This is a genomic window from Methylobacterium sp. J-059 (assembly GCF_022829485.1).
Classification (GTDB): Bacteria; Pseudomonadota; Alphaproteobacteria; order Rhizobiales; family Beijerinckiaceae; genus Methylobacterium.
The window spans coordinates 1-114724 of sequence record NZ_JAKSYA010000112.1; the positions used below are offsets into that span (position 1 = coordinate 1).

103 protein-coding genes, 1 other RNA gene and 1 pseudogene (1 of these 105 cut by a window edge) are annotated in these 114724 nt (G+C 71.6%); 40 read left to right on the forward strand and 65 right to left on the reverse strand.

Translation table 11 applies throughout. The features are described 5' to 3' along the window. Positions 1-447: 447 nt before the first annotated feature. Positions 448-1428 carry a D-erythronate dehydrogenase gene (gene denD / locus MKK55_RS14505; protein WP_243935653.1) on the forward strand — a complete coding sequence of 327 codons (981 nt, stop codon included), beginning with the start codon at positions 448-450 and terminating at the stop codon, positions 1426-1428. An 83-nt stretch (positions 1429-1511) separates the two neighbouring features. Further along, positions 1512-3377 carry a glycoside hydrolase family 15 protein gene (locus tag MKK55_RS14510; RefSeq protein ID WP_243935655.1) on the forward strand — a complete coding sequence of 622 codons (1866 nt, stop codon included), beginning with the start codon at positions 1512-1514 and terminating at the stop codon, positions 3375-3377. A gap of 195 nt (positions 3378-3572) precedes the next feature. On the opposite strand, the gene dut is transcribed toward MKK55_RS14510, so the two are convergent. Both dut and MKK55_RS14520 read right to left on the reverse strand, forming a co-directional pair. Beyond that, on the reverse strand, positions 3573-4046 hold the full coding sequence (dut, locus tag MKK55_RS14515) for a dUTP diphosphatase (protein ID WP_243935657.1): 474 nt from the start codon (positions 4044-4046) through the stop codon (positions 3573-3575). Continuing rightward, positions 4043-4930, reverse strand: a complete 888-nt coding sequence (locus tag MKK55_RS14520; protein WP_243935659.1) for an HpcH/HpaI aldolase/citrate lyase family protein — start codon at positions 4928-4930, stop codon at positions 4043-4045. The genes dut and MKK55_RS14520 overlap by 4 nt, the downstream gene beginning before the upstream one ends. An 84-nt stretch (positions 4931-5014) precedes the next feature. Between MKK55_RS14520 and MKK55_RS14525 the strand changes: the two genes are divergently transcribed. The 3 genes from MKK55_RS14525 to MKK55_RS14535 all read left to right on the forward strand — a co-directional run bounded on the left by MKK55_RS14525 (position 5015) and on the right by MKK55_RS14535 (position 7063). Continuing rightward, on the forward strand, positions 5015-5797 hold the full coding sequence (locus tag MKK55_RS14525; protein ID WP_243935667.1) for a DUF429 domain-containing protein: 783 nt from the start codon (positions 5015-5017) through the stop codon (positions 5795-5797). Between the two features lie 11 nt (positions 5798-5808). Then, positions 5809-6333, forward strand: coding sequence for an NUDIX hydrolase (locus tag MKK55_RS14530; RefSeq protein ID WP_243933203.1), 525 nt, complete (start codon positions 5809-5811; stop codon positions 6331-6333). 64 nt (positions 6334-6397) lie between these two features. Beyond that, on the forward strand, positions 6398-7063 hold the full coding sequence (locus MKK55_RS14535) for a carbonic anhydrase (protein ID WP_147843815.1): 666 nt from the start codon (positions 6398-6400) through the stop codon (positions 7061-7063). A gap of 183 nt (positions 7064-7246) precedes the next feature. Here MKK55_RS14535 and MKK55_RS14540 read toward each other — a convergent pair whose 3' ends face one another. Beyond that, positions 7247-7972, reverse strand: a complete 726-nt coding sequence (locus MKK55_RS14540; protein WP_243933201.1) for a DUF4142 domain-containing protein — start codon at positions 7970-7972, stop codon at positions 7247-7249. Between the two features lie 233 nt (positions 7973-8205). Between MKK55_RS14540 and MKK55_RS14545 the strand changes: the two genes are divergently transcribed. The 5 genes from MKK55_RS14545 to nudC all read left to right on the forward strand — a co-directional run bounded on the left by MKK55_RS14545 (position 8206) and on the right by nudC (position 12401). Beyond that, positions 8206-9336 (forward strand): acyltransferase, encoded by a 1131-nt coding sequence (locus MKK55_RS14545; RefSeq protein WP_279596197.1) that lies wholly within the window; start codon positions 8206-8208, stop codon positions 9334-9336. A gap of 83 nt (positions 9337-9419) precedes the next feature. After that, positions 9420-10283 carry a universal stress protein gene (locus MKK55_RS14550; protein WP_147728435.1) on the forward strand — a complete coding sequence of 288 codons (864 nt, stop codon included), beginning with the start codon at positions 9420-9422 and terminating at the stop codon, positions 10281-10283. A gap of 122 nt (positions 10284-10405) precedes the next feature. After that, positions 10406-10972: a hypothetical protein gene (locus MKK55_RS14555; protein ID WP_147844110.1), complete on the forward strand. Its 567-nt coding sequence runs from the start codon at positions 10406-10408 to the stop codon at positions 10970-10972. A 96-nt stretch (positions 10973-11068) separates the two neighbouring features. After that, on the forward strand, positions 11069-11482 hold the full coding sequence (locus MKK55_RS14560; RefSeq protein ID WP_147728437.1) for an HIT domain-containing protein: 414 nt from the start codon (positions 11069-11071) through the stop codon (positions 11480-11482). 7 nt (positions 11483-11489) lie between these two features. Beyond that, positions 11490-12401, forward strand: a complete 912-nt coding sequence (gene nudC / locus MKK55_RS14565; protein ID WP_147728438.1) for an NAD(+) diphosphatase — start codon at positions 11490-11492, stop codon at positions 12399-12401. Between the two features lie 185 nt (positions 12402-12586). On the opposite strand, the gene MKK55_RS14570 is transcribed toward nudC, so the two are convergent. Both MKK55_RS14570 and modC read right to left on the reverse strand, forming a co-directional pair. Then, complete coding sequence (locus tag MKK55_RS14570; RefSeq protein ID WP_243935687.1) at positions 12587-14329, reverse strand: putative bifunctional diguanylate cyclase/phosphodiesterase; 1743 nt, start codon at positions 14327-14329, stop codon at positions 12587-12589. Between the two features lie 250 nt (positions 14330-14579). Next, positions 14580-15680, reverse strand: a complete 1101-nt coding sequence (gene modC / locus MKK55_RS14575) for a molybdenum ABC transporter ATP-binding protein (protein WP_243935689.1) — start codon at positions 15678-15680, stop codon at positions 14580-14582. Positions 15681-15742: 62 nt separating this feature from the next. Here modC and MKK55_RS14580 point away from each other — a divergent pair, with 62 nt between their 5' ends. Next, positions 15743-16399: a glutathione S-transferase gene (locus MKK55_RS14580; protein ID WP_243935691.1), complete on the forward strand. Its 657-nt coding sequence runs from the start codon at positions 15743-15745 to the stop codon at positions 16397-16399. Positions 16400-16470: 71 nt separating this feature from the next. On the opposite strand, the gene modB is transcribed toward MKK55_RS14580, so the two are convergent. Both modB and MKK55_RS14590 read right to left on the reverse strand, forming a co-directional pair. Further along, positions 16471-17163 (reverse strand): molybdate ABC transporter permease subunit, encoded by a 693-nt coding sequence (gene modB, locus MKK55_RS14585; RefSeq protein ID WP_147729156.1) that lies wholly within the window; start codon positions 17161-17163, stop codon positions 16471-16473. 87 nt (positions 17164-17250) lie between these two features. Continuing rightward, entirely contained in the window at positions 17251-17454 is a 204-nt protein-coding gene (locus MKK55_RS14590; protein ID WP_147729157.1) for a hypothetical protein, read from the reverse strand. Positions 17455-17693: 239 nt separating this feature from the next. Between MKK55_RS14590 and MKK55_RS14595 the strand changes: the two genes are divergently transcribed. The 4 genes from MKK55_RS14595 to MKK55_RS14610 all read left to right on the forward strand — a co-directional run bounded on the left by MKK55_RS14595 (position 17694) and on the right by MKK55_RS14610 (position 23116). After that, a complete protein-coding gene (locus MKK55_RS14595; RefSeq protein ID WP_243933187.1) occupies positions 17694-18644 on the forward strand; it encodes a 50S ribosomal protein L11 methyltransferase in 951 nt (316 codons plus the stop codon). Positions 18645-18674: 30 nt separating this feature from the next. After that, the gene (locus tag MKK55_RS14600; protein ID WP_243935706.1) at positions 18675-18860 is read left to right on the forward strand and encodes an Rmf/CrpP family protein; all 186 of its coding nucleotides are present in this window, start codon (positions 18675-18677) and stop codon (positions 18858-18860) included. Positions 18861-18923: 63 nt separating this feature from the next. Beyond that, a complete protein-coding gene (locus tag MKK55_RS14605) occupies positions 18924-20741 on the forward strand; it encodes an aminopeptidase P family protein (RefSeq protein ID WP_243935710.1) in 1818 nt (605 codons plus the stop codon). A gap of 215 nt (positions 20742-20956) precedes the next feature. Next, a complete protein-coding gene (locus MKK55_RS14610; RefSeq protein ID WP_243935712.1) occupies positions 20957-23116 on the forward strand; it encodes a protein-disulfide reductase DsbD family protein in 2160 nt (719 codons plus the stop codon). A 208-nt stretch (positions 23117-23324) separates the two neighbouring features. On the opposite strand, the gene phoB is transcribed toward MKK55_RS14610, so the two are convergent. From phoB to pstS, 6 genes are all read right to left on the reverse strand, one after another. Then, entirely contained in the window at positions 23325-24026 is a 702-nt protein-coding gene (gene phoB, locus MKK55_RS14615; protein WP_243935720.1) for a phosphate regulon transcriptional regulator PhoB, read from the reverse strand. A 181-nt stretch (positions 24027-24207) separates the two neighbouring features. Beyond that, positions 24208-24921 carry a phosphate signaling complex protein PhoU gene (phoU, locus tag MKK55_RS14620; RefSeq protein ID WP_147728561.1) on the reverse strand — a complete coding sequence of 238 codons (714 nt, stop codon included), beginning with the start codon at positions 24919-24921 and terminating at the stop codon, positions 24208-24210. 32 nt (positions 24922-24953) lie between these two features. Next, on the reverse strand, positions 24954-25772 hold the full coding sequence (gene pstB / locus MKK55_RS14625; protein WP_147728562.1) for a phosphate ABC transporter ATP-binding protein PstB: 819 nt from the start codon (positions 25770-25772) through the stop codon (positions 24954-24956). A gap of 31 nt (positions 25773-25803) precedes the next feature. Further along, complete coding sequence (gene pstA / locus MKK55_RS14630) at positions 25804-26694, reverse strand: phosphate ABC transporter permease PstA (RefSeq protein ID WP_243935728.1); 891 nt, start codon at positions 26692-26694, stop codon at positions 25804-25806. 10 nt (positions 26695-26704) lie between these two features. After that, entirely contained in the window at positions 26705-27685 is a 981-nt protein-coding gene (pstC, locus tag MKK55_RS14635) for a phosphate ABC transporter permease subunit PstC (RefSeq protein ID WP_243935730.1), read from the reverse strand. Positions 27686-27876: 191 nt separating this feature from the next. After that, on the reverse strand, positions 27877-28917 hold the full coding sequence (gene pstS, locus MKK55_RS14640; RefSeq protein ID WP_147728115.1) for a phosphate ABC transporter substrate-binding protein PstS: 1041 nt from the start codon (positions 28915-28917) through the stop codon (positions 27877-27879). Positions 28918-29208: 291 nt separating this feature from the next. On the opposite strand from pstS, the gene MKK55_RS14645 reads away from it, so the two are divergent. Further along, the gene (locus MKK55_RS14645; RefSeq protein WP_147728114.1) at positions 29209-29466 is read left to right on the forward strand and encodes a hypothetical protein; all 258 of its coding nucleotides are present in this window, start codon (positions 29209-29211) and stop codon (positions 29464-29466) included. Positions 29467-29578: 112 nt separating this feature from the next. Here MKK55_RS14645 and MKK55_RS14650 read toward each other — a convergent pair whose 3' ends face one another. From MKK55_RS14650 to MKK55_RS14710, 13 genes are all read right to left on the reverse strand, one after another. After that, positions 29579-29773: a hypothetical protein gene (locus tag MKK55_RS14650; RefSeq protein ID WP_147728113.1), complete on the reverse strand. Its 195-nt coding sequence runs from the start codon at positions 29771-29773 to the stop codon at positions 29579-29581. Between the two features lie 133 nt (positions 29774-29906). After that, positions 29907-31580, reverse strand: a complete 1674-nt coding sequence (gene recN, locus MKK55_RS14655) for a DNA repair protein RecN (protein WP_147843379.1) — start codon at positions 31578-31580, stop codon at positions 29907-29909. 176 nt (positions 31581-31756) lie between these two features. Beyond that, positions 31757-32635, reverse strand: coding sequence for an outer membrane protein assembly factor BamD (locus tag MKK55_RS14660; protein ID WP_243935739.1), 879 nt, complete (start codon positions 32633-32635; stop codon positions 31757-31759). A gap of 256 nt (positions 32636-32891) precedes the next feature. Beyond that, positions 32892-33839: a UDP-3-O-acyl-N-acetylglucosamine deacetylase gene (lpxC, locus tag MKK55_RS14665; protein WP_147728110.1), complete on the reverse strand. Its 948-nt coding sequence runs from the start codon at positions 33837-33839 to the stop codon at positions 32892-32894. A gap of 489 nt (positions 33840-34328) precedes the next feature. Continuing rightward, a complete protein-coding gene (ftsZ, locus tag MKK55_RS14670) occupies positions 34329-36047 on the reverse strand; it encodes a cell division protein FtsZ (protein WP_243933164.1) in 1719 nt (572 codons plus the stop codon). 103 nt (positions 36048-36150) lie between these two features. Continuing rightward, complete coding sequence (gene ftsA, locus MKK55_RS14675; RefSeq protein ID WP_147729212.1) at positions 36151-37473, reverse strand: cell division protein FtsA; 1323 nt, start codon at positions 37471-37473, stop codon at positions 36151-36153. A 58-nt stretch (positions 37474-37531) separates the two neighbouring features. After that, entirely contained in the window at positions 37532-38488 is a 957-nt protein-coding gene (locus MKK55_RS14680; protein ID WP_147858990.1) for a cell division protein FtsQ/DivIB, read from the reverse strand. Further along, entirely contained in the window at positions 38455-39378 is a 924-nt protein-coding gene (locus MKK55_RS14685; protein ID WP_147843728.1) for a D-alanine--D-alanine ligase, read from the reverse strand. Before MKK55_RS14685 ends, MKK55_RS14680 begins: the two co-directional genes overlap by 34 nt. 104 nt (positions 39379-39482) lie before the next feature. Further along, complete coding sequence (gene murB / locus MKK55_RS14690; protein ID WP_243935741.1) at positions 39483-40496, reverse strand: UDP-N-acetylmuramate dehydrogenase; 1014 nt, start codon at positions 40494-40496, stop codon at positions 39483-39485. Then, positions 40493-41032, reverse strand: a complete 540-nt coding sequence (locus MKK55_RS14695) for an endonuclease domain-containing protein (RefSeq protein WP_243935743.1) — start codon at positions 41030-41032, stop codon at positions 40493-40495. Before MKK55_RS14695 ends, murB begins: the two co-directional genes overlap by 4 nt. Before the next feature lie 6 nt (positions 41033-41038). Continuing rightward, a complete protein-coding gene (gene murC, locus MKK55_RS14700; RefSeq protein ID WP_147727666.1) occupies positions 41039-42445 on the reverse strand; it encodes a UDP-N-acetylmuramate--L-alanine ligase in 1407 nt (468 codons plus the stop codon). 52 nt (positions 42446-42497) lie between these two features. Continuing rightward, complete coding sequence (gene murG / locus MKK55_RS14705) at positions 42498-43607, reverse strand: undecaprenyldiphospho-muramoylpentapeptide beta-N-acetylglucosaminyltransferase (protein ID WP_147843726.1); 1110 nt, start codon at positions 43605-43607, stop codon at positions 42498-42500. Further along, positions 43604-44770 carry an FtsW/RodA/SpoVE family cell cycle protein gene (locus tag MKK55_RS14710; RefSeq protein WP_147727664.1) on the reverse strand — a complete coding sequence of 389 codons (1167 nt, stop codon included), beginning with the start codon at positions 44768-44770 and terminating at the stop codon, positions 43604-43606. The genes murG and MKK55_RS14710 overlap by 4 nt, the downstream gene beginning before the upstream one ends. A gap of 254 nt (positions 44771-45024) precedes the next feature. Here MKK55_RS14710 and MKK55_RS14715 point away from each other — a divergent pair, with 254 nt between their 5' ends. Further along, complete coding sequence (locus tag MKK55_RS14715; protein ID WP_243935745.1) at positions 45025-46500, forward strand: PAS domain S-box protein; 1476 nt, start codon at positions 45025-45027, stop codon at positions 46498-46500. A gap of 48 nt (positions 46501-46548) precedes the next feature. Here the strand turns inward: MKK55_RS14715 and murD are convergent, their stop codons facing one another. From murD to MKK55_RS14770, 11 genes are all read right to left on the reverse strand, one after another. Then, positions 46549-47925 carry a UDP-N-acetylmuramoyl-L-alanine--D-glutamate ligase gene (gene murD, locus MKK55_RS14720; RefSeq protein WP_243935748.1) on the reverse strand — a complete coding sequence of 459 codons (1377 nt, stop codon included), beginning with the start codon at positions 47923-47925 and terminating at the stop codon, positions 46549-46551. Positions 47926-48129: 204 nt separating this feature from the next. After that, on the reverse strand, positions 48130-49215 hold the full coding sequence (mraY, locus tag MKK55_RS14725; protein ID WP_147729392.1) for a phospho-N-acetylmuramoyl-pentapeptide-transferase: 1086 nt from the start codon (positions 49213-49215) through the stop codon (positions 48130-48132). An 89-nt stretch (positions 49216-49304) separates the two neighbouring features. Further along, entirely contained in the window at positions 49305-50771 is a 1467-nt protein-coding gene (locus MKK55_RS14730) for a UDP-N-acetylmuramoylalanyl-D-glutamyl-2,6-diaminopimelate--D-alanyl-D-alanine ligase (RefSeq protein ID WP_243935750.1), read from the reverse strand. A 208-nt stretch (positions 50772-50979) separates the two neighbouring features. Then, positions 50980-52443, reverse strand: a complete 1464-nt coding sequence (locus MKK55_RS14735; protein ID WP_243935752.1) for a UDP-N-acetylmuramoyl-L-alanyl-D-glutamate--2,6-diaminopimelate ligase — start codon at positions 52441-52443, stop codon at positions 50980-50982. Next, a complete protein-coding gene (locus tag MKK55_RS14740; RefSeq protein WP_409566064.1) occupies positions 52440-54356 on the reverse strand; it encodes a peptidoglycan D,D-transpeptidase FtsI family protein in 1917 nt (638 codons plus the stop codon). The genes MKK55_RS14735 and MKK55_RS14740 overlap by 4 nt, the downstream gene beginning before the upstream one ends. Positions 54357-54361: 5 nt before the next feature. After that, complete coding sequence (locus MKK55_RS14745; RefSeq protein ID WP_147727345.1) at positions 54362-54778, reverse strand: hypothetical protein; 417 nt, start codon at positions 54776-54778, stop codon at positions 54362-54364. After that, complete coding sequence (rsmH, locus tag MKK55_RS14750; RefSeq protein ID WP_147843480.1) at positions 54775-55821, reverse strand: 16S rRNA (cytosine(1402)-N(4))-methyltransferase RsmH; 1047 nt, start codon at positions 55819-55821, stop codon at positions 54775-54777. The genes MKK55_RS14745 and rsmH overlap by 4 nt, the downstream gene beginning before the upstream one ends. A gap of 522 nt (positions 55822-56343) precedes the next feature. After that, an RNA gene (rnpB, locus tag MKK55_RS14755) (RNase P RNA component class A) lies at positions 56344-56752 on the reverse strand. A gap of 44 nt (positions 56753-56796) precedes the next feature. Next, positions 56797-57237, reverse strand: coding sequence for a VOC family protein (locus MKK55_RS14760; RefSeq protein WP_243935754.1), 441 nt, complete (start codon positions 57235-57237; stop codon positions 56797-56799). A gap of 380 nt (positions 57238-57617) precedes the next feature. Then, positions 57618-58043: a DUF6691 family protein gene (locus tag MKK55_RS14765; protein WP_409566065.1), complete on the reverse strand. Its 426-nt coding sequence runs from the start codon at positions 58041-58043 to the stop codon at positions 57618-57620. Continuing rightward, the gene (locus tag MKK55_RS14770) at positions 58040-58465 is read right to left on the reverse strand and encodes a YeeE/YedE family protein (RefSeq protein ID WP_243935756.1); all 426 of its coding nucleotides are present in this window, start codon (positions 58463-58465) and stop codon (positions 58040-58042) included. The genes MKK55_RS14765 and MKK55_RS14770 overlap by 4 nt, the downstream gene beginning before the upstream one ends. Before the next feature lie 257 nt (positions 58466-58722). On the opposite strand from MKK55_RS14770, the gene MKK55_RS14775 reads away from it, so the two are divergent. From MKK55_RS14775 to MKK55_RS14805, 6 genes are all read left to right on the forward strand, one after another. Beyond that, complete coding sequence (locus tag MKK55_RS14775; RefSeq protein ID WP_243935887.1) at positions 58723-58920, forward strand: hypothetical protein; 198 nt, start codon at positions 58723-58725, stop codon at positions 58918-58920. Between the two features lie 28 nt (positions 58921-58948). Further along, positions 58949-59809 carry a serine O-acetyltransferase gene (gene cysE / locus MKK55_RS14780; RefSeq protein WP_243935758.1) on the forward strand — a complete coding sequence of 287 codons (861 nt, stop codon included), beginning with the start codon at positions 58949-58951 and terminating at the stop codon, positions 59807-59809. A gap of 474 nt (positions 59810-60283) precedes the next feature. Continuing rightward, on the forward strand, positions 60284-61675 hold the full coding sequence (locus MKK55_RS29045) for a family 2B encapsulin nanocompartment shell protein (protein ID WP_279596199.1): 1392 nt from the start codon (positions 60284-60286) through the stop codon (positions 61673-61675). Beyond that, positions 61662-63749, forward strand: a complete 2088-nt coding sequence (locus MKK55_RS14795) for a family 2A encapsulin nanocompartment cargo protein cysteine desulfurase (RefSeq protein WP_243935760.1) — start codon at positions 61662-61664, stop codon at positions 63747-63749. Before MKK55_RS29045 ends, MKK55_RS14795 begins: the two co-directional genes overlap by 14 nt. Positions 63750-63909: 160 nt before the next feature. Then, on the forward strand, positions 63910-66525 hold the full coding sequence (gene pepN, locus MKK55_RS14800) for an aminopeptidase N (RefSeq protein WP_243935762.1): 2616 nt from the start codon (positions 63910-63912) through the stop codon (positions 66523-66525). 172 nt (positions 66526-66697) lie between these two features. Further along, the gene (locus MKK55_RS14805; protein WP_243935764.1) at positions 66698-69076 is read left to right on the forward strand and encodes a PAS domain-containing sensor histidine kinase; all 2379 of its coding nucleotides are present in this window, start codon (positions 66698-66700) and stop codon (positions 69074-69076) included. Positions 69077-69129: 53 nt separating this feature from the next. Here the strand turns inward: MKK55_RS14805 and MKK55_RS14810 are convergent, their stop codons facing one another. The 3 genes from MKK55_RS14810 to MKK55_RS14820 all read right to left on the reverse strand — a co-directional run bounded on the left by MKK55_RS14810 (position 69130) and on the right by MKK55_RS14820 (position 70928). Then, positions 69130-69915 carry a creatininase family protein gene (locus MKK55_RS14810; protein WP_243933133.1) on the reverse strand — a complete coding sequence of 262 codons (786 nt, stop codon included), beginning with the start codon at positions 69913-69915 and terminating at the stop codon, positions 69130-69132. 66 nt (positions 69916-69981) lie between these two features. Beyond that, entirely contained in the window at positions 69982-70506 is a 525-nt protein-coding gene (locus MKK55_RS14815) for a protein phosphatase CheZ (RefSeq protein WP_243933132.1), read from the reverse strand. 38 nt (positions 70507-70544) lie between these two features. Beyond that, positions 70545-70928: a response regulator gene (locus tag MKK55_RS14820; RefSeq protein ID WP_147729619.1), complete on the reverse strand. Its 384-nt coding sequence runs from the start codon at positions 70926-70928 to the stop codon at positions 70545-70547. A 297-nt stretch (positions 70929-71225) separates the two neighbouring features. Here MKK55_RS14820 and MKK55_RS14825 point away from each other — a divergent pair, with 297 nt between their 5' ends. Together MKK55_RS14825 and lexA are read left to right on the forward strand one after the other, a co-directional pair. Continuing rightward, entirely contained in the window at positions 71226-72164 is a 939-nt protein-coding gene (locus MKK55_RS14825) for an NAD(P)-dependent oxidoreductase (protein WP_243935766.1), read from the forward strand. A 170-nt stretch (positions 72165-72334) separates the two neighbouring features. Then, positions 72335-73075: a transcriptional repressor LexA gene (gene lexA, locus MKK55_RS14830; protein WP_243933128.1), complete on the forward strand. Its 741-nt coding sequence runs from the start codon at positions 72335-72337 to the stop codon at positions 73073-73075. Here lexA and MKK55_RS14835 read toward each other — a convergent pair. Further along, positions 73069-75414, reverse strand: coding sequence for a ComEC/Rec2 family competence protein (locus tag MKK55_RS14835; protein WP_243935768.1), 2346 nt, complete (start codon positions 75412-75414; stop codon positions 73069-73071). The two genes, lexA and MKK55_RS14835, sit on opposite strands and share 7 nt — an antisense overlap. 249 nt (positions 75415-75663) lie before the next feature. On the opposite strand from MKK55_RS14835, the gene gltX reads away from it, so the two are divergent. After that, positions 75664-77091, forward strand: coding sequence for a glutamate--tRNA ligase (gltX, locus tag MKK55_RS14840; protein WP_243935770.1), 1428 nt, complete (start codon positions 75664-75666; stop codon positions 77089-77091). A 208-nt stretch (positions 77092-77299) separates the two neighbouring features. Continuing rightward, positions 77300-78589 (forward strand): citrate synthase, encoded by a 1290-nt coding sequence (gene gltA, locus MKK55_RS14845; protein ID WP_147844312.1) that lies wholly within the window; start codon positions 77300-77302, stop codon positions 78587-78589. A gap of 214 nt (positions 78590-78803) precedes the next feature. Here gltA and lpxB read toward each other — a convergent pair whose 3' ends face one another. From lpxB to MKK55_RS14890, 9 genes are all read right to left on the reverse strand, one after another. Continuing rightward, complete coding sequence (gene lpxB / locus MKK55_RS14850; RefSeq protein ID WP_147728522.1) at positions 78804-79952, reverse strand: lipid-A-disaccharide synthase; 1149 nt, start codon at positions 79950-79952, stop codon at positions 78804-78806. Beyond that, complete coding sequence (locus MKK55_RS14855) at positions 79949-80830, reverse strand: LpxI family protein (protein ID WP_243935772.1); 882 nt, start codon at positions 80828-80830, stop codon at positions 79949-79951. The genes lpxB and MKK55_RS14855 overlap by 4 nt, the downstream gene beginning before the upstream one ends. Before the next feature lie 8 nt (positions 80831-80838). Beyond that, the gene (lpxA, locus tag MKK55_RS14860; protein ID WP_243935773.1) at positions 80839-81657 is read right to left on the reverse strand and encodes an acyl-ACP--UDP-N-acetylglucosamine O-acyltransferase; all 819 of its coding nucleotides are present in this window, start codon (positions 81655-81657) and stop codon (positions 80839-80841) included. Continuing rightward, positions 81654-82118, reverse strand: a complete 465-nt coding sequence (fabZ, locus tag MKK55_RS14865) for a 3-hydroxyacyl-ACP dehydratase FabZ (RefSeq protein ID WP_147728017.1) — start codon at positions 82116-82118, stop codon at positions 81654-81656. The genes lpxA and fabZ overlap by 4 nt, the downstream gene beginning before the upstream one ends. 134 nt (positions 82119-82252) lie before the next feature. Then, positions 82253-83311 (reverse strand): UDP-3-O-(3-hydroxymyristoyl)glucosamine N-acyltransferase, encoded by a 1059-nt coding sequence (lpxD, locus tag MKK55_RS14870; protein ID WP_147728016.1) that lies wholly within the window; start codon positions 83309-83311, stop codon positions 82253-82255. A 57-nt stretch (positions 83312-83368) separates the two neighbouring features. Then, the gene (gene bamA, locus MKK55_RS14875) at positions 83369-85930 is read right to left on the reverse strand and encodes an outer membrane protein assembly factor BamA (RefSeq protein ID WP_147728015.1); all 2562 of its coding nucleotides are present in this window, start codon (positions 85928-85930) and stop codon (positions 83369-83371) included. 423 nt (positions 85931-86353) lie between these two features. Then, complete coding sequence (locus MKK55_RS14880; protein ID WP_147728014.1) at positions 86354-87508, reverse strand: M50 family metallopeptidase; 1155 nt, start codon at positions 87506-87508, stop codon at positions 86354-86356. Positions 87509-87694: 186 nt separating this feature from the next. Continuing rightward, positions 87695-89302: a DHA2 family efflux MFS transporter permease subunit gene (locus tag MKK55_RS14885; protein ID WP_243935775.1), complete on the reverse strand. Its 1608-nt coding sequence runs from the start codon at positions 89300-89302 to the stop codon at positions 87695-87697. 5 nt (positions 89303-89307) lie between these two features. Further along, positions 89308-90528 carry an HlyD family secretion protein gene (locus MKK55_RS14890; RefSeq protein WP_243935777.1) on the reverse strand — a complete coding sequence of 407 codons (1221 nt, stop codon included), beginning with the start codon at positions 90526-90528 and terminating at the stop codon, positions 89308-89310. Between the two features lie 126 nt (positions 90529-90654). Between MKK55_RS14890 and MKK55_RS14895 the strand changes: the two genes are divergently transcribed. Then, complete coding sequence (locus tag MKK55_RS14895) at positions 90655-91296, forward strand: TetR/AcrR family transcriptional regulator (RefSeq protein WP_243932315.1); 642 nt, start codon at positions 90655-90657, stop codon at positions 91294-91296. A gap of 119 nt (positions 91297-91415) precedes the next feature. Here MKK55_RS14895 and dxr read toward each other — a convergent pair whose 3' ends face one another. From dxr to pyrH, 4 genes are all read right to left on the reverse strand, one after another. Further along, a complete protein-coding gene (dxr, locus tag MKK55_RS14900; RefSeq protein WP_243935779.1) occupies positions 91416-92594 on the reverse strand; it encodes a 1-deoxy-D-xylulose-5-phosphate reductoisomerase in 1179 nt (392 codons plus the stop codon). A gap of 14 nt (positions 92595-92608) precedes the next feature. After that, positions 92609-93469, reverse strand: coding sequence for a phosphatidate cytidylyltransferase (locus MKK55_RS14905; RefSeq protein ID WP_243935787.1), 861 nt, complete (start codon positions 93467-93469; stop codon positions 92609-92611). Between the two features lie 180 nt (positions 93470-93649). Continuing rightward, entirely contained in the window at positions 93650-94213 is a 564-nt protein-coding gene (gene frr / locus MKK55_RS14910; RefSeq protein WP_147727743.1) for a ribosome recycling factor, read from the reverse strand. A 135-nt stretch (positions 94214-94348) separates the two neighbouring features. Next, entirely contained in the window at positions 94349-95071 is a 723-nt protein-coding gene (pyrH, locus tag MKK55_RS14915; RefSeq protein ID WP_147727744.1) for a UMP kinase, read from the reverse strand. 184 nt (positions 95072-95255) lie between these two features. Here pyrH and MKK55_RS14920 point away from each other — a divergent pair, with 184 nt between their 5' ends. Further along, entirely contained in the window at positions 95256-95528 is a 273-nt protein-coding gene (locus MKK55_RS14920) for a BrnT family toxin (RefSeq protein WP_243935789.1), read from the forward strand. Beyond that, on the forward strand, positions 95491-95775 hold the full coding sequence (locus tag MKK55_RS14925; protein ID WP_243935798.1) for a helix-turn-helix domain-containing protein: 285 nt from the start codon (positions 95491-95493) through the stop codon (positions 95773-95775). Before MKK55_RS14920 ends, MKK55_RS14925 begins: the two co-directional genes overlap by 38 nt. Positions 95776-95878: 103 nt before the next feature. Here the strand turns inward: MKK55_RS14925 and tsf are convergent, their stop codons facing one another. The 10 genes from tsf to MKK55_RS14975 all read right to left on the reverse strand — a co-directional run bounded on the left by tsf (position 95879) and on the right by MKK55_RS14975 (position 104420). Then, positions 95879-96799, reverse strand: coding sequence for a translation elongation factor Ts (gene tsf / locus MKK55_RS14930; RefSeq protein WP_243935800.1), 921 nt, complete (start codon positions 96797-96799; stop codon positions 95879-95881). Between the two features lie 121 nt (positions 96800-96920). Continuing rightward, positions 96921-97988 carry a 30S ribosomal protein S2 gene (locus MKK55_RS14935; RefSeq protein ID WP_147727746.1) on the reverse strand — a complete coding sequence of 356 codons (1068 nt, stop codon included), beginning with the start codon at positions 97986-97988 and terminating at the stop codon, positions 96921-96923. Between the two features lie 200 nt (positions 97989-98188). Next, complete coding sequence (locus tag MKK55_RS14940) at positions 98189-98932, reverse strand: pseudouridine synthase (protein ID WP_243935802.1); 744 nt, start codon at positions 98930-98932, stop codon at positions 98189-98191. Next, positions 98929-99849: a class I SAM-dependent methyltransferase gene (locus tag MKK55_RS14945; RefSeq protein WP_147727748.1), complete on the reverse strand. Its 921-nt coding sequence runs from the start codon at positions 99847-99849 to the stop codon at positions 98929-98931. The genes MKK55_RS14940 and MKK55_RS14945 overlap by 4 nt, the downstream gene beginning before the upstream one ends. A gap of 172 nt (positions 99850-100021) precedes the next feature. Continuing rightward, entirely contained in the window at positions 100022-101017 is a 996-nt protein-coding gene (era, locus tag MKK55_RS14950) for a GTPase Era (protein WP_147841983.1), read from the reverse strand. Next, a complete protein-coding gene (rnc, locus tag MKK55_RS14955) occupies positions 101014-101820 on the reverse strand; it encodes a ribonuclease III (protein WP_243935812.1) in 807 nt (268 codons plus the stop codon). The genes era and rnc overlap by 4 nt, the downstream gene beginning before the upstream one ends. 8 nt (positions 101821-101828) lie before the next feature. Continuing rightward, positions 101829-102626: a signal peptidase I gene (lepB, locus tag MKK55_RS14960; protein ID WP_243932310.1), complete on the reverse strand. Its 798-nt coding sequence runs from the start codon at positions 102624-102626 to the stop codon at positions 101829-101831. Positions 102627-102752: 126 nt separating this feature from the next. After that, complete coding sequence (gene acpS / locus MKK55_RS14965) at positions 102753-103166, reverse strand: holo-ACP synthase (protein WP_147725737.1); 414 nt, start codon at positions 103164-103166, stop codon at positions 102753-102755. After that, entirely contained in the window at positions 103163-103924 is a 762-nt protein-coding gene (locus MKK55_RS14970; RefSeq protein WP_243935828.1) for a pyridoxine 5'-phosphate synthase, read from the reverse strand. The genes acpS and MKK55_RS14970 overlap by 4 nt, the downstream gene beginning before the upstream one ends. A 232-nt stretch (positions 103925-104156) precedes the next feature. Beyond that, on the reverse strand, positions 104157-104420 hold the full coding sequence (locus MKK55_RS14975; RefSeq protein ID WP_147725735.1) for a hypothetical protein: 264 nt from the start codon (positions 104418-104420) through the stop codon (positions 104157-104159). A gap of 524 nt (positions 104421-104944) precedes the next feature. Here MKK55_RS14975 and rpsF point away from each other — a divergent pair. From rpsF to MKK55_RS15005, 6 genes and pseudogenes are all read left to right on the forward strand, one after another. Then, the gene (rpsF, locus tag MKK55_RS14980) at positions 104945-105415 is read left to right on the forward strand and encodes a 30S ribosomal protein S6 (RefSeq protein WP_147725734.1); all 471 of its coding nucleotides are present in this window, start codon (positions 104945-104947) and stop codon (positions 105413-105415) included. A gap of 3 nt (positions 105416-105418) precedes the next feature. Beyond that, positions 105419-105685 carry a 30S ribosomal protein S18 gene (gene rpsR, locus MKK55_RS14985; RefSeq protein WP_147725733.1) on the forward strand — a complete coding sequence of 89 codons (267 nt, stop codon included), beginning with the start codon at positions 105419-105421 and terminating at the stop codon, positions 105683-105685. 139 nt (positions 105686-105824) lie between these two features. Continuing rightward, on the forward strand, positions 105825-106877 hold the full coding sequence (locus MKK55_RS14990; RefSeq protein WP_243935830.1) for a hypothetical protein: 1053 nt from the start codon (positions 105825-105827) through the stop codon (positions 106875-106877). Between the two features lie 50 nt (positions 106878-106927). Then, entirely contained in the window at positions 106928-107500 is a 573-nt protein-coding gene (gene rplI, locus MKK55_RS14995) for a 50S ribosomal protein L9 (RefSeq protein WP_147725731.1), read from the forward strand. 272 nt (positions 107501-107772) lie between these two features. After that, positions 107773-109260: a replicative DNA helicase gene (locus MKK55_RS15000; RefSeq protein ID WP_147725730.1), complete on the forward strand. Its 1488-nt coding sequence runs from the start codon at positions 107773-107775 to the stop codon at positions 109258-109260. 34 nt (positions 109261-109294) lie between these two features. Then, positions 109295-110056 (forward strand): annotated as a pseudogene (locus tag MKK55_RS15005) (DUF29 family protein); the annotation flags it as partial. 60 nt (positions 110057-110116) lie between these two features. On the opposite strand, the gene MKK55_RS15010 reads toward MKK55_RS15005, so the two are convergent. Continuing rightward, on the reverse strand, positions 110117-110434 hold the full coding sequence (locus MKK55_RS15010; protein ID WP_243932306.1) for a cupin domain-containing protein: 318 nt from the start codon (positions 110432-110434) through the stop codon (positions 110117-110119). Between the two features lie 106 nt (positions 110435-110540). On the opposite strand from MKK55_RS15010, the gene alr reads away from it, so the two are divergent. From alr to purF, 4 genes are all read left to right on the forward strand, one after another. Beyond that, positions 110541-111716, forward strand: a complete 1176-nt coding sequence (alr, locus tag MKK55_RS15015) for an alanine racemase (RefSeq protein WP_243935835.1) — start codon at positions 110541-110543, stop codon at positions 111714-111716. A gap of 46 nt (positions 111717-111762) precedes the next feature. Continuing rightward, on the forward strand, positions 111763-113202 hold the full coding sequence (gene radA, locus MKK55_RS15020; RefSeq protein WP_147725726.1) for a DNA repair protein RadA: 1440 nt from the start codon (positions 111763-111765) through the stop codon (positions 113200-113202). 219 nt (positions 113203-113421) lie between these two features. Next, complete coding sequence (locus MKK55_RS15025) at positions 113422-114027, forward strand: CvpA family protein (RefSeq protein ID WP_243935837.1); 606 nt, start codon at positions 113422-113424, stop codon at positions 114025-114027. Between the two features lie 186 nt (positions 114028-114213). Further along, positions 114214-114724, forward strand: partial view of an amidophosphoribosyltransferase gene (purF, locus tag MKK55_RS15030; protein WP_147841974.1) — the start only. Its footprint extends 968 nt past the window's final position; the window shows 511 of its 1479 coding nt (coding positions 1-511); it begins with the start codon at positions 114214-114216; the stop codon falls past the right edge of the window.

Genomic DNA, 114724 nt, shown 5'->3' on the forward strand with positions numbered 1-114724 from the left:
CCTCCCCCCGACGGATCTCGGGCTTGCCCGAGATCCGCACCTTGTGTGCCCAAGTCGTGTACCCAAGTCGGGCAGGCCCGACTTGGGTACGGGGTGGGAGCCGGTAGGGCAACGCAGATCGATCGCGGCCGAACAGGCCGACCAAGGAGCTTCCCATGCACGCCCTGATACACGGCGCCCCCGGCATGATCGGCCGCCGGCTCACCAAGGCCCTGGTCGCGTCCGGCGCCGGCGGCGGCCCTCCGCTCGACGCGCTTCCCCTGACCGCCTTCGAAAGTCTCGTCGCGCCTTCCCTCCCCCCGACGGATCTCGGGCTTGCCCGAGATCCGCACCTTGTGTGCCCAAGTCGTGTACCCAAGTCGGGCAGGCCCGACTTGGGTACGGGGGGGGAGCCGGTAGGGCAACGCAGATCGATCGCGGCCGAACATGCCGACCAAGGAGCTTCCCATGCACGCCCTGATCCTCGGCGCCGCCGGCATGATCGGCCGCCGGCTCACCAAGGCCCTGGTCGCGTCCGGCGCCGTCGGCGGCGCGCCGCTCGACGCGCTGACCCTGATCGACGTGGTCCAGCCCGACGCGCCCGCGGGCTTCGCCGGCAACGTCCGCACCGAGGCCGCCGACCTCACCGCGCCGGACGCGGCCGACGCCGCCATCGCCGGGCGGCCCGGCCTCGTCTTCCACCTCGCAGCCGTCGTCTCGGGCGAGGCGGAGGCGAACCTCGAGCTCGGCTATCGGGTCAACCTCGACGGCACCCGCTTGCTGCTCGACGCGATCCGCCGCGCGCACCTGGCCGACGGCTACCGGCCGAAGGTGGTGTTCACCTCCTCGCTCGCGGTGTTCGGGCCGCCGCTGCCACCGGTGATCGGCGACGACTGGATCGTCACGCCGGCCTCCTCCTACGGCACCCAGAAGGCGATGGGCGAGTTGCTGCTCGCCGACTATTCCCGCCGCGGCTTCCTCGACGGCATCGCCTTGCGCCTGCCGACGATCTGCGTGCGCCCGGGCAAGCCGAACAAGGCGGCGTCGGGGTTCTTCTCCGGCATCATCCGCGAGCCGCTGGCCGGCCAGCCGGCGATCCTGCCGGTGCCCGAGACCGTGCGCCACTGGTTCGCGAGCCCCTCGGCCGCGATCGGCTTCCTGCTGCACGCGGCCGGGCTCGACCTCGCCCGCCTCGGGCTGCGGCGCGCGCTGACGCTGCCGGGGGTGTCGGCCACCGTGGCCGAGGAGATCGAGGCCCTGCGCAAGGTCGGCGGTGACAAGGCGGTCGCCCTGATCCGCCGCGAGCCCGATCCGGCCGTCGCCCGCATCATCGAGACCTGGCCCGAGGCCTTCGCCACCGAACGCGCGCTCGACCTCGGCTTCACCACCGACGCCTCGTTCGACGCGATCGTCGCCGAGCACGTCGCCGAATTCCACGCCGGGACATAAACCTATGTGACATTTCGTCAGGCACGGTCGAACCGGGGAGGCGACGCGTTAGAACGGGTCGAGCCTCCGGGAAACGCATCGCCTTGTACAAGCCCATCGAAGACTACGCCGTCATCGGCGACACCCACTCGACCGCGCTGATCGCCCGCGACGGCTCGGTCGACTGGCTGTGCTGGCCGCGTCACGATTCGCCGGCCCTGTTCCTCGCGCTGCTCGACGACGACAAGGGCGGCTCCTGCCGGATCGCGTTCGAGGGCCTGCGCTCGACCTCGCGCCGCTACCTGCCCGAGACCAACGTGCTGGAGACGACCTTCGTCACCGAGACCGGCAGCGCCCGGCTGGTCGACGTGATGCCGGTCAACCCGCCGACCCCCGAGCCCGAGGAAGGGCCCGACGGCGAGGGCGAGAGCCGCCTGATCCGCCTGCTCACCTGCATCGACGGCCACGTCGCCGGGCGCTTCCTGGTGCACCCGACCTTCGACTACGCCCGCTGCGACGGCATCCCGATCGTTGACGGCGCGACGGTGCTGTTCGAGGCCGGCAAGCAGCGGCTCCGCGTCAACGCCGCGCCCGAGCCGAGGCTCGACGGCGCGGTCGCGGTGAGCCGGTTCGCGATCGCGGCGGGCGAGACCGCCTACCTCGTCCTCACCCACGGCGAGGACGGGGAGCGGGCCGCGATCGACGATTTCGCCGGCGCCGAGCGCCGGGTCGCGGCGACGATCGACTACTGGCGGCGCTGGAGCGAGCGGTGCACCTATCACGGCCCCTATCGCGACGCGGTGCTGCGCTCGGCCCTGTGCTTGAAGCTGCTGACCTACTCGCCGTCGGGCGCCATCGTCGCGGCGGCCACCGCCGGCCTGCCCGAGGCGGTTCCGGGCAACCGCAACTACGATTACCGCTTCACCTGGATGCGGGACGCGACCTTCACCGTCACCGCCTTCGTGATGCTCGGCTACGTCCGCGAGGCCTCGGAGTTCTTGCGCTTCCTGCGCGAGGCGGACGGCAGCTTCGGCCGCGACACCAAGCTGCTCTACGGCATCGCCGAGGCGATGCCGCCGGAGGAGGAGCTCGACCACCTCTCCGGCTGGCGCGACGTCGGGCCGCCGCTGATCGGCAACGCCGCCGAGGGCCAGGACCAGCACGACATCTACGGCGAGCTGGTGCGCGCGCTCTGCGTCTTCCTCGAAGCGGTCGAGTACGACCCGCCGGAGAAGGTCCACGACCGCCTGCCCGAGGTGCTCGACAACCTCACCCGCCGCGCCATCGCCTGCCGCGACGAGGCCGACGACGGCATCTGGGAGCTGCGCACCGGCCCGCGCCACCAGCTCCACACCAAGGCGATGCTCTGGGTGGCGCTGAACGACGCCGCCCGGATCGGCCGCAACATCGAGGGCGTGCCGCCGGAGAAGATCGAGACCTGGGAGCGGATCGCCGCCGAGATCCGCGCCGACTACCTGGAGAAGGCCTGGAACGAGGAGCGGCAGGCCTTCACCGGCGCCTACGGCTCGCACCACCTCGACGCGGCGGTGCTGCGCGTGGCGTTGTTCGGCGCGATCGACCCGAGCGACCCGCGCCTGCGCAAGACGCTGGCCGCGATCGAGGCTGAGCTCGGCGTCGGCGACCTGATCTACCGCTACCGCATGGACGACGGTCTCGCGGGCGACGAGGGCACGTTCACCGCCTGCGCCTTCTGGCGCGTCGGCTGCCTGGCGCTCGACGGCCGCACCGGCGAGGCCAAGGCGGCGTTCGAGCGCCTGCTGGCGCGCGGCAACGACGTCGGGCTGTTCGCCGAGATGATCGACCCGGAGAGCGGCGAGCAGCGCGGCAATACCCCGCAGGGCTTCTCGCACATGGCGCTGATCAACGCGGCCCTGCGCCTGCAGGACACGATCGGCCGCTTCGGCCTGCCCGAGGAGGGATGCGTCGCGACGAAGGCGGCGGCGGAGTAGACGCAGCGCGGGGCTTTCGGCTGACCGCGCTCACTTCCCTCCCCCCTCTGCGGGGGAGGGTGGCCCGCGAAGCGGGTCGGGAGAGGGGAGCGCGCTATCCGGAGAGGTCGCTCCCCTCTCCCGACCCTCGCTGATGCGAGGCCCACCCTCCCCCGCAGAGGGGGGAGGGAGAAGAGGCGCGATCCTTCGGCCTCGTCACCGGCCGCTCGACCCGAACCCGCCGACGCCCCGCGCCGATGCCGGCTCATCCGCGTCGGTCACGACCAGCCGCGGCCGCGCGACCCGCGTGAACACCAGTTGCGCGATGCGCTCGCCCGGCGCGATCCGGATCGGGTCGCCCGCCGGGTTGCGGTTCCAGGCCGAGATCATCAGCGGGCCCTCGTAGTCGGCATCGATCACCCCGGTGCCGTTGCCGAGCACCAGCCCGGCGCGATGGCCGAGGCCGGACCGGGGGAAGATCAGCCCGCACCAGCCGGCCTCCCGGATCAGCACCGTGAAGCCGGCGGGGATCAGCGCCGGCGGCCCCTGCGGCGCGAGGTCGAGTGCCGCGTCGAGGCAGGCATGGAGGTCGAGGCCGGCGGCCTGGGCCGAGCCCCATCGCGGAAACCCCCACCCCGCCAGCCGCGGATCGAGCCCGCGGATGCCGACTTCGGGCAGCGCGTCGCTCACGGCCGGCGCGCCGCGATGGCGTCGGCCAGGGCGACGATGCGGTGGGCCTCGTCGGCATGGGATCGGTCGATCGTTCGGCCCCGAAACGCGGCCGTGCCGCGCTCGCGGGCGGCCGGCGCGGCGAAGGCGGCGATCGCCGCACGCGCCTGCGCGACCGCATCCGGGCCCGGGCCGAACACCGCGTTGGCGGCGGCGATCTGCGCGGGATCGATCAGCACCTTGCCGTCGAAGCCGCCGTCGCGGGCCTGCTCGGCCTCGGCGCGGAAGCCGGCCTCGTCGGCGGTCGCCTCGAACACGCCGTCGATGACGTCGATCTCGTAGGCGCGGGCCGCGGCGACGACGCTCATCAGCAGCGGCATCAGCGCCGGGCGGCCGGGGACGCCGCGACGGATCCGGGTCGCCGCGGCGAGGTCGTCGGTGCCGACCACGAGGCAGGACAGGCGGGTGTCGACGTCGCGCGCGGCGCTGGCGATCGCGCCGACCTGTAGCACCGCGAGGGGGCTCTCGATCATCGCCCAGATCCGCAGCGCCGGCGCCGCGCCGAGGCGCCTCAAGCGGGCGCCGACGGCCACCAGGGCGTCGGGGCCGCTCACCTTCGGCACCAGGATCGCGTCGGGGCCGGCCGCGGCGATCGCCGCGAGGTCGGCCTCGCCGTGGGCCGAATCGAGCGCGTTGATGCGGACCACCACCTCGCGATGACCGTAGGGACGGCCCGTCACCGCGGCGGCCACCGTCTTGCGGGCGGCGTCCTTGGCCTCGGGCGGGACGGTCTGCTCCAGATCGAGCAGCACCGCGTCGACCGGCAGGGTGCGAGCCGCCTCCAGGGCCTGCGGGTTCGAGCCCGGCAGGGACAGCACGCTGCGACGCGGACGGATCTCGGTCATGGCGGCATCTTTCCGTCGGCGGGGCGACGTCCGTAAGACAGAAGCGCCGATAGCGTTCTCCGGACGGCGAGACAAGGAGCGGGAATGGCGCGCTGGATCGCGGGACTCGACGGCTGCCGCGGCGCCTGGGCCGGCGTGCTGCTCGACCTCGACGATCCCGGCCGCCACCGCGCGGCCCTGTTTTCCACCGTCGCCGAGTGCCTCGACGGACCGGAAGCGCCGGTCTCGGTCGGCATCGACGTACCGATCGGACTGCCGGACCGCGCGACGGGCGGAGGCCGGGCGGCCGACCGGGCCGCACGCGCCTATCTCGGCGCCGGCCGGTCGAGCGTGTTCCCGGTGCCGCCGCGCGCGGCGATCTTCGCCGACGACTACGAGACCGCCAAGGCGTTGTCGCGCGCGGGCAGCGCGCCGCCCTTCGCGCCCTCGATCCAGTGCTTCAACATCTTCCGCTACATCCGCGCGGTGGACGCCCTGCTGCGCGAGCGGCCGGCGCTGACGGCGCGCCTGCACGAGGTCCACCCCGAGATCGCCTTCCGCCGCCTCAATGGCGACCGGGCGCTGGCGGCGGGCAAGAAGGGGCCGCAGCGGCAGGCCGGGCTGGACCTGCGCCGGGCGCTCCTCGTCGCCGCCGGGCTGCCGGAGACGCTGGTTCACGGCGCACGGCCGCGCGGCGTCGGTGCCGACGACCACCTCGACGCGATGGCCGGCCTCGTCGTCGCCCGCGACATCCTCCTCGGCCGCGCGAGCCCGCTGCCGGACCTGCCCGAGCGCGACGCCCACGGCCTGCCGGCGGTGATCTGGATGCCGGCGCCGCTTCAAGGGGGCGACCGGGCCGAATCCCGCGAGCCACGCAAAGTCTGCTAACGACCTGGGCCATGAGCGAACAGACCCGAGACCCGAACCCCGCCATCCGCCACGTCGCCCGCGCGCTGGTGTTCGATCCCGCCGACCGGCTGCTGCTGATCGAGTACGAATCGGTGCACGCGCATGCGCCGGACGGCACGCCGCTGCGGTTCTGGTTCATGCCGGGCGGCGGGCTGGAGCCCGGCGAGGACCACGTCACGGCCTGCCGCCGCGAATTGTCGGAGGAGATCGGCCGGGCCGACTGCGCGATCGGCCCGCAGGTCGCGGCCTGCGACGGCCCGTTCCACCTGTTCCGGCAGTCGCGCGATGCACGCGAGCGCTATTTCCTGGTGCGTCTGCCCGACGACCGGATCGACACCAGCCGCCTGATGGAGACCGAGGACAACCCGCTGCACGGCACGCGCTGGTGGACGGTGGCCGAGCTGCTCGCCACCGAGGCGCGGATCGAGCCCGCCGGCCTCGGTCAGCTCGCCGAGCGCCTCGTCGCCGGACACGTTCCAGACGCCCCGATCATCCTGACCTGGCAGCAAACTTGAGCGTGGAACAGGGGGCTCAGGCCACTCGTTCCGTGACGGAATTTCTCGATTGTCAGGAGGACCCATGTTTCCGACCGCGCTCACCGACGGCTACCGTTCCTTCCTCTCCGGCCGCTTTCCCACGGAGCGGAAGCGCTTCGCCGAGCTGGCGACCGCCCAAGAGCCCGAGACGCTGGTGATCAGCTGCTGCGACAGCCGGGTCGCGCCGGAAGCGATCTTCGACGTCGGCCCCGGCGAGCTGTTCGTGATCCGCAACGTGGCCGCCATCGTGCCGATCTACGAGACCGGCGGCGACTATCACGGCACCTCGGCGGCGATCGAGTTCGCGGTGCAGGGCCTCGAGGTCAAGAACATCGTCGTGCTCGGCCACGCCAGCTGCGGCGGCATCAAGGCCTACGCCAACAAGGCCAAGCCGCTCTCGAAGGGCAACTTCATCGGCAAGTGGGTCTCCCTCGTCGAGCCCGCCGAGGCGAAGGCCGGCGATTCGAGCGCGCCCGAATACCTCACCCGCCTCGAGCACGCGATGGTCAGCCAGAGCCTCGAGAACCTGATGACCTTCCCGTTCATCAAGGAACGGGTCGAGGCCGGCACCCTGAAGCTGCACGGTGCGCATTTCGGCGTGGCCACGGGCGACCTTCTGGTCCGCAATCCCGAGACCGGGGACTTCGCGCAGGCGGTCGATCGGAGCGGCGAGCCGCTGCGCCCCTCCGCGATGATGAGCTGCAGCTGACGCGTCCGGCGAGGCGGGTGCTTTGGTTCGAGAGCACCCGCCTCGCCTTTCGATCCGAGATCGATCGGAACGGAAAGGCCAGGGCCGACGAAAGCCCGGACCAACGAAAAGGGCGGCAGGCTCGCGCCTGCCGCCCTGTCTCGTGAGCCCCGCTCGGCGTCGGCGCCGAGCGGGATCGGACGATTACATCGCGTCGCGGGCGCCCGGCAGGCGCTGGGCCATGCCGTAATGGTGCTGCAGCACCGGCAGGGCCTGCTGCGCGTAGGTGCGAAGCGCCGGGTTCGGGCCGGACGAGGCGTAGGTCTCGGTCATGCCGATCGTCATCCGGTGCGCCTGGACCTGCTGGCTCACGTAGAGGCGGTCGAAGCGCGGGCCCGACGGGGTGGCGGAGAGCTCCGCCAGCATCGCCTGCTGCTCGGGGCTGGGCTGAACCACCGTGGTGCCGGCCGTCTGATCGACGTCGGCGTTGCCGAGGCGGCTGCCCGCTGCGGCGCCGCGCTGCGCGCCCGAGCCGAGACCTTCGAGGCCGCCGACCGGGCCGCCGTTCAGCGTCCCGCCGACCACGCCCGCGGCCGCGCCGGTCGCCGCGCCGACGGCGCCACCGGCCACCGCCAGCGGCGCGCCGATCAAGCCGTCCACCGGACCGCCGACCACGCCGCCCTGCGCGGCGACGTAGTTGCGGTCACCGCCGACGAGGGCGACGTTGGCCGAACGGTGGTCGCGGATCGCTTCCTGGGCGTAGGTCCGGATCTGCGGGTTGCGGGACTTCGACAGCGCGATCTGGCTCGACTGGATCTCGAAGGCGTTCGCCTGCAGCGACTGCAGACGGAAATCGCTCAGGCCCTGGGCCATGGCCGGGGTCGAGACGGCGAAGGCGAGCGCGGACAGGACGGCGTATTTCTTCAGCATTGAAAACCTCGATCGATGAATGGTGAGCGTGCAAGCCGGCGTAGTTGTATCGCCCATACCGGTTTCAACCGAAACGGACGGCGACAGCACTTCATCGAACCAACGATGACGATCGCGCATGGTTCCTCTGGTCTTGCCTGACCTTGCGCCGTCCGCCGCGCGGGCTGCGACGCTTGATCCGCCCCGCGGCAGCCGCCATGCCTTTCGCCGTCCTTCCGTCTCGAGGCCCCGCCTTGACGCCCCGCTCCACCCAGATCTTGTCAGTGCAGATCCTGCGCGCGGTCGCGGCGCTGCTCGTCGTGATGCACCATGCGCAGGCCGAGGCGACCGCGCTGGCGCAGCGGACGGGCGCGGCCTTCGCCCCGAGCGGGCTGCTGCCCTGGGCGGGCGGCGTCGACGTGTTCTTCGTGATCTCGGGCTTCATCATCGTCCACGCCGCGGCGCCGCACGCGGTCGGGCGCCATGCGGCGCAGAGCGGAGGTCGGCGCCGCTTCCTGGCGCATCGGATCGCGCGGGTGGTGCCGCTGTACTGGCTGGTCACCGCGCTCTACCTCGCGGTCGGGCTGGCGGCGCCGTCGGCCCTCAACGGCAGCGGCGGACCGCCGGACGCCGGCCAGGTCGTCGCCTCCTTCCTGTTCTGGCCCGCGGCGCGGCCGGACGGCGCGGTGCTGCCGCTCTACGGCCTCGGCTGGACGCTCAATTGCGAGATGGCGTTCTACGCGCTGTTCGCGCTCGGTCTCGGCTGGGGTCGCCGGGTCGGCGTCGCCTGGCTCGTGGCGGCCCTCGTCGGGATCGTGCTGGCGGGCGCCTGGCTGAAGCCGGACGCCGTGCCGCTGGCGTTCTGGTCGAACCCGGTGATGCTGGAATTCGGGCTCGGCGCCCTGATCGCGCTCGCACGCGGCGAGGGCGTGCGGCTGGGCGGGCCGGCGCGCGCCGGCCTGGCGCTCGCCGGGTTCGGCCTGCTCTTGCTCGTCGCGCGCACCGGCCCATTCCCGGACGGGTTCCTGCGCCCGCTCGCCCTCGGCATCCCGGCGGCCTTCCTGGTGGCGGCGGCGGCACTCGGCCACCGGCGGACGCAGGCGCGGCCGCCCTCGCCCGTCGTGTCCGCCCTGGCCGCGCTCGGCGACGCCTCCTACGCGCTCTACCTCGTCCATCCCTTCGTCCTGCGCGGCCTGCGCGAGGCGCTCGCGCGCTCCGACCTCGCGCCGTGGCTCGGCCCCTGGGTCGCGCTCGGCGTGATGGTGGCCCTGAGCGTCGTGGCGGCCCTGCTCGTCCACCGCCATGTCGAGCGCCCGATGACGCGCCTCGCCCGCGCCCGCCTCGATCCCGATCGCCATTCCCTTCCGAGACCGAAAACCGTGTGAGCGCCGGGCGGCTGCGAGTTTCCCGCCGCGGCGATCCGCATTAGCGTCGCGACGGTGATGGCGAACCCGAGCGAGGCGACGCGATGAAGACCCTGCTGGTGCCGATCGCGCTCCACGACGCCCTGCCCTCGGTGCTGGAGACGACCCGCCTGGTGGCACAGCGCTTCGGCAGCCTGATCGAGGGCGTGTCGCTGCGGCCGGCGCTCGCCGAGTACGTGCCCGTCGACATGGTCGGCGGCATGACCTGGCTGCGCGACGAGGAGGCCGACCGGGCCGAGGCCGAGGAGGCGGGCGGGCGCTTCGTCGCCTTCATGGACGGGGCCGGCATCCCGCGCCACGCCCGCGACGGCCTGTGCGTTCCCGAGAACGTCGCCGGCGCCGGCGCGCGCTATCGCTGGCGGCAGGACGTGCCGGCGGGCGACGCCTTCCTCGGGCAGTACGCGCGCCTGTTCTCGGCCACCGTCGTCGGCCGCCCCGGCGCCGCCGACGGTACGCCGCGCATGACCACCCTTGAGACGGCGCTGTTCGAGGGCGGCCGCCCGATCCTGGTGGCGCCGCCGACCCCGCCGACCCGGTTCGGCGACGCGATCCTGGTTGCCTGGAACGGCTCGACCGAGACCGCGCGCGCCGTCGCCTTCGCGATGCCGCTGCTGCGGGCCGCCTCCCGCGTGCTGGTGCTCAGCGTCGAGGGCGGCACGGTGCCGGGCCCGAGCGCCGAGGACCTCGCCCGCTCGCTCGCCTGCGAGGGCGTGGCCGCCGACCACAAGGCGCTTCCCGCCGGGCGCCGGACGCCGGGCGAGACCTTCCTCGCCGAGGCGAAGGAGTTCGGCTCCGACCTGCTGATCAAGGGCGCCTACACCCAGAGCCGGCTGCGGCAGATGATCTTCGGCGGCCCGACGAGCCACCTGCTCGCCCACGCCGACCTGCCGATGCTGATGGCGCACTGACGGCGTGTGCCGCGCGCGAAGCGGGAACCTCGACCGTTCGCCCGACGTTCGCGCCTCGCCGGCCATTCCGGTCGAGTGAGGGGCTGACGACAGTGATCCGAGCTTGTCTGATCGCGCTCGCGATGGGTGCGACCTCCGTTGCGGCGCAGGCCGCGGAATCCTTCGCGCGCTACCAGGGCACCGTCGAGGCCCGCGACGCCGACACGCTGACGATCCGGCGCGCGGCCGGCGGGTCCGTCACCGTCCTGATGAACGTGAAGACGCGCCTGTTCATCGCGACCGCAGGCCGCCTCCGCGACATCAAGCCGGAGAGCTACGTCAGCATCGTCTCGGTGCCCGGCGCCGACGGCAAGCCGAAGCCGATCAAGGTCGCGATCTACTCGCCGTCCGAGCGCGGCTTCGAGGCCGGCACCAAGCCCTGGGACGCGGCCCCCGACGCGCGGCTCACCGCGGGCTGGATCGGCGGCCTGTCGCTCGATCCGCCGCGGCAGGTCGAGCTGGTCTACGACGGCGGCAGCAAGTCCTTCACCATCCCGCCCGGGACGCCGACGGCGCAGATCGCCCCGGGCGAGAGGGCTCTGCTCGTGCCCGGCGCTGACGTCGTGGTGCTCGCGCGCACCGACGCCGACGGTCTCGTCAACGCCGACCTCGTCGCGGTCGGCCGCGCGGGAACCGAGCCGACGCTGTGACATCGCGCACAGCGCGACGCCGCCGGCCGGTTCGGGCCGGCGGCCCGTGAGCGCGGGCATGGCGCCGGGACGCGCGCCCGCGCTACATCGCCCGGCATGACCGATTTTCTTCTCGATTCCCGGCTCGCCGCCGACACCGTGCCGGTCGGCGACCTCGGCCTCTGCTCCGTCCTGCTGATGGACGATTCCCGCTTCCCGTGGCTGATCCTGGTGCCGCGCCGGGCTAATTTGAGCGAGCTCACCGATCTCGCCGCCGAGGATGCCGCCGCCCTGTGGCGGGAGGTCCACCTCGCCACCGGGGTGATGCTGGCGCTGGCCAAGCCCGACAAGGTCAACGTCGCGACGCTCGGCAACGTGGTGGCGCAGCTCCACGTCCACGTGGTCGGGCGCTTCCTGTCGGATCCGGCCTGGCCCGGCCCGGTCTGGGGCTTCGAGGCGAGAAAGCCGTATCCGCACCATGCCCGCGCGCAGCTCGCCGAGCGGGCCGGCGCCCTGTTCGCAGCAGCCTGAGGTGGCGATGACCGACCCCTTCGCCACCCTGGGCTTCACGCAGAGCCGGCTCGTCCGCCATTCCTCGGAGCAGGCGGAGGACGCGGTGCCGCCCCCCGACGCGCCGGGCACCCGGCTGGTGCTCCTGGCCGGCGACGCGCTCGTGCTTCGGGGCGGGAGCGCGATCCTGGAGGCCGAGGACGGCGTCCGCGCGAACCCCCTGATCACCCAGGAGCGGATCTTCCTCGGGCATCTCGACGGGCGGCCGATCTTCGCGGCGGTGGCGGCGCCGGAGGCGGCCGAGGCCTATGCCGGCGACGGCTTCCGGACGCTCGACCTGCGCACCATCGCCACCGAGGGCGCCGTGCCGCAGGACGAGCTCGGCCTGCTCGCCACCGCGAAGTCGATGCTCGGCTGGCACGCGCGCAACCGCTTCTGCGCCAATTGCGGCACGCAGACCCTGGTCCGCGCCGGCGGCTTCCGGCGCGAATGCCCGACCTGCGCCGCCCATCACTTCCCGCGCACCGACCCGGTGGTGATTATGCTGATCCGCCGCGGCGAACGCTGCCTGCTCGGGCGCGGCCCGCACTTCAAGGAGGGGATGTACTCGTGCCTCGCCGGCTTCCTCGAGCCCGGCGAGACGATCGAGGCCGCGGTCGCGCGCGAATCCTACGAGGAGACGCGGGTGCGGGTCGGCGCGGTCGGCTATCACACCTCGCAGCCCTGGCCGTTCCCGTCCTCGCTGATGATCGGCTGCACGGCGGAAGCCCTGGACGAGACCATCGTCACCGACCCGACCGAGCTCGCCGACGCCCGCTGGTTCGACCGCGCCGAGGTGCTGGCGATGCTGGAGCGGCGCCACCCGGACAACCTCTTCGCCCCACCGGCTATGGCGATCGCGCACGTGCTGATGCGCGCCTTCGTCGAGGGGCGGGCCTGAGGGCCGAAACCCGTCGTTTGCCACAGACTGCAGCTGCCCGGAATCGGTCATTCCTGGCCGGGCCGCTTCCGGGCGAACAGTGGAACGGCCCGACATCTCCCCCGTCTCGCCGCGCCGGGCAGACCACCTGACACGCGGATCGGAACGGGCTCCGCGAACGCGCTTGCAGGTTTCCTGCTCGTCGATCAGCTCGCGATCTTCTCAAGGCGCCCGAGACCTTGGAAAAGATCCTCGAACCGGGCCGCCGGCAGCGCCTTGGCGTACAGGAATCCCTGACCCTGCTTGCAGCCCATTACGAGCAGCCGCGCCTCCTGGTCCGACGTCTCGATTCCTTCTGCGATGATGTCCAATCCGATGTCGTTCCCGATCTGGATGATGGAGCGCACGATCGCCGCATCGTGCTGATCGGTCATCAGGTCCCGGACGAATCCGCGATCGATCTTAAGGCGGGTCAGAGGGAAACGCTTGAGCGAGCTCAAGGAGGCGTAGCCGGTGCCGAAATCGTCGAAGGAAATGCCGACTCCGCGACGATGCAGGTCGCGAAACGGGCGGAGGACAGGCTCGTCGACCTTCAGGAAGATCGTTTCCGTGATTTCCAGCTCCAGCATCTCCGGGCTCAGCCGGTGCCGCTGGAGAGCGTCGGCGACATCCGACGTCAGCGTCCCCGACCGGACCTGGGCGGTAAACAGGTTGACGCCCATTTTCCGGATCGGGAGCCCTGCGTCGCGCCAAGCCGCCATCTGCCGGCAGGCTTCGTCGAGGATCCAGCGTCCGACCTCGAGTGCCAGGGGGTGCTCCTCGAGCTGGGACAGGAAGGCGCCCGGAAACAGTAGACCGCGTTCGGGGTGCTGCCATCGCAGGAGGGCCTCCGCACCGTTGATGCGCCTGGTATCCAGAGCCACCTGCGGTTGGTAGTGGAGCACGAACTCACCGGCCGCGACCGCCCTGCGCAACTCCGACTGCAGCGCCAGTCGCGAAAGCAGCGCGCTCCGCATGTCGGGCTGAAACAAGCGGAAGCGACGCTTGCCGTCCTGTTTCGCGCGAAAGAGCGCCAAGTCCGCATTGCCGACGAGCTCGCCTGCCGACAGGCCCTGCGTCGGGCTGATGGCGCCTCCGATGCTGGCGCCCAGGTGGAAGGTATGACCTAAGACGCAGAACGGTGCCGCGAAGGCGTCGAGAAGCGCGGCGGCACTGGCTGCGACCTGCAGGGGATCGGTGGCGCCCGGCAGCATCACCGCGAACTCGTCGCCGCCGAACCTGGCGACGATCGCATCCTGATCGAGCCAGGCCGGCAGACGGATGGCGAGGGTTTGGAGGACGGCATCACCGGTGCCGTGCCCCCAGCTGTCGTTCACCTCCTTGAATCCATCGAGGTCGAGCATGAGGACGCACGTGGCCTGACCGGCGGCGAGCCTCGCGTCGAGCGTCTCTTCGAAGGAAGCGCGGTTGGGCAATCCGGTGAGCGTGTCGTGATGCGCGAGCCTGACCAGATGCTCGTCGCGGGCGCGCCATTCCGAGATGTCGCGCATGATCGCCCCGAAGCCGAGGCCGAAGCGGTCTCTCCAGATCGACAACGTGAACTCGGCCGGAAACTCGCTGCCGTCGCAACGTCTGGCGGTGACCTCGATCGTTCGACCGGCCATCCGGGAGGGCTCGTTGCGGGCGATGCGCGCCAAACCCGCCGCGTGGCTGGCGCGAAACCGTTCGGGAACGACGAGATCGACGTTTTGGCCCAGCATCGCGCCGGGTCCGTATCCGAAGAGCGCCTCGGCCGCCTCGTTCACGAAGGTGATCCGACCGGTGCCGTCGTTGGCGATGAACGCATACGTGGCGGCCCGCGCGAGTCCCACGGCGCCGGCCAACGCGGTCTCCGACGAGACGGGGTCGTGAGAACCGAATGCTTGCTCGGTCGCGTCGATGTCGGTCATCACTTCAGCTCAATGGAATTCACGCATTGCGAAGAAGCAATATGTCACGTTAATCGGATCGAATTAAACTTGTGTTACAGTCAATCCAATCGATTAAAAACTACCGGATTCAGATTTTACTCCTAGAAGAACTGTGGTTTTGGGTGCGCAAACCGCGCCGAACACACTCGGAGCGCACGGCCCATGAACGCCCGTTTCCGAGCGCAGCAATCGGCTGCTGCGGCTGCAGCGGGCCGAGTCAGACCATGCCTCAAATCTCGATCGCCCGGCGCCCGCCCATCCCGGCGGGATCGAGGGCGACGCTCTTGATCACCGCGTGGACGGGGCGGCCGACCGCGAGGTCGAGGTCGCGCACGGCGGCCCCGGTCAGGCGGGCCGCGAGCACCGCCCCGCCGCACGCCACCTCGACCATCACCGCGTTGCCCGCCGGGATCAGCGCCGCGACCCGGCCGGAGAGGATGTTGCGCGCGCTGAGGCCCGACGGCACCGCGGTCGCGATCAGCACGTCGCGGGCCGGCACGCGCACCCGCACGACGCTGCCGATCGCCCGCGGCAGGAGCGGGACGAGCAGCCGCCCGGCCGCACCTTCGAGCCGGGTCAGGCCGGCCGCCGGGTCGTGCCCGGCGACCGTCATGTCGAGCAGCGCGCCGGCCTCGGCCTCGTGGACCGGGACGAGGTCGGCCCGGCGCAGGATCGCCTCCGCCGGGCCCGCGGCGGCGACGCGGCCAGCCTCCAGCACCACCACGGTGTTGGCGAGCCGCGCGACCTCGCCGACCGCGTGGCTGACGTAGACGATCGGGATCCCGGCCTCGTCGCGCAGGCGCTCGATATAGGGAAGGATCTCGCCCTTGCGCGCCTCGTCCAGCGCCGCCAGCGGCTCGTCCATCAGCAGCAGGCGGGGTCTCGCCAGCAGTGCCCGGCCGATGGCGACGCGCTGGCGCTCGCCGCCGGAGAGCCCCGCGGGCTGCCGGTCGAGCAGGTGGCCGATGCCGAGCATCTCGACCACGGCGTCGTGCTCGGCCCGTTCCGCCCGGCGGCCCGCGAAGAAGCGGCCGTAGCCGAGGTTGCTCCGCACGCTGAGGTGGGGAAACAGGCGGGCATCCTGGAACACCAGCCCGATCCGGCGCCGGTGCACCGGCAGGGCGATGCGCCGGTCGGTGTCGACCAGCGTCTCGCCGGCGACGACGATGCGGCCGCGATCGGGCCGGCTCAACCCGGCGATCAGGTCGATCAGCGTGGTCTTGCCCGAGCCCGAGCGCCCGAACAGGGCGGTGAGCCCGGCCCCGGCGGCGAAGGCGGCGTCGAGCGTGAAGGCGCCCCGGCGCAGGGCGACGGCGACGTCGAGCGTCATGCCGGGCGGCTCGATCGGCGCGGACCGGCGTTGTGCAGCGATACCCTCACGGAAGGCTGCGCATGATCACCGTCCACCACCTGGAGAACAGCCGCTCGCAGCGGGTGCTCTGGCTGCTCGAGGAGCTCGGCCTGGACTACACGGTGAAGCGCTACGCCCGGGACCGCGAGACGATGCTGGCGCCGCCGGCGTTGCGGGCGATCCACCCGCTCGGCAAGTCGCCGGTGATCACCGACGACGACATCGTGGTGGCCGAGTCCGGTGCCATCGTCGAATACCTCACCGCCCGCTGCGGCGGCGCGCTGGTGCCTGCGCCGGGCACGGAAGCGCATCGCCGCTACATCTATTGGCTCCATTACGCGGAAGGCTCGGCGATGCCGCCGCTGCTGCTGAAGCTGGTGTTCTCCCGGCTGGCGCCGGGCAGCCCCGCCCTGGTGCGCCCCCTCGCGAGGGGGATCGCCAAGGCGGTGACGGCCAAGTTCGTCGACCCGGAGCTGCGCCGCCACGCCGCCTATTGGGAGGAGGAGCTGTCCGCCCGGCCGTGGTTCTGCGGCGCGGACTTCACCGCCGCCGACATCCAGATGAGCTTTCCCCTCGAAGCCTTTGCCGCACGCGGCACCGGAGCCGGCGCCAAGCTGACCGGCTGGCTCGCCCGCATCCATGCCCGCCCGGCCTACAAGCGGGCGCTGGAGCGCGGTGGGCCGTACGCCTATGCGTGAGGCGCGGCTGTGGGGCTTTCCCCTCCCCCCTCCGCGGGGGAGGGTGCCCCTGGCATGCGACGGGGATTCCATCACCCCGCTCCCAGCTTCCGGCCGATGCGGCGGGCCAGCACCTCCGAGAGCAGCAGCGCGGTCATCGACAGGGCGACCGAGATCAGCGTCAGGCGCAAGGCGCCGGCCTCGCCGCCCGGCACCTGCGTCAAGGTGTAGATCGCCGAAGGCAGCGTCTGGGTCTCGCCGGGAATGTTCGAGACGAAGGTGATGGTGGCGCCGAACTCGCCCATCGCCTTGGCGAAGGCGAGCACCGCGCCGGCGAGGATGCCGGGCAGGCTCAACGGCAGCGTCACCGTGAGGAACACCGCGATCGGCCGGGCGCCCAGCGTCGCGGCCGCCTGCTCGAGCCGGGCGTCCACCGCCTCGATCGACAGGCGCATCGCCCGCACCATCAGCGGGAAGCCCATCACCGCGCAGGCGAGCGCCGCCCCGGTCCAACGGAAGGCGAACACGATGCCCGCCTCGGCGAGCCACGCGCCGACGAGGCCGCGTCGCCCGAGGGTCAGGAGCAGCAGGTAGCCGGTCACGACCGGCGGCAGGATCAGCGGCAGGTGCACGAGGCCGTCGAGGACGGCGCGACCCGGAAACGTGCGCTTGGCGAGCAGCCAGGCCACCAGCAGGCCGGGCCCGAGGCTCGCAAGCGTCGCGACGGCGGCCACCTTCAGGCTCAGTGCCACCGCGGTCCACTCGTCGGGCGTCAGGTCGAGCAAGGATGGCGCGTCCCGTCCGGGCGCCGCGGATCGTCGCGTCCCCTCACGCCGCAGGCTTGGACGCGGACGATGCCGCGCGCAAGCCGCTCAGGCGTCGAACTCGTCTCCGCGGGGCTTCGCGTCCTCGGCGCGGTGCAGCCGGCTCAGCAGTACAAGGAGCTGGCCCGGCAGGGGCGTGTCGAGGGCTTCGGCCCCGAGCAACGTGTCGCGGGCGCGGACCGGTTGGCGACGGCGGCGCGAGACGCCGTTAAGGACGACCGGCCGACGAACGGATGGTCTCGAATTGGTCACGCGGACGCACCCTCGATGGTCGAACGACTCGGACGACGCGGAGAAGTGACCGAAAACGCTGCACGGTAACCCCGGTTCCGGGGGTCCATATGATGAACGGGTAAACAATCTGCCGCATTGCCAGGCGATTTTGCCGCGGTTGCCGACCTCGGCCATCGCGGGACCGGACGGGCCACAACATTTCCGCCGCGGACTGCGCCACACGTCGCGGAACGCGGCCGAGGGTGGTAAGGCCGGCCATGCTCGAAGGCCTGCACCCGAACCGCCCGACCCACGTCCTGCAGCTGATGACCGACGAGCGGTCGGCGCGCACGATGACCGACCTGCTCGGCGAGATGTTCGACCCGACCGAGACGGCGGTCGCCGCCTTCGAGGCGGAGGACGGGGTGACGTGGCGGCTGGAAGCCTACTTCGCCGACGCGCCGGACGAGGATTTCATCCGCGACCTGATCCGCCCCGTGGTCGGCGCGCAGGCGGACGCGGCGGAGTTCCGCACCATCGACCAGAAGGACTGGGTCCGCGCCTCGCTCGAAGGCCTCGTGCCCGTGCGGGCCGGCCGCTTCCGCATCCACGGCTCGCACGACCGCGCCACCGTGCGGCCGAACGAGCTCGCCATTGAGATCGAGGCGGCGCTCGCCTTCGGCACCGGCCATCACGGCACCACGCTCGGCTGCCTCAAGGCGCTGGTCGACGTGCTGAAGCGCGGGCGCCCCGGCCGGGTGCTCGACGTCGGCACCGGCACCGGCATCCTCGCCTTCGCCGCCGCCAAGGCTCTGCGCCGGCCGGTGATCGCCGGCGACCTCGACGGCGAGGCGGTCAGGACCGCCCGCGCCAACGCCCATGCCAACGGCCTCGGGCCGTACCTCAAGCTCTACGAGGCGCCCGGCGTGCGCAACGCCCTGGCCGCGCGGCCGCGCCACTTCGACGTGGTCTTCGCCAACATCCTCGCGCGCCCGCTGCGGCGGCTCGCGCCGACGCTGTCGGCCGTGGTGGCTGAGGGCGGCGTGCTGGTGCTCTCGGGCCTGATCGAGCGCGACGTCGCCGGCGTGCTCTCGGCCTACCGCCACCGCGGCTTCCATCTCGCTTCGAAGGGCACGATCGAGGGCTGGGTCGCCCTGGTGCTCCGCCGCGGCGGGGCGGCGCCGCGGCCGCTCGCCCGTGGCGCGCGCGGCGGTTTCCCGCATCGCTGAACCGAACGCGGGCGCCCGCATTTTCCCGGCATGACCGACACGCCCGCGAAACCGCCCGCCGATCCGATCACCGAAGGCGCCCGCGCCCGCAGCCACGGCCGCCCGAAGGATGCATGCCCCTACCCGGTCGGGTCCGATGCGCGCAGAGCCTGGCTCGAAGGCTACGACGGCACACCCGGCGATCGCGCCGCCGACCCGCCGATGGATGGCGGCTGAGATCGCATCGATACCCGCTGAGGTCGGTTGCCCGCCGACCCGCGCCGGCGATACCCTGGCCGGATGAGCCGCATCCGCTTCCAGACCTTCGACGATTCGAGCCACCGCAAGGCGGCGGAGCGCGTCGCCGCCCTTCGTGCCGCCCTCCGGGAAGCCGGCGTCGACGGCTTCGTCGTGCCGCGGGCCGACGAGCACCAGTCCGAATACGTCCCGGCCAATGCCGAGCGTCTCGCCTGGCTGACCGGGTTCACCGGCTCGGCCGGCACCGCCGTGATCCTGGCGGATGCCGCGGCGCTGTTCGTCGACGGACGCTACACCCTGCAGGCGCCGGAACAGGTCGATCCCGGCGTGGTCGCGATCGTGCCGCTCGCCGAGAGCACCGCCGAGGCCTGGATCGCCCGGACGCTGCGGCGCGGCGCGGTGCTCGGCTACGATCCCTGGCTGCACACGCCCGATGGCGTCGCCCGCCTGGAACGCGCGGCCGCCAAGGCCGGCGCGGAGGTGAAGGCGCTCTCCGAGAACCCGGTGGACGCGGTCTGGGCCGGGCGACCGAAGCCTCCGGCCGGACGCGTCGCCGCCCATCCGCTGGATTTCGCCGGAGAGGCCGCGAGCGAGAAGATCGCGCGCATCCGCGCCGAGCTCGAGACCGGCCAGTGCGATGCGCTGGTGATCTCCGATCCGCACAACCTCGCCTGGGCGTTCAACCTGCGCGGGGCCGACGTCGGCCACACGCCGCTCGCGCTCGGCTACGCCGTCCTGCCGCGCGAGGGCCGGCCGCGGCTCTTCCTCGCCTCCGGCGACGTGACGGCGGAGGCGCGCGACGCGCTCGGACCGATCGCCGACATCGACGGGCGCGACGCGTTCGAGCCGGCGCTCGGCGAGCTCGCGGGCAAGCGCGTGCGCCTCGATGCGGCGACGGGCGCGGTCGCGCTGAAGGAACGCGTCGCGGCGGTGGGCGGCACCGCCGACGTCGGCCCGGACCCGATCACCGCGATGAAGGCGGTGAAGAACCAGGCCGAGATCGCCGGCGCCCGCGCCGCGCACCGGCGCGACGGGGCGAGCGTGGTGCGCTTCCTCGCCTGGCTCGACGGGCAGGACGCGCCGAGCGAGATCGCCGCGGTGGAGGCGCTGGAGGATTTTCGCGCGGCCGGCGGGGATCTGCGCGACGTCTCGTTCCCGACGATCTCCGGCTCCGGGCCGAACGGGGCGATCGTGCATTATCGGGTGACGCGCGCCACCGACCGGAGGGCGGCGCCGGGCGAGCTGTTCCTGATCGATTCGGGTGCCCAGTACCTGGACGGCACCACCGACATCACCCGCACGGTGGCGGTGGGTGCGCCGAGCGCGGAGATGCGCGATCGTTACACCCGCGTGCTGCGCGGCCACGTCGCCATCGGCCGCGCAGTCTTCCCCAAGGGCACCACCGGCGCGCAGATCGACACCCTGGCGCGCCTGCCGCTCTGGGAGGCCGGCCTCGACTTCGACCACGGCACCGGCCACGGCGTCGGCGCCTTCCTGTCGGTGCACGAAGGCCCGCAGCGCATCGCCAAGACCGGGACGGTGGCGCTCGAGCTGGGCATGATCCTCTCCAACGAGCCGGGCTATTACCGGGCGGGCGCCTACGGCATCCGCATCGAGAACCTCGTCCTCGTCGAGCCCCGCACGGTGCCCGGCGGCGAGCGCCCGGTGCTCGGCTTCGAGACCCTGACGCTCGTCCCCTACGATCGCCGCCTGATCGTGCCGGAGATGCTGAGCCCGGACGCGCGCGCCTGGGTCGACGCCTATCACGCCCGCGTCCGCGACGTGTTGTCCGCGGACCTCGACCCGGAGACGCGGGCCTGGCTGGAGCGGGCGACGGCGGCGTTGAGCAGCGGGTCCTAAAGAGTTCGAACGATCGAACCGCGCATCCGCGGGAACATCCAGCCTGACGCGGGTCCCCTCTCCCGCGTGGGGGAGCCGCGTCGCGCTTCGAATGCGCGATCCGGCGGTGCCTCCGTTCCAACCTGTCGCACGCCCACGATTTTACCCTCCGCTGGTTCGGGCCTATGAGGATGGCGGCGTGAAACCGTCGTCGTCGGTCGCGCGATAAGGACCGCATGATCCGCGCAGCCGCCCTCCTCCTGTCCCTGCTCGCGTGGCCGGTTGCGGCCCAGGGCTTCAAGCCGCCGGCCGACCTCGTGCGGGCGAGCCTCGCGGCGGAGCCCGCGGCGGTGGCGGGGGCCACGCCGTTCACCGTCGCCATCCGCATGGCGATGAAGCCGGGCTGGCACGTCTACTGGCGCAATCCCGGCGATTCCGGCCTGCCGCCGGAGGTGATCTGGACCCTGCCGGCGGGCTTCTCGGCCTCGGCGATCCAGTGGCCGGCGCCGCACCGCATCCCGATCGCGACGCTGATGAACTTCGGCTACGAGGGGGAGGCGATCCTGCTCGTGCGGGTCACCCCGCCGCCGAGCCTCGACCCGGCCGCGCCGGTGACGCTGGCGGGCAAGCTCACCTATCTCGTGTGCGAGACGGAGTGCATTCCCGGCTCGGCCGATCTCGCCCTGACGCTGCCGGTCGCGCGCGAGGCCACGGCCGATCCCGGCAACGTCGACCTGTTCGCCCGCGCCCGTGCCGCCCTGCCCAAGCGCGCGCCGTGGCCGGTGCGGCTGTCGAGCCAGGGCGACCGGCTCGCCCTCGACCTCGAGGCTCCGGGCCTCGCCGCGGACACGGTCCGCGCGGTGGCGTTCTTCCCCTATTCCGAGACGGCGATCGACAACGCCGCGCCGCAGCCCTTCACCGTCGACGCTTCGGGCCTCCACCTGACGCTGACCCGCGCGACGCCCGCCGACCCCGCGCCCGAATCGCTGCCCGGCGTGCTGGCGATCGACGAGGACACCGGCGGCGGCCTCGTTCGGCAGGCCTTCGCGCTCGGCGAGGAGGCGGCGCTCGCCGGCGGCGGCGCGATGCCGAGCGCAGCGCCGGCGGCGGCGCGCACCGACCCGGCCGAGGCGCTGACCCTGTGGACCGCGGCCGGCCTCGCGCTGCTCGGCGGCCTGATCCTCAACCTGATGCCCTGCGTCTTCCCGGTGCTGTCGATCAAGGTGCTGAGCCTGGTGAGGCATTCCGGCGAGGCGCCGGCGCGGGTCCGGCTGCACGGGCTCGCCTACACCGCGGGGGTGCTGGCGGCGTTCCTCGCGCTGGCCTCGCTGCTGATCGCCCTGAAGGCCGGCGGCGCCGGGATCGGCTGGGGCTTCCAGCTGCAATCGCCGACCGTGGTGGCGGCTTTGGCCTACCTGCTCTTCGCCATGGGCCTGAGCCTGTCGGGCATGCTTCACCTCGGCGGTCGGCTGTCCGGGCTCGGCGACGGGCTGACCCGGCGGGCCGGGCTCCAGGGCTCGTTCTTCACCGGCGTGCTCGCGACGGTCGTGGCGACGCCGTGCACCGCCCCGTTCATGGGCTCGGCCGTGGGCTTCGCGCTGACGCAATCGACCGCTGCCGGCCTCGTCGTGTTCGCGAGCCTCGGCCTCGGCCTCGCCCTGCCCTTCCTGGCGCTCACCCTGTGGCCGCCGGCGCTGCGCGCCCTGCCCCGGCCCGGCGCGTGGATGGACGTGCTGAAGCAGGCCCTCGCCTTCCCGATCTACGCCACGGTCGCCTGGCTGGTCTGGGTGCTGGCGCAGCAGGTCGGGCCGCAGGGCCTGCTCGCGGCGCTGATCGGGCTGGTGCTGATGGGCTTCGCCGCCTGGGCGTGGGAGCTCGGCCGCGACGCGCGGCCGGTCCGGGCGCAGCTCGCCCGCGGCCTCGCGGTGCTCGCCGTCGCCGGCGTGGCGGGGCTCGCCCTCACCCTCGACCACGACCGCGTCGCACCGGGGGCCCAGGCCCGGGCCGAGGGGATCGAGCCGTTCACGCAGGCCCGCCTCGACGCGCTGCTGGCGAGCGGCCGGCCGGTCTTCGTCGACATGACGGCGGCGTGGTGCATCACCTGCCAGGTCAACGAGCGCACCTCGCTCGGGACGGCGGCGGTCGGCGCGGCGATGCGCGCGCGCGACGTCACGTATCTCAAGGGCGACTGGACCAACCAGAACCCGGAGATCACCCGCCTGCTCGAGCGCCACGGCCGGAGCGGCGTGCCGCTCTACCTGCTCTATGCGGGGGCCGGAGAGCCGACGGTGCTGCCGCAGATCCTCACCGAGGGGACGATGCTGAGCGCGCTGGACGCCGTGAAGGCGACGGGCCGCAGCGCGGGGCTCGACGGCGGGGGGACGAAGGTCCCCTGAAGCTTGGTAAAAATATAATTTTCGTAGGACTGACATCACTTCAGTGTGCGCGACGGCTCCCTCTCCCATGGGGAGAGGGTTGGGGTGAGGGTCGTGACCGACCCGAATGACTCACGCCCCTCATCCTGTCCTTCTCCCCATGGGAGAAGGGACCCACGGCAGGTCGCGGATCGTTGCGGTCGCTTGAGCCGTCCACCGAAAGCCGAACTCAATCCTCGCCCGAGAACGTCTCGTCGAAGGCGTACCCCGAGCCGCGGACGGTGCGGATCGGGTCGGTCTCGCCGGCGCGGTTCAGGGCCTTGCGCAGGCGGCCGACATGCACGTCGACGGTGCGCTCGTCGATGTAGACGTCGTGGCCCCATACGCCGTCGAGGAGCTGCTCGCGGGAATAGACCCGGCCGGGGCTCTGCATCAGGAACTCGAGCAGCTTGAACTCGGTCGGCCCGAGGTGGATCTCGCCGCCGGCCCGGCGCAGGCGATGGCTGTCGCGGTCGAGCTCGATGTCGCCGGCTTCCAGCAGGTTCGCGACGTGGCTGGGCTTGGCGCGCCGCAGCAGCGCGCGGACGCGCGCCAGCAGTTCCGGCACGGAGAACGGCTTGACGATGTAGTCGTCGGCCCCCGTCCCGAGGCCGCGGATGCGGTCGCCCTCCTCGCCGCGGGCGGTGAGCATGATGACCGGCAGGGACATCGTCTCGCGCCGCGCCCGCACCCGGCGGCACAGCTCGATTCCCGAGAGCCCCGGCAGCATCCAGTCCAGCAGGATCAGGTCGGGCACCTGCTCCTGCAGGCGCAGCTCGGCCTCGTCGCCGCGGGCGGCGGAATCGACCTCGAAGCCCTCGGCTTCGAGGTTGTAGCGCAGGAGGGTGGTCAGCGCCTCCTCGTCCTCGACGATCAGGATCCGCGTACGCATGCAGGGCACTCCCGGGCGGACCGCCCGACTTTCTCATCCATCGCCACGGACCTCCCTCCCCCCTGAAGCGGGTCGGGAGAGGGGAGCGCCGTATCCGGAGCGGTCGCTCCCCTCTCCCGACCCCCGCTCACGCGAGGCCCACCCTCCCCCCGCAGAGGAGGAGGGGAGGAGACGGCAGCCCTCAGGCGCCCGGTGCCACCGTCGCGTAGTTCGAGGCGTCGTTCTTCGGGCGGTCGCCCGCGAGGTTCTCGCCGGTGGACAGGTAGTGGATCGTCTCGGCGATGTTGGTGGTGTGGTCGCCGATACGCTCGACGTTCTTGGCGCAGAACAGCAGATGCGTGCAGAACGAGATGTTGCGCGGGTCTTCCATCATGTAGGTCAGTAGCTCGCGGAACAGCGAGTTGTACAGCGCGTCGATCTCGCCGTCCCGCTCCCACACGTTGTGGGCCGCGTTGACGTCGCGGCTGGCATAGGCGTCGAGCACGTCCTTGAGCTGCTCCTGGACGAGGTCGCTCATGTGCTGCACGCCGAGCACGATCTTCTGGGCCTGGGCCTGGTCGCTGATCGCGACGACGCGCTTGGCGATGTTCTTGGCGAGGTCGCCGATGCGCTCGAGGTCGCCCGAGACGCGGATCGCCGAGATCGTCTCGCGAAGGTCGATCGCCATCGGCTGGCGCCGCGCGATGAGCAGCACCGCGCGCTCCTCGATCTCGCGCTGCAGCGTGTCGAGGCGCTTGTCGGCGACGATTACCGCCTGGGCGAGCTGGGTGTCGCGGCGGACGAGCGCGTCGGTCGCCTCGGTCATCATCTTCTCGGCGACGCCGCCCATCTCGGAGATCGAGCGGCGCAGGTCTTCGAGGTCGGTGTCGTAGGACGTGACGATGTGGCCGGGCATGGGCGTGGGTCCTCGAACGATCCGGGTGCGGCTCAGCCGAAGCGGCCGGTGATGTAGTCCTGGGTCTGGCGCACCGTCGGGTTCATGAAGATGCGGTTGGTCGGGCCGACCTCGATGACCTCGCCGAGATACATGAAGGCGGTGAACTGCGAGATGCGGGCCGCCTGCTGCATGTTGTGCGTCACGATGACGATCGTGAACTCGCTGCGCAGCTGCTCGATCAGCTCCTCGATGCGGCCGGTCGAGATCGGGTCGAGGGCCGAGGTCGGCTCGTCGAACAGGATCACCTCCGGGCTCTGGGCCACCGTGCGGGCGATGCACAGGCGCTGCTGCTGGCCGCCGGAGAGGCCCATGCCGGACTGCTTGAGCTTGTCCTTCACCTCGTCCCACAGCGCGGACTTGCGCAGGGCCGATTCGACGCGGCCGTCGAGCTCGGACTTCGGCAGCTTCTCGTAGAGCCGCAGGCCGAAGGCGACGTTGTCGTAGATCGACATCGGGAACGGCGTCGGCTTCTGGAACACCATGCCGATGCGCGAGCGCAGCTCGTTCAGGTCCACGCCGGAATCGAGGATGTTCTGGCCGTCGAGCAGCACCTGCCCCTCGGCGCGCTGCTCCGGGTACAGGCTGTAGATCCGGTTGAAGGTGCGCAGCAGGGTCGACTTCCCGCAGCCCGAGGGGCCGATCAGCGCGGTCACCTGCCGGTCGTGGAAGTCGAGGTTGATGTTCTTCAGGCTGTGGAACTGGCCGTAGTAGAAGTTCAGGGCCTGGGCGCTGATGCGGATCGGCGCGTGCTCGTCGGCCGGGTTGCGGCCGTCGAACCGGGTGGCGTTGATCGCGGGAGCGGCGTTCATCGTCGTGTTCCTCGTGGATGCCGGCGGCGGATCAGCGGGCGCGCTGCGGCTTGATGACGAAGCGGGCGACGACCGAGAGCAGCAGGATCGTCATGGTGATCAGGAGCGCGCCGGCCCAGGCGAGCTGCTGCCAGTTCGGGTAGGGCGAGAGGGCGAACTGGTAGATCATCACCGGCAGGTTCGCGACGCCGCCCATCAGGTCCGGGCTGAACCACGAGTTGTTGTTGAGCGCCGTGAACAGGAGCGGCGCGGTCTCGCCGGCGATGCGGGCCAGCGCGAGGATGATGCCGGTGACGATGCCGGCCGAGGCCGCCCGCCAGGTCACGCTGCGGATCACCGTCGACATCGGGGCGCCGAGCGCCACGCCGGCCTCGCGCAGCGTGCCGGGGACGAGGCGCAGCATGTCCTCGGTGGTGCGCACGATCACAGGGGTCGCGATGATCGCCAGCGCGACGCCGCCGGCCCAGCCGGAATAGGTCCCCATCGGCCGCACCATCAGGGTGTAGACGAACAGGCCGATCAGGATCGAGGGAGCCGAGAGCAGGATGTCGTTGAGGAAGCGGATCACCTCGGCGAGCTTCGAGCCGCGGCCGTACTCGGCGAGGTAGGTGCCGGCCATCAGCCCGATCGGCGTGGCGATGAGGATGCCGATGCCGGTGAGCACGAGGCTGCCGAGGATGGCGTTGGCGATGCCACCGCCTTCCGAGCCGGGGCCGGGGGTCGGCTGGGTGAACAGCAGCGGCGAGAACCCGCGCGCCCCCTCGACGATGAGCATCAGCAGGATCGAGCCGAGGACGAAGGCGCCGAGCACGGTGGCCGTCAGGCAGGCGATCCGCAGCGTGCGGTCGGCGACCCGGCGGCTGCCGCGGATGCGGGCCGGCTTCAGGGCCGGCGCCGGACGGATCGTGTTGGGAGCGTCCATGGCGGGTCCCTCAGGCGACCTTGACGCGGCGCGTCAGGAAGCGGGCGATGATCAGGACGACGAAGGTGATCGCGAACAGGATGCAGCCGAGCGCCATCAGGGAGTTCAGCTGCAGGCCGTCGGCCTCGTTGAACTCGTTGGCGATGCGCGAGGCGATGGTCGAGCCGGGATCGAACACCGAGGCCGAGAGGCGGTTGGCGTTGCCGACCACGAAGGTCACCGCCATGGTCTCGCCGAGGGCGCGCCCGAGGCCGAGCATGATCGCGCCGATGATCGAGACCGAGGCCTGCGGCAGCAGCACGTGGCGGACCACCTCCCAGGTGGTGCAGCCGATGCCGTAGGCGCTCTCGCGCAGGATCGTCGGGATCTGGTCGAGCATGTCGCGGGCGATCGAGGCCACGAACGGCACGATCATGATCGCCAGGATGATGCCGGCGGTGAGCACGCCGACGCCCGAGGGCACGCGGGCGTAGAGCAGCGTGCCGACGATCGGCATGCCCTCGACCAGGTTCGACACCGGCATCTGCACGAATCGGGCGAAGAGCGGCGCGAAGATGAACAGGCCCCACATGCCGTAGATGATGCTGGGCACGGCGGCGAGCAGCTCGATCGTCATGCCGACGGGCTTGCGCGCCCAGCCGGGGCAGAGCTGCGTCAGGTAGATCGCGATGCCGAGCGAGATCGGCACGCCGATCACCAGGGCGAGCACCGCGGAGGCGAGCGTTCCGGTGACGGCGACCAGGGCGCCGTACTGCTCGGTGCCGATGTTCCAGGCGCTCGAGGTGAGGAAGCCGAAGCCGAACTCGCGGAAGGCGGGCCAGCCGCCGTGGAGGATCGAGCCGAGAATGCCGGCGAGCACCAGCAGCACCAGCAGGGCCGAACCGTAGGCGGCGGCGCGGAACAGGGCGTCGAGGCCCTTGCTCGGCCCCTTGCGCAGGCGCGCGCCCGAGGCGGCGCGCGTCACGGCGATCTGTTCAGTCAAGGCGGTCATCCGCGGTTCTTTTCACCGGCTGGCGTGGTAGCGCGCCGAACGGCCGGGCGCGAGGGCGGGGCCGGACGCGCGGGCGAGATCCGGCGAGGACGCTGCGCCCGCTCGGGGAACGGGCAGCCCTCGCGCTTCGCGCGGGCCGTCCGCTCGTCGCGATCGGCCGCGGGGCCGCGTGCGGCCCCGCGGGTTCGGCCTCACATGCCGAGGACGGGCTTTCCGTCCTTGCCCTTCACCTGCTTCCACTCTTCGTGGATCAGGCCGACGACGGCGTCCGGCAGCGGCACGTAGTCGAGGTCGGAGGCGAGCTTGTCGCCGTTCTTGTAGGCCCAGTCGAAGAACTTCAGCACGTCGGCGGACTTGGCCGGATCGGCGGCCTCCTTGTGGACGAGGATGAAGGTCGCCGCCGTGATCGGCCAGGCGTCGTCGCCGGCCTGGTCGGTGAGCGTGATGCCGAAGCCGGGCGCGCTCTTCCAGTCGGCGCTGGCCGCGGCCGCCTGGAACGCCTTGTCGTCCGGCTGCGGGAACTTGCCGGCCTTGTTGCGGATCAGCGCGTAGCTGAGCTTGTTCTGCTTGGCGTAGGCCGACTCGACGTAGCCGATGGCGTTCGGGACCTGCTTGACGGTGGCGGTAACGCCCTCGTTGCCCTTTCCGCCCTGGCCGGCGGGCCAGCTCACGGTGGTGGCGGCGCCGAACTCCTTCTTCCAGCCCTCGGAGACCTGGCTGAGATAGGTGGTGAAGATGTTCGTCGTGCCCGAGGCGTCCGAGCGGTAGACCGGGGTGATGTTCGCGTCGGGGAGCTTCAGCCCCTCGTTGAGCGCGGCGATCTTCGGGTCCGACCACTTGGTGATCTTGTTGGCGTAGATGTCGGCGATCACGTCGCCGGTGAGCTTGAGCTTGCCCGGCTCGACGCCGGGGATGTTCACGACGGCGACGACGCCGCCCATCACGGTCGGGAACTGGACGAGGCCGTCCTTCTCCAGGGCGGGGCCCTTCAGCGGCGCGTCGGTGGCGCCGAAATCGACCGTCTTGGCCTGGATCTGCTTGATGCCGCCGCCAGAGCCGATCGACTGGTAGTTCAAGCCGGTGCCGCTGTCCTTGCGGTAGGCTTCCGCCCACTTGGAATAGACCGGGAACGGGAAGGTCGCACCGGCGCCGGTGATGTCGGCGGCGAGCGCCGGGAAGGCGAGCTGCGCCGTCGCGAGGCCGAGGGCGAGCGCGTAGGTGAAGGGTTTCACATCGATCTCCGTCATCCGTCGAGCGTGCCGGGCAGCGCGATCCGCGCGTTCGCATTCGCGCGGGCCACCCGGCGACCCGGCGGCCGCGGCCGCATCGCTCGACACCGCCGCCGTTAGGGCACGCAGATGACAGCCGCATGACACGGCGCAACCAGGGCTTGAGGCGAGCGCGAACGCGGCCGGCGAATGCTGTGGCGATGGCACGCTTTACGGTGTTGGCGCGTTCTCATTGCGATCCGGGCCCTGTCGCGAGCATCCCGCCGCGGCTCGCCGGATCGGAAGGTCGATCCCGTGTCCCACGATTCGCCTGCGGCGCCGACGCGTGCGCCGCTCCCCGACGACCACGCCTACCAGGCGCTCCACGCCGAGCGCGAGGCCCTGGAGCGCGACCTGGCGCTGGCGAAGGCACGGCAGAACTTCAGCACGGAGCCGGGCGAGGCCGAGCGGGCCCGCGCCGACGAGGCGTCGATGCTGATGAGCCTCGACCGGGTGCTGACGCGCATCCGCGCGGCCGAATACCAGCGTCGCCCGGGCGCCCGCCGCTGGTAGCCTGTCTCGGCTGGGTCCCGCGTCTCGCGGCGATCGGGCGAACCTCGCCACTTCGCCCCACGATCGACGGGTCGTCCCCCGCGGCGAGCCGCGTGCGAGCCGCCTCCCAGCCTCAGGCGCTGCGGCGGCGGTCGCGCTCCTTCTGGCGCATGCGCAGCAGGAGGTCGACCTGGGAATCGGGGATCGGCTGCTTGTCGACGCTGCCCTCGTAGACGGTGCGCAGGGTCTGGCCGAGATGATGGGTGTCGACGCTGGCGCCGTTGCGATGCGACGCGAGGACTTCGAACTTGGCTGCGGCCTGATGCATGGTCCCCCCCGGAACATGGAAGCGCCGGCGTCCGCGAATCGGTTTCGCCACCGGATCCCAACAGTGTCGGTCCGGATGGTTAAGGAGGGATTAACCTTAACCGACCGTTCTGCGCGCTCATCGGTATCCGATCCTAGACCGCCGCGCCTTCGAGCAGGCGGGCGGCGGCGGCGCGGGCCTCGTCGGTGACGGTGGCGCCAGCGAGCATGCGGGCGATCTCCTCGCGGCGGGCCGCGACGGGGAGCGAGGCGACGCGGGTGGCGACGCGGCCAGCCCCCTTCACCGCGTCCTTGGCGATCAGGAAATGCGTGCCGGCGCGCGCCGCGACCTGGGGCGCGTGCGTCACCGCCACCACCTGCACGTCCTGCGACAGCCGCGCCAGCCGCGCGCCGATCGCGTCGGCGACCGCGCCGCCGACGCCGGTGTCGATCTCGTCGAAGATCAGCGTCGGCGCCGAGCCCTTGTCGGCGAGCACCACCTTGAGGGCGAGCATGAAGCGGGACAGCTCGCCGCCGGACGCCACCTTCATCATCGGGCCGGCCTTGGTGCCGGGATTGGTCTGCGCCCAGAACGCGACCCGGTCGATGCCGGCGGCGTCGCGCGATTCGGGATCGGTGACGATCTCGGTGATGAACCGGGCGCGCTCGAGCTTCAGCGGGGGCAGCTCGGCCTGCACGGCGGCGTCGAGCGCCTTGGCCGCGCGCCGACGCCCCGCGCTGAGCTTCTCGGAGGCCTTGGCGTAGGCCGATTCGGCCGTTTGCAGCGTCGCCTCCAGGCCGGCGAGCGCCTCCTCGCCGGCATCGATCGCGGCGACGTCCGCCTCGTAGCGCTCGCGCAGGGCGGCGAGGTCGTCGGCGGCGACGTCGTACTTGCGCGAGGCCGCGCGCAGGGCGAACAGCCGCTCCTCGACCCGCTCCAGCTCGCGCGGGTCGAACTCGGCCTCGGCCACCGCCGCGTCGAGGACGGCGCGGGCCTCGTCGAGGGCGACGAGGGCGGCGTCGAGCGCCGCGACGCAGGGCTCGACAAGCGCCGGCAGCTGCGCCGCCCGGCGCTCGAGCTTGCGGATCGCCGAAGAGAGCTGCGGCACGCTCGAATGCGAGCCGCCGACGGCGGCGAGCGCGTCGTTCAGCTCGCGCGCGACCTTCTCGCTCTGCTGCATCACGGTGCGGCGCTCGGCCAGGGTCGCCTCCTCGCCGGGCTTCGGATCGAGGGCCGCCAGCTCCTCGACCGCGTGGCGCAGGAAGTCGGCTTCCCGGCGCGCGGTCTCGACGCGGGCGCGATGCTCGGCCAGCGTCGTGCGGGCGACCCGGACGGTCTTGGCCGCCTTCGCGACCGCGTCGAGCGGGCCGCTCAGGCCGCCGAAGGCGTCGAGGATGGCGCGGTGCGTGGTGACGTCGGCGAGCGCGCGGTCGTCGTGCTGGCCGTGGATCTCGACCAGGGCCGCGCCGATCGCGCGCAGAACCTGCACGCCGACGGGCTGGTCGTTGACGAAGGCGCGGGTGCGCCCGTCGGCCATCTGCGTGCGCCGCAGGATCAGGTCGCCCTCGGTGTCGATCTCCGATTCCGCGGCGATCCGCCGGGCGGGATGGTCGAGTCCGACGTCGAACACCGCGGTGATGCCGCCCTGCGCCTCGCCGTGGCGCACGAGGGAGCCGTCGCCGCGCCCGCCCAGCGCCAGGCTGAACGCGTCGAGCAGGATCGACTTGCCCGCGCCGGTCTCGCCGGTGAGCACGCTGAGCCCGCCGGAGAAGTTCAGGTCGAGCCGGTCGATCAGGACGATGTCGCGGATCGCGAGCTGCACCAGCATGCCGCGCCTTCGAGCCTCCGGGGCGCCGGCCGTCGTCCGGCCGGGCAACCCAAACTTAAGGGAAATACGAAGCCGTCATGTAGGCCGATGCCGGGCCGACCGCACCCCCGAAATGCGAAACGGGCGGAGCCGAAGCCCCGCCCGCGAGTCGCGTCCGGTCGTGATGCGCGGGCGGCCTACTGGGCGGCGGCCGTGCGGCCCATCACCGAGGAGTAGATCTTGCTGAGGAACGAGCTCTTCTCCTCGCGCGGCTCGAGGCCGCCGTTCTGCAGGAGGGCGTGCGCGTCCTTGTACCAGGGACTGTCGGGGAAGTTGTGCCCGAGCACGGCGGCCGAGTTCTGCGCCTCGGCGGTGATGCCGAGCGCCATGTAGGCCTCGGTCAGCCGCTCCAGCGCCTCCTCGGCGTGACGCGTCGTCTGATACTTGCTCACCACGTCGCGGAAGCGGTTGATCGCGGCAGGGAAGTTGCGGCGCTCGAGGTAGTAGCGCCCGACCTCCATCTCCTTGCCGGCGAGCTGGTCGCGGGTGATCTGGATCTTGGCCTTGGCGTCGGTCGAGTATTCCGAGGTCGGATACTTCTGGACGAGCTCCTGCAGGGCGACGAGCGCCTTCTCGGACCGGTCCTGGTCGCGAGTGACGTCGGGGATCTGCTTATACTGCGACATCGCCATCAGGTACTGGGCGTAGGCCGCGTCCTTGCTCGCCGGGTGCCGCTGCAGGTAGCGCTTCGAGGCGGTGATCGCGTCGTCGTACTTCTGGCCCTCGTAGTTCGCGTAGGCCGTCATCAGCAGCGCGCGGCGCGACCAGTCGGAATAGGCGTACTGCTTGTCGAGCGAATCGAACTTCTTGACGGCGCCCTCGTAGTCGCTGTCTTCCATCTTCGCCAAGCCTTCGCTGTAGAGCTTGTCGGCCGGCGTGTCCTGCACGACCTCGGGCTTGTACTTGTCGGCGAACAGGTTGGTCGGGTCGAGCGCGTCGCAGCCGCCGAGACCGAGGCCGAAGGCGGTGATGAGCACGGCCGCCGCCGCTCCGCGGGTCCGAAGGATGACAGGCATTGGCGGTTCTTCCCCCGAACGGGCGCGTCCTGCGTCGCAGCGCGCCGTTGAGCCATCATGACGTCGTGTCGGCGCCGGCACTCTACCGGGTCCGAGGTGCCACCGCATCCCGGACTGCCGCGCTCTTCACGGACGATTCACCGTGGCGCCAGATTCGGGCATGAAAGCGGCGGTTCCACGCCCGCGCAGATCGGCGGCCGGCTGTGTCTTGCAGGCCACATCGCCCGCGGGCGGCAGGCGGTTTGCCGGAGAGATCTCAGAGGTCGCCGGCGAAGGCGGCGATGCCGAGGCCGGCGCCGAACTCGGCGAGCGCGGTCTCGCGGCGGGTGCCCTGGGCCTCGACGATCGCGTAGTTCGCACGGTCGGCGAACAGGGCCTCGAGGATGCCGACGTTCATGCGGTGCCCGCCGCAATAGGAGCGGTAGGCGCCCTGGAGCGGCAGCCCGGCGAGGGCGAGGTCGCCGACCGCGTCGAGGAACTTGTGCCGGACGAACTCGTCGGCGAAGCGCAGGCCTTCCGGGTTGACCACGTCGGTCTCGCCGACGGCGACGGTGTTCTCGAGGGACGCGCCGAGGGCGAAGCCCGCCTTCCAGTAGCGCTCCACGTCCTTCATCATGCCGAACGTGCGGGCGGGGGCGATCTCGCGGCGGTAGGCGGCGGCGGTGAGGTCCATCGCCTTGCGCGAGCGGCCGATCACCGGGCTTTCGAAATCGATCTCGACGTCGAGGCGGAAGCCCCGGTCGATCGGGCGCAGCTCGGCGAAGGCGGTGCCCGCCTCGATGCGGACATGGCGCAGCACCTTGATCCAGCGGCGGGCGGTGCCGGTCTGCGCGATGCCAACCGCGTCGATCGCCTTGACGAAGGGGAGCGCGCTTCCGTCGAGGATCGGCATTTCCGGTCCGTCGATCTCGACCAGCGCGTTGTCGACGCCCAGGCCGTAGAAGGCGGACATCAGGTGCTCGATCGTGGCGACCGCACCGGATTCGACGTCGCCGATCACGGTGCAGAGCTCGGTCGCGGAAACGCAGGCGTGGTGGGCCTTGATCAGACGGTCGTTGCCGGAGGCCATTCCGGTGCGGAGGAAAGCGATGCCGTGGTTCGCGGAAGCCGGGCGCAGCGTGATCGCAACCGGGTTTCCGGAATGGACGCCGATGCCGCTCAGCACGGTCGCGCCCTTGAGGGTTGTTTGTTGGTTCGTCCGCATTCCTTAGCCCTCGGCCGCGATCCGGCCACGCCACCCCGCATTTCGCGTGGTGACGACGCCTTCCGATCCGTCCGCTGCTTGAAGCCCCTGCGTGCGGCGTCGGTCCGAAAACCGCGCCGCTATTCGTTGGTCCGAGATTTTTATAGCTGCGGCGCACAGCACGGCCAAATCACGCTTTCTTACGCTGTGTTACAGACACGCTTGCGCCGCGATCTCGGGAATATCGTTCCAGTGCAACATGTTAACGAATGGTTAACAAGCCCTCTACAACCGCGGCGCGCTGTGTCTTCGAGGCACCATGACCGGGTCCGAGGCCGCGCGACGGGACCGGAAACGGCGCCCGGAACGACGAAAGAACCCGCCGGCCCTCGCGGAGCGGCGGATCCATGCTGCGGTGCGACAGGCGCCCGGGCGGCATCCCGGCCGGGCGGCGAATCGCGCGAATAAGTCCCGCGGGCCTTCGCCCGCGGGGTCTCGGTGAGCGTCGGATCAGTTGGCCTGCCGGCGGAGGAAGGCCGGGATCTCGAGCTGGTCGTCGTCCATCATCCGCGGCTGGGGCGCCATGCGGCCCTGCGCGTCGAGGTTGCCCTGCGCCGGGCGGTAGGTCGGGGCGACCGGAGCCTGGACCCGCGGGGCCGGCGGCATCGGGGCCTGGACCTGCGGCTGGGCGCGGGGCGCCGGCGCCGGCTCGGCTTCCTCGCGGCGGCCGCCGAAGCCGACGGTCGCGAGGCGGCGGAGCAGGCTGGTGCGCTTGGTGTCGCCCTGGTTGTCGACCGGCTCGCCGCGGCTGGCGGCGATCTGGGTCTGGGCGATCGGCGGCAGCTCGTGGATCTGCGGCATCCGCGGGGCGCGGGCGAGCGGGGCGGCGACGGGAGCTGCCGGGCGCGGCGGCATGAACGGGCCGGCATGGTGCTGGGCGACCGGCTCGGGGGCCGGCGCCGGGGCCGGCACGAACGGGGCGGCGGCGCGGGGCTGGGACTGGGTCAGCATGATATCGTCGCGCATCACCGGAGCCGCCTCGATGCGGGGCTCGGCGTGCTGCACCGGCTCGGGGGCCGGGCGCGCGGGCTGGACGGGGGCCGGCTGAGCCTGCGTCACGGCCGGCTCGGCCGCGGCGCGAAAGCTCGGGGCGTTCTGGGCGGCGCGCGAGCGGGCCTCGGAGCGCAGGCGCTCGGCGACCTCGGCGATGCGCTGCTCGGTCTCGGCGATCTCCTTGTTGTTCGGCGAGTTGGCCGAGATCAGCGCCGGCTCGATCCCGGTGGCGACGACCGAGACGCGGATGATGCCGTCGAGGCTCTCGTCGAAGGTCGCGCCGAGGATGATGTTGGCTTCCTGATCGACCTCCTCGCGGATGCGGGTGGCGGCCTCGTCGAGCTCGTACAGCGTCAGGTCGGCGCCGCCGGTGATCGAGATCAGCAGGCCGCGGGCGCCCTTCATCGAGACGTCGTCGAGGAGCGGGTTGGCGATCGCGGCCTCGGCCGCGCGGCTGGCGCGCTTCTCGCCGGACGCCTCGCCGGTGCCCATCATCGCCTTGCCCATGCCGCGCATGATCGCGCGCACGTCGGCGAAGTCGAGGTTGATCAGGCCTTCCTTAACCATCAGGTCGGTGATGCAGGCGACGCCCGAGTAGAGCACCTGGTCGGCCATCGCGAAGGCGTCGGCGAAGGTGGTCTTCTCGTTGGCGACCCGGAACAGGTTCTGGTTCGGGATCACGATCAGCGTGTCGACAGCCGCCTGCAGCTCCTGGATGCCGGCTTCCGCCGTGCGCATGCGGCGCAGGCCCTCGAACTGGAACGGCTTCGTCACGACGCCGACGGTGAGGATGCCCATGTCGCGGGCGGCGCGGGCGATGACGGGGGCCGCGCCGGTGCCGGTGCCGCCGCCCATGCCGGCGGTGATGAAGCACATGTGCGCGCCCGAGAGCTGGTCGCGGATCTCGTCGATCACCTCGTCGGCGGCGGCCGAGCCGACCTCGGGGTGGGAGCCGGCGCCGAGGCCCTGCGTCACGCCCAGCCCCATCTGGATCACGCGCTCGGCCTTCGACGAGGTCAGCGCCTGGGCGTCGGTGTTGGCCACGACGAACTCGCAGCCGAGCAGGCCCGACTCGATCATGTTGTTGACGGCGTTGCCGCCGGCGCCGCCGACACCGAACACGGTGATGCGGGGCTTGAGTTCGCGGATGTCAGGCGCCTGGAGAGAGATGGCCATGGTGTCGAGCCCTTCGTGACCTTTAACGCGTTGTCCGGAGCGCCTCCGTGGAGGAAGCGCCGATTCGTCGAGGCCGGGCGCGAGAGGGCGCCCGGGAAAACGCCTAGAAACCCTGCTTCAGCCACTCGTAGACGCGGCCGATGTAACCGTCGGTGCCGGTGCCGGCGAAGGCGCGCTGCCCCCGCGGCTCGAAGTGCTCGGCATGCGCCACCTGCGGGTAGACCAGCAGGCCGACCGCGGCCGAGAAGGCCGGACCCTTGGCCGCCTCGGGCAGGCCGCGGATGCCGAGCGGGCGCCCGATCCGGACCTGGCCCTGCATCACCCGGCGGGTGACCTCGGGCAGGCCGACGAGCTGGCTCGCGCCGCCCGTGAGCACGACCCGGCGCCCCGCCTGGGCGGCGAAGCCGGCCGCGCGCAGGCGGTCGCGGACGAGCTCGACCACCTCCTCGACCCGCGGCTTGATGATCCGCACCAGCTGCGAGCGCGGAACGTGGTTCGGGGTCTCGCCCTCGTCCTCGCCGACGCCGTGGACGGCGATCATGTCGCGCTCGTCCGACGGGGTGGCGATGGCCGAGCCGTAGAGCGTCTTCAGCCGCTCGGCCGCCGCGACCCGGGTCGAGAGCCCGCGGGCGATGTCCATGGTGACGTGGTGGCCGCCGACCGCGATCGCATCGGTGTGGACGAGGTGCCCCCCGGAGAACACGCCGAAGCTCGTGGTGCCGCCGCCCATGTCGACGACGCAGACGCCCATCTCGGCCTCGTCGTCGACCAGCGCCGAGAGGCCGGCGGCGTAGGGGGTGGCGATCACCGCCTCGACGCCGAGATGGCAGTGCTCGATCGCGAGCATGACGTTGCGGGCGGCCGCGGCTTCCGCCGTGACGACGTGGAGGTCGACCCCGAGCGCCTCGCCGATCATCCCCGAGGGGTCGATCACCGCGCCCTGGCCGTCGAGGGCGTAGCCGGTCGGCAGCGCGTGCAGCACGGCGCGGCCGGGGCTGACGCCGTGGGCGCTCGCGGTCTCCAGCACGCGCTCCACGTCGGCGCCGGTGACGGTGCCGGTGCGGACGTTGACCCGCGCCTGGAAGTGCTGCGAGGCGAGGCGCCCGCCGCTCATGTTGACGATGACCGACTGGACCTCGACCTTGGCCATCCGCTCGGCGGCGTGCACCGCCTGGCGGATCGCGCCCTCGGCGGCCTCGAGGTCGACGATCGCGCCGCCCTTCAGCCCGTGCGAGCGCTGGTGGCCGATGCCGATGATGCGGGCGAGGTGCGTCCGGCCCTTCAGCGTGGTGAGGGCTTCGGCCGGCTGCAGCTCGGCGATGAGGCAGACGACCTTGCTGGTGCCGATGTCGAGCACCGACAGCGTGGTGCTGCGGCGCGCCGAGAGCGGCTTCAGGCGGGGCGTCAGGCCATGTTGGGAATGCATCAGCGCTTACCGACGAAGGACGGGGAACGGGCGGGGCGGCGGGTGGACCGGACTGCGCTCACGTCGCGGTCCCCTTCTTCGTCTTCTTCTGCGCCTCGGCCCGGGCGGCCGCGGCCTCCTCGGTGAGGCGGACCACGACCCGGTCGGGCATCCGCAGATCGACCGCGATGATGTCCTTCTCCAGCAGGCGGTTGGCGCGCTCGAGCTCGACCAGCCGGGCCAGCGCGGCTCCGGGCTCGATTTCCGGCAGGCGGATGTCGACGCCGTCGAGCTTCAGGGTCCAGCGCCGGCCGGAGACGTAGGTGCCGGCGCGGATGCGGTCGGCGAGCGGGCCGGCCGCGGCGACCAGGGCGAGGTACTCGCCGAGCTTGGTGTTGGCGTCGTCGCCGACGACCAGCGGCAGGCTCGCGTAGCGGTCGTCGCGCATCGTATCGATGATCGTGCCGTCGGCGGCGATGACGCTGATCTCGCCGTTCATCTGCCACAGGGCGGCGGGCTCGCGCTCGACCTGGTTGATGACGATCTCGCGGGGATAGATCTTGCGCACCGAGACGGAGGCGATCAGCGGCACCCGGAGCAGGCGGGCGCGCACCTCGGCGACGTCGAGGAAGGGCACGGACGAGCGCCAGTCGATGCCGGCGGCGGCGAGCACCTCGCGCTCGTACATCCGCGAGATGCCCGAGATGGTGACGCGCTCGACGCCGAAGCCGGCGACGCGGGCGAGGATGTCGAGGGGGCGGCCGTTCTCGATGACGAAGGCGTCGTAGCGGCCGCTGGCGACGAAGCCGGCGAGCGCCAGCGCCCCGAAGGCCGTGCTGAGGCCGAGGGCGCCGATGCCGCGCGGCAGGCGCTCGGCCATCGACGGCCCGGGCCGGCCGCGGCGCATCGAGTCGGACCGGCGCAGGAAGCGCGGAAGCCGGGCGAGAACGCCGCCGACGAGGCGCGCGGCTGGACCGGTCGCGCCGGGAAACCCAGCGGGGCTCAGCGGCCCAGAGACGCGTCCTCCACCATCCATCGCACGAACTCACCGAAACGATACCCAGCATGGGCGGCCATGTCCGGCACAAGGCTGGTCTGGGTCATGCCGGGTTGCGTGTTGACCTCCAGGACGACGAGGGCACCGGTTCCACCCGGTGTGTCGTCGTAGCGAAGGTCGGCACGGCTGACGCCCCGGCAGCCCAGTGCTTGATGCGCCGTTAACGACAACTCTTGGACACGCTGGTAAACATTTGGTTTAAGTTCGGCCGGCAGGACGTGGATCGAGCCTCCCGGCGCGTACTTCGCGTCGTAGTCGTACCACCCCCCCGAGGCGGCCTTGATCTCGATCACGCCGAGGGCCCGGTCGCCCATCACCGCGCAGGTGAGCTCGCGGCCCGCAACGTAAGTCTCCACAAGGACTTCCTCCCCGAACGCCCATTCGTCCGAGGCCAGGATCTGGGGCGGATGCGAGCGCCCGTCGCGGACGATGATCACGCCCATCGAGGAGCCTTCGGAGACCGGCTTGACGACGTAGGGCGGGGCGATCGGGTGTGACTTCGCGGCATCATGCCGGTTAACGACCAGCCCTTCCGGGACGCTGACGCCGGCCGCCCGCATCACCACCTTGGCCCGCTCCTTGTGCATGGCGAGCGCGGAAGCGAGCACGCCCGAATGCGTGTAGGGAATGCGCAGGATCTCGAGCAGGCCCTGGATCGTGCCGTCCTCGCCCGCCGGCCCGTGCAGCGCGTTGAAGGCCGCATCGGGCCGAAGCTCGGTCAGCACCGATGCGATGTCGGCCCCGACGTCGACGCGGGTGACGCGATAGCCCTCTCCCTCCAGCGCATCGGCGCAGGCGGTGCCCGAATTCAGCGAGACCTCGCGCTCGGAGGAGGTGCCGCCCATCAGGACGGCGACGTGCTTGGACATGGAGGGCTCCGGGGCGCGTGTCGAAGGGGGACGAACGGGCGGCCGGCGCCCGTGTTCAGATAGCCTCTGCCCAGCTCACGCTGTTTGCGAACGCGGACTAGGGGTCAGAGGTCACGATAGGCCTTCCCGTCTTCGGGACCTGCCCACTCGGAAAAGATGCCGAACGGATCGCCGGTCAGCGTAGGCGTCGATCTGTCGACGGAGATTCCGATCCGCTTGATCTCCCAGTGCAGCTCGACCCCGCTGGTCTCGCGCACCCGCCGGCGCACCTCCTCGCCCAAGCCCTCGATGTCGGCGGCCGTGGCGCCGTCGCGATTGATCAGGAAGTTGCAGTGCATCTCGGAGACCTGCGCGCCGCCCCGCGTCAGGCCGCGGCAGCCGGCGGCGTCGACGAGCTGCCACGCCTTGCCGCCCGGCGGGTTCTTGAAGGTCGATCCGCCGGTGCGCTCGCGGATCGGCTGCGCGGCTTCCCGCGCCGCGGTCACCCGCGCCATCTCCGCCTCGATCGCCGCGCGCTCGCCGGGGCGGCCGCGGAACAGGGCGCTCGTGAAGATCACGTCGTCGGGCGCCGCCGCATGGCGGTAGGTGAAGCCCATCTCGGCATGGCCGAAGCGGCGGAGCGCGCCGCGCCGGTCGACCCCGCGCGCCTCGAGGAGCACGTCGGTGGTCTCGCCGCCATGGGCGCCGGCGTTCATGCGCAGGGCGCCGCCGACCGAGCCCGGGATGCCGCGGAAGAAGGCGAGCCCGTCGAGCGACGCTTCGGCCGCCGCCTTCGCCAGGCGCATGTCGGGCACGGCGGTGCCGGCCTGCAGGCGGTCGCCGTCGACCTCCACCGCTCCGAACGCCTTGCCGCCGAGCCGGATCGTCACGCCGGGAATGCCGCCGTCGCGCACGATCAGGTTCGAGCCGAGCCCGATCACCGTCACCGGGATCTCGGGATCGAGACCGGCCAGGAGGTGGGCGAGATCCTCCTCGTCGGCCGGCGTGAACAGCACCTGCGCCGGGCCGCCGACGCGGAACCAGGTCAGGTCGGACAACGCCGCGTTCACCAGCAGCCGCCCCCGCAGGGCCGGGGCGGCGGCGCGGATCGCCGGCGTGATGTCGGGGAAGGCGGTCATCGGTTCGCTCCCCCTCTCCCCGCACGCGGGGAGAGGGCTTCGTCGACCCCGTCGTCGACGAAGCGAGGCGGCAGCCGAGGGTGAGGGGGCGGGGTCAGGACGGGTGCGTCCGGCGACGTCCCCTCACCATCGCCCTTCGGGCTAGCCACGCCGACGACGAGGTCGTCGCGGCCCTCTCCCCGCGTGCGGGGAGAGGGGGGGAGCGCGCTGAAGATCGTATCGAGAACGACTGACGGGCTGCTCATGATCTCCGCGTTCCAAAACCGCAGGACGCGGTAGCCCAGATCGGCCAGCCATGCATCGCGAGCGCGGTCGTAGGCATTGTCGGCGTGCTGGCTGCCATCGATCTCGATGATCAGCTTCGCCTTACGGCAGCAGAAATCGGCCACGTAGCGGCCGATGCTCTCCTGCCGAACGAACTTGAACCCGGCCAGCCGCCGATCGCGCAAGCGATACCACAGCGTCCGTTCGGCCTCGGTCTGCCCCTGCCGAAGGCGCCGCCGAAATGCCGTGCGCTCGCTGTCGGCCGGGCTCATTCGAGCTCACCCCTTGAACGCCGCCAGCTCCGCCGGCAGCGCGTAGGCCCATTGCGTGATGTTGCCGGCGCCGAGGCAGACGACGTAGTCGCCCTCGGTCGCGTGCGCGGCCACGATCCCGGCGAGGTCTTCCGGGCGCTCGAGCGCCTGCGCGTCGCGGTGGCCGCGGGAGCGCAGGCCGGCGACGAGGCCGTCGCGGTCGATACCCTCGATCGGCGCCTCGCCCGCCGCGTAGACGGGGGCGACGATGACCGTGTCGGCATCGTTGAAGCAGGTGCAGAAATCGTCGAACAGCGAGGCGAGGCGCGAGTAGCGGTGCGGCTGCACGATCGCGATCACCTTCGCGTCGGTGGAGGCGCGGGCGGCCTTGAGCACCGCCTTGATCTCCACCGGATGGTGCCCGTAATCGTCGAAGATCTGGGCGCCGTTCCATTCGCCGGTGCGGGTGAAGCGGCGCTTGACGCCGCCGAACCCGGCCAGCGCCTTGCGGATCGCGTCCGCCGGCACGCCGAGCTCGTGCGCGACGGCCAGCGCCGCGGTGGCATTGAGCGCGTTGTGCTTGCCCGGCATCGGCAGGACGAGGTCCTCCATCTCCATGCGGAAGCCCGGACGCCGGTCGCGGATCATCACGCGGAAGCGGCTCTGACCGCCGCGCAGGTCCACGTCGATGAGGCGCACGTCAGCCTGCGGGTTCTCGCCGTAGGTGATGATGCGGCGGTCCTCGATGTGGCCGACGAGGTCCTGGACGACGGGATGGTCGATGCACATCACCGCGAAGCCGTAGAACGGGATGTTGTCGATGAAGCGCCGGAAGGCGTCCTTGACCGCGTCGAACGAGCCGAAATGGTCGAGATGCTCCGGGTCGATGTTGGTGACGATGGCGACGTCGGCCGGCAGCTTCAGGAAGGTGCCGTCGGATTCGTCGGCCTCCACCACCATCCACTCACCCTCGCCCATGCGGGCGTTGGTGCCGTAGGCGTTGATGATGCCGCCGTTGATCACCGTCGGGTCCATGTTGCCGGCGTCGAGCAGCGTCGCGACGAGGGAGGTCGTCGTGGTCTTGCCGTGGGTGCCGGCGATGGCGACGCAGGACTTGAAGCGCATCAGCTCGGCCAGCATCTCGGCCCGGCGCACCACCGGCAGCCGGGCCTCGCGCGCGGCCATCAACTCGGGGTTGTCGCGCTGGATCGCGGTCGAGACGACCACGAGGCCGGCATTCTCGACGTTGGCGGCGGCATGGCCGACGAAGGTCCTCATGCCCTTGTCGGCCAGCCGCCGCACGTTGGCGTTGTCCGAGGCGTCGGAGCCCTGCACCGTGTAGCCGAGGTTGTGCATCACCTCGGCGATGCCGGACATGCCGATGCCGCCGATGCCGATGAAGTGGATGGGACCGAGCTTGTCGGGCAGCTTCATGGGAGGAACCGTTCGATGACGGGACTGCGCGGAGGCATGCGTCCCGGAAGAATCAGGTGCGGGCGGCCGTGTCGACGACCACCGCGGCGAGCCGCTCGGCGGCGTCGTGGATGCCGGCGCTTTTCGCGGCTTGCGCCGCCGCGGTCAATTTCTCGGGATTCGCGAAGGCGTCGACCAGCTCCGCAGTGAGCCGGTCCGGCGTGAACGCGGTCTGCGCGACGGCCAGGGCCGCGCCGATCTTGGCCAGCGTCGCGGCGTTGGCGGCCTGGTCCTGGTCGAGCGCCCCGGGCAGCGGCACCAGGATCGACGGCCGGCCGATGGCGGCGAGCTCCGAGACCGTCGAGGCGCCCGAGCGGGCGACCACGAGGTGGCTCGCCGCCATCCGCCCCGGCAGGTCCTTGAAGAACGGCGCCGCCTCGATGCCGGCGAGCCCCATGGCGAGGTAGTCGTTCTGCACCGCCGTCAGGTCCTCGGGGCGGACCTGCTGCACGAGGTGGAGGCGGGCCCGCAGGTCGGCCGGAAGCTGCGCCAGGGCTTTCGGCACGACCTCGCCCATCACCCGCGCGCCCTGGCTTCCGCCGAAGACGAGGAGGTGCAGGGCGTCCGCCGGCCCGAGCCGCGGATAGGCGACCTTCGCGGCCTCGATCACCGCCGGGCGCAACGGGTTGCCGGTGTGGACGCGGGGGGCACGCGCCTTGTCGGGGACGCCGCGGACCTCCTTGAAGCCGGTGGCGATGGTGCGGGCGCCGCGCGCCAGGAAGGCGTTGGCCCGCCCCATCACCGCATTCTGCTCGTGGATGATCGTCGGCACGCGCAGGATCTGGCCGGCGAGCATCGGCGGCACGGTCGGGTAGCCGCCGAAGCCGACGATCGCCGCCGGGTTGATGCGCTTGACCGCCTTGGCCGCCTCCGCGAAGCCGCGGCCCAGCGTCAGCACCGCGCCGGCCCGGCGCAGCATCGAGCGGCCGGACGGGGTCGCCGAGGTGATGGTGACGATCTCGGAGGCCGGGAAGCCGCCACTGATCGAGTCGACCCGCGCGTCGGTGGCGAGCACCACGCGGATGCCCCGCGCCCGCAGCGCATGGGCGAGGCTCTCGGCCGGGAACAGGTGGCCGCCGGTGCCGCCGGCGCAGAGCAGGATGGTCGGCGTGAATACCGTCACCGCATGACTCCGGCGACGGTGGCCGGCGCGGTGCCGGGCGGCTTCTGGCTCAGCATCGTGGTGCGCGGGCGCTTGCGGGTGAGCGCCACGAGGAAGCCCATGCCGAGCGCGAGCGAGATCAGCGACGAGCCGCCGTAAGAGACGAACGGCAGCGTCATGCCCTTGGCCGGCATGAGCTGGGTGTTCACCGCCATGTTGATGCAGGCCTGGAGGCCGAAGAGCGTGATCAGACCGGTGATGGCGAGCCTCGAGAAGGTGTCGTCGGTGCGGCGCGCGAGCTTGAGCCCGCGCAGCACGATGTAGGCGAACAAAGCGACGAGGCAGAGGCAGACCAGCACGCCGAACTCCTCGCCGGTCACCGAGAAGATGAAGTCGGTATGGGCGTCGGGCAGGTGGCGCTTGGCGATCCCCTCCCCCGGGCCGGTGCCGAACCAGCCGCCGGAGCGGAACGATTCCTGCGACCAGAAGGTCTGGAAGCTGTCGCCCGAATCCTTGTCGAGGAAGCGGTTGAAGCGCTCGCGGACGTGGTGGAAGAAGGTGTAGGCGGCGAACACCCCGGTCAGGCCGAGCACGCCGAGCACCGCCACCCAGATCAGGTGCAGGCCGGCGACGAAGAACAGCGCGCACCACACCAGCGTGATCAGCATCGTCTGGCCGAAATCGGGCTGCAGCAGCAGCGGGACGATGGTGATCGGCAGGAGCAGGATCGCAAGGAAGCCGCCCGGCATGTCGCGGCGCTGCGCGCCCTCCGAGAACGCCCAGGCGGCGACCACGACGAAGGCGGGCTTGACGAACTCCGAGGGCTGCAGGCCGAACGAGCCGAACTGGATCCAGCGGTGGGCGCCCTTGATCTCCGGCCCGAACTTGCCGGCGAGGAGGCACAGCGCGACGCCCGCGAGCCAGGTGCCGAGCGCCAGCCGGCGGATGCCGCGCAAGCTCAGGAACGAGACCGCGCAGATCAGCAGGATCGTCGGCGCGAGGTACATCGCCTGGCGGTTGAGAAAGTAGAAGGTCGGCAGGCCGATGCGCTCGGCCACCGGCGGCCCGCCGCCCATGAGGAAGACGAGGCCGGCGACCATCAGGGCGGCGAGCGCCGCGAGCAGGCCGCGGTCGACCGTCCACCACCAGTCGGTCAGGGGCGTGCGTTCCGCGCGGGAGATCATGGGCGTGCGACGGCCTTGCGAGCGGTCGCGCAGGGGCACGCGACGGTCGAGAGCGATCCTGTCCGCGAATGGTAAACGCATCCTTGCGAAACCGCGCCGGAGCCGCCGCCCGTCCCGTCAACCCCCGGCGCCTCCTCGCCGATCGGTCGCGCCACGGTCGACCGAATACGAAATCTTAACAGCAAAAACGCAATCTTGGATTGTGTTCACTTCGGCATCGCATTGCGAAGATGCCGCGCCGGGACGATCCGCCCATGTTCGCTGCACGCAAGACTGTCGAAGCCGCCGCCAAGCTTGCCGCCCTCGACCGGGTGCAGGGGGTGATCGAGTTCGACCTCTCGGGCCGCATCCTCGACGCCAACGCGAATTTTCTCGCAGCTGTGGGCTACAGCCTGCCCGAGCTGGTCGGGCAGCCGCATGCGATGCTGGTCGATCCGCAGTACCGGGACTCGGCGGAGTACAAGGCGTTCTGGGAGCGTCTCCGCAGCGGCGCGTTCAGCGCGGGCCAGTTCCGGCGGATGGCGAAGGGCGGCCGCGACATCTGGATCGAGGCCTCCTACAACCCGATGATCGGGCGTGACGGCAAGCCCTACAAGGTGGTGAAGTTCGCCACCGACATCACGCGGCAGAAGGCCGAGGATGCCGACCGGGCCGGCCAGATCGCGGCGATCGACAAGGCGCAAGGGGTGATCGCCTTCGATCTCGACGGCACCATCCTCGAGGCCAACGCGAACTTCCTCGCCGTGGTGGGCTACGACCTGTCCGAGGTCCGCGGCCGCCCGCACAGCATGTTCGTCGAGCCGGCCTACGGGCAGAGCGCGGACTACGCGGCGTTCTGGGCGGCGCTGAAGCGCGGCGAGTACCAGGCGGCGCAGTACAAGCGCATCGCGAAGGGCGGCCGCGAGGTCTGGATCCAGGCGACCTACAATCCGATCTTCGACGCCTCGAACCGCCCCTACAAGGTCGTGAAGCTCGCCACCGACATCACCGATCAGGTCATGCTGCTGGCCAACCTCCGCAGGCTGATCGAGCGCAACTTCTCCGAGATCGACCAGGCGATCACCCGCTCGGCGGACGGGTCGGGCGCGGCATTCGCGGCCGCGGAGACGACGTCGGGCAACGTGGCGACGATGGCGGCGGCGGCGGAGGAACTGGCCGCCTCCGTCGCCGAGATCTCCCAGAGCATGGGATATTCGCGCGGCGCGACCGACGCCGCCTTCGAGCGGGTCCAGGCGGCCGGCGGGTTCACCCAGCGCCTCTCGGAGGCTGCCGGGTCGATGAGCGGCATCGTCGGGCTGATCCAGTCGATCGCCGCACAGATCAACCTGCTCGCGCTCAACGCCACCATCGAGGCGGCGCGTGCCGGAGAAGCCGGACGCGGCTTCGCGGTCGTCGCGAGCGAGGTCAAGAACCTCGCCAACCAAGCCGCCCGTGCGACGGAGCAGATCGGCGCCGAGATCAACGGCCTGCAGGGCCTGTCGAGCGAGGTGGTCGGCGCCCTCGATTCGATCAGCGGCTCGGTCGACATCATGCGCGAGAACGTCGTCGCGACGGCGAGCGCGGTCGAGGAGCAGAGCATCGTCACGCGCGACCTGTCGCAGAGCATGCAGGCCGCGGCCCAGGCCGTCGCGGCGATCACGGCCAACATCAGCACGATCTCGGGCTCGGTGACGGAGGTCTCCGTCGCGGTGGCGACGACGCGCGAAGCGGCTCGCGTGCTCGCCCGGTAGGGCGACGTCCGGCGCGGGGCTCGCCCGCCGGCGCCGGCGTCCGGCCGTTCAGGGCAGCGCGCGCACCAGCTCGCGAAACACGTCGCCGCGCTGCTCGAAGCTGCGGAACTGGTCGTAGGAGGCGCAGGCCGGCGAGAGCAGCACCACCGGCTCGGGCGCGCCCGAGGCCGCCGCGCCCTCTGCCGCCGCCCGGACGGCGACGTCCAGGGTCTCGCAGCGGGTGTAGGGCACGGCGCCTTCCAGCGTCGCGGCGAAGGCGTCGGAGGCGGCGCCGATCAGGTAGGCGTGCGCGATGCGCTCGAAATACGGGACCAGCGGGAAGATGCCGCCGTCCTTCGCCTTGCCGCCGAGGATCCAGTGGATGTCGCGGAAGGCGGTGAGCGCCTTCTCGGTGGAATCGGCGTTGGTCGCCTTGGAATCGTTGACGAACAGCACGCCGCCGTGGACCCGGACCTCCTCCATCCGGTGCGGCAGGCCGGGAAAGCTCGCGAGCCCGGCCTGGATGTCGTCGGGCGAGAGCTCGAGCGCGCGGGCGACCGCGACCGCCACGGCCGCGTTCTGCCAGTTGTGCGCGCCGCGCAGCGACCGGATCGCGGACACGTCGGCGATCGGCGCACCATCACGGTCCGCGATCACCCCGTCGCGGACGGTGACGGCGTCGGCGGTGAGCGCCGCGTCGCGGGGCACGTGGATGCGGTTCAGCCGGTCGCCGCCCCGTTCCGCGAACCGGTCCGCGATGGCGCGGCTCGGCCCGTCGTCGACGCCGACGACCGCGCGGTCCGAGCCCTGGATCAGCCGCTCCTTGATCGCGGCGTATTGCGCGAAGGTGCCGTGGCGGTCGAGGTGGTCGGGGGTGATGTTGAGGAGCACGCCGACGCTCGGATCGAGCGAGGGCGTCAGGTCGATCTGGAACGAGGACAGCTCGACGACGTGGATGCGGTCGGGCGCCGGGGGCGCCAGCGACAGGATCGCGGTGCCGATGTTGCCGCCCATCTGCACGTCGCGCCCGGCCGCGCGCAGGATGTGCGCGATCAGCGCCGTGGTGGTCGACTTGCCGTTGGTGCCGGTGATTGCGACGAACGGCGCGCCCGGCGCGACCGCGCGCCGCTCCCGGCAGAACAGCTCGATGTCGCCGACGATCTCGATGCCGGCCGCCTTGGCGAGCGCGACCGTCCAGTGCGGCACCGGATGGGTCAGCGGCACGCCGGGCGAGAGGATCAGCGCCGCGAAGCCCGACCAGTCGGCCGCGCGCAGGTCCGCGGTCTCGATCCCCTGGGCGGCGGCCCTGGCGACGCCCTCGGCGTTGTCGTCCCAGGCGATCACGCGGGCGCCGCCTTCCTTCAGGGCGAGCGCGGTGGCGAGGCCGGAGGCGCCGAGCCCGAACAGGGCGACAGCGCGGCCGGCGTAGGTTGTGGCTGGGGTCATCGGAAACTCGGAACAGGTCGGCAATCGGGGTTGTCCCGCCCCTCTCCCCTCATCCTGGGGTGCCCGCGTCGGCGAGCCTCGAAGGCGACCTCCAGAACACATGGCGGTCGCTGGAGGGCTTCTTCGAGGCGCCCGCTTCGCGGGCGCATCTCAGGATGAGGGCGGGGGTGGGACAAGCGTCGGTTGCGCAAAGTCTACCACAGCTCACCGCAGCTTGAGCGTCGCCAGGCCGGCGAGCGCCAGGATGACGGCGATGATCCAGAACCGGATCACGACCTGCGGCTCCTTCCAGCCCTTCTGCTCGAAGTGGTGATGGATCGGCGCCATGCGGAAGACGCGCTTGCCCGTGAGCTTGAACGACGCGACCTGGATGATCACCGACATGATCTCGAGGACGAACAGGCCGCCGACGATCGCCAGGACGATCTCGTGCTTGGTGGCCACCGCGACGACGCCGAGGAGGCCGCCCAGAGCGAGCGAGCCGGTGTCGCCCATGAAGATCTGCGCCGGCGGCGCGTTGAACCACAGGAAGCCGAGCCCCGCCCCGATCACCGCGCCGGCCACCACCGCGAGCTCGCCGGTGTCGCGCACGTAGTTCACCTGGAGGTAGCTCGCGGTGAAGGAGTTGCCGACGAGGTAGGCGATGACGCCGAAGGTGCCGCAGGCGATCATCACGGGGACGATGGCGAGCCCGTCGAGGCCGTCGGTCATGTTCACCGCGTTGCCCGCGCCGACGATGACGAAGCCGCCGAACAGCACGTAGAACCAGCCGAGATTCAGCAGCGCGTCCTTGAACACCGGGAAGGCGAGCTGGTTCTGCAGCGTGGACGGCGAGAAGTACGAGATCGCGTAGCAGGCCGTGATCGCGATCAGGGCCTCGAGCCCGAGGCGGAGCTTGCCCGAGAAGCCCTTGTGCGACTGCTTCGTCACCTTGAGGTAGTCGTCGTAGAAGCCGATCGCGCCGAAGCCCAGCGTCACCGTGAGGGTGATCCAGACGTAGTGGTTGCGCGGGTTGGCCCAGAGCAGGATCGCGACGATGGCGCCGGCCAGGATCATCAGGCCGCCCATGGTCGGCGTGCCGCGCTTGGTCAGCAGGTGGGTCTGCGGCCCGTCCTCGCGGATCGGCTGGCCCTTGCCCTGGCGCAGACGCAGCAGCGAGATGATCAGCGGCCCGAACCAGAACACGAACAGGCCCGCCGTGAACAGCGCGCCTCCCGTCCGGAAGGTGATGTAGCGGAAGACGTTGAGGGCCGAGAGCGTGCCGCTCAGGTCCGACAGGAGATACAGCATCCGGGGGCTCGGCGGCTTGGCTCACACGAAGAAAGGGCGCCGGCGGGACGCGAACGGTCCCGGGGCCTCGGCGGACGATCAGGTGCCGGTCACGGCCCGGCGGACAGGGCCGACGCGTCGTGGCGCGCCGGGGGGTTCGCGTAGCGGGCTTTGAGCGCCTCGACAATCCGACCCATGCGAATACTGTTCGAGCCCTTGACCATCACGGCGTCGCCCGGCCGCAGGATCGCGGCCAGCGGCTCGACGAGGTCGGCCGAGGCGGCGGCCGCGATGCCCCGGCGCGCGACCGGCAGCGCCTCGAACAGGTGGCCCATCAGGGCGCCGGCGGTGAAGACGAGGTCGACGCCGTGGTCGGCGACGGCGCCGGCGAGGTCGCGGTGGTGCGCGTCCGCGGCCGCCCCGAGCTCCAGCATGTCGCCGAGCACGGCGATGCGGCGCCCGCGCGGACCGGTCTCGATCGCCGCGAGCGTCGACAGCGCGGCGCGCACGGAGGCCGGGTTGGCGTTGTAGCTTTCGTCGACGAGGAAGGCCTCGCCGTCGCGAAGCTGGAGCGCGGTGCGCTCGCCGCGCCCGACCGGCGGCCGCAGGGCCGCGAGCGACAGGGCGGCGCGCGCGAGGTCGGCGCCGAGGCTGTGGATCACCGCCATCACGCCGAGCGAGTTCATCGCGGTGTGCCGGCCGGGGGTGCCGAGCTGGTAGGTCACCGGCTGGCCCATCACCACCGCGTCGACCACCGAGAGGTCGGGGCGCAGCACGATCCGGCGCGCCCGCACGTCGGCCTCCTCGTGCTCGCCGAAGGTGACGATGCGCCCGGCCGACGAGGCGAGGGCATGGGCGTGGAGGCGGGCGAAGCTCGGGTTGTCGCGGTTGAGCACCGCGACGCCGCCGGGCGCGAGGCCCGAGAAGATCTCGCCCTTGGCGTCGGCGATCGCCGACAGCGAGGCGAAGTGCTCGATGTGGACCGGCTCGACGGTGGTGACGAGGGCCACCTCCGGGCGGACCTGCGCGACGAGCGGCACGATCTCCCGCGGGTGGTTCATGCCGATCTCGAACACGCCGAAGCGGCTCTCGGCCGGCATCCGCGCCAGCGTGAGCGGCACGCCCCAGTGGTTGTTGTAGGAGGCGACGGAGGCGTGGGTCTCCCCTTGCGCCGACAGCACGTGGCGCAGGGCCTCCTTGGTGCCGGTCTTGCCGACCGAGCCGGTCACGGCCACGACCTGGGCCGCGGTGCGGGCGCGGGCCGCGCGGCCGAGGCACGTCATCGCGTCGAGGACCGGATCGGGGCCCTCCCCCGGCACGGCCAGGACGGGTCCGTCGAACGACGCGGCGCGGTCGGCGGCGACCACCGCCGCGCCCGCGCCCTTGTCGAGCGCCGCGCGGACGAAGTCGTGCCCGTCGCGAGCCTCGCCCCGGATCGCGAAGAACAGGTCGCCCGGCTGCAGCGTGCGGGTGTCGATCGAAGCGCCGGTGACGGCGCCGCGCTCGCCCTGGAGCGTTCCCCCGGTGGCGGCCGCGAGTTCGGCCGCCGTCCAGAGCGGTTTGGCGTTCGGGCTCATGCGGCCTCCGGTCGAGCGCGACGGTGCAACGCATCTTCCCTCCCCCCTTCGCGGGGGAGGGTGGGCCTCGCGTCAGCGAGGGTCGGGAGAGGGGAGCGCGTTGTCCGGAGATGTCGCTCCCCTCTCCCGACCCGCTTCGCGGGCCACCCTCCCCCGCAGAGGGGGGAGGGAGACGTGCGGCAGTCGTCGTGTTTCACGGGAACGGCGCTCATCGCAGATCCCCATCGATCGCCGCCCGCAGCACTGCGTGGTCCGAGAACGGCAGCACCCGGTCGCCCACGATCTGGCCGGTTTCGTGACCCTTGCCGGCCACCACCAGCACGTCGCCGGGCCCGAGCCCGCGCACGGCCGTGCGGATCGCCTCGGCGCGGTCGCCGATCTCGCCGGCGCCCGGCGCCTCGGCGAGGATGGCGGCGCGGATCGCGGCCGGGTCCTCGGAGCGGGGATTGTCGTCGGTGACGATCACCGTATCGGCCAGCCGCGCGGCGATGGCGCCCATGATCGGGCGCTTGCCGCGGTCGCGGTCGCCGCCGCAGCCGAAGACCACGACGAGGCGCCCGGTTGCGAAGGGGCGCAACGCGACGAGGACGCCCTCCAGGGCTTCCGGCTTGTGGGCGTAGTCGACGAGGCAGAGCGCGCCGTTGACCTCGCCGATGCGCTCCATGCGGCCGGGCACGCCGGTGAGGTGCTCCAGGCTCGCGAACACGCCGTCGGGGTCGGCGGCGCCGGCGGGCGTGGCGAGCGCGAGGCCGGCGGCGACGAGCGCGTTCTCGACCTGGAACCCGCCGACCAGCGGCAGCCGGATCCGGCGTCGGCCGTGGCGGCCGTCGAGGTCGAGCACCTGCGCGAAGCCCTCGGTGCGGGCATCAAGGAGGCGGATGTCGGAGCCGGCGCGGCCGGTGGTGCGGATGGCGTGGCCGGCTTCGGTCGCGGCGGCGATCACCCGGTCCGCATAGGCACCGTCGGCGTTGACGATGGCGGGCGCGCCCGCCGGCAGCAGGGTCGCGAACAGGCGGAGCTTGGCGGCGAGGTAGTCCTCGACCGTCGCATGGTAGTCGAGGTGGTCGCGCCCGAGATTGGTGAAGCCGGCGGCGGCCAGCCGCACGCCGTCGAGGCGGCGCTGCTCGATGCCGTGCGAGGAGGCCTCCATCGCGAGGTCGGTGATGCCGTCGTCGGCGAGCCGCGCCAGGGTCTGGTGCAGGGTCACCGGATCGGGCGTGGTCAGCGAGCCGTAGGCGGCGCCGCGGTTGGTGACGATGCCGACGGTGCCGAGGCTCGCCGATTCCCGCCCGATCCGCGACAGGATCTGGCGGACGAAGTCGGCGACCGAGCTCTTGCCGGCGGTGCCGGTCACCGTGACGATGGTCTCGGGCTGGCGGCCCGACAGGCGCGCGGCGGCGAGCGCGAGCGCCCGGCGGGCATCCGCCACGGCGATCCAGGCGCAATCCCGCGGCAGGTCGGCGGGACGGTCGCCCTCCCCGACCACGGCGACGGCGCCGGCCGCCGCGGCCTTGGCCGCGAACAGCCGCCCGTCGGCCCGGGTCCCCGGCACCGCGACGAAGACGCCGCCCGGCACCACGTTGCGGCTGTCGGCGGTCAGCCCGGCCACCAGGCGGCCGGCTTCGCCCGTTCCCGCATCCGGGAACAGGGTGCCCAGGGTCGGCGCGCTCACGGGCCGCCGACCATGCTGGCGTGGTAGGCGTTGAGCTTGACCATCAGCGGGAAGGGCTTGGCCGGCGGCTCGAATTGCGGCGGCAGGCCGAGGATCGGCGCGACGCGCTCGATCACCTTGCCGGTGACGACGCCGGAGTTCCAGGCGGCGGTGGCGTAGCCGCCGCTCTCCGGCAGGCCCTGCGGCTCGTCCATGATGGTCACGAACAGGTATTTCGGCTTGTCCATCGGGGCGGCCGCCATGAAGGTCGTGAACAGGCGGTTCTTGTTGTAGCGCCCGCCGATCACCTTCTCGGCGGTGCCGGTCTTGCCGCCGACGAAGTAGTACGGGATCGCCGCCTTCTTGGCCGAGCCTTCGGTCGCGTTGAGCCGCATGATGAAGCGCATCGCCTCGCTGGTCTGCGGGCTCAGCACCTGCGTCGCCTTCGCCATCGCCTCCTTGACGTCGGTCTTGAGGAAGGTCGGCGTCATCAGGAAGCCGCCGTTGGCGATCGCCGCCACCGCCGCCGTCGCCTGGATCGGCGCCACCGCGAGGCCGTGGCCGAAGGCGATGGTGATGGTGTTGATCTCGGTCCAGCGCGGCGGGATGATCGGCATGGCCGACTCGGGCAGCTCGGTCCGCATCCGGTCGAGCAGGCCCATCTTCTTGAGGAACGCCTTGTGGCCGGGCACGCCGACGCCGAGCGCCATCTTGGCCGAGCCGATGTTGGACGAGTGGGTGAACACCTCCGGCATGGTGATGACGCGGTTGGTGCCGTGATACTCGTGGATCTTCTGGCGGCCCCAGCTCAGCACGCCGCCGCGGGTGTCGAAGGTCGAGTTGACGTTGTACTTGCCCGATTCGAGCGCCATCGCGAGGGTCATCGCCTTGAAGGTCGAGCCCATCTCGTAGACGCCGACGTTCATGCGGTTGATCTTGTCGTCGGACAGGGCGTCGACCGGGTTGTTCGGGTCGAAGTCCGGCATCGAGACCAGCGCGATCACCTCGCCGGTCTGGACGTCGAGGATCATCGAGGCGCCGGCCTTGGCCTTGAAGTGCTCGATGCCCTTGGCCAGCTCGTCGCGCACCGCGAACTGCGCGCGCAGGTCGACCGAGAGCTGGATCGGCTTGAGGTCGGTCTGCTTGGCGACGAAGCCGAACTCGTTCAGGGCCTTGTTGCCCTGGTTGTCGATGTACTTCTCCATCCCGGCGATGCCGATGTTGTCGAGGTTCGTCGCGCCGATGATGTGGGCGGCGGCGACCCCGTTCGGGTAGACGCGCTTGTGGTCGGGCAGGAAGCCGATGCCGGGGATGCCGAGCCGGTGGACCTCGGCCTGCTGCTTCGGCGTCAGCTCGCGCTTCACCCAAACGAAGCCGACGCCCTTCTTGCCCGGCTTCTGGGTGAGCTTGGCGCGCAGCTCCGTGGCGTTCAGCTCGGGCAGGACGGCGGTGAGCAGCTCGACCGCCTCGTCCTTGTCGTAGATGTTGCCGGGCTCGGCGAAGACCGAGACGGTGCGGATGTCGGTGGCGAGGATCTCGCCGTTGCGGTCGATGATGTCGGGCCGGATCGCGGTGGTGGCGGCGGCCGCCACCCGGTGCTCCTGGCTCGGCGGCGCGCCGAAGATCGCGATCGACAGGAGCCGCACGCTGATCGCGCCGAACACCGCCAGGAACGCGAGGCCGACCAGCGCGACGCGGGTGTAGGAGCGCTCGATCGCGAGGCGGAACATCGCCCGGAACAGGCGCATCCCCGGATGGACCCGCGGCTCGGTCTCGAGCACCGGCTCCTCGACGGCGTGGGAACGCGGCGCGGATTCAAGCTCGGGCTCGGCGTGATCGTGCCCGGCCGCGTCGTCGGGCAGCGCGTGCGGGTCGGCGGCCTGCGGATCGCGGGCGGCGTCTTCGGGTGCGGCGTCGTGAGCGTCTTGGGACACGGGGACTACCTCGAGGCCGCGTTCGGCGTGCGGGTCGTGACGACGGTGCGGGTGATCGATCCGGTGGTGCGGGGCTCGGAGGCCGGCCCCTTCTCCTTCGGCGTTGCGGTGGCCGCGAGCAGGCGGCCGATCTCGTCGCCGCGCTCGGGCCGGGCCGGCAGGTCGGCGAGGCGCCCGAGATGGCTGGTGCCGATCGGCTCCAGGGCGAGGTGCTTCTCCACCGCCGCCTGCAGCCGGTCCGGCCGGGTCAGGAGCTGCCACTCGGCGCGCAGCACGGCGATGGCCTGCCGCTCGGCATGCAGGCCGCTCTTCAGCTTCGAGACCTGACCGCCCTGGTAGAGCGTGTCGTACTTGATCGAGTAGGCGTAGATCGCCGAGGCGACGAGGCCGGCGACGGCGAGCAGGTTGAGCAGGCGGATCACCGGCGTGCGCCTCCGCGCGGGGCTTCGGGAAGCGCGGCGAGCGCCTGGATCGCGGCGAGCGGCGCCGGCACGGGTGCATCCGTGCGCTCGGCGGCCCGCAGCTTGGCCGAGCGCGCGCGCGGGTTGCGCGCGGTCTCGGAATCGGAGGGCAGCACCGGTCCCTTGGTCACCGGCTTGAAGCTCTTGGCGGCGGCGGGCTCGCCGCCGGGCAGCGCGCTCGGCATGTGGCGCGAGGCCTGGACCGCGCGGCCGCTGCGGGCGGAGAAGAACTGCTTGACGATGCGGTCCTCGAGCGAGTGGAAGGTCACCACCGCGAGCCGCCCGCCCGGCCCGAGCATCCGCTCGGCCGCGTGCAGCGCCTGGACCAGCTCCCCGAGCTCGTCGTTGACCGCGATGCGCAGGCCCTGGAACGTGCGCGTCGCCGGATGGATGCCGCTGCCGGGCTCGGTGCGGACGACGCCGGCGACGAGGTCGGCGAGCTGCGCCGTGGTCTCGATCCGGCCGCGCCGGCGCGCCTCGATGATGGTGCGGGCCACCGCGCGCGAGCGCCGCTCCTCGCCGTAATGGTAGATGATGTCGGCGAGCTCCGCCTCCTCGGCCTCATTGACGAGGTCGGCGGCGCTGAGGCCGGTGGCGGCCATCCGCATGTCGAGCGGGCCGTCGTTGCGGAACGAGAAGCCGCGCTCGGGCTGGTCGATCTGCATCGACGACACGCCGATATCGAGCACGATCCGATCGGCCTGCGCCTCGCCGAGCTCAGCGAGGTGGGCGTCGAGGGCGCCGAACCGTCCGGGAACAAGGGTGAGCCGCCCGTTCGCGGCGGCGACGAGCCCGGCGCCGCCGGCGATCGCCGACGGGTCGCGGTCGATGCCGATCACGCGCAGGTCGGGATCGGCGGCGAGCATCGCGCGGGTGTAGCCGCCGGCGCCGAAGGTGCCGTCGACCGCAAGCCCGGCCCCGCACAGGTCGAGGGCGGCCAGCACCTCGTCGAGCAGCACCGGAACGTGCGGTCCGCCGGCCGGCTCCAGGGGCTTGCGCGTCATCGGGGCACCCCGCCTGCGGAGGTTCGCCGGGCCGCGCGCGGCCGAGGCAGCCCGCCGTGGACGGGGGGAACGGTTCGGCTCATGGCTGCCTGCACCCGGCCGCTGCGTCGCGGCGCGGTCGGTTTGGGCGGTCCCGGTGATGCGGCGGCCAAAGGCCCGCACACGGGCGATCCCCGCTTGGGCGCGGGGCGCGTCCGTCGATCCGGAAGTCACCGTTGACGAGATGTTGGCGGGTACCATGGGCCTCTGACGATCGTCAACGCAAGCGAAGACCCGCATCGCGGACGTCCGATCTGACCTCGACAAGGTTAACCGACGGTCAATTTTTCGTCGCGTCGGCCGAGGTTCGGGCTGCGATCGACGACTGTAGTGACGACGTGAAAGCGTCAGCCGGCGAAAGCTTCGCACAGCTTCGCCCAGCGCGGGCATATATTCCCCACGATCCCGCAGCCGCCCGAGGATCGGCACGATCCGTCAACGGCTTAGCCGGGGTTCCCGACGACGCTCCGGGCCGGGAGCGAGCGGATCAGCCGGCCTGTAAGCCGGGTTCTGTAGGGCCCGGATGCCGCGAGGCACCCGGACGTGGCGGCCATTCCTCTGGGACGATCGTTGCCGACCGCCTCAAGCAACCAACCCGGGCGACTGGCCTGGAGAGCGGGCCTGCCTCTGCCTCTCGCGAGGCGAGGCGCGCCGCCCCTATTCGGTCTTGCTCCCGGTGGGGTTTGCCGTGCCGTCCGCGTTGCCGCGTCCGCGGTGCGCTCTTACCGCACCCTTTCACCCTTACCCCGCGACCTCGCGGCCCGGGGCGGTCTGCTCTCTGTGGCACTGTCCCTGGGGTCGCCCCCGCCGGACGTTATCCGGCACCGTCTCTCCATGGAGCCCGGACTTTCCTCCCCGGGCTGACGCCCGGAGCGGCCGCCCGGCCGACTGATCCGGCGCGGATGTGGGCCGGATCGGCCGCCCGGGTCAAGCGGGCTACCAGCTGCCGGTGTTCTCCATCGAGGCCCACGGCTCCTGCGGCTCCTTCGCGCCGCCCTTCTGCAGGATCTCGATCGAGATGCCGTCCGGCGACTTCACGAAGGCCATGTGGCCGTCGCGCGGCGGCCGGTTGATGGTGACGCCCTTGTCCTTCAGCCGGGCGCAGAAGGCGTAGATGTCGTCGACCTGATAGGCCAGGTGCCCGAAGTTGCGCCCGCCGGAATAGGTCTCCGGGTGCCAGTTGTAGGTCAGCTCCACCAGGGGCGACTTGGTGGTCTCGGCGCGGGCCGCGTCGCCGGGGGCGGCGAGGAAGACCAGCGTGAAGCGGCCCTTCTCGTTGTCGATGCGGCGCACCTCCTGCAATCCGAAGGTGTCGACGTAGAACGCGAGCGCCGTGTCGAGGTCGGCGACGCGCACCATCGTGTGCAGATATTCCATAGGCGGCATCCTGTTGGGCCGGAGCGGCGTCCCGCCTCCCCCGGCCGGATCTGCGGGACGCCCGGCGCAGCCGACGAAGGTCGCGGCGCCGGGCGGGTCGCCGTGGTAGCTAGCGCCCGATCGGGCGGCCGGTAGGCCGTACCCGTCGGCGCGGTCGCGAATCGCGGCACGCGCCTGGATCGCGTCGGCCGACGCGGCGGCGGCATCCCCGTCGGGCCGCAGGGCTTCGAAGGAAGAGCCCCGTCGATCTCCGCCCCGTCGGCGACGTGCTTCGTCCTCGGGGCGGCTTCGCACAGGATCCCGTCAGGGCTTGGCGGCGCGATCGTCCGGCGGGCGGACCGTGCGCCGGGATCTTATCGCGTCGGCCCCGCGGCGGCTCTCTATCCCGGCGCCGTCGCGAAGCGGTGGGCGGCCATCCCGACCAGCATCGCCGCGACGAAGACGGCGACGGGCAGCCTCCCGGTCGAGAGGGCCGCGACCGCCGGCCCGGGGCAGAAGCCGGAGAGCCCCCAGCCGATCCCGAACACGGCCGACCCGCCGACGAGGGCCGCGTCGATCCGGCGGTTCGTCGGGATCTGGAAGGCGTCGGCGAGGACCGGCCGCGGCAGCCGGCGGGACAGGCGATAGCCGAGCGCCGAGACGGCGACCGCGCCGCCGAGCACGAACATCAGGCTCGGGTCCCAGGCTCCCGTGACGTCGAGGAAGCCGCGGACCCGCACCGGGTCGAGCATGCCGGACACGGACAGGCCGACCCCGAAGATCACGCCCGCCGCGAGCCCCGCCAGCAGGCGCCGGAGGCCGATCACCACGCCCCCCCGAAGGCGCGCGCCGCCGCCACCGTCGCCATCCCGGCCGACAGGAAGGTGAGCACCGCCACGAGCGAGCGCGGCGACAGACGGGCGAGGCCGGCGACGCCGTGGCCGCTGGTGCAGCCCGAGCCGAGCCGCGTGCCGAACCCGACGAGCAGGCCCGCGACGACGAGCACCGGCAGCGAGGCGACGATCCGCGTCTCCGGCCACGCGCCGGAGAGCCAGGCGAAGGCCGGCGGCCCGATCAGCAAGCCGGCGACGAAGGCGGCATCCACCCGCCGGCGCTCGCCCCTGTCGGTGCCGAGGCCGGCGACGAGACCGCTGATGCCGGCGATGCGGCCGTTCAGCAGCAGCAGCAGCGCCACCGAGAGGCCGATCAGCGCTCCGCCGGCGAGCGCGGACAGATCGGTGCTGGTCATGCGGGCGGTCCTCCTTCGCGTGCGGCGGCCGGCGTATCGCGCGGGGTCGCCGGAAACAAGGCTTGCAATCCCCCGCAGGATCACCAATTATTCAATCACGTCAACAACTTAACGGAAGAATCATGCTGCTGGACAGAGCTTCCGCGACGCAAAGCATCTCCGAATTCGACGCCTGGGAGGACAACGACGTCCTCGCGCCGCCGACCCCGGTTCGTTCGCCGCGGGCGGGGGCGCATCGCACCGGCGCGGCCGCCGCGATCGCCGAGGGCGATCAGGTCGTGTTCGCCCGGCTCGACGTCGCCGAAGCGCTCGGCATCTGGCGCCACGCCCTCGGCCGCGTGGTCGAGACGCACGACGAGGCGCAGGCGGCCCGGCTCACCCTCGACGTCAAGTTCGACGGCCACGAGACCCTGCATCGCTACCTGCCGGATCTCTTCGAGAAGCGGACGGCGTGAGGATGCCGATCCGCTCGCGGGTCGCCGCATGAGCCTCGGAGCCATCCTCGAGGCGCGCTCCTCCCTGCCGCAGGCGCCGCTGCGGACGACGAGCCGCAGCACGAGCGTCGACGCGGTCTGGGCGGAGGTCCGCGCCGAGGCCGAGGCGGCGCTGGTGGAGGAGCCGCTCTATGCCGGCATCATCCAGGCGACCGTCCTCGACCAGCGCAGCATCGCGCAGGCCTTCGCCTACCGGCTCGCGCACCGTCTCGGCGACGGCGACCTGTCGCGGCTGGCGATGCGCGACCTCTGCCTCGCCGCCTTCGAGGCCGACCCGCATGCCGGCGCCCACGCGGTGCGCGACCTCGTCGCCATCCGCGAGCGCGACCCGACCTGCCGGCGCTATCTCGACCCGTTCCTGTTCTACAAGGGCCTGGCGGCGCTGGAGGGCTACCGGGTGGCGCACTGGCTCTGGCACCAGGGCCGGGCGACGCTGGCGCTGCACGTGCAGAGCCGGATCTCGGAAGTGTTCGGCGCCGACATCCACCCGGCGGCGCGCATCGGCTCCGGCGTGTTCATCGATCACGCCACCGGGGTGGTGATCGGCGAGACCACGGTGATCGCCGACGACGTCTCGATCCTGCAATCCGTGACGCTCGGCGGCAACGGCAAGGAGAGCGGCGACCGCCATCCCAAGATCAAGCGCGGGGTGCTGCTGAGCGTCGGCGCCAAGGTGCTCGGCAACATCCGCGTCGGCGAGGGCGCCCGCGTCGCGGCGGCCGCGGTCGTGCTGCACGACGTGCCGGCCCACACCACGGTCGCCGGGGTGCCGGCGCGCGTGGTGTCGAAGCTGCCGCGCAGCGAGGAGCCGGCCCAGAGCATGGACCAGTTCTTCGGGGACGGGATCTGACACGGGCCGATGCGAAGGCGGCCGGCTCGCGGCCACGATCGGAGGCGCCGGAGGCTGCGCCGTCTCGCTCGTCTCGGCGACGGGAACGGTCGCTCGTCCCGCGCGGGCGTCGGAACAGTCGAGCGGACGGTGGGACGAGCTTGCCCTTCATCGCGCCGGACGAGGCTTTTGGAGAAGTACATTCTCCAGAAACACGACTGCACGGCACCGTAATTCAGCATACCAGCATTCGATAACCGGCATTTTTGCAAGACAACGCAACTTGAGAAAATCGTTCTATTGACCGCGCATCGCGGCCGAGGCTAGACCACGGACGTTCCAAGACGCGACGCAGGTCGTCGCGGGTGGACGTCAAGCATTCGATGCTTAATCCGAACGCGCCATCCCTTCATGCGGGATGGCCGCGGCCGATACAACTTGCCGGCACAGCAACGTGCCCGGGCTCGAACGACAATCAAGCGGGGACGACGAACGATGAGCGGACAAGGGCAGAGCGTGGGCGCATCGGCAGCACGCAATCTATCGACCGCGACCGTCACGTCGGTCCAGAACCTCGCCAACACCCCGCGCTGGCTCCTGCGGCTGCTGCCCTTCGTCGACGTCGACGGCGGCGTCTACCGCGTGAACCGTCGCGCCGTGGTGCTGGCCAAGCCCGGCCGCATCGACCTCGCCTCGGACGGCAAGGGCCGCGCGATCAGCCCCGCCTCGCTGCGCGCGGTGCCGCCGTTCAGCCGCCTCGGCGATGCCGAGCTGGCCGCGCTGGCGGACCGGTTCACCGAGAGCCGGCACAATGCCGGCGAGACGATCTCGGAGGGCGGCGCGGGCGACCGCAGCCTGACGATCGTCGCCGACGGCACCGTCGAGCTCTCGCTGTCCGGCCCCTACAAGAACCGGCTGCGCTCGGGTCTCGCCACCCGCGGCGACTTCTTCGGCGACGAGACCCTGGTCGGCGGCAGCCAGCCCGCGCCCGCCGTCAAGGCGCTCTCGGCGGTGACCTTGCTCACCCTCGACCGCGCGGCCCTCGACGACGACGCGGTCAAGAACCGCATCGCGCAGTACGTCGAGGAGCGCGACCGCCTGAAGGGGCACACCAACAGCTACGGCGAGCAGGGCATCGAGCTGCTGGCCGTCCACACCGGCGCCCCGCGCCTGCCGACGACCTTCGTCGACTACGAGATCGATCCGCGCGAGTATCACCTCTCGACGATCCAGACGATCCTCAACACCCACACCCGCGTCACCGATCTCTACTCGAACGAGATCGATCAGCTCCGCGAGCAGATCCGCCTGACAGTAAATGCCGTGAAGGAGCGCGAGGAGTGGGAGCTGCTCAACAACTCCGAGTTCGGCCTGCTCAACGAGGTCGGCGGCCGCCAGCGCATCCCGACGCGCTCCGGCCCGCCGACGCCCGACGATCTCGACGAGCTTCTGACCCTGGTCTGGAAGAAGCCCGCCTTCTTCGTGGCGCATCCCCGCGCCATCGCCGCCTTCGGCCGCGAGGCCACCCGCCGCGGCGTGCCGCCGGTCGTGGTGCACCTGTTCGGCGCGCCCTTCCTGACCTGGCGCGGCGTGCCGCTGGTGCCGAGCGACAAGCTGCCGATCGACACCGACCCGGCGACCGGCGCCCAGACCACCTCGATCCTGCTCTTGCGCGTCGGCGAGGGCGAGCAGGGCGTCGTCGGCCTGCAGAAGTCGGGCGTCACCGGCGAGATCGAGCCGGGCCTGTCGGTGCGCTACATGGGCACCAACGACCACTCGATCGCCTCGCACCTCGTCACCCGCTACTTCTCGGCCGCGGTGCTGGTCGAGGACGCGATCGCCCGCCTCGATAACGTGCTGCTCGGCAACTACCATGACTACGCCTGAGGCCGGCGTCGTGGGCATCTCCGCCATCGGCATCCCCACGGGCGCGACGGGCGATGCCGCCGGCTCCCTCGCCCATGCCGATCTCGTCGGGCGCCTCGCCCGCGAGATTTACGGCCAGGGCAACGCGGCCTCCGCCCCGCTCGCCCCCGCCGTGCCGGCGTCGCCGCAGCGTCCCCAAGGCCTGGAGACCCTTCCCCAGGGCCCCGGGCAGCCGTCGCTCCCGGGTGCCGCGATCGGCACCCCCTCGGTGCCGTCGGGCACCTCGTCGGGCGTCCAGCCCGACGCCGCCTTCGGCGCGCGCAACGTCGGCGGCCCGAGCGTCGGGCTTCCCGGCCTGACCGGGCCGTCGGCCGCCAACCCGTTCGGCGGGACGCCCGCGCCGACGAGCGCCGGCCTCCTCGACGTCACGACGATCCCCTCGGTCCACCCGCTCGCCGACCCGCGCGCGGCGCAGCGCGGCGTTCCGTCCACGCGGCACGGCCTGCCGGAATTCTTCGTGCCGAGCGTGGCCGACGTCGCCGCCTTCCTCCCCGGCGGCGGCGACCTGCACCGGACCGTCGCGAAGGATCATCCGCGGGCCAACGCCTTCGCCCACGTGATCGCGCCGTCCCTCGTTCCGGCGGACCCGTCGAAGCGCGGCGTCGACGTCGCCCAGGAGAACTTCCGGCGCACCGGCCGGCTCTCGGGCGATCCCGTGCGCACGGTCGAGCCCGGCCCCGACGAGCCGTTCTCGTCGGGCGACTACTACTTCCTGACCGGGGGCTCGCGCGCGTCGAGGCCGCACGCCACGCCCCGCGTCGAGCCCGCGCGCCACGACGGGCCGGCCCCGCGCGCGACCTCGATCCGGTCGAGCCCGGCGGGCGCGCCCTTCGACGTCGAGCACATCCGCAAGGACTTCCCGGCCTTGCACCAGAGCGTGAACGGGCACCCCCTGGTCTGGCTCGACAACGCGGCGACCACGCACAAGCCGCAATCGGTCATCGACGCGACCTCCGAGTTCTACGCCCGCCACAACTCGAACATCCACCGGGCCGCGCACACGCTGGCCGCGCGCTCCACCGACCTGTTCGAGGGCGGCCGCGAGAAGGTGCGCCGCTTCCTCAACGCGCCCTCGAAGGACGACATCGTCTTCCTGCGCGGCACGACGGAGGCGATCAACCTCGTCGCGAACTCGTACGGCCGGGCCAACATCGGCCCGGGCGACGAGATCATCGTCTCGACGATCGAGCACCACGCCAACATCGTGCCCTGGCAGCTGCTCAGCCAGGCCACCGGCGCGACCCTGCGGGTGATCCCGGTCGACGATCGCGGCGAGATCATCTTCGAGCAGTACGCCGCCCTGCTGTCGGGCCGGACCAAGATCGTCTCGGTGACCCATGTCGCCAACGCGCTCGGCACGGTGAACCCGGTCCGCGAGATCATCGCCCTCGCCCACGCCTACGGCGTGCCGGTGCTGGTCGATGCGGCCCAGTCGACCCCGCACATCCCGATCGACGTGCAGTCGCTCGACGCCGACTTCGTGGTGTTCTCGGGCCACAAGGTCTTCGGGCCGACCGGCATCGGCGCGCTCTACGGCAAGACGCACCTCCTCGCGGCGATGCCGCCGTGGCAGGGCGGCGGCCACATGATCGAGGACGTCACCTTCACGAAGACCGTCTACAAGGGCGCGCCGGAAAAGTTCGAGGCGGGCACGCCGGACATCGCCGGCGCCGTGGGCCTCGGCGCGGCGCTCGACTATCTCGAGAGCGTCGGCCTGCCGGCGATCGCGGCCTACGAGCACGACCTGCTGGACTATGCGCAGGCCGGCCTCGCCGACATCAGGGGCCTGCGCCTGATCGGCACCGCCCGCGAGAAGGCGAGCGTGATGTCCTTCGTGATCGAGGGACAGACGAACGAGGCGGTGGCCCACCACCTCGACCGCCACGGCGTCGCCGTGCGCTCCGGGCACCATTGCGCCCTGCCGGCCCTGCGCCGCTTCGGCGTCGACCAGTCGATCCGCGCCTCGCTCGCCTTCTACAACAGCCGCGCGGACGTGGACGTGTTCCTCAAGGCCCTGCACCGCCTGCCGCGGTAGCGGCGTTCGGCAGGATCGCCGGCACGAACGAAGGCCCGATGCCGTCGCCGCGGCATCGGGCCTTCCCGTTTGTCGATCGGCCGGCGGGCATCGCCGTTGCACCGCGGCGGCGGCGGGACCAGAACGGTCCCGACTTCCGGCCAGCCGAGCGAGGCCCCGCATGCGAACCGATACGCCCGTCCAGATCCGGCTTCAGGACTACCGACCGAGCGACTTCCTGATCGACCGCGTCGACCTCGACGTGCGGCTGGCGCCGCACGACACGCGGATCACGGCGAGGCTCGCGCTGCGCCCGAACCCGGCCGGCCGCACCGGCGTCCCCCTGGTGCTCGACGGCGACGACCTCGTCCTGGAGGGGCTGGAGCTCGACGGCGTGCCGCTCGCCGCCGACGCCTACGCGGCGAGCCCGGCCGGGCTGACGCTGCACGCGCCGCCGCAGGGGCCGTTCGAGCTGACGATCGCGACGCGGGTGGACCCGACCGCCAACACCAAGCTGATGGGGCTCTACCGCTCGAACGGCGTCTACTGCACCCAGTGCGAGGCCGACGGCTTCCGCCGGATCACCTACTTCCTCGACCGGCCCGACGTGATGGCGGTCTACACCACCCGGATCGAGGCCGAGCGCGCGGAGGCCCCGGTGCTGCTCGGCAACGGCAACCCGGTGGAGGCCGGCGACGTGCCCGGCGCCGGACGGCACTTTTCCGTGTGGCACGACCCGCACCCGAAGCCCGCCTATCTGTTCGCCCTCGTCGGGGGCGCCCTCGACCGGGTCGCGCAGGACTTCACCACGATGGAGGGCCGGGCCGTCGCGGTCGCGGTCTACGTCGAGCCCGGCAAGGCGCCGCGCGCCGCCTACGCCCTCGACGCGGTGATCCGCTCGATGGCCTGGGACGAGGCGACCTTCGGGCGCGCCTACGACCTCGACGTGTTCAACGTCGTCGCCGTGTCGGACTTCAACATGGGCGCGATGGAGAACAAGGGCCTCAATCTGTTCAACGACAAGTACGTCCTGGCCTCGCCCGAGACCGCGACCGACGGCGACTACGCCGCGATCGAGCGCATCATCGCGCACGAGTACTTTCACAACTGGTCGGGCAACCGCGTCACCTGCCGCGATTGGTTCCAGCTCTGCCTGAAGGAGGGCCTGACGGTCTTCCGCGACCAGGAATTCTGCGCGGACATGCGCTCGCGCGCCGTCCACCGCATCGGCGAGGTCCGCAACCTGCGCGCGCGGCAGTTCCCCGAGGATGCCGGCCCGCTCCGGCACCCGGTCCGGCCGGGGGCCTATGCCGAGATCAACAACTTCTACACGGCGACCGTCTACGACAAGGGCGCCGAGATCGTGCGGATGCTGCGCACGCTGATCGGGGCCGACGCCTTCCGGGCCGGCATGGACCGGTACTTCGCCGACAACGACGGCACGGCGGCCACCGTCGAGGACTTCCTGGCGGCCTTCGCCGCGGTGACGGGACGCGACCTCACGGCCTTCGCGCGCTGGTACGAGCGCCCCGGCACGCCGACGCTCGCCGTGACCCGCGCCTACGACGCGGCGTCCCGGCGCTGCACGCTCGGTTTCCGCCAGAGCCTGGAGGCGGCCGGGCCGCCGCTGGTGATCCCGGTGGCGCTCGGCCTCGTCGGCACGGCCGGCCCGCTCGCCGGGGCGACGTCGGCCGCGGTCGCCGGCGGCGTCTTCGTCCTCGACGCCGAGACCGCGACGGTGGCGTTCGAGAACGTCGCCGAGCCGCCCGTCCCCTCGCTGCTGCGCGGCTTCTCGGCCCCGGTGCGGCTCGACCTCGACCTGACCGACGCCGAGCGCCTCACCCTGCTCCGCCACGACACCGACCCGTTCAACCGCTGGCAGGCGGCGCAGGGCATCGCGATGCGCCTGATCCTCGGACCGGCGGCGCCGGGGGCGGCCGAGGCCTTCGCCGACGCGCTCGGGGCCTTCCTCGACGGCGAGGCCCTGGCCGACCCGGCCTTCGCCGCCCTGGTCCTGGCGCTTCCCGGCGAGGGCGAGGCCGCCAGCGAGATCGCCGCCGACATCGACCCGGATGCGATCCACGCCGCCCGCACCGCCCTTCGGGCGGTCCTCGGAACGCGGCTGCGCCCGCGCCTCGACGGGCTGATGTCGGCGCTGCGGCCGTCGCACGAGACCGCCTACAGCCCGGATGCGGCCTCGGCCGGCCGCCGGTCTCTCGCCAACGCCTGCCTCGACCTGATCGCGGCGGCCGATCCCGCGGCGGGGACCGAGGGCGCCCTCGCCCAGCTGCGCGAGGCCCGCAACATGACCGACCGCCTCGCCGCCCTCGGCGTGATCGCGGCGATCCCGGGGGACGCCCGCGAGGCGGCGCTCGCCGCCTTCGGCAGCACCTATGCCGACGAGCCGCTCGTCCTCGACAAGTGGTTCGCGATCCAGGCGATGATCCCCGAGGACGGCACGCGGGCGCGGATCGCCGGGCTCGCCGAGCACCCGGCCTTCGCCATGACCAACCCGAATCGGGTGCGGGCGCTGATCGCCAGCTTCGCGCTCGGAAACCCGACCCAGTTCGCGCGGGCCGACGGAACCGGGTTCGCCCTGGTGGCCGAGCGCATCGAAGCGCTCGACCGGATCAATCCGCAGCTCGCCGCGCGCCTCCTCACCGCCTTTTCCCCGTGGCGCCGATGGGAAATTTCGCGGCGGGAAAAGGCCGCCGAAATCCTCAACCGGATCAAGGCGATCCCCGCGCTTTCGCGGGACGTGGCCGACATCGCCGCCCGCACCCTCGAAGCCGGTTAACCATCGCTTAACATTGACGATTCTCCGCCGAATCCGAGTCGGTAGATGCGGCCGGGAGTCAAGCTCGGCCGGAAAAAAGCCGTGGACAAATCACCCGGGAAAGTGATGAACTGAATTCAGATTCGAGGCCGGCGCAGCACGGCCCGGACGCTTTCATGTCACGAGGTCGACCATGCCGGAGGCGGATTCCGCTTCCTTCTCCGCGCGTGCGGATACGATTCTCGGCATCCACTGGCCGACGCGGGCTCCGGCCGCGCGTTTCGTCCAGGCCGAGGCGTGGCTGCGCTACGCGGTGCCGGCCCTGCTGGCGACCTTCCTCGCCTGCCTGGCGGGGCTGACCGCGCTCCACCTCCAGAACCAGCGCGACGAGCTGCTCGCCGCCGCGAGCGCCGACCTCGAGACCTTCACCCGCCTCTCGGCGGGGGCGCTGGCCGGCCGCGTCGGCAGCGACGAGGCGGCCCAGGCGAGCCTCGCCGACCTATTCCCCGCCGGCGCGCTCCCGGCCGGGCGCCGGGTGCTGATCGTGGCGCGCGGCGAGCGCATCGTCGCGGCCCGCCCGCCGCTGCCCGCGGGCGCCGAGACGCTCGAGACCGTGCTCGGCGAGGCGGAGGCGCTCTCGACGCTGGGCGAGCGCGCCGGCGTGATGCGCCTGGCGCTGGCCGGCGGCGACACGGTGTTCGCGGCGATGCGGCGCCTGCCCGACGGCCAGGACCGGATCGCGGTGATGCAGTCGGTCGAGGCGCTGACCGCGACCTGGACGGGCCGCGCCCGGCACCAGGCCATCCTCGTCGCAGCGGCCGCCCTCGTCATCGTCGGGGTCGGCCTCGCCTACGGGCTCCAGAGCCGCCGGGCGAAGGCGATCGACAAGGTCTGCGAGCAGATCCGCCAGCGCCTCGACACCGCCCTCGGCCGCGGCGCCTGCGGCCTGTGGGACTGGGACATCCCGCGCGGGCAGATCTACTGGTCGGATTCGATGTACGCGCTGCTCGGCTACCGCCGCGAGCGCGAGTTCCTGTCGTTCGGCGACGTCAACGCCCTGGTCCACCCGGATGACGGCGACCTCTACAGCCTCGCCCGCGGGCTCGCCGCGAGCCAGACCGCGGTGGACCACGCGTTCCGCATGCGCGGCGCGAACGGCGCCTACATCTGGCTGCGCACCCGCGCCGAGGTGGTGCCGGACGTGACCGACGGCGGCCGCCACCTCGTCGGCATCGCCGTCGACGTCACCGAGCAGCAGCACCTCGCCGAGGCCAGCGCCACCAACGACATGCGCCTGCGCGACGCCGTCGAGGCGATCTCCGAGGCGTTCGTGATCTGGGACACGAGCAACCGCCTCGTCCTGTGCAATTCGAAGTTCCGCCACCTGCACGCGCTGAGCCCCGAGGACGCGCAGGTCGGCCGTCGCTACGACGAGGTGATGGGCCGCGGCGTGCTTCCGCAGATTCGGCGCGAGATGCCCGAGACCGACACCGCGAGCGCGACCGCCCGCACCTTCGAGGCGGAGCTCACCGACGGCCGCTGGCTGCAGATCAGCGAGCGGCGGACCAAGGACGGCGGCTACGTCTCGGTCGGCACCGACATCACCAACCTGAAGCGGCACCAGGAGCAGCTCGTCGCCTCGGAACGCGAGCTGATCGAGACGGTCAAGGATCTCAAGCGCTCGCGCCGCACGCTGGAGCTGCAGACGCAGCAGCTCGCCGACCTCGCCGAGCGCTACCTCGACCAGAAGGCGGCGGCGGAATCGGCCAACCAGGCGAAATCCGAGTTCCTGGCCAACATGAGCCACGAGCTGCGCACGCCGCTCAACGCGATCATCGGCTTCGCGGAGCTGATGGCGAGCGAGCTCTACGGCCCGCTCGGCTCGGCGCGCTACGGCGAGTATTGCGCCGACATCCGCGCCAGCGGCGACTACCTGCTCTCGATGATCGACGACATCCTCCACATGTCGCGGATCGAGTCGCACCGCGTCCGGCTCGCGCGCCGCGAGATCGCCGTCGCGGCGGCGGTCTCCAACGCGCTCAAGCTCGTGTCCGAGCCGGCCCGGCAGAAGAACCTCCACGTCGCCGTCGACCTGTATCCCGGCCTCGCGCTGCTCGCCGACGAGCGCGCCCTGCAGCAGATCCTGGTCAACCTGCTGCAGAACGCCGTGAAGTTCACGCCCGCCAACGGCCGGATCGCGGTGCGCGCCCGCCCAGCCGGCGACCACGCTCACCTGTTCATCGAGGATACCGGAATCGGCATCCCGAAGGCGGCGCTCGCCAGGCTCGGCGCGCCGTTCTCGCAGGTCGAGACCAACCTCACCCGCAGCCACAAGGGCTCCGGCCTCGGCCTCGCCATCGCCCGCTCCATGGCCGAGCTGCACGGCGGCTCCCTGCGCATCCGCTCGGAGGAGACCGTCGGCACCATCGTCCTGGTGCGCCTGCCCCGCCCGACCAGCGAGCACCTCGCGACGGTGGCCGCGGAGGATGCCGGGCAGCAGACCGTCGCGGCACTCCGCGAGGCGTCCGGGGCGAGCGCGCGGCAGCCGCAGCCGCAGCCGGCCGGCGCCTGACAGGGAGCCGGGGGGAAGCCCGGCCCCGCTCCCGAATCGATGCGACGTCGAGGCTACCCGCCCGAAAGGTCGAAGCGCGCCACGTCGTGCAGGAGCGCCACGAACGCCCGCGCGCCGTGGTCGAGGGCAGCCTCGCCCGCCTCGGCGGTGCCGAGCCGGGCATCGCCGATCGCGCCCGACGGATGCAGGTCGCCGGCCTTCCAGGCGAAGGCGGCGGGACGCCCGGCGCGCAGGTGCGTGAAGGCGCCCGCCATCGCACGGGTGCGCGAGGGAAAGTCGGCGATCGCCTCGCGCCGAACCAGGTCGGGCCGAAGCGCCAGCATCAGCGCCGTCTCGATCCCGCCGGCATGGATGCCGTGGACGATCTCGTCGTCGGGAAAGCATCCCTTCGGATAGCCGAACCGCGCCCAAGCGGTCGTCACCGCGACCATGCCGAAGCGGGCGCGCAGATCGCCGGCCACGAGGTCGATCAGCGCGCTGTTGCCGCCGTGCGAGGTGACGATCACCAGCCGGTTGCAGCCGGCCCGGTGCACGCCGGCACCGATCTCGGTCCAGGCGGCGAGCGCGGTCGCGGTGGTGAGCGAGAGGGTACCGGGAAAGGCGTCGTGCTCGTCGGACTTGCCGACCGACTGCACCGGCAGCACCAGCACGTCGAGATCGGCTGGCACCAGGGCGCGGGCGCGCGCGAGGTAGCCCTCCATGATCGCCACGTCGGTGCAGAGCGGCAGGTGCGGGCCGTGCTGCTCGATCGCGGCCACCGGCAGCACCGCGACCGTGCGGCCCATGCCGCGCCCGGAGACCTCGCGCGTGGTCAGGTCGGACCAGAGCCGTGCCGCCATGCTGTCCCCCGATGCCCCGACGTCAGGCGCAACGCTCTAGCGGAGCCGGCCCCTTCCCGTCGAGGTTCAGGCGAACAGGGCGTCGATGTCGTCCTGTGCCGTCGCCGGGCCGTTCGGCTGCGGGCCGTTGAGGAGCAGGCGCTGGGCGCGCTCGTTGCGCTCGGCCTCGGCCGGGTCCTGTCCGGCGGCGTCCCGCGCCCGCACCGCGCTGGCGAAGCGCGCGAGCCGCAGCTCGAACTGCTGCAGGGCGGCGACCACCTTGCCGATGCGCTGGCCGGTGATGTCCTGGAAGGCGCAGGCCTCGAAGATCGTGCCGATGCCGCTCTCGACCGCGGCGCGGTATTCCGGCCCGTCCGGGAGCGCCAGCATCGACTCGGCCGCCTCCATAATGGTGTTGGTGGCGCCGGCGGTCGCGGCGAGGACGTTGCCGAGCTCCTCGTGCGCCATCGGGATGCGGTCGTGCGTCAGCTCGTTGGCGCGCAGGGCCGCGATCTCGTCGCGCACGTGGGCGATGTAGTCCGCGATCTCGATCAACTCGGACACCATGGTCGCCGGGTTGATCGTCGCGCCGAGCGGTCTTTGCAAACCCATCGTCAGCATTCCTCCGCGTGTCGGCCCCGAAAGGTCGGTCAGGCGCCGCAGACCGCCTCGATCTTGCTCTTCAGGGTCGCGGCGTTGAACGGCTTGACGATGTAGTTGTTCACGCCGGCCTTCTTGGCGGCGATGACGTTCTCGGTCTTCGACTCGGCGGTGACCATGATGAACGGCGTGGTGCGCAGGCCCTCGTCGGCGCGGACGTGGCGAAGCAGCTCGTAGCCGGTCATCGGCTCCATGTTCCAGTCGGAGATCACGAGGCCGTACTTGCGGCCCTTGAGGCGCGCCAGCGCGGCCGTGCCGTCGGAGGCGTCGTCGACCTCCTCGAAGCCGAGCTGCTTGAGCAGGTTGCGGATGATGCGAACCATCGTCTGGTAGTCGTCGACGACCAGGATCGGCATGCTGAGATCGAGGGCCATGGTCAAACTGCTCCGGTGTCTCCGAATCGCCGGCTCGGCCGTCGGCGTCGGTCACGCAATGTCGGGAGGCGCTGTCGCTGGTCGCACCTCATGCCCGGGACCTTACGCCGGGCGGCATTGCGAAGCGGTTAATCGCGCTGCGATCGGCGCACCCACTCGGATAGGCGGCGCGGCCGCCTTTACCGACGCGCTCGGCTGCGTGATGACGATGCCCCCAGCCGCGACGTCGCCCGGACGCCGCGGCAGAGCGGGAAGCCCGCCGGCACCGGCCCGGCCGCGGAGAAGGATCGCCGCCCCATGCGCAAGGTCGTCATCAGCGAGTTCATGGACGAGGCCGCGATCGCGGCGGAGCTCGCGGGGTTCGAGACGCTCTACGATCCGACCCTGGTCGACCGGCCGGACGCCCTGCGCGCGGCGCTCGCGGGCGCATCCGGGCTGATCGTCCGCAACCGCACGCAGGTGCGCGCGGGCCTGCTCGCGGCGGCACCCGACCTCAGGGTGGTGGGCCGCCTCGGCGTCGGGCTCGACAACATCGATCTGGCCGCCTGCGCCGCCCGCGGGATCGCGGTCCATCCCGCGACCGGCGCCAACGACGGCGCGGTGGCCGAGTACGTGATCGGCACCGCGTTGCTGCTGCTGCGCGGCGCCTACGCCGCGAGCGCGCAGGTCGCCGCGGGCGCGTGGCCGCGCAACGCGCTGATGGGACGCGAGATCGCCGGCAAGCGCCTCGGCCTCGTCGGCTTCGGCGCGATCGCCCGCCAGACCGCCCGCCGTGCGGCGGCCCTCGACATGACCGTCGCCGCCTTCGACCCGCACCTTGCGCCCGACGACGCCGCGTGGCGCCCGGCGCACGGCGCGGTGGCGAGCCTGGCCCTTGACGCGCTGGTCGCAACGAGCGACGTGCTCTCGCTGCACGTGCCGCTGACCGAGGCGACGCGCGACATGATCGGGCCGGCGGCGATCGCCCGGATGCGGCCGGGCGCGATCCTGATCAACGCCGCCCGCGGGGGCGTCGTGGACGAGGCCGCCGTCGCCGCGGCGCTTCGGTCCGGGCACCTCGGCGGGGCGGCGCTCGACGTGTTCGCCCAGGAGCCCGTGGACGCCGCGGGCGGCGCGGCGCTGATCGACGTGCCGAACCTCATCCTGACCCCGCACATCGCCGGCGTGACGCGGGAATCGAACGTGCGCGTCTCGGCGGTCACCGCCCGCGCCGTGCGCCGCAGCCTCGAGGGCTGAGCCCCGCAGCGCAGCGATCGAAAAGGGCTCGGCGCGCGACGAAATTCGATGCAACGGTCGGATCGGCCGATGAGAACCCTTGCGGAACACTTGACGAACGTTTAACGTGTTCGTGTTTTGTTTCTGCGGCTCCACCTTCGTGTGGCCGCGCATTCCTGCGAGCCGCGCCGATGCTGACCCGTAAACAGCTGGATCTCCTGCGATTCATCGACGAGCGGATGCGCGAGGACGGGGTTCCGCCGTCGTTCGACGAGATGAAGGACGCCCTCGATCTCAAGTCGAAATCCGGCATCCACCGGCTGATCACCGCCCTGGAGGAGCGCGGCTTCCTGCGCCGGCTTCCGAATCGGGCTCGGGCGATCGAGGTGCTGCGCATGCCCGACGGCGCCGGCCGCTCCAGCGCGCCCGCCCCGGTGCCGGCAGCTCCCGCCGCGCCGCGCCGGTTCACCCCGAGCGTGGTCGAGGGCGGGCGCTCGAAGGCCGTGCCGCCGCGTCCTTCCACGACGCAGATGGTCGACGACAGCGGTCGCGCGGTGTCGATCCCGGTGATGGGCCGGATCGCGGCCGGCACGCCGATCTCGGCGATCCAGAACCAGAGCCACGCGATCACCATGTCGCCGGACTTCCTGGCCGGCGGCGAGCACTACGCCCTGGAGGTCCGCGGCGACTCGATGGTCGAGGCGGGCATCCTCGACGGCGACCTCGTGGTCATCCGCAAGCAGGACACCGCCAACACCGGCGACATCATCGTGGCGCTGATCGACGACGAGGAGGCGACGCTGAAGCGGCTGCGCCGTCGCGGCTCCTCGATCGCGCTCGAAGCCGCGAACCCGGCCTACGAGACCCGCGTGCTCGGGCCGGATCGGGTGCAGATCCAGGGCCGCCTGGTCAGCCTCGTGCGCCGTTACTGAAGGGTCTCGCCCGGCATCTCCAGGTTCGGGCCGTCCGCGGCCGGATCGTCGGGTGCCGGGTCGGCGTCCTCCGCCCGGGGGGGCGGTACGGCCATGCCCTGGAACGGGACGTCCTTCGGCTTGGGCTCGGCCGCGGGCGACGATCCGCCCGCTGCCGCGTCATCCGTTCCCTGGGGCGGGGGACGGACCATCGCGGGGCGCCACGGCAGCGTCCGTCCCGGCTCATGCGTGTCGGCCAGGATGAGGCCATTCGGCTCGACGCGGATCGCCACGGCGCCGTGGCTGGCGAGGTAGGCGCGATCGATGACGAGGGCGGCGGCGCAGCCCGGCGGTGCGGCGAGCGCCGTGATCAGCACCGAGGCCTTGGCGCAATCCTGCGCGAAGCCGCGGCGATCCTTCAGAAGCGCCACCGCGCGCCCGTCGGCCAACCGAAGCGTGCATCCGATCCGGTCGCAGGCGGGACCACCCGTCGCCTGCGCGCCCGGCCTGCCGTCGCCGTCGGCCTTCAGCCACTGCTCCAGCACGAAGTTCGACGGGCGCCCGAGGGCGACGAGGCTGCCGTCGGCGCGGCGCACCGCCGCCCCGCTGCCCTGGCGGTCGACGTAGATGTCGTAACGGGCCGGCATCGTCGCCAGGCCGAGCCCGAGCAGCGCCGGCGGCAGGGCGAGCCAGCGCAGGCGCGAGACCGGGAGCGTCGCGAGCAGCAGCCCCGCGGCGAGGCACCCGAGCGCGGCGGTGCCGAAGGCCGGGACCACGACGTTGGCGCGCCCGAGCCCCTGGATCCAGCCGGAGATGGTCAGCATGCCGCGCACCGCCAGTCCCATCAGCCACCAGACCGGCTGGTCGAGGGCGAACGGGTAGGCGACGATGCCCAGCACCGCCGCCGGCATCACCGCGAGCGAGACCAGCGGCAGGGTGAGCGCGTTGCCGATCAGCCCGAAGGGTTGGACGGTCTGGAAGTGGTAGGTGGCGAAGGGCGCGGTCGCGACCTGCGCCACGAGCGTCGTGCCGAGGGTGCCGACCACCGTCGTCAGCGACAGCGCGATCAGCCGGCCGATCCGCCCGGCCCCGTCGCGGCGGAACATCCCTCCATCGATCAGGCGGGCGCAGGCGATGAGGCCGGCCACCGCCCCGAACGACATCTGGAAGCTCGGGCCGAGCAAGCCTTCCGGCTCGTGCGAGAGCGCGATGAGCGCGGCGAGAGCGAGGTTGCGCATGCTGAGCGCCGGGCGATCGACCAGGATCGCCCCGAGCATGATCAGGGTCATCACGAGGGAACACTCGGCCGCGATGTCCCAGCCGGAGAAGACGCAGTAGGCGGTGACGCCGACCATCGCCAGCGCCGCGGCGATCTTCTTGATCGGCCAGGCCAGCGCCAGGAACGGCACCAGGGCGAGGCCGGCGCGGACGAGCCAGAACACGACCCCGGCGGCCAGCACCATGTGGAGCCCTGAGATCGAGACCACGTGGTAGATCCCCGCCGCCCGCAGCGTGTCGTTGGTGGCCGGCGCGATCAGCCCGCGCTTGCCGGTCACCAGGGCGGCGGCGACGGCGCCCGCCTGGCCGCCGTTGGCGTCGGTGATCCTGCGGGTCAGCGCGTTGCGGGCGTCGTCCACGGCGGCCGCGAGCCGGAGCGACCACGGCACCGGCTCGGGCGGCGGCTTCACCGCGATCTTGCCGAGGAGCGAGCCGACCGCGCCGATCCCGCGGAAGTAGGCGTCGCGGGCGAAATCGTAGCCGCCGGGGCGGGCCGCCTCGGGGGGCGGCAGCAGGCGGGCGGTGGCGGCGATGAAGTCGCCCGGCCGCAGGGGCGGCGCCTTCTTGAACGAGACGCGCACCCGGACCGGCCGCTCGGCCGCGGCCATCGTGCCGAGGCTCGCGACCCGCACCACCAGGCGGGCGCCCTCCTCACGCTCCTCCAGCGATTCGATCAGGCCTTCGAGCGGCGCGATGATGGTGCGGGTCAGCACCGGCGCCGCCACCTGCGCGACCCGCAGGGCGCTCGCCGCGAAGCCGAGGAGCGCCGCCATCAGCCCGAGGGCGACGGCCAGCGCCGCGGGCCGGGCACCGAGGAACGGCAGGGTCGCGGCGCAGGCGCCGGCTGCGACGAGGGGCGCCCAGAGCGAGGGCATGCCGTCGGTGGCGGTGAAGAACGCGAGGATGCCGGCGCCGAAGGCGACCGCGAGCCAGGGAAACAGCCGCCGCTGCTCGGCCTCGATCGCGAGCCCGCCGACGACCCAGCCGCGCACGGCCGGCCCGAGCACGGCGGGCGACAGGGAGCGGCCTGATGCCGACGTGGCGACGGCCCGTCCCGTCGATCGTGCGATGTCCCGCGCCATGATCGGCACACCGGTCGGCGCGAAACGGCTGCGCCGACCCGATTCTTAACGCATCCGCGAGGGCGTGCTAGAGCCGTCCGGGCCGGGTCCGGGCGCAGGTCCCCAGCTTCCGTGCGTCGTCGGGGACGATGAACCGCCTTTCCCTCCGTCGCAGAGCGATCTAGACGCGCGCAACCGGATCGGCCGATCCGTGCCGCGGCCGCGTTCAGGGTGCTCCTTCAGCCCCGTCACCAGAAGATCCATCGTCCGATGTCGTCACCCGTCGTCACGCGCTTCGCGCCCTCGCCCACGGGCTACCTCCATATCGGGGGCGCCCGCACGGCGCTGTTCAACTGGCTCTATGCCCGCCGGATGGGCGGCCGGATGCTGCTGCGCATCGAGGACACCGACCGCGAGCGCTCGACGCAAGGGGCGATCGACGCGATCCTCGACGGGATGAGCTGGCTCGGGCTCGATTGGGACGGCGACGTGGTGTTCCAGTACGCCCGCGCCGAGCGCCACCGCGAGGTCGCCGAGAGCCTGCTCGCCTCGGGCAACGCCTATCGCTGCTACGCCACGCCGGAGGAGCTGACGCAGATGCGCGAGCAGGCCCGGGCGGCGGGCAAGCCGCTGCGCTACGACGGGCGCTGGCGCGACCGCGACCCGTCCGAGGCACCGGCCGGGGTGAAGCCGGTGATCCGGCTGCGCGCCCCGAGCGAGGGCGAAACGATCGTCGACGACGCGGTGCAGGGCCGCGTCACCTGGGCCAACCGCGACCTCGACGACCTCGTGCTGCTGCGCTCGGACGGCAACCCGACCTACATGCTCGCCGTCGTCGTCGACGACCACGACATGGGCGTCACCCAGGTGATCCGCGGCGACGACCACCTCACCAACGCCGCGCGCCAGAGCCAGATCTTCTCGGCGCTCGGATGGGAGGTGCCGAGGATGGCGCACATCCCGCTGATCCACGGGGCGGACGGGGCCAAGCTGTCCAAGCGCCACGGCGCGCTCGGCGTCGACGCCTACCGCGACCTCGGCTACCTGCCGGCCGCGCTCCGCAACTACCTCGTCCGCCTCGGCTGGAGCCACGGCGACCAGGAGGTGTTCTCGACCGAGGAGATGGTGGCGGCCTTCGACCTGAAGGCGATCGGCCGCTCGCCGGCGCGGTTCGACTTCGCCAAGCTCGAGAACCTCAACGGCTTCTACATCCGCGGCGCCGCGGACGCCGACCTCGTCGACGCGATCGAGCGCATCCTGCCGAACGTCGGCCCGGAGCGCGGCCTTTCGGCACCGCTCGCGCCGGCCCTTCGCGAAAAGCTCGTCGCGGCGATGCCGGGGCTGAAGGAGCGGGCCAAGACCCTGATCGAGCTGCTCGACAGCGCCTACTACCTCACCGCCGCACGGCCGCTGGTGCCGGACGAGAAGGCTTCCGCCCTCCTCACCGACGAGGCGCGCGGGCGGCTCGCCGCGATCCTGCCGGCGCTGGAAGCCCTGCCCGGCTGGAACGCCGCCGCGACGGAAGCGGCCGTGCGGCACTTCGCGGAGACCGCCGGCCTGAAGCTCGGGCAGGTCGCCCAGCCGCTGCGCGCGGCGCTGACCGGGCGCACGACGTCGCCGCCGCTGTTCGACGTGATGGCGGTGCTGGGACGCGCGGAGAGCCTCGCCCGTCTCGGCGACGGCATCACGAAGGGTTGAGACCGCCGCCGCAGCGCACGCGCGGCCCGGTTTTCGCTTGGCGTCTCGACGTGGTTGTCATCCGCCCCGTTGCTGGCGCTCGGCCGATCCGCTAACCCGATGGGCTTGTGAGCACCTGCAGCAAAATGCCGGTGACTTCGGGTCCCGGGCGGCGCGGAGCGCAGCCTGGGCCGGCTTCGATTCGTTGCCAGGAAAGGGTCCACGTTCCATGAGCGCAGCCAGCACCATCACCGTGGACGGCAAGCAGATCTCTCTGCCCGTCAAGAGCGGCACGATCGGCCCCGACGTCGTCGACATCGGCAAGCTCTACGCCCAGACCGGCGCCTTCACCTTCGATCCGGGCTTCACCTCGACCGCCTCGTGCGAATCGAAGATCACCTACATCGACGGCGACGAGGGCGTTCTGCTCTATCGCGGCTACCCGATCGAGCAGCTCGCCGAGCAGGGCGACTTCCTCGAGACCTGCTACCTGATGCTGTTCGGCGAGCTGCCGACGCCGGGCCAGAAGGCCGACTTCGACTACCGCGTCACGCGCCACACCATGGTGCACGACCAGATGAACCGGTTCTTCACCGGCTTCCGCCGCGACGCCCACCCGATGGCGGTGATGGTGGCCTCCGTCGGCGCGCTCTCGGCCTTCTACCACGACTCGACCGACATCACGGACGAGAGCCAGCGCATGATCGCGTCGATGCGCATGATCGCCAAGATGCCGACGCTGGCGGCGATGGCCTACAAGTACTCGATCGGCCAGCCGTTCGTGTACCCGAAGAACGACCTCGACTACACCTCGAACTTTCTGCGGATGTGCTATGCCGTCCCGTGCGAGGAGTACCAGATCAACCCGATCTTCGCCAAAGCGCTGGACAAGATCTTCATCCTGCACGCCGACCACGAGCAGAACGCCTCGACCTCGACGGTGCGGCTCGCCGGCTCCTCCGGCGCGAACCCGTTCGCCTGCATCGCGGCCGGCGTCGCCTGCCTGTGGGGCCCGGCGCATGGCGGCGCCAACGAGGCGGCGCTGAAGATGCTGATGGAGATCGGCACGCCGGACCGCGTCGACCAGTACGTCGCAAAGGCCAAGGACAAGAACGATCCCTTCCGCCTGATGGGCTTCGGCCACCGGGTCTACAAGAACTACGATCCGCGCGCGCGGATCATGCAGAAGACCACCCACGAGGTGCTGAAGGAGCTCGGCAAGCACGACGACCCGCTGCTCGAGGTCGCGATGAAGCTCGAGGAGATCGCGCTCAAGGACGAGTACTTCATCGAGAAGAAGCTCTACCCGAACATCGATTTCTACTCGGGCATCACCCTCAAGGCGATGGGCTTCCCGACCGACATGTTCACGGTGCTGTTCGCGGTGGCACGCACCGTCGGCTGGATCGCGCAGTGGGCCGAGATGATCGAGGACCCCTCGCAGAAGATCGGTCGCCCGCGCCAGCTCTACGTCGGCCCGACCAAGCGCGACTACGTCGGCATCAACGACCGCGGCTGAGGCGCCTTCCGAGCGCCGTCGGCAGATGATGGATCTGCCGGCGGCGCGATGGGCCTCTCGGTCGCCAAAAACCCGCGCCCGTCATTCCGGGGCTGCGAGGCAGAGCCCGGGATCCTGAACCGCAGGCCGCCCTTCGGCAGGCATCGCCGGCGGCTCTGGATTCCGGCCTCGCCTGCGGCGCCCTGGAATGACGGCAGCCCGACGATCCGAAGCCTCAGGTTCTGATCGCAGCCAGCACCACCCGCGCCGCGCTGCGGCTCGGGGCCTCGTCGCCCGGCAGCCGCATCAGGCCGTCGATGCGCTGCAGCGCCGCGAGCTGGCGGTCCCGCGCGGCGCCGCCGGTGACCAGGGGGGCGAGCGCCGTGGCGAGGCGGTCCTCGGTGCACTCGGCCTGCACGAATTCCGGCATCGCGTTCTCGCCGAGGATCAGGTTCGGCAGCACGATCGTCGGCACCTGGATCAGGCGCCGGGCCACCGCCTCCTCGACACGCGAGACCTTGTAGGCCACCACCATCGGCACGCCGGCGAGCGCCAGCTCCAGCGTCACGGTGCCGGAGGCGGCGAGCGCGGCCCGCGCCTGGCGGAAGGCGGCGTACTTCTCGGCCTCGCCCGCGACGATGCGCACGGGGGCGCTCCAGGCCTTGGCCATGCGCTCGATCAAGGCGCGATGACGGGTGACCGCCGGCAGCACCGCCTCGATCGGCCCGACGTCCCGCGCCATGCGCGCCAAGGTGCGGCCGAAGACCGGCATCAGCCGCTCGATCTCGGATCGGCGCGAGCCCGGCAGCACCACCACGCGCCACGGCACGGCCTCCCGCGACGCCGCGTCGGCGGCGTCCGGCCGCAGCTCGGAGAACCGCTCGATCAGCGGATGCCCGACATAGGTGCAGGGCGGCCCGTTGAGCCGCAGGTGCGCCTCCGGCTCGAACGGCAGCAGCGCGAGCACGTGGTCGACGAAGCCCCGCATCGAGGCCGCCCGCCACGGCCGCCACGCCCACACGCTCGGCGAGACGTAGTCGACGATCGGGATCTCGGGCGCACGCTTGCGCACCCGCGAGGCGACCGCGTGGGTGAAGCCGGGGCTGTCGATGATCACGAGCACGTCCGGGCGGTTGGCGACCACGTCGTCCACCGTCTGGCGGATGCGGCGCAGGAGCGTGCGCAGCCGCGCCAGCACCGGCAGGTAGCCCATCACCGCCACGTCATCGAGGGGGAAGAGCGAGGTCAGGCCGCGCGCCGTCATCGCCTCGCCGCCGACGCCGCCGAAGGTCACCGGGCGGCCCGCGGCCTCGTGCAGCGACGCCATCAGCTTGGCGCCGAGCTGGTCGCCGGAATCCTCGCCCGCGACGAGCCAGATCTTCATGCGCCGACCCCTATGCCGATCAGGAAGAGGCCGAGCCGGTCGGCCTCGGCGATCGTCTCCGCCCGGTCGATCAGCAGCGTGCGCCCGGCCTCGACCGCGAGCCCGACGCAGCCGGCGGCCGACGCGTTGCGGACCGTCCGCGGGCCGATCGCCGGCAGGTCGATGCGGAGATCCTGGTCGTCCTTGGCGCACTTCACCAGCACGGTCGCGGGCAGCGCCCGCTCGCGGCGCCAGAGCCTGAGGTCCCACGGCTTGCGCCCGACGGTGCGGGCGCGGGCGAGCATGCGGTCGGTGCCCTCGGGGCCCTCGACGGCGAGCACGCGGTCGGCCGCGACCACCACCGCCTGGCCGACATCGAAGGCCGAGAGGGCGGCCAGCAGCGCGCGGCCGGTGGCGATCGAGGCTGCGCCGGCCGCGTCCGGCGCGTGGCGGCCGATCGGGCCGGCGGGGCTGAGCAGGTCCGGGGCGACCTCGTGGACGCCGCACACGGTGTGGCCGTTCTCCTCGAGCAGCGCGAGGGCACCGCGGAGCAGCCGGTCGTCGCCGCCATCGGCGAGATTGCGCAGGGCGACCCGGTTGCGGAACGCGGCAGCAGCGTTGAGGATCGCGGCCGGGCTCGGCCGGGCGACGCCGCCGGCCGGCACGATGGTCGCCGGCCCCCAGCCCGCGAGGATGCGCAGGGTCTCGCCGATGTCGAGGAGGTCGACGGTGGCGTCGGCCCGCGCGCGCAAGGGGCGGTCGGTGAACCCGCGCAGCGCCAGCACCTTGAAGGCGCGGCCGGCACGGTCGAGGGAGTGGGCGACCTGCTCGGGCAGGCGCCCGGCGCCCGCGACCAGCACCAGCCTCGCGTCCGGCCGTGCGGGCCGAGGAGCCGACATCGGCGGCCTCAGGCGCCGCCGCCGGAAGCCGCCGTCTCGCGCGGCGTGCAGATCGAGCGCTTGCCGCCGGCGCGGATGAAATCGAGGATCTCGCGCACCGCCGGGTGGCTCTCGAATTCCGAGGCCACGTCCTCGACCCGCTCCATCAGCGTCCCCTCGGGGGCGAAGAGCAGGCGGTAGGCGCGGCGCAGCGCATGGATGTCCTCGCGCGCGAAGCCCCGACGCTGCAGGCCGACGATGTTGAGGCCGGCGAGGTAGGCGCGGTTGCCGAGCACCATGCCGTAGGGGATGCAGTCGTTCTCCAGCCCCGACAGGCCGCCGACGAAGGCGTGCGCGCCGACGCGGGCGAACTGGATCACCGCCGAGCCGCCGCCGAGAATGGCGTAGTCGCCGACGCTGCAATGGCCGGCCAGCATGACGTTGTTGGAGAAGATCACCCCGCTGCCGACGTGGCAATCATGCCCGACATGGGCGTTGGCGAGGAAGGCGCACTTGTCGCCGACCACCGTCTCCAGGCCGCCGCCCGCGGTGCCGGGGTTCATGGTGACGCCCTCGCGGATCAGGCAGTCGGCGCCGATCCGCAGCGTCGAGGGCTCGCCCTTGTATTTCAGGTCCTGCGGCGGGTGGCCGATCGAGGCGAAGGGATAGATCCGGGTGCGGGCGCCGATGCGGGTGTCGCCCGCGACGACCGCGTGGCTGACGAGCTCGCAATCGACGCCGAGCACCACCTGCGGGCCGACATGGCAGAACGGGCCGATGCGGCAGCCGTCGCCGATCTCGGCGCCGTCCTCGACGATTGCGCTCGGATGGATCGCGGGCGCGCTCACGCCGTCACCAGCATGGCCCCGATCTCGGCCTCCGCCACGAGGGCGCCGTCGACGCGCGCCTCTCCGCGGAACCACCACATCGTCTTGCGGTGGTTGGTCTTCGTCATGTGGAAGCGGACCTGGTCGCCCGGCACCACCGGCTTGCGGAACTTGCACTTGTCGATCGTCATGAAGAACACCTGCTTGGTCTGCACGTTGCTCTGCATGATGTGCCGGCAGCAGATCGCGCCCGCCGTCTGGGCCATGCCCTCGATCAGCAGCACGCCGGGAAACACCGGCATGTTCGGGAAATGCCCGGTGAATTGCGGCTCGTTGACGGTGACGTTCTTGATCCCGATGCAGCTCTCGTCGCCGTCGATCTCGATGATCCGGTCGATCATCAGGAACGGGTAGCGGTGCGGCAGCAGCTCCAGCACCTTCTGGATGTCGGCCGAGCCGAGTTCACGCGCCGTCTCACTCATCGATCTCTTCGATCCTCGCCTCGACGCCGCGCATCCGCGCACGCCCGTCGTCACCGATCCCCGTCCTTTCGACCCAAACGGCGCCCCGACGCAAGCGCGGCGGGCGCACGGGCCGGATCGATCGGTCCTTTCGATCAGCCCTTGTCCGCCGGCTCGTCCCGGCCCGAGCGCTCGGCCAGGCGGGCGAGCGTCGTCAGCTCGCGGAACCAGGCGCGGACCGGCTTGGCCGGCGTGCCGCCCCAGCGGCTGCCGGGCGGCACGTCCCGGTTGACGTTGGAGGAGCCGGCGATCTGCGAGCCGCGGCCGATGCGCAGATGGCCGACGACGCCGACCTGCCCGCCGAGCACGACGTAGTCCTCGAGCGTCGTCGAGCCGGAGATGCCGACGCCCGAGACGATCACGCAGTGGCGGCCGATCACCACGTTGTGGGCGATCTGCACGAGGTTGTCGATCTTGGTGCCCTCGCCGATCACCGTGTCGCGCGAGGCGCCGCGGTCCACCGTGGTGTTGGCGCCGATCTCGACGTCGTCCTGCACGATGACGCGGCCGACCTGCGGCACCTTGAGGTGGGTCGCCCCCATGTGGAAGCCGAACCCGTCCTGGCCGATCCGGGCGCCGGGATGGACGATGACGCGGTTGCCGACGAGCGCATGGCTCAGGGTGGCGCCGGCGCCGATCGCGCAGTCCCGCCCGATCCGCACGTTGGGTCCGATGCCGGCGCCGGGGCCGATCACCGTGCCCGCGCCGATCTCGGCGCCGGGGCCGACGACGGCGCCGGGATCGACCGTGACGCCGTCCTCGAGGCGCGCATCGGGGTGGACGTGGGCGCCGGGCGCGATGCCGCGGGCGCCGAACTGCGAGCCCGGGCGAAGCGCATCCGGGTGCAGCCGGCCGAGCAGCACCGCGTAGACGCGGTAGGGATCGCGCAGGACGAGGCTCGCGGTGCCGGCGGGCACGCGCGCGGAAAAGCGCGGGGCGACGAGGCAGATGCCGGCCCGGGTCGCGGCGAGCGCGTCGCCGTAGCGGGCGTTGTCCATGTAGGCGAGGTCGCGCGGCCCCGCGGTCTCGAGCGGCGCGGCGCCGTCGATCCGGTGCGCCGGATCGAAGCCCTCGGGCACGGGCAGGCCGGCCGCCTCGGCGACGAGGCCGAGGGTGAGACCGGGCTGCGGGATGAAGAAGACGGGATCAGGCATGCACGACAACGCGCCGCCCCGGGAAACCCGAGGCGGCGCGCGACCTTTTTTCTCGGATCAGAACCGCGAGCCGCCGGAGAAGCGGAACGCCTGCGTCTGGTCCGCGCCGATGTGGCCGTACTTGCCGAGCGTCGGGACGAACACCTTCAGACCCTCGTCCTTGCTCAGGGCGTAGGCGTAGTCGAAGCGGATCGGGCCGAGCGGGGAGTTCCACAGGATCGAGGCGCCGACCGACGAGCGGATGACGGCCTTGTCGCGGACGTTCACGCATTCCGGCTCGACGCCGATGTTGAAGGCGTTGAAGTTGCACGCGCCGCCGGGCGCGGTGCCGTTGATGAAGTTGTCGCCGTTCACGTCGAACGTGGTGCGGCCGTGATAGCCGAACAGCGTGCCGGCGTCGGCGAAGACCGCGCCCTTCAGGCCGAGATCGCGCGGCACGTAGGGGAGCGGGAACTGGATCTCGAGGGTGCCGCCGACGTAGGTCGAGCCGCCGATGGCGTTGGAGCGGGCGTCGGTGGTGCCGACGTCGCGCGGGCCGATGCCGTTGGGAGCGAAGCCGCGGACCAGCGACGGCCCGAGGAAGAACTGGTCGGTGATGCGCAGCGGGTTGCTGTCCAGCGCCTCGATGTGACCGCCCTGGAGGCGGACGAAGCCGACGACGTCCTCGTAGAGTTCCTTGTAGTACCGGGCGTCGCCGGTGACGCGGAAGAACTTCGAGTCGCCGCCGAGGCCCGCGACGTCGGGCTTCAGCTCGGCGTAGAGGCCGTTGCGGGGCGCGCCGATGACGTCCAGCGTCGAGTAGGCGAGCGTCAGGCCGGCGAGCGAGGTGAGCGTGTTGCCCTGGGAGCCCTTGATCGCGATCGAGGCCTCGCCGTTGTAGGCACAGGCCGGGTACTGGGCCAGCCCGCTGACGTCGCGGCCGTTGAGCTGCGCGCCGTTCGGGTAGACGCTGGTGATGCCCGGGATCGGGTTCGAGCAGTCGTTGTAGGGCTGCTTGATCGAGTTCGGGACCTTCAGCTCGGTGTTGTAGAGCGAGTAGCGCAGGGTCACGCCGAAGGCTTCGGTCACCGGCAGGCCGATACGGAGCTGGCCGCCGTAGACGGTGGTCTCGTAGCGCGAGTACCGGGTCAGGTCGCTGTACTTGTAGAACGCGTCGAAGCCGGCCGCGAGGCGGTAGCCGAGGAAGTACGGCTCGGTGAACGAGAAGTCGACGCCGCGCGAGTACTGGCCGCCGGTACCGGCGACGCGGACGTACTGGCCGCGACCGAGGAAGTTCGACTCGGAGACCGAGACCTCGCCGATGATGCCGTCCTGGGTGGAGTAGCCGCCCGCCACCGAGAACGAGCCCGTGGGCTGATCCTCGACGTCGATGTTGATCACGACGCGGTCGGGCGAGGAGCCGGGCTCGTTCGAGAAGCGGACCTTCTTGAAGAAGCCGAGGCCGTTCAGGCGGCGCTCGGCGCGGTCGGTCAGCACGCGGTTGTAGGCGTCGCCCTCGGCGATATCGAGCTCGCGGCGGATGACGTAGTCGCGGGTGCGGGTGTTGCCGCGGATGTTGATGCGCTCGACGTAGACGCGCGGGCCGTCCTCGACGACGAAGCCGAGGGAGACCTGGTGGGTCGCGCGGTCGCGCTGGCCGGTCGGGCGGACCTGGGCGAAGGGATAGCCGGCCCGGGCGACGTCGTTGGTCAGGCCCGACAGGGTCTTCTCGACGTCCTCGGCGTTGTAGACGTCGCCGACCGTGGTGCGGATCTCGCCGTCGAGGTTCTTCGTGTCGAGGCCCGGCAGGCGGGAATCCACCGCCACGGCGCCGACCGTGTACTGCTCGCCCTCCTCGACCGTGACCGTGATCACCCAGCCGTTGGCGTCCGGGCCCTCGACGTAGCGGGCGTCGGCGTTGACGATGCGGAAGTCGGCGTAGCCCTTGCGTAGGTAGTAGCGGCGGACGAGGTCGAGATCGTTGGCGATGCGATCGGGATCGTAGACGTCGGAGGTCTTGATGAACGACAGGAAGTTCATCTCGGACGAGGAGACCAGCCCCTTCAGCGTCCGCTCGCTCACGGCGTTGTTGCCGACGAAGGTGATCGACACGATGCCGGTCTTATCGCCCTCGTCGATCTGGTAGATCACGTCGATCGAGCCGTTGGGCAGGTCGACGGTGCGGTAGGTGACCTTGGCGGTCCCGCGGCCGGCGCGGCGGTAGACTTCCTTGATCCGCGCCATGTCGGACTTGATCACGGCCTCGTTGAAGGCGCCGCGGGCCTTGGCCTCGACCTGCCCTTCGAGCGTGGCCTTCTCGATCTTCTTGTTGCCCTCGAACACGACCCGGTTGATCAGGTTGTTCTCGCGGACCGTCACGACGGTGCGGCCGCCGCTGGCGGCGACCTTCACGTCCGCGAACATGCCGCTGGCGAGCAGGTTGCGGCGGGCTTCCTCGGCGGAGCCCGATGCGGTGCCGGTGACGTAGGAACGGATGGTGTCGGCATCGACGCGGCGGTTGCCCTGAACGACGATCTGCTGGGCCTGCGCGACCCCGGTCAGCGCAATGCCCGCCGCGGCGGCTAGGACGATGGTCCGCTTCACCGACTTGCGCCGGTGCTTCCCCGTCATCGACATCATCTATTCGCCCGTCTGTCTTATCATCGGATCGGGTTCGCACCCGCCACGAGCGACCGTTGACCGGCCGTCCCGTAATACCTGGTCCAAGCGTAGCTCTTAGCGGGATTCCCCTGCCAAGCAAACGGCGCGGGGGGTCCTATGACCGGGATTTTGGGGGCCGTGGCCTTCAGGCCACTTAACGCTCCCGCAAAGTTCCCATCCATTTCGTCGCAGGGTAAACGAACGGTAAATCCCTGCCCCGACACGGAAATCCCGGGCCGTGCCGGATCCGGGAAACGTCTTCGTAACCCTTCCACGGCCTCCCGTCAGGGGACTCGCCGGGGGCCGGTCAGGCGCCGCCGGAGGCCGCCGCGCGCGCAATCGCGGCGGGATTGCGGCGACCGCCTCGTGGGCGGCGCGCGGGGACCGAGCGCGGTGCCGCGCTCAGGTCGCGCGCCAGGAGGCGCCGAGGTTCAGGATGTCGTTCCAGGCCGCGAAGATCATCAGCACCAGCACGAGGGCGAGTCCGACGCGGAAGCCGATCTCCTGGGCGCGCTCGCTCAAGGGGCGGCCGCGCACCACCTCGAAGGCGTAGAACAGCAGGTGGCCGCCATCGAGCAGCGGCACCGGGAACAGGTTGAGCAGACCGATCGAGACGGAGAGCAGCGCGATCAGCCCGATCAGCGCACCGATGCCGCCGACCTTGGCGACCTCGCCGGAGACGCGGGCGATGCCGATCGGCCCGGAGAGCTGGTCGGCGGATTCGCGGCCGGTCACCAGCTTGCCGAGGTAGGAGAAGGTGCGCTCGACCACGAACACCGTCTCGTGCACGCCGAGGCCGAGGGAGGCGACCGGGCCGTAGGTGACCAGCTTCGCCTCGGAGGCGGCCGGCGAGCGGATGCCGAGGCGCCCGATGCGGTGGCGGCCGAACTTGGTGCTCTCCTCGTAGACCGACGGCGTCGCGACGATCGGCACGTCGGCCCCGGCCCGCTCGACGACGAAGTTCAGCGGTGTTCCGGCGCTGCCGGTGACGATGCGGTACATCGTGTTGAAATCGGGGATCGGCTCGCCGTCGATGCTCTTCACGAGGTCGCCGGTCTGGAAGCCGGCCTGCGCCGCCGCGCTGCTGGGATCGATCGCCGAGACCCGGGCCGGCAGCTCGAGACGGCCGCCGAGCCAGATCGCGCCGGCGAACAGCAGGATCGCGAGGATGAAGTTCGCCACCGGGCCGGCGACGACGATCGCCGCGCGCTTGGCCACCGGCTGGGTCGGGAAGCTGATCGCCCGCTCCTGCGGGGTCATCCGCGCGATGGTGTCGGCATCCGGAATGCTGGCGCCGTTGGCGTCGCCGTGGAACTTGACGTACCCGCCGAGCGGAATCGCGCAGAGCTTCCAGCGGGTGCCGTGGCGGTCGTTGAAGCCGACGAGCTCCGGCCCGAAGCCGATCGAGAACGCGTGGACGCCGACGCCGCACCAGCGTCCGACGAGGAAGTGCCCCATCTCGTGGACGAAGACCACGACGGTCAGCACGAACAGGAACGGGATCACCGCACCGAAGAAGCCGGTGGCCGTGCCGCCCATCGCGGTCAGGAAATCCATGCGTCGATCCTCGGGCCGCGATCGGGCCTTGCACTCCGCTCTAGCAGATCGGGGCGGTGGTGATCCAACGCAAACCTGCGCCGACGAAACGCCAGCGTGGCACGAGCGCGCGGCGGCGGCGATGCGGGCGCGGCGCGAACCCGCCTTTTCCCCGCTATCCCCCCGCCCCCCCGCCTCGCCTGCCCGTCAGTGCCCGCCTCCCCCGGCGGCCGCCGCCGCGGGCCTGCGGATCAGGGGCGTGGCCAGCGCCATCAGCAGGAACAGGCCGGTGAGAACGAGGAACACGTCCTCGAAGCTCATCACCAGCCCCTGCATCCGCACGGTGTTGGTCATCGCCTTCAGGGCCATCTTCTCGGCGTCGCCGCCGGTCGCCTCGAACTGGCGGCGCATCGCGTCGAGGCGCTCCAGGGCCGCGCCGTTGGCCCAGGTGAAGCGCTCGTGCAGGCGCTCGAGGTGCAGGTCCCAGCGATCGTTGAGCAGGGTGTTGATCAGCGCGAGCCCGACCGCGCCGCCGAGGTTCCGCGTGAGGTTGTAGAGGCCGGAGGCGTTCTTGATCCGGGCCGGCGGCAGGGTGCCGAGCGCGATGTTGTTGATCGGGATCATGCACAGCATCAGCGAGCAGCCGCGCAGGACCTGCGGCCACAGCAGCTCCCAGAAGTCCCAATCCTTGGTCAGCCCGGTGACGATCCAGGTCCCGGCGGCGAAGCCCGAGAACCCGATCGCCATCAGGATGCGCGGGTCGACCTTGCCGGAGAACCGCCCGGCGATCGGCGCGGTGGCGAACATGCACAGGCCCGAGACGAACATCGTCTCGCCGATCTGCAGCGCCGAGTAGCCGCGGATCCGCGCGAGGTAGACCGGGTAGAGGTAGGTCAGCCCGTAGAGGCCGATGCCGAGGACGAAGCTCGCCGCGCAGCCGGCGGCGAAGTTGCGGTCGGCGAAGGCGCGCAGGTCCACGATCGGCTGCTTCGCGGTGAAGACCCGCCAGAAGAAGCCGACCGCCGAGACCGTGCCGATGACGCTGCAGATCGCCACCGCATCGTCCTGCAGCCAATCGTGGTTCGGCCCTTCCTCGAGCACGTATTCGAGGCAGCCGAGGAAGCCCGCCATGCCGGCGAGCCCGTACCAGTCGAAGCTCCTGAATAGGTCGAGGTTCGGCTCGTCGAAGTCGACGAGGAAGAAGGTCGAGACCGTGACGGCGATGCCGGGCACCACGTTGATCAGGAACAGCCAGTGCCAGGAGCCGAGGTCCGTCAGGTAGCCGCCGACCGTCGGGCCGATGGTCGGCGCCAGCGTCGCCACGAGGCCGATCATCGGCGAGACGATCGAGCGCTTGGACGGCGGGAAGATCGTGAAGGCCGAGGCGAACACCGTCGGGATCATGCCGCCGCCGATGAAGCCCTGCAGCGCGCGCCAGACGATCATCTCGTCGATCGAGGAGGCGGTGGCGCACATCACGCTCATCAGCGTGAAGCCGCCGGCCGAGATCACGAACATCCACCGGGTCGAGAGCACCCGCGAGAGGGTGCCCGAGAGCGGGATCGAGATCACCTCGGCGATCAGGTAGCTGGTCTGGACCCAGGGGATCTCGTCGCCCGACGCCGACAGGCCGGCCTGGATCTCGTTGAGCGAGGCCGAGACGATCTGGATGTCCAGGATCGCCATGAACATCCCGAACACCATGCACAGGAACGCCACCATCCGGCGGCGGTCGAGCGGCGGCTCGGCCGTCGCGGAGGGCGATGCCGCGGGGATGGGGGCTCGGCCGGGGCCGGCGGCGGCGGTCGCGGCCATGGCGGTCAGTCCTGCTTATGCGCGGTCCGCAGGAGCGGCGCGTCGGCGCCGTCGCGGGTGTCGATGCGGACCGTCACCGACAGGCCGGGCCGGAGCAGGCCCTCGGCGGCGACGTCGGCCGGCACCTTCACCCGCACCGGCAGGCGCTGGACGATCTTGGTGAAGTTGCCGGTCGCGTTGTCGGGCGGCAGCAGGCTGAACACCGAGCCCGAGGCGGGCGAGAGCGACTCGACCTCGCCCGCGATCTCGCGGTCGGGATAGGCGTCGACCTCGATGCGCACGTGCTGCCCGGGGCGGACGCGCACGAGCTGGGTCTCCTTGAAGTTCGCATCGATGCGGACGCTCTTGAGCGGCACCAGGGCGGCGACGCGCGAGCCCGGCGCGACGTAGGCGCCGGCCTCCACCGCCTTGTTGCCGACGACCCCGTCGAACGGTGCCCGGATCGTCGAGAAGGCGACGTCGCGCTTGGCGCGGTCGACGGCGGTGCGCAGCTCGGCCGCGAGGCTCTCGGCCTCGCGCTGCTGGGCGTGCAGAACCTCGACGTTGGCCTTGGCCGCGATCAGACCGGCCTCGGCCCCCTTGACCGCGGCATCGGTGCGGTCGCGGTCGGCCTTGGCCTGGTCGAGGCGGGATTTCGCGACGTAGTCGGCCTGCATCTGGGTCGCGCGGTTGTAGTCGGCGAGCGCCCGCACCGCGTCGGCCTTGGTGGCGTCGATCTGGGCGGCCATCTGCACGACCTGCGCCTGCGCCGCCTCGGCCTGCCGGCCGATCCGCACGATGGTGCTCTCCTGGGTCGCGAGCTTGTCCTGCGCCGCCTGCTGCGCGAGCCGGTAGTCGCCGTCGTCGAGCCGGGCGATCACGTCGCCCTTCTTGACCGACTGCCCGTTCACCACCGGGACGGCTTCGAGGTAGCCGGAGATCTTGGCGGCGAGCACCGAGATGTCCGCCTGCACGTAGGCGTCGTCGGTCGAGACGAAGAACCGCCCGACGGTCCAGTACTGCCAGCCCTGGTAGCCGCCCCCGGCCAACGCCGCGCAGAGCAGGCCCGCCAGGACGAGCTTCTTACGCGAGCGCTTCCCGACCACCGGGGCCTCGGCGGGAGCCGGGACGTGGGGCGAGGCCGCGGCCGCCTTCGGCGTGGCGCGCGGCGCCTCGGCGCGCTCGTCCCGCAAGGCGTCGGTCGCCTCGGCCGCATCGATCCGGTCGCCATCCTCGCGCAACGACATGCCCGAAATCCCAGCTTGAAACTTGCTGACCGAACGGTTCGGTCATCGACGAGGACGATTGACGTCCGCCGTTCCGACGCAGTAGATATCATTGACCGAACGGTTCGGTCAATCAGGATCGCCAAGATGCCCGCGACCTCCGCGACGCTGGAACGAGACGCCGTCACGCCCGAGAGCGACAAGCGCCGCCAGATCCTCGACGGCGCGCGCCAGGTCTTCATGGGCGCGGGCTTCGACGGCGCGAGCATGGGCGAGATCGCTCGCACGGCCGGCGTCTCGAAGGGCACGCTCTACGTCTACTTCGACAGCAAGGAGGCGCTGTTCGAGGCGCTGACCCTGGAGGAGAAGCGGGGCTTGGCCGAGGCCCTGTTCCTGCTGGATGCCGACGACCCCGACGTCGCCGCGGTGCTGACGCGGCTCGGCACCACCTACCTCATCGAGATGGTGCGGCCCGAGCACGTGGCGGTGATCCGCATGGTGATCGGCGCCTGCGAGAAGTTCCCGCGCTTCGGGCAGGCCTTCTTCGAGGCTGGCCCGGCGATGGGCGTGACGCGGCTCACCGCCTACCTCGACGCGCAGGTGGCGGCCGGGCGCCTGAACGCGGCGGACACGAACCTCGCCGCCAAGCACTTCCTGCATCTCTGCCAGGCCGGCCTGCTGACGCGCCTGCTGTTCCACGCCGGCGATCCGGTGACGCGGGAGGAGATCGACTATCGCATCCGCGAGGCCGTGCGGGTGTTCTTCGCGGGCTACGGCCCGGGGCGCTGAGGCACGCCCTTCGCTCCCGACGACGCGCGGATGCGGCCAGGCCTCGACTCCGAGCACCCTTTCCTCCCCCGCTCAAGGGGGGAGGGAAACGCCGGTGCGGATCGGAAAATCCGTCGCGCTCAGCCGGCCGCGCGCATCCGCGGCAAAGCGGCCGTGCTCCAGGCCCGCACCTCGGCGTCGATCGCCAGCGCCTCCTCGACGCCGTCGGGGGCGGTGCGGTGGATCCCCGCGAAATGCGCGATCGCGCGCTCGACGAGGTCGGCGATGCCGTAGAACGGCATCGTGCCGGCGATGAAGGCCGCCACCGCGATCTCGTTGGCCGCGTTCATCACCGTCGGCGCCGCGCCGCCCTCGGCGAGCGCCGCGCGGGCGATCCGCAGGCACGGGAAGCGCGCCTCGTCGGCGGCCTCGAAGGTGAGGCTGCCCAAAGCCACGAGGTCGAGGGACCGGCCGCGGGCGATGGTCAGGCGGTCGCCGAGGCCGAGGCAGTGCGAGATCGGCACGCGCATGTCGGGCAGCGCCAGCTCGGCGGTGACGGCGCCGTCGAGCCAGTAGATCATCCCGTGGATCACCGATTGCGGATGCACCACCACGTCGAGGCGGCCCGGCTCGATGCCGAACAGGTGGTGCGCCTCGATCAGCTCCAGCCCCTTGTTCATCAGGGAGGCGGAATCGATGTTGATCTTCATCCCCATCGACCAGGTCGGGTGGGCGGCGGCCTCCGCCGGCGAGGCGGCGGCGATGCGCTCGCGCGTCCAGGTCCGGAACGGGCCGCCGGAGGCGGTGATCATCATGGTGCGCACGTCTTCCAGCGGCCGGCCGGCCATCGCCTGGCTGAGCGCGTCGTGCTCGGAATCCATCGGCAGGATGGTCGCGCCGTAGCGCTTGGCGTCGCGCATGAAGGCGTCGCCGGCGCAGACCAGGCTCTCCTTGTTGGCGAGCGCGACCTGCCGCCCGAGGCGGAGCGCCTCATGGGTCGGCTTCAGGCCGGCGGCCCCGCTGATCGCCGCGACGACGATGTCGGCCTCCTGCGCCACCGCGTCGAGCACCGCCGCCTCGCCCGCCCCGGACGGGATGCCGGAGCCCGACAGCGCCTCGGCGAGCGCCGCGCCGCCGGCCGGATCGGCGAGCGCGGCGAAGCGCGCGCCGGTCTCGCGCGCGACCTTGGCCAGGGCCGCCGCATCGCGGCCGCCGACCACCGCGCCGACCCGGAAGCGATCCGGGTGCTGGGCGAGGAGGTCGGTGGTCGAGCGGCCGATCGAGCCCGTGGCGCCCAGGATGGTGACGGTGTGGGTCACGGCGAAAAACTCCGTCAAGCCGCGAGGCGGCGCAGGATCAGGTACAGGCCGGCGAGCAACGCGACCGCGAAGAACCCGTCGAGCCGGTCCATCACCCCGCCATGGCCGGGAATGGACTTGCCGGAATCCTTGACGCCGTAGCGGCGCTTCAGGGCCGATTCGACGAGGTCGCCGCCCTGGCTCAGGAGCGAGGCGACGGCGCTGGCGAGCCCGACCCAGACGAGGGCGGTCTCGGCGAGCGGGCTCCAGCCCTGCGCCCGGGCGAGCGCGACGACAGCGAGACCGGCGGCCACCGCGCCAGCGAGGCCGCCGAGCGCGCCGGACCACGTCTTCTTCGGCGACACCCGCGGCATCAGCTTCGGCCCGCCGAGCGTCCGGCCGGTGAAGTAGGCCACCACGTCGGTCGACCACACCACTGCGAACATCCAGGCCGGCCCGAGGATGCCGATCGCCGGCGCGTCGCGGAGCGCCACCGGCACCAGGGCGACGACCGCGCCGCCGAACAGGGCGCCGAGCGCCCGCAGGCGTCCGGCCGCCCCCTCCGCCACGATCAGGCAGAGCGCAGCGCCGAGCGCCAGGAGCACCGGCACCGCGTAGGTCGGCGCGTCGCCCTCGAAGCATGCCGCCGCCAGGATCAGCGTGCCGGCGACGATGGCCAGCAGCGCGCGCCGCGGCGTCGTCCGGCTCATGCCGATCCATTCGGCGGCGCCGACGATCCCGGCGGCGAGCCAGATCACGGCGAAGGCCCAGCCGCCGACCACCAGGGCCGCCACGACGATCGCCGCCAGCACGAGCCCGGAGACCACGCGCAGGCCGAACTCGCGGTTCGCGAACGGGTTCTTCCGCGCGCCGACCGCCCTGTCGTCGGCGGCCATCACTGCGCCCTCGAACCGTCGGTCCGCGCGGATGCAAGGCGCGCAGAGTGCTTCCCGTCCACGCGTCCCCTCTCCGTCACGTCGCCGGCCCCGGGGCAGCCGGCCCGGCCTAGCGTTTCCTCACAGGTCGGCGCAGGCACCGTCACGCCCCCTCCCCTCGGGAGCGGGGCCGAGGCCGCCTCACACCTGCATGATTTCCTTTTCCTTGGACGCCAGCACCCCGTCGACCTCGGCGATGTGCTGGTCGGTGACCTTCTGCACTTCCGTGGCCTGGCGCTTCTCGTCGTCCTCGGAGATGGCGCTGTCCTTGAGCAGCTTCTTGAGGTGGTCGAGCCCGTCGCGGCGCACGTGGCGGACCGCGACGCGGGCCTCCTCGGTGTACTTGTGCGCGACCTTGACCATCTCCTTGCGGCGCTGCTCGTTCATCTCGGGGATGCGCAGGCGGATGGTCTGGCCTTCCGTCTGCGGATTGAGCCCGAGATCGGATTCGCGGATCGCCTTCTCGACCGCCGTGACCATGCCGCGGTCCCACACCGAGATCGACAGCAGGCGCGGCTCGGGCACGCTCACGGTGGCGACCTGCGCCATCGGCATCGAGGCGCCGTAGGCGTCGACCTGGATCGGGTCGAGGATGCTCGGCGTCGCGCGGCCGGTACGCAGCGAGCCGAGATCCTTGGAGAGCGCCGTGACCGCGCCCTGCATGCGGCGCTTGATGTCGGCGAGGTCGAAGTCCGGTGTAGCCATTGTCTCAGAGTTCCCGAAACGTCTTCACTGTTCGTCGGTCGAGCCGGCCCGCCGGGCCGGAGCGCGTCGGCGCCTCAATGAACGAAATCCCGTGAGGCCGCAAACCGCAACGCCCCTCGGGGACGCCCGCCGTCCTCAGGGCACGACCAGGGTCGAGGCCGCATGCCCGGTGAGGATCGCAGTGATCGAGGAGGGCGGGTGCACCGAGCCGACCACGATCGACAGCCGGCTCTCGCGGGCGAGCGCGAAGGCGGCGGTGTCCATGATCTTGAGGTCGCGGGCGATCGCCTCGTCGTGGGTGATGCGGTCGTAGCGGGTCGCCTCAGGATGGGTCTTCGGGTCGGCCGAGTAGACGCCGTCGACCTGCGTCGCCTTCAGGACCGCGTCGCAGCGGAGCTCGGCCGCGCGCAGCACAGCGGCGGTGTCGGTGGTGAAGAACGGGTTGCCGGTGCCGCCGGCGAGCACGACCACCTGGCCCTTGTCGAGGTGGTGCAGGGCCGGCTGGCGCGCGTAGGTCTCGCAGATCGTCGGCATCGAGACCGCCGACATCGTGCGCGCGGGGACGCCGGCCGCGTTGAGCGCGGTCTCGAGCGCGAGCGAGTTCATCACCGTGGCCATCATGCCGAGCGAGTCGCCGGTGGCCCTGTCGATGAACCCGGCCTGCGAGATCCGCGCGCCGCGGATCATGTTGCCGCCGCCGACCACCAGCGCGACCTCGATCCCGGCCTCGATGGCGCGGGCGATGTCCTCGGCGAGGCCCGCCAGCGTCGGCGGATGGAGCCAGTACCCGTCGGGGGCGGCCAGCGCCTCGCCCGAGAGTTTCACCAGCACCCGGCGAAACGGCGTCGTCTCCGGCATCGTCCACCTCATAGGGTCCGGCGACACGGCCGAACCTGATCCAGAACCGAGGGGCTTCTACGTCAGGCCGCCCGGGACCGTCGAGGCCTCGGAGACCGCTCTCCGCGGAGCGGCTGCGAAAAATCGGTTGCCGGCCTCGGATGTCGCCTTGTTGGAGGTACGGGATTTCCGTATCATTGGTACGATGAGCGAGCCGTTCGATCCCGGCAAGGATGCGATCAACCGCGAACGGCACGGCCTGTCGCTCGCGTTCGGCGACAGGATCATGGCGGACGAGGCCCACCCGATCATTCCCTCCGTCCGGCCGCAGGACGGCGAGGAACGTTTCAAGCCCATTGGTCTGGTCGAGGGCAAACTCCACGCGGCCGTGTTCACTTGGCGAAACGGGCGGCCACGGTTCATCTCTGTGAAGCGAAGCAATGCCGGTGAAGGACGAGCCTACGATTCTGGCCTCTGAGACCAGCGACCCGGGGGATTTCGATGTCCCCGCGACGGCTTTGGATCGGGCGCAGAAGGCCCGGCTGATCCGGATGGCACGCACGACGCTGGGCCTTTCGCAAGCCGCGTTCGCCCTCAGGTTCCGTGTCCCGCTCGGAACCCTGCGCGATTGGGAACAGGCTCGGACCACGCCTCCCGATTTCGCAGTCGCCTACGTTCGCGTCATCGCCCGGCATCCGGACATGGTCGCCGCAGCCATGGCTTGAGCGAGACGCCGGCGGCTTCGTCGGGTGCCGGAACGCGAGGAGCCCCGGCCTTGCGGCCGAGGCTCCTCGGAAGAACCTATCATGTCGCTCAGCGCGACATGACTCAGCGCGACATGGTGGCGACTTCGGAGGCGAAGTCGGGGCCCTCTTCCTTCTCGATGCCGTCGCCGAGCGCGTAGCGCACGAAGCCGGTGAGCGCGACCGGGGCGCCGGCCTTGCCGGCGGCCTCCTTGATCACCTGGGTGATCGTCTTCGAGCCGTCGTGCACGAAGGGCTGCTCCAGGAGGGTGACCTCCTTGTAGTAGCTCTTCAGGCCGCTCTCGACGATCTTCGCCATCACGTGGTCGGGCTTGCCGGCGTTCTTCTCGCGCAGGATGTTCGACTCGCGCTCCAACGTGGCGGCGTCGACGCCGGAGGCGTCGAGCGCCACGGGGTTGGTGGCGGCGACGTGCATCGCGATCTGGCGGCCGAGCGTCGACAGGTATTCGACGTCGCCCTCCGACTCGAGCGCGACCAGCACGCCGATCTTGCCGAGGCCTTCGGAGATCTGGCCGTGGACGTAGCTCGCGATCACGCCCTTGGTCACGTCAAGCTTGGCGACGCGGCGCAGGTTCATGTTCTCGCCGATGGTGGCGATGAGGTTCTGCAGCTTCTCCGAGACGGTCTCGCTGCCGCCGGGGAAGTGCGCGGCCTGGAGGCTGTCCAGGGTGCCGTCGGAATCGAGCGCCATCTTGGCGGCTTCGCGGGCGAAGGCCTGGAAGGCGTCGTTGCGGGCGACGAAGTCGGTCTCGGAATTCACCTCGACGATGGCGGCGTGGTGTCCCGAGGACTCCACGGCGACGAGGCCCTCGGCGGCGACGCGGCCGGCCTTCTTGGCGGCCTTGGCGAGGCCCTTGGTGCGGAGCCAGTCAACGGCGGCCTCGAGGTCGCCCTGCGTCTCGTTGAGCGCGCCCTTGCAGTCCATCATGCCCGCGCCGGTCTTCTCGCGGAGTTCCTTCACCATCGCGGCGGTGATGTTGGCCATGGCCGGTCCTTTCGTCATCTCAGATGAGAGGAGCCCGACGTCCAGGGGTGAACGCCGGGCCCGAATGTGGTGGTGCGGATCACGGCGCCCCGGATGGGGCCGCCGCGATCCCGGCGGGCGATCAGGCGGCGGCCTGGGCCTCGACGAAGCCGCGGGCCTGGGCGACCCAGCCGTCGCGGCCGAAGCGGTCGTTGAGCTTCAGGTCGGCGTCGACCTTGGCGACGTCTTCCGGGCTCATCGCGGCGATCTGCCAGTAGTGGTAGATGCCGGCGTCGTTGAGCTTCTGCACGATCTGCGGGCCGGCGCCGTGGAGCTTGGACAGGTCGTCCGGCGCGCCGCGGGGGGCGGCGAGCAGCTCGAAATGCTCGGTCGACTCGGCGAGCATCGCGACGTCGGCCGGATCGAGGGCCCCCGACTCCACCGAGACGGCGGCGGCCTCGTCCGACGGAAGCTCCTCGGCCATCGGCTCCTCGGAGGCGCCGAGGTCGACGCCCGACGAGCCCTGGCCGCGCGAGATGCCGTCGATGGCGGCGCGGGCGATCAGGTCGCAGTAGAGCGCGATGGCGCGGCCGGCGTCGTCGTTGGCCGGGACGACGTAGGTGATGCCGTCCGGGTTGCAGTTGGTGTCGACGATCGCGGCCACCGGGATCCCGAGGCGCTGGGCCTCCTTGATCGCGAGCTGCTCCTTGTTGGTGTCGATCACGAACAGCAGGTCGGGCACGCCGCCCATGTCCTTGATGCCGCCGAGCGCCTTCTCGAGCTTGTCCTTCTCACGGGACAGCATCAGGCGCTCCTTCTTGGTGAGGCCCGGGCCGCCGGTGTCGAGGGTCTCGTCGACCTTGCGCAGGCGCGAGATCGAGCCGGAGATGGTCTTCCAGTTGGTCAGCATGCCGCCGAGCCAGCGGGAGTTGACGTAGTACTGGGCCGAACGCTTGGCGGCCTCGGCGATCGTGTCGGCCGCCTGGCGCTTGGTGCCGACGAACAGCACGCGGCCGCCCTTGGCGACCGTGTCGCTCACCGCCTGCAGCGCGGTGTGCAGCGCCGGCACCGTCTGGGCGAGGTCGATGATGTGGATGTTGTTGCGGGTGCCGAAGATGTAGGGTTGCATCTTCGGGTTCCAGCGGTGCGACTGGTGCCCGAAATGGGCGCCGGCCTCGAGGAGCTGGCGCATGGTGAAATCGACGGCCATGAGTCTTTCGCTTTCTTTCCGGTTATGCCGCCGCGGAGGTAGCGACCGGCCGACGGATCGGCCGATCACCGGAAACGCCCCATTCAGGCATGGGGCCGGCTCCGCGTGTGGAATGGGCGGGGCCTTAGCAGAGGTTGGCCGCCAGGGCAACGGTATCGCCGGGGCGCCGGAAACCCCAGGCAGCGGACTCGAGGCCGGGATCAGGCGGCGGAAAAGACGTTCGCCACGTCCGCCGCGTCCATCACCCGATACGCCCCTGCCGGCAGGTCCGCCGGCAGGGCGAGGCCGCCGATCCGGTCGCGATGCAGCGCGGTGACGTGGTTGCCCATCGCCGCGAACATGCGGCGGACCTGATGATAGCGGCCCTCGTGCAGGGTCACGGTGGCATGCGTCGCGTCCTCGGCGGAGAAGCCCACCGGCAGGAGCGGCTTGTCGTCGTCCTCCAGCATCAGGGTCCCGGCGGCGAGGATCGCGCCCTCGTCGCCCTTCAGCGGGCGGTCGAGCGTCACGCGGTAGCGCTTGGCCACGTTGGCCTTGGGCGCGATGATCCGATGCAGCAGCGCACCGTCGTCGGTGAGCAGCAGCAGGCCCGAGGTCTCCTTGTCGAGGCGGCCGACGGTGGAGAGCGCCGGGTCGCGGCGGCGCCAGCGCTCGGGCAGGAGCCCGTAGACCAGCGGGCCGGCCTCCTTGTGCGAGCAGGTGACGCCGAGCGGCTTGTGCAGCATCAGCGCGAGGCCGGGGGGCGGGTCGATGCCCGCGCCGTCGACGGCCAGACGCGCGGGCAGGTCCGGCGTCACGGCGATGCGGGCGCCCGCGTCGGCGAGGGCCGCGCCGTCCAGAACGATGCGTCCGGCCCGCGCCAGGCCGGCGATCTCGCGGCGCGAGCCGTAGCCGAGGTTGGCCAGCAGCTTGTCGAGCCGGGCGGTCGGGGCCTTGGCGCTCATTTGCGCGCCTCGAACACCTTGTAGCCGTGGGCGGACGCCTTCACCGTCACGGCCTTGAAGGCCTCGGCGAGCACGCGCTCGTAGGGCAGGTGCGCGTTGGCCGTCAGCCACAGGCTGCCGCCGGGGCGCAAGGCCTCCGCGGCACGGCGGATGAAGACCTGCCCGAGCTTCTGGTCCTCGGCGCCGCCGTCGTGGAACGGCGGGTTGGTCACCACGAAGTCGAGGCGCGTCAGGCCGGGATCCGCCGCGCGGATGTCGGCCCAGCGGATGGTGCTGCGCGGGTCACCGACGTTGCGGCGCGCCATCTCGACGGCGCGGCGGTCGATGTCGATCAGCGTCAGCGCGGTGACGGCGGGCGAGGCCAGCACCGCGCGCGCCAGGATGCCGAGGCCGCAGCCGAAATCGGCGCCGCCGCCCTTCAGCGCCGGCAGGGTCGCGAGCAGAAGCGCGCTGCCGGGATCGAGCCGGTCCCACGAGAAGATGCCGGGCTGCGTGCACAAGGAAAGGTTGTCGATGTGGCGCGGCGCCCCCTCCTCCAGAGCGGCGGCCAGCGGCAGGTCGCCCTCGGGCCGGACGACGCGGCAGATCCGGTGATGGCGACGGGCCTCCTCGGCGCTGGTGCAGCCAAGATCCGTCAGCTCGCGCGCCAGCCGTGCGCCGCCCCGATCCTTCGGGGCCATCGCCAGGAGCTCGCCGCCGGGCCGCAGCGCCCGCAGCGCCTGCGCCAGCACGAAGCGGCGTTCCACGGTGCCGGGCGGCGCCAGCATCCGAACCTGCGCGAGGCTCGCATCCGCGCAATCCTCCAGCCGGGCGGACCCGGGAACGAGGGGCGAGAGCTGGACGGCATCCGGCGGAACCTCGGCGAGCTCGGCCGGCGGCAGGCCGTAGACGGCGTCGGAGATGGCGGTTTCGGGCATGGGTGACGGGAATTTCGGGACCGGGCCGCCGAAGCGGCCTTGGAGGATGGGGAAACGCCGCGCCTTGGGCGACCCCGCGCGAGCGGTTCGGGGGGCGGCCGGATCGGCACGGGGAGCCCGGCGCATCAACACGCGGTTTCGCGCGATTCGAGAAGCCGGAAACCGAAACGGATCAGCCGCGCGGGAATTCCAGGCCCATCTCGCGGTAGCGGGCCGGGTCGTCGGCCCAGTTCTCGCGCACTTTCACGTGCAGGAACAGGTGGACCGTGGTCTCGGCGACCTCGGCGATCTCGCGGCGGGCCGCCGTGCCGATCGCCTTGATGGTCTGGCCGTCCTTGCCGAGCACGATCGAGCGCTGGCTCTCGCGCTCGACGAAGATGGTCTGCTCGATCCGCACCGAGCCGTCCTTGCGCACCTGCCACTGGTCGGTCTCGACGGTGGAGCGGTAGGGCAGCTCCTCGTGCAGCCGATCGTAGAGCTTTTCGCGCGTGATCTCGGAGGCGAGCATGCGGATGGGGGCGTCCGAGACCTGGTCCTCCGGGTAGAGCCAGGGGCCGGAGGGCATCAGCTTGGCGAGCGCCTGCTTGAGCGTGGCGATGCCGTCGCCGTTCAGCGCCGAGATCATGAAGGTGTCGGCGAACGGGATGCGCTTGTTCAAGTCCTCGGCGAGCGCGAGCAGCTTCTCGCGCAGGATCAGGTCGATCTTGTTGAGGATCAGGATCTTGTGGCGGCGCACGTCCGGCAGGCGCGCCAGGATCGTCTCCAGCTCCTCGTCGATCCCCTTGCGCGCGTCGACCAGCAGGCAGACCGCGTCGGCGTCGGCCGCCCCGCTCCAGGCGGAGTGGACCATCGCCCGGTCGAGCCGGCGCTTGGGCTGGAAGATGCCGGGGGTGTCGACCAGCACCACCTGGGCCGAGCCCTCGATCAGGATGCCGCGCACCAGCGCCCGCGTGGTCTGGACCTTGCGCGAGACGATGGAGACCTTGGTGCCGACGAGGCTGTTCAGGAGCGTCGACTTGCCGGCGTTCGGCACGCCGATCAGCGCGACGAAGCCGGCCTTGGCATCGGCCGGGGTGCCAGGCAGCAGGCTCGGGGGCGCGCGCTCCGGCACCGCCTCGAATTCGTCCCGCGGGCCGTCCTCGGGTTCGTCGTGGGGCATCGCGCTCATGTCCGGTCCTCGCTCGGCCGCTCGCCGGCCCCCTGGCCGGCATCCCGCCCTGCCCCGTCTCCGCCCGGGCCGGCGCCGTCGCCGATGCCCTCGCGCGCCAGCACGGCGCGGGCGGCGTCCTGCTCGGCGAGGCGCTTCGACGGCCCCTCGCCGACCCCCGGCTCGAGCCCTTCGACGCGGGCGGCGATGCGGAAATGCGGCGCGTGGTCGGGGCCGGAGCGCTCGACGACGTCGTAGGCCGGAATCGCGAGGCCGCGGCCCATCGCCCATTCCTGCAGCGCCGACTTCGCGTCGCGGCCGCGCGGCGCGCCGGTTGGCTCGGCCGGGCGGAAGGCGGATTCGATCAGCGCCCGGGCGGCCTCGTAGCCGGCATCCATGTAGACCGCGCCGAGGATCGCCTCGCAGACGTCGGCCAGGATGGTCTGGTTGCGGCGGCCGCCGCCCAGCACCTCGCCCTGCCCGAGGACGAGGTGCGGGCCGACGTCCCAGGCGGTGGCGACGGCGGCGCAGGTCTCGCGCCGGACCAGCCCCGCCAGCCGGCGCGAGAGGTCGCCCTCGTCGGCCTGCGGAAAGGCGGCGTAGAGCCGGTCGGCGATGGCGAGGCCGAGGACGCGGTCGCCGAGGAATTCGAGGCGCTGGTAGCTGCCGGCACGGCCCGCCGCCTTGCTCACATGCGTCACCGCGCGGGCGAGCAGCGACGGATCGGCGAAGCTGTGGCCGATGCGCGCCTCCAGCACCGACAGGTCGGGCCTCGGGCGGGTGATGCGCCGTGCGCGGGCGGAGGGGCGCGCCTCGTCGGGCAAGGCGGGGGTCAGTGGATCGTCGAGAACAGGCGGCCCCAGCGCACGTGGGCCGGCCAGTTCCAGATCTGCCAGGCGGGCGTGCCCTCGTCGATCGAGAAGAAGATCATCTCGGCGCGGCCGACGAAGTTCTCGAACGGGACGTAGCCGACGTTGGCGAGGTCGCGCGAGTCGGTGGAGTTGTCGCGGTTGTCGCCCATCATGAAGAAGTGCCCCGGCGGCACGGTGTAGAGCTCGGTCTTGTCCCAAAACCCGTTGTCGCCGTCGCGCTCGATCGTGTGGTGCACGACGCCGTTCGGCAGCGTCTCGTTGTACTGCGGCACCTTGGTCGCCTGGCCGTACGGATCGATGGTCTCGTAATCGGCGATGCGCTCGCGCTTGACCGGCTTGCCGTTGATGTTGAGCACGCCGTCGATCATCTGGATCTTGTCGCCGGGCAGGCCGATCACCCGCTTGATGTAGTCGGTGGCGTTGTCCTTGGGCAGCTTGAACACCGCGATGTCGCCGCGCTTCGGCTCGGCGGCCCAGATGCGCCCCTCCGCCTTCGTCGGCAGGTATTCGCTCAAGGGCAGCGAGTACTTCGAGTAGCCGTAGGAATATTTCGACACGAACAGGTAGTCGCCGATCAGCAGCGTCGGGATCAGCGATCCCGAGGGGATGTTGAACGGCTGGAACAGCAGCGTGCGCACGACTAGCGCGATGAGCAGCGCCTGGATCCCGACCTTCAGGGTCTCGCGGATGCTGGCCCAGGTCCCCGGTTGCGCCCGGACCTCGTGTTTGCCGTCCCGATCCAAGCGCGCGCGTTCCATCTGTCGATCCGTCTGGGACGAGGCCGACGGCCCGCGCGGGCGCTGCCCGCGGCGCCCCACCGTGTCCGTTGCGTCGCGGCGGTCTAGACCAAGCCGGGTTCCCCCGCAACGCGGCGGGAGGTGGCGTCAACCCCGCCCGGTGCCCTCCGGCACGGCCTCGATGATCACGAAAGCTTGTGCCATCGGCGGGTCGTCGGTGAGGGTGACGTGCAACCGCGCCGCGTGCCCGGCCGGCAGCATCGCGGCCAGCCGGTCCAGGGCTCCGCCGGTGAGATGCAGCGTCGGCTGCCCGCCGGGCAGGTTCACGACCTCCATGTCGCGCCAGAACACCCCGTGCGCGAGGCCGGTGCCGAGCGCCTTGGCGCAGGCCTCCTTGGCGGCGAAGCGCCTTGCGTAGGACGGCGCGCGGGCCGCCTTGCGGTCGCACCGGGCCCGCTCGCCGTCGGTGAACACCCGGTGAGTGAAGCGCTCGCCGAAGCGCGCGAGCGAGCGCTCGATCCGGCGGATGTCGCAGAGGTCGGAGCCGATCCCGAGGATCATCGGCCCCGGCTCCCCGCCCGGGCCGCCTCCATCGCCGCGCGCATGTCGCGGATCGCCCGGGGCAGCCCGACGAAGATCGCGTCGGCGATGAGCGCGTGGCCGATGTTGAGCTCGCGGATCTCCGGGATCCGCGCGATCGGCCCAACGCTGTCGGTGGTCAGCCCGTGGCCGGCATGGATCTCCAGCCCGAGCCCCTGCCCGTGCTCGGCGGCACGGACGATCCGGGCGAGCTCGTGCGCGGTCGCGGCCGCATCGCCCGCGACCGTGGCCTCGCAGTAGCTGCCGGTATGAAGCTCCACGACCGGCGCGCCGAGCGCGTGGGCCGCCTCCATCACCGCCGCGTCCGGCTCGACGAACAGCGACACCCGGATGCCGGCCTCGGCCAGCGCGCGGATGCGAGGCGCGAGGTGATCGCGCCCGCCGACGATGTCGAGGCCGCCCTCCGTCGTGCGCTCCTCGCGCTTCTCGGGGACGAGGCAGGCGGCATGCGGCTTCAGCGTGCGGGCGAGCGCCACCATCTCGTCGGTGGCCGCCATCTCGAAGTTGAGCGGCACGGTCAGCGTCCGGGCGAGCGCGGCCATGTCAGCGTCGCGGATGTGCCGCCGGTCCTCGCGCAGGTGGGCCGTGATCCCGTCGGCACCGGCCTCCACCGCCAGCATCGCCGCCCGCACCGGGTCGGGATAGCTGCCGCCGCGGGCGTTCCGGACGGTGGCGACGTGGTCGATGTTCACGCCGAGGCGGAGAGGATGTGCCGACATGCGCCGATCTTTTCGCGTGGCTTCGAGGTGATCGCGTCGTGCTTAGCCCAGATCGGGCCGCCCTGGCGCCTCGCCGCTGCGAGAAATCGCCCGACCCGTGCTGTTTCGAAGGCGACGCGCCGCGGGTCGGATGGTCGCGGCCTCCTGCGAAGGGCCCTCGAACGCGGAAAGGCCGGGCACGACGGCCCGGCCTCCCTTCGACGAAGCCCGAAGGCTCGTACGTCGTTGGTGCTCAGCGGACCGGGTTGGCGCCGGCGTTGCCCGGAACCGTGCGGGCGCCGTCCTCGCGGCCGGCCGGCATCGCGTTGGCGGCGCCCGGAGCGGTGCCGGTTGTGGCCGGCATGTCGCCCCGCATCGTGCCGCCCTTCTCCATCGTCTTCTCGGACGGGCTCTTCACGCTGCCGGGATTGTTCATGTTGCCGGTCGCGGACTGCGCGAACGCCGCACCCGAGAGTGCGAGCACGAGCGCCGTGGCGGAGATGAGTGTCTTACGCATGGGACGGATCCTTCGTGTGGTCGGTGTGGGAGGAGGAACGTCGCGGCCCGGGGATGGTTCGGAGAAACTTCGCGCGGCCGACCTCCCGGTGCGTGCGAGCCGCGCCCAGGGGCCTGGTCCCGTTGCGCTTTCCGGGGAACGGAAATCGTCGCCGCCCTCCGGAAGCGCGTCGCGGCGTTCGATCGCCGGCACGCAGGCGACGGGACGGCCCGACGTGCCCGGCCGTGCGATGCAGCCTTGCGATTCAGCCTTGCGATTTTCCCCGAAACCGACTATCCGCCGCCACTCGCGTTCGCTCCGGCTGGGGGCTGAACGGACGGTGCCGTTCGCGGCACAGGCTTTTTTCCGCGTCGCCTGGCGACGATCGAACGAGCCGTCGTCCCGTGTCTCCGCCTTCGATCAACCGCTCGGGCCCGTTGAAACGGCTCGGAGGGCTTGGCGCCGGGCGATCTCGCGAACCGAACCGGCCCGGAACTCATCGTGCATCTGCATGTCCGGGCCTCATTCAAGCTGAAGGGCCCGTAATGCCTCTCTACGAGCACGTATTCCTGGCACGCCAGGACGTGACGTCCCAGCAGGTCGAGACGATGATCGAGACCTACAAGGGCGTCATCGAACAGAACGGCGGACGTTTCGAGAAGATCGAGATGTGGGGCGTCAAGTCCCTCGCCTACCGGATCAAGAAGAACCGCAAGGCGCACTTTACCCTGCTCAACATCGACGCCCCCCCGGCCGCCATGGCCGAGATGGAGCGCCAGATGCAGATCTCGGAAGACGTGCTGCGCTTCATGACCATCCGCGTGGAGGAGCTCGAGCACGAGCCGTCCGCGATGATGCAGAAGCGCGACCGCGACGACCGCAAGGATCGCGAGCGCGGCCGTCGTCGCGACGACGAGGGCTTCGGTGGTGGCGGCGGCTTCGGCGGCGACCGCGACCGTGGGGATCGTGGCGACCGCGGCGACCGGCCCGAGCGCAACTTCGGCGGGGAGAACTAAGCCATGGCATTCGGTGCAAGTGCTGGTGGAGCCGCCGGCGGCGGTGGCCGTCGTCCGTTCTTCCGTCGTCGCAAGACCTGCCCCTTCTCCGGCGCCAACGCGCCGAAGATCGACTACAAGGACGTGAAGCTGCTGTCCCGTTACGTCTCGGAGCGCGGCAAGATCGTTCCGTCCCGCATCACCGCGGTCTCGGCCAAGAAGCAGCGCGAGCTCGCCCAGGCGATCAAGCGCTCGCGCTTCCTCGGCCTGCTCCCCTACGTCATCAAGTAGGCTCTTCGGAAACCTGCCGGCCCTGGTCCACCAGGGTCGGCCACCATCCTTCGGGCGACGGTCTCCGCCGCCCGATCGTTGGGGCGCCTCGCCTCTAACCCCGCCCGCACTCCTGCGCGGCGGCGGGACAGCGGATCTCATGGTTCAGAACCTCGGCATCGGCATCGGCGCGGGCCTCGTCTCGGCACTCCTGTTCGGGATGCTGCTGAAGGCCACCCCGCTCGCGATCGTCCTCTACCTCTTGGCGCCCCTGCCGATCCTCATCGTGGGACTCGGCTGGAATTCCCGCGCCGCGCTCGCGGCGGCGGCTTCCGGCAGCCTCGCGCTCGCCCTCGTCGTCTCCCCCTATCTCGGCCTCGGATTCGCCGCCTACCTCGCCGTGCCGGCGTGGTGGCTCGCCTATCTCGCCCTGCTCGGCCGGCCGAACGCCGACGGCAGCCTCGAATGGTATCCGACAGGCCGCCTCCTCGGCTGGACCGGCGCGACCGCGGCGCTGGCCTTCATCGCCATCGCCGTCCTGTCCGCGCCGAGCCACGAGGCGTTCGAGGGACAGCTGAAGAGCCTAGCCGGCACCATCGTCCGCGCCCAGATGCGTGGCCTGCCGAGCGCGCCGGCCAAGCCCGATGCCGCCCGCCCGGACGCCGGCGAGCCCGTCGCTGACAAGCCCGTCGGCGAAAAGCCGGCGCCCCCCGAAAAGCCCAGCGACGCGGCCGATGCCACGCCTGCGGGATCCGAGGCGCATGACGACCTGGTCGATGCGCTGGCGCGCACCGTGCCCGCCTTCGCCGCCAACGGGCTCGCCCTGCTCCTGACCTTCTACCTCTGGGCCTCCGCCCGCATCGTCCAGCTCTCGGGTCGCCTGCCGCGGCCCTGGCCGGACATCCCGTCGACCGTGATGCCGCGCGCCATGCTCGGGCTGCTCGGCCTCGCCGTGATCCTCGCCTTCGCGCCGGGCTACGCGGGCGTGCTCGGCACGGCCCTGGTCGGCTCGGTGAGCGCGGTCTTCGCGCTGCAGGGGCTCGCCGCCTTCCACGACCGCAGCCGCGGCCGGCCGGCGCGCGGCATGATGCTGTTCGGTCTCTACCTGATCCTGTTCTTCACGCAGGGCATCGCCCTAATCGTGCTCACCCTGTTCGGCCTCGCCGACACCGCGCTCAACCGGCGCCGACGCCCCGACGGCGCGACCCCTTGAGACCCCGGCCGGCCCTCATCGGCGGCCTTACCTGAAGAAGGACGAAGACCATGGAAGTGATCCTGCTGGAGCGCGTCGCCAAGCTCGGCCAGATGGGCGAGACCGTGAACGTCAAGCCGGGCTTCGCCCGCAACTTCCTCCTCGCCCGCGGCAAGGCGCTGCGCGCGACGGAAGGCAACAAGAAGCACTTCGAGACCCAGCGCGCGCAGCTCGAGGCGAAGAACCTCGACCGCAAGAAGGACGCCGAGGCGGTCGCCGAGAAGCTCGACGGCCAGACCTTCGTGCTCATCCGCCAGTCGGGCGAGTCGGGCGTGCTCTACGGCTCGGTCTCGACCCGCGACCTCGCCGAGGTCGTGACCAAGGAGGGCTTCACCGTCGAGCGCGGCCAGTTCACCCTGAACCAGCCGATCAAGACGCTCGGCCTGCACGTGATCCCGGTGGTGCTCCACCCCGAGGTCGACGTGAAAGTCACCGTCAACGTCGCCCGCAGCCCGGAAGAGGCCGAGCGTCAGGCCCGCGGCGAGTCGGTCACCGAGCGCGAGGCGTTCAACCTCGACGACCTCGGCCTGGAGGTCGGCATGGCGCTGGCCGAGGCCGGCGAAGGCGCCGACGACCGCGGCTGATCGCATCGCCCTGCCCCCTCCCCACGCGGGAGGGGCGGGCTGTGAATGGCGGTGACAGCGGGGAAGGCGGCCCGGGAGGGTTGACGCGTTCCTCGTTTGTTCCAAGATGTGCGCCCGTTCCTCGCACCGAGGGGCGGGCGTCCTCGCGTTCCGGGCACGGTGACGCGGACGCCGGCGGCTAAGCATCGGTCAACCCGACTGGTGCCATGGTCGTCGGATCATGTCTGGGATGCGGCGCCGGCCCGGCCCGCATCGATTCGGAGCGACCGCCCATGGCCCTGCCCAATGCCCTAGCGGCCAAGCTCGAAGCCGTGCAGGCGGAGTACCGCGTCGCGCCGCACAACATCGACGCGGAGCAGGCGCTGCTCGGCGCGATGCTGGTGAACAACGACGCCTACTACCGCGTCTCGGACTTCCTGCTGCCCGAGCACTTCATGGAGGACGCCCACCAGCAGATCTTCCAGGTGGCGACCTCGCTGATCAAGGCGGGCAAGCTCGCGACCCCGATCACCCTGAAGACCTATCTCGGCGACGCCGACTTCGGCGGCCAGACGGTGATGCAGTACCTCGCGCGGCTGGCGGCCGACGCCACCACCGTCATCAACGCCGGCGAGTACGGCCGCACGATCTACGACCTCGCGATCCGCCGCCGGCTGATCACCATTGGCGAGGACCTCGTCAACGGCGCCTACGAGGCCCCGGTCGAGCAGGCCCCGCGCGACCAGATCGAGGACACCGAGCGCCGGCTCTACGAGCTCGCCGAGGCCGGCAAGTACAGCGGCGGCTTCCAGAAGTTCTCGGACGCGCTCACCGCCGCCGTCGACATGGCGGCCAAGGCGTATCAGCGCGAGGGCAAGCTCTCGGGGCTGGCCACGGGGCTCTCCGACCTCGACGCCAAGATGGGCGGCCTGCAATCCTCGGATCTGATCATCCTCGCCGGCCGCCCGGCCATGGGCAAGACCTCGCTCGTCACCAACATTGCCTTCAACATCGCGAAGGCCTACCAGGGCGAGAAGCAGGCCGACGGCACGATCAAGACCAAGAACGGCGGCATCGTCGGGTTCTTCTCGCTCGAGATGTCGGCCGAGCAGCTCGCCACCCGCATCATCGCCGAGCAGTCGGGCGTGCCCTCCTACAAGATCCGCCGCGGCGACATCCGGCCGGAGGACTTCTACAAGATTACCGACGCCGCCCGCGACATGCAGACGATCCCGTTCTACATCGACCAGTCGGGCGGCATCTCGATCGCGCAGCTCGCCGCCCGCGCCCGGCGCCTCAAGCGCCAGAAGGGCCTCGACGTGCTGATCGTCGACTACCTCCAGCTGCTGGCGGGCTCCGGCAAGCGCTCGGACAACCGCGTGCAGGAGATGACCGAGATCACCACCGGCATGAAGGCGCTGGCCAAGGAGCTCTCGGTTCCGATCATCGCCCTGTCGCAGCTGTCGCGTCAGGTCGAGAACCGCGACGACAAGCGCCCGCAGCTCTCGGACCTGCGCGAATCGGGCTCGATCGAGCAGGACGCCGACGTGGTGATGTTCGTGTTCCGCGAGGAATACTACGTCAACAACAAGAAGCCCCGCGAGGGCACGGAGGAGTTCTTCGCCTGGGAGGCGGAGATGAACCGCGTCCACGGCAAGGCCGAGGTGATCCTCGGCAAGCAGCGCCACGGCCCGACCGGCACGGTGGAGCTGCAGTTCGACGCCAACATCACCCGGTTCTCGAACCTCGCGCAGAGCGACCGGCTGCCCGAGCAGATGTGATACGGCGCGCGCTCCGCCCGATCGGAGACGCCCCATGGCGCTGGCGAAGCAGGCTCGGCCCCGCGTGACGACCACCCTGAACGACGTGTTCGAGGCCGAGCGCGGCCTCGTCGGGCTGATCCTCGCCGACCCTGCCACCGACGGAGTGATGGCCCAGATCCTCCGCGATGAGGATTGGACCCATCCGCTCCATCGCGGCGTGTTCGAGGTCGCGGGCGCCCTCGTGGCGGCCGGCGAGGCGATCACCCTCGCGGCCGTCCTGCCGCGGGTCGCCGACGTGGGGCCGGACGGAACGCCGGCCGAGGCCTATCTCGCGGCGCGGATCGCGGGCGCGCCTGCGGCATCGGAGGCCGAACCGCTCGCGCGGCGTCTCGCTGCCGCGGCCGACATCCGCGACCGCCCCGCCCCCTATCTCCGCGACGTCTACGCATGGGCCTTCGCGCAGGCCGAGCGTCTCCGGCGCGGACAGTTCTCGTCCCTCGACGCACTCAACCTGGCCGAGGAGATCGAGGACTCGGGCACCGAGATCTACAACCGTCTGGAAAGCGTGCTCCGCAGCACGCTGATCCGTCTGCTGACATGGGATTTTCAGCCCGAGAAGCGGACGCGAAGCTGGGCGCTGTCGATTCGGACCGGGCGCCGGGCCGCAGTGAAGCTTCTCGAACGCAACCCCGGCTTCAAGAGCCGCCTGTCCGGTGCCATCCGGGAAGCCTACGACGACGCCCGGATCGAGGCCGCGGGCGAGACCGGCCTCGACGAAACGGTGTTTTCCGATGCCTGCCCCTATTCCCACGAGGCGATCATGACCGGCGCGATCGCCTGGCCGCCCGAGCCGGAGGCGGGCTCGGCGCCCACGCTACAGCGTCACCAGCGCGCCAGGCTGCTTCACCTCGATCTCGACGAAGGCGATCGGATGGTCCGAGCCGTTCATCACGTCGTGGCGGATGCCCGCCGGGCGGCTGTAGGCCTGCCCCGCGGCGAGCGCGGTCTCGCCGACCTGCTCGCCGTCATGGACCCGGAGCGTTCCGGCCACCAGCATCACCACGAAGTAGGGCCAGCCGTGCTCGTGCCATCCGGTCACCGCGCCGGGGGCGAAATCCCAGCGGGTGATGCGAAGCGTCGCGTCGTCCAGCTGGACGGTTGGAATCGCCGGGATCGTGCAGGCGAACGCCATTGGCTGTCTCCTCGGAAGGCTGCGCGCGCCGCAAGCCCCGTGTTGCAGGTTTCGCGTTGCAAGTCCTGCGTTGCAGGCCCCGTGCCTTCCGGCCGCTGGCGCGGTAATGGCTTGCCCTGACCCGTCAGGCTGCGCAGACGGCGACGCACGCGCGGCGGAACATCGGAGCCCGACGATTTCCCGAGACAGCACCGTCGCGACCGACGCCATCGGGCACGGCGCCCGCCTCATCGTCGATCTCGGCGCCATCGCGGAGAACTGGCGCCGCCTCTCGGCGGAGGCACCGGGCCGCGCCTGCGCCGCGGTGGTGAAGGCCGACGCCTATGGCTGCGGCGCCGAGCCGGTCGCCCGGACGCTCTGGGCGGCGGGCTGCCGCACGTTCTTCGTCGCGCATCTCGGCGAGGCCGCACGCGTGCGGGGCGCGCTGCCCGAGGCCGCGATCTACGTCCTGAACGGGCTCTCGCCCGGCTCCGCCCCGGCCTATCTGGCGATGGACCTGCGCCCCGTCCTCGGCTCGGTCGAGGAAGTGTCGGACTGGGCGGCGGCCTCGCGCGGGATGCGTGCGGCCGCGCTCCACGTCGACACCGGCATGAACCGTCTCGGGCTCGCCGTCCCGGAGGCGCTGGCGCTTGCCGGCGATCCACGGATCGGGGACGCCGGCATCGACCTCGTGATGAGCCACCTCGTCAGCGCCGAGCTGCCCGACGAGGCGGTCAACGCCCGGCAGATCGCCGACTTCGCGACGGTGCGGGCGGCGTTTCCCGGCATTCCCGGCTCGCTCGCCAACTCGTCGGGCATCTTCCTCGACGGGGCGACGCATCACGACCTGCTGCGGCCCGGCTACGCCCTGTTCGGCGGCAACCCGACCCCCACGCGCCATGCCAACCCGATGCGGCCGGTGGTGCGGCTGGAGGCGACGATCCTGCAGATCCGGCACGTCGCCGCCGGCGCGCAGGCCGGCTACAACGGGCGCTGGACCGCGCCCGCGCCCCGGCGCCTCGCGACCCTGTCGCTCGGCTACGCCGACGGCTATCCCCGGGCCGCGAGCGGGCACGGCCACGCGCTCGTCGCCGGCATCCCCTGCCCGATCCTCGGCCTCGTCTCCATGGACCTGATCATCCTCGACGTCACCGAGGCGGCGGACGCCCGGCGCGGCACCGTCGCCACGCTGATCGGCGATGGCCTGGACGTCGACACGGTGGGACGCGCCGCCGGCACGATCGGCTACGAGATCCTGACGGGCCTGGGTTCTCGTTACGTTCGCACGTATATCGGGGCGTGACGCCGTCCGCCCCGAGCGGATCCGGCCCCGAACCCGCTGCGAGCGCATGGCAAAGATCCACCAGACCTTCATCTGCCAGGCCTGCGGCGCGGTCTACAACCGCTGGCGCGGGCGCTGCGAGGCCTGCAATGGCTGGAACACGATCGTCGAGGAGACGCCCGGGGGCTCCGGGCCGCAATCGGGCCCGGCCGCGACCCGGCCCGGCCGGGCCCGCGGGCGGGTGTTCCCCCTCGAGGGCCTGACCGGCGAGGCGCGGGAAGCGCCGCGCATCCCCTCCGGCATCGGCGAGCTCGACCGCGTCACCGGCGGCGGCTTCGTGCGCGGCTCGGTGATCCTGCTCGGCGGCGATCCCGGCATCGGCAAGTCGACCCTGCTGATGCAGGCCTCGGCCGCGATGGCGAAGACCGGCGAGCGCGTCGCCTACATCTCCGGCGAGGAGGCGGTGGGGCAGGTGCGCCTGCGCGCCGAGCGCCTCGGGCTGTCGGGCCACCCGGTGGAGCTGGCGGCCGAGACCAACGTCGAGGACATCGTCGAGACCCTGTCGCAGGGGCGCCCGCCGGCACTGGCGATCATCGATTCGATCCAGACCATGTGGACCGAGACCGTCGAATCGGCCCCCGGCACGGTCACGCAGGTGCGCTCCTCCGCCCAGTCCCTGATCCGCTTCGCCAAGACCACCGGCACGGCGGTGATCCTGGTCGGCCACGTCACCAAGGACGGGCAGATCGCCGGCCCGCGGGTGGTCGAGCACATGGTCGACGCGGTGGCCTCGTTCGAGGGCGACCAGGGCCACCATTTCCGCATCCTGCGGGCGGTGAAGAACCGCTTCGGGCCGACCGACGAGATCGGCGTGTTCGAGATGACCGACATGGGGCTGGCCGAGGTGCCGAACCCCTCGGCGCTGTTCCTGGCGGGACGCGACCACCAGGCCGCCGGCACCGCGGTCTTCGCCGGCATGGAGGGCACGCGGCCCCTGCTGGTGGAGATCCAGGCGCTGGTCGCGCCCTCGTCGCTCGGCATGCCGCGCCGGGCCGTGGTCGGCTGGGACCCGAACCGGCTCTCGATGGTGCTCGCGGTGCTCGAAGCCCATGGCGGCATCCGCCTGGGCACGCACGACGTCTATCTCAACGTCGCGGGCGGCCTGCGCATCTCCGAGCCCGCGGCGGATCTGGCGGTGGCCGCCGCCCTGGTCTCGTCGCTGTCGGGCGCGGTGCTGCCGCCGGAGACCGTGTATTTCGGCGAGATCGGCCTGTCCGGCGCGATCCGGCCGGTGGCGCAGGCCGGCGCGCGCCTCAAGGAGGCGCAGAAGCTCGGCTTCGCCAAGGCGATGACGCCGCAAGGGCGCGGCGAGACCACCGACCGCGCGCTCGCCACGGAGTCGCTGCGCCACATCGCCGACCTCGTGGCCGGCATCGCCGCGAACGGGCCGCGCCGGGTCGCCTCGGGCAAGCGCCGCCATGCGGCCCACGACGAGGATGCGGATTAGGCGACCGGCTGAGCGCGGTTCTCAGGACGACCTGTGCCGCGCCGGCGGCTTGGGAAGGGCGGTGAAAGCCCGTCTGCAACCGGCGGGTTCCGGCGGCCGGCAGTCGCCACCGAGGGTGACGGCCGAGTTTGACCGCGATATAAGGCGCCCGCGGTCCAGGGGAGCCGCAGACCGCATCGCTTTCGTCGTGGCATCTCCCCATCCGATCCGAACCCGCAGATGCCGTTTTCCGTCCTCGATCTCGTGGTGCTCGGCATCGTCGTGGTGTCCGCCCTGCTGGCGGCCGTCCGCGGCGTCACGCGGGAGGTGCTGGCGATCATCGCCTGGGTCGCCGCCGCCGCGGTGGCGTGGTCGCTCTATCCGATGCTGCTGCCGACGGTGAAGCAGCACGTGACCAGCGACACCGTCGCCCTCGTCGCCTCGATCGCGGCGATCTTCCTCGGCACGCTGATCGTCGTCTCGATCATCACGGTGAAGATCTCCGACGTGGTGCTCGATTCGCGCATCGGCGCGATCGACCGCTCCCTCGGCTTCCTGTTCGGCGCCGCCCGCGGCTTCCTGATCTGCGTGATCGGCTGGGTGTTCCTGTCCTGGCTGGTGCAGGGCAAGGTGCCGACCTGGGCCGCCGAGGCGCGCACCCGGCCGATGCTGGAGAAGTCCGGCGACGCGCTGGTGGCGCAGCTGCCCGAGAATCCGGAAGGCTTCCTGAGGCAGTTCAAGAAGCCGAAGGTCGACACCCCGCAGAACGAACCTGTGGATGCACCGGCCGAGACCGAGGTGCCCCCGCGCCAGACCACGCCGGCCGTGCCCGCGCCGCGGCGCTGAGGGCGCGCGAAAGAAGGCCGGCTCAGCATATGTTGCCGCGGTGACCCTGACCTGCGTTCGATCCGGCTTGGTTGCGATGCCGCGAGGCGTCAGATAACGCCTTGACGACGGCGCCGCGGGGCCGGCCGCGCGGACGCGGTCCGGGCAGCTTGCGGGCGGACGGCAACCAGGGATCGACCTCAGGCCATGTCACACCGCGCCGCAACCGTGGATTCCGTGTTCGACCCCGAGACCGACGGCGATACGCTCCGCGAGGAATGCGGCGTCTTCGGCATCTTCGGGCATCCCGACGCCTCGGCGATCGTCGCGCTCGGGCTGCACGCCCTGCAGCACCGCGGCCAGGAGGCGGCGGGCATCGTCGCCTTCGACGGCGAGGTCTTCCATTCCGAGCGGCGCCCCGGCCTCGTCGGCGACTCGTTCTCGGACGGCGGCACAATCGCCCGGCTGAAGGGCCGCGCCGCGATCGGCCACGTGCGCTACTCGACCACCGGCGGCACCATCCTGCGCAACGTCCAGCCGCTCTTCGCCGAGCTGGCCGGCGGCGGCCTGGCGGTGGCGCATAACGGCAACCTCACCAACGCGCTCTCGATCCGACGCGATCTCGTGCGCGACGGCGCGATCACCCAGTCGACCTCCGACACGGAGGTGATCCTGCACCTGGCCGCGCGCTCGCGAAAGCCGCGGATCGTCGAGCGCT

Coding starts and splice junctions, on each gene's coding strand:
- recN (WP_147843379.1), bottom strand. CDS start 31,580: ATGCTGGTGCAGCTCGCGATCCGCGACATCGTCCTGATCGACCGGCTC.
- MKK55_RS14935 (WP_147727746.1), bottom strand. CDS start 97,988: ATGGCCGTCGATTTCACCATGCGCCAGCTCCTCGAGGCCGGCGCCCAT.
- MKK55_RS14695 (WP_243935743.1), bottom strand. CDS start 41,032: ATGAGCCCGGCCGACAGCGAGCGCACGGCATTTCGGCGGCGCCTTCGG.
- MKK55_RS14975 (WP_147725735.1), bottom strand. CDS start 104,420: ATGCGTAAGACACTCATCTCCGCCACGGCGCTCGTGCTCGCACTCTCG.
- rsmH (WP_147843480.1), bottom strand. CDS start 55,821: ATGACGCGCAAGCCCCTGGAGCCGGCCGGCGGACCGCACGTTCCGGTG.
- MKK55_RS14710 (WP_147727664.1), bottom strand. CDS start 44,770: ATGATCTCCCGCGCGGAACGCACGCCCCTGACCGACTGGTGGTGGACG.
- MKK55_RS14805 (WP_243935764.1), top strand. CDS start 66,698: ATGCCGGAGGCGGATTCCGCTTCCTTCTCCGCGCGTGCGGATACGATT.
- MKK55_RS14855 (WP_243935772.1), bottom strand. CDS start 80,830: ATGTCGGCTCCTCGGCCCGCACGGCCGGACGCGAGGCTGGTGCTGGTC.
- MKK55_RS14600 (WP_243935706.1), top strand. CDS start 18,675: ATGACCGACACGCCCGCGAAACCGCCCGCCGATCCGATCACCGAAGGC.
- gltA (WP_147844312.1), top strand. CDS start 77,300: ATGAGCGCAGCCAGCACCATCACCGTGGACGGCAAGCAGATCTCTCTG.
- MKK55_RS14530 (WP_243933203.1), top strand. CDS start 5,809: ATGAGCGAACAGACCCGAGACCCGAACCCCGCCATCCGCCACGTCGCC.
- MKK55_RS15025 (WP_243935837.1), top strand. CDS start 113,422: ATGCCGTTTTCCGTCCTCGATCTCGTGGTGCTCGGCATCGTCGTGGTG.
- rpsR (WP_147725733.1), top strand. CDS start 105,419: ATGGCATTCGGTGCAAGTGCTGGTGGAGCCGCCGGCGGCGGTGGCCGT.
- fabZ (WP_147728017.1), bottom strand. CDS start 82,118: ATGAGTGAGACGGCGCGTGAACTCGGCTCGGCCGACATCCAGAAGGTG.
- denD (WP_243935653.1), top strand. CDS start 448: ATGCACGCCCTGATCCTCGGCGCCGCCGGCATGATCGGCCGCCGGCTC.
- MKK55_RS14885 (WP_243935775.1), bottom strand. CDS start 89,302: ATGGCCGCGACCGCCGCCGCCGGCCCCGGCCGAGCCCCCATCCCCGCG.
- murC (WP_147727666.1), bottom strand. CDS start 42,445: ATGAAGCTGCCCGACAAGCTCGGTCCCATCCACTTCATCGGCATCGGC.
- ftsA (WP_147729212.1), bottom strand. CDS start 37,473: ATGCATTCCCAACATGGCCTGACGCCCCGCCTGAAGCCGCTCTCGGCG.
- MKK55_RS15000 (WP_147725730.1), top strand. CDS start 107,773: ATGGCCCTGCCCAATGCCCTAGCGGCCAAGCTCGAAGCCGTGCAGGCG.
- MKK55_RS14925 (WP_243935798.1), top strand. CDS start 95,491: ATGCCGGTGAAGGACGAGCCTACGATTCTGGCCTCTGAGACCAGCGAC.
- MKK55_RS14945 (WP_147727748.1), bottom strand. CDS start 99,849: ATGCCCGAAACCGCCATCTCCGACGCCGTCTACGGCCTGCCGCCGGCC.
- MKK55_RS14880 (WP_147728014.1), bottom strand. CDS start 87,508: ATGGATTTCCTGACCGCGATGGGCGGCACGGCCACCGGCTTCTTCGGT.
- modC (WP_243935689.1), bottom strand. CDS start 15,680: ATGACGCTCGACGTCGCCGTCGCCCTGCGCCGGGGCGCCTTCACGCTC.
- MKK55_RS14535 (WP_147843815.1), top strand. CDS start 6,398: ATGTTTCCGACCGCGCTCACCGACGGCTACCGTTCCTTCCTCTCCGGC.
- tsf (WP_243935800.1), bottom strand. CDS start 96,799: ATGGCCAACATCACCGCCGCGATGGTGAAGGAACTCCGCGAGAAGACC.
- MKK55_RS14825 (WP_243935766.1), top strand. CDS start 71,226: ATGCGCAAGGTCGTCATCAGCGAGTTCATGGACGAGGCCGCGATCGCG.
- phoU (WP_147728561.1), bottom strand. CDS start 24,921: ATGCCCGGCCACATCGTCACGTCCTACGACACCGACCTCGAAGACCTG.
- pstA (WP_243935728.1), bottom strand. CDS start 26,694: ATGGACGCTCCCAACACGATCCGTCCGGCGCCGGCCCTGAAGCCGGCC.
- cysE (WP_243935758.1), top strand. CDS start 58,949: ATGAGCCTCGGAGCCATCCTCGAGGCGCGCTCCTCCCTGCCGCAGGCG.
- nudC (WP_147728438.1), top strand. CDS start 11,490: ATGACCGACCCCTTCGCCACCCTGGGCTTCACGCAGAGCCGGCTCGTC.
- gltX (WP_243935770.1), top strand. CDS start 75,664: ATGTCGTCACCCGTCGTCACGCGCTTCGCGCCCTCGCCCACGGGCTAC.
- MKK55_RS14570 (WP_243935687.1), bottom strand. CDS start 14,329: ATGACCGACATCGACGCGACCGAGCAAGCATTCGGTTCTCACGACCCC.
- MKK55_RS14520 (WP_243935659.1), bottom strand. CDS start 4,930: ATGACCGAGATCCGTCCGCGTCGCAGCGTGCTGTCCCTGCCGGGCTCG.
- rplI (WP_147725731.1), top strand. CDS start 106,928: ATGGAAGTGATCCTGCTGGAGCGCGTCGCCAAGCTCGGCCAGATGGGC.
- MKK55_RS14650 (WP_147728113.1), bottom strand. CDS start 29,773: ATGCATCAGGCCGCAGCCAAGTTCGAAGTCCTCGCGTCGCATCGCAAC.
- MKK55_RS14680 (WP_147858990.1), bottom strand. CDS start 38,488: ATGGATGGTGGAGGACGCGTCTCTGGGCCGCTGAGCCCCGCTGGGTTT.
- lpxD (WP_147728016.1), bottom strand. CDS start 83,311: ATGCCTGATCCCGTCTTCTTCATCCCGCAGCCCGGTCTCACCCTCGGC.
- MKK55_RS14970 (WP_243935828.1), bottom strand. CDS start 103,924: ATGTCGGCACATCCTCTCCGCCTCGGCGTGAACATCGACCACGTCGCC.
- MKK55_RS14605 (WP_243935710.1), top strand. CDS start 18,924: ATGAGCCGCATCCGCTTCCAGACCTTCGACGATTCGAGCCACCGCAAG.
- MKK55_RS14550 (WP_147728435.1), top strand. CDS start 9,420: ATGAAGACCCTGCTGGTGCCGATCGCGCTCCACGACGCCCTGCCCTCG.
- MKK55_RS29045 (WP_279596199.1), top strand. CDS start 60,284: ATGAGCGGACAAGGGCAGAGCGTGGGCGCATCGGCAGCACGCAATCTA.
- MKK55_RS14580 (WP_243935691.1), top strand. CDS start 15,743: ATGATCACCGTCCACCACCTGGAGAACAGCCGCTCGCAGCGGGTGCTC.
- bamA (WP_147728015.1), bottom strand. CDS start 85,930: ATGATGTCGATGACGGGGAAGCACCGGCGCAAGTCGGTGAAGCGGACC.
- MKK55_RS14525 (WP_243935667.1), top strand. CDS start 5,015: ATGGCGCGCTGGATCGCGGGACTCGACGGCTGCCGCGGCGCCTGGGCC.
- murD (WP_243935748.1), bottom strand. CDS start 47,925: ATGACCCCAGCCACAACCTACGCCGGCCGCGCTGTCGCCCTGTTCGGG.
- MKK55_RS14610 (WP_243935712.1), top strand. CDS start 20,957: ATGATCCGCGCAGCCGCCCTCCTCCTGTCCCTGCTCGCGTGGCCGGTT.
- pyrH (WP_147727744.1), bottom strand. CDS start 95,071: ATGCCGGAGACGACGCCGTTTCGCCGGGTGCTGGTGAAACTCTCGGGC.
- lpxC (WP_147728110.1), bottom strand. CDS start 33,839: ATGCGGACGAACCAACAAACAACCCTCAAGGGCGCGACCGTGCTGAGC.
- alr (WP_243935835.1), top strand. CDS start 110,541: ATGGCTTGCCCTGACCCGTCAGGCTGCGCAGACGGCGACGCACGCGCG.
- MKK55_RS14555 (WP_147844110.1), top strand. CDS start 10,406: ATGGGTGCGACCTCCGTTGCGGCGCAGGCCGCGGAATCCTTCGCGCGC.
- mraY (WP_147729392.1), bottom strand. CDS start 49,215: ATGCTGTATCTCCTGTCGGACCTGAGCGGCACGCTCTCGGCCCTCAAC.
- murB (WP_243935741.1), bottom strand. CDS start 40,496: ATGACCGCCTTCCCCGACATCACGCCGGCGATCCGCGCCGCCGCCCCG.
- MKK55_RS14560 (WP_147728437.1), top strand. CDS start 11,069: ATGACCGATTTTCTTCTCGATTCCCGGCTCGCCGCCGACACCGTGCCG.
- MKK55_RS14595 (WP_243933187.1), top strand. CDS start 17,694: ATGCTCGAAGGCCTGCACCCGAACCGCCCGACCCACGTCCTGCAGCTG.
- era (WP_147841983.1), bottom strand. CDS start 101,017: ATGAGCGCGATGCCCCACGACGAACCCGAGGACGGCCCGCGGGACGAA.
- MKK55_RS14685 (WP_147843728.1), bottom strand. CDS start 39,378: ATGTCCAAGCACGTCGCCGTCCTGATGGGCGGCACCTCCTCCGAGCGC.
- lexA (WP_243933128.1), top strand. CDS start 72,335: ATGCTGACCCGTAAACAGCTGGATCTCCTGCGATTCATCGACGAGCGG.
- MKK55_RS14760 (WP_243935754.1), bottom strand. CDS start 57,237: ATGGAATATCTGCACACGATGGTGCGCGTCGCCGACCTCGACACGGCG.
- radA (WP_147725726.1), top strand. CDS start 111,763: ATGGCAAAGATCCACCAGACCTTCATCTGCCAGGCCTGCGGCGCGGTC.
- pstB (WP_147728562.1), bottom strand. CDS start 25,772: ATGAACGCCGCTCCCGCGATCAACGCCACCCGGTTCGACGGCCGCAAC.
- lepB (WP_243932310.1), bottom strand. CDS start 102,626: ATGGAACGCGCGCGCTTGGATCGGGACGGCAAACACGAGGTCCGGGCG.
- MKK55_RS14815 (WP_243933132.1), bottom strand. CDS start 70,506: ATGGGTTTGCAAAGACCGCTCGGCGCGACGATCAACCCGGCGACCATG.
- lpxB (WP_147728522.1), bottom strand. CDS start 79,952: ATGAAGATCTGGCTCGTCGCGGGCGAGGATTCCGGCGACCAGCTCGGC.
- MKK55_RS14920 (WP_243935789.1), top strand. CDS start 95,256: ATGAGCGAGCCGTTCGATCCCGGCAAGGATGCGATCAACCGCGAACGG.
- phoB (WP_243935720.1), bottom strand. CDS start 24,026: ATGCGTACGCGGATCCTGATCGTCGAGGACGAGGAGGCGCTGACCACC.
- acpS (WP_147725737.1), bottom strand. CDS start 103,166: ATGATCCTCGGGATCGGCTCCGACCTCTGCGACATCCGCCGGATCGAG.
- MKK55_RS14990 (WP_243935830.1), top strand. CDS start 105,825: ATGGTTCAGAACCTCGGCATCGGCATCGGCGCGGGCCTCGTCTCGGCA.
- MKK55_RS14890 (WP_243935777.1), bottom strand. CDS start 90,528: ATGTCGTTGCGCGAGGATGGCGACCGGATCGATGCGGCCGAGGCGACC.
- rpsF (WP_147725734.1), top strand. CDS start 104,945: ATGCCTCTCTACGAGCACGTATTCCTGGCACGCCAGGACGTGACGTCC.
- pepN (WP_243935762.1), top strand. CDS start 63,910: ATGCGAACCGATACGCCCGTCCAGATCCGGCTTCAGGACTACCGACCG.
- MKK55_RS14905 (WP_243935787.1), bottom strand. CDS start 93,469: ATGGCCGCCGACGACAGGGCGGTCGGCGCGCGGAAGAACCCGTTCGCG.
- MKK55_RS14660 (WP_243935739.1), bottom strand. CDS start 32,635: ATGCCTGTCATCCTTCGGACCCGCGGAGCGGCGGCGGCCGTGCTCATC.
- MKK55_RS14770 (WP_243935756.1), bottom strand. CDS start 58,465: ATGACCAGCACCGATCTGTCCGCGCTCGCCGGCGGAGCGCTGATCGGC.
- MKK55_RS14835 (WP_243935768.1), bottom strand. CDS start 75,414: ATGGCGCGGGACATCGCACGATCGACGGGACGGGCCGTCGCCACGTCG.
- MKK55_RS14730 (WP_243935750.1), bottom strand. CDS start 50,771: ATGAGCCCGAACGCCAAACCGCTCTGGACGGCGGCCGAACTCGCGGCC.
- ftsZ (WP_243933164.1), bottom strand. CDS start 36,047: ATGGCCATCTCTCTCCAGGCGCCTGACATCCGCGAACTCAAGCCCCGC.
- MKK55_RS14795 (WP_243935760.1), top strand. CDS start 61,662: ATGACTACGCCTGAGGCCGGCGTCGTGGGCATCTCCGCCATCGGCATC.
- MKK55_RS14810 (WP_243933133.1), bottom strand. CDS start 69,915: ATGGCGGCACGGCTCTGGTCCGACCTGACCACGCGCGAGGTCTCCGGG.
- MKK55_RS14895 (WP_243932315.1), top strand. CDS start 90,655: ATGCCCGCGACCTCCGCGACGCTGGAACGAGACGCCGTCACGCCCGAG.
- MKK55_RS14715 (WP_243935745.1), top strand. CDS start 45,025: ATGTTCGCTGCACGCAAGACTGTCGAAGCCGCCGCCAAGCTTGCCGCC.
- pstC (WP_243935730.1), bottom strand. CDS start 27,685: ATGACCGCCTTGACTGAACAGATCGCCGTGACGCGCGCCGCCTCGGGC.
- MKK55_RS14540 (WP_243933201.1), bottom strand. CDS start 7,972: ATGCTGAAGAAATACGCCGTCCTGTCCGCGCTCGCCTTCGCCGTCTCG.
- MKK55_RS15010 (WP_243932306.1), bottom strand. CDS start 110,434: ATGGCGTTCGCCTGCACGATCCCGGCGATTCCAACCGTCCAGCTGGAC.
- MKK55_RS14940 (WP_243935802.1), bottom strand. CDS start 98,932: ATGAGCGCCAAGGCCCCGACCGCCCGGCTCGACAAGCTGCTGGCCAAC.
- MKK55_RS14820 (WP_147729619.1), bottom strand. CDS start 70,928: ATGGCCCTCGATCTCAGCATGCCGATCCTGGTCGTCGACGACTACCAG.
- frr (WP_147727743.1), bottom strand. CDS start 94,213: ATGGCTACACCGGACTTCGACCTCGCCGACATCAAGCGCCGCATGCAG.